This is a genomic window from Acidobacteriota bacterium (genome assembly GCA_026393755.1).
Taxonomy (GTDB): domain Bacteria; phylum Acidobacteriota; class Vicinamibacteria; order Vicinamibacterales; family JAKQTR01; genus JBAXOX01.
This window is the reverse complement of record JAPKZO010000025.1, coordinates 1-115,343: the sequence shown is the minus strand read 5'-3', so window position 1 is coordinate 115,343 and position 115,343 is coordinate 1. Positions and strand designations below refer to the sequence as shown.

The window sequence follows — 115,343 nt, the reverse complement described above, 5'->3', positions numbered from 1 at the left end:
CTCGCCCGTGAATTGCACGACGAAACCTGTCAGACCGTCAGCGTCCTCGCGATGCGCCTCGAGACGGCCGTCGCCCGACTGCCGCCGGGCGTGGACAGCGGGCCGCTCATCGAAGCGCGCGCGCTCGCGGTCCGCACGCTCGACGAACTCCATCGCCTGATCTATGACTTGCGTCCGTCGGTGCTCGACGATCTCGGGCTGTGGTCCGCCATCGCCTGGTACGCCGACCGCCACCTGAACACCCTCGGCGTCGCGGTCCGCTGCGAGTTCAACGACGTCGAGCGCCGCCTGCCGCCGCTGATGGAGACGGCACTGTTCCGGGTCGTCCAGGAGGCGATCAGCAACATCGCCAGGCACGCGCAGGCGGAACAGGTGTTGATCCAGTGCGGCATCAGGGGTGATGTGCTCACGATTGAAATCGAGGATGATGGTGAGGGATTCGATCGAGCAGCCATCAGCCGGCCCGCCGAAGACGGGCATGGATGGGGCCTGCTCGGCATCACCGAGCGCGTCGAGGCGATCGGCGGCAAGGTCCTGATCGACACGGCACCGGGCCAGGGAACTCGCCTCGTCGTGTCCGTACAGGTGCCACCGGAGGTGGCTCGTGTCTAAGATTCGCGTTCTGATTGCCGATGACCACGCGATCGTCCGGGAGGGCGTGAAGGCGTTGCTCAATCTCGCCGACGACATGGAGGTCGTGGGCGAAGCGGCCGACGGCCGCGAAGCGATCGCCAAGGCTCTGGCCCTCAATCCAGACGTATGCCTGATGGACATCGCGATGCCGGGCCTGGGCGGCCTCGAAGCCACGATTGAAATCAGGAAGATCTGTCCGAACGCGCGCATTCTCGTGCTGTCCCAGTACGAAGACCGTGAGTACATCCGCCGCTTCCTCAAGGCCGGCGTGTCCGGGTACGTCCTCAAGAAGTCCGCCGGATCGGATCTGACCGCCGCAATCCGCGCCGTCCACCGGGGCGGCCTCGTGTTCGACCCGGACGTCGCCCGTGAGGCGATGAAGGAACGCGACGGCCTCGGACCCGGGGGCGGGGATGCCGACCCCTACGAATCACTCACCGACCGTGAGAAGCAGGTCCTGAAGCTGGTCGCCGAAGGCCATAGCAACAAGGAGGTCGCCGACCTGCTGGGCATCAGCATCAAGACCGCGATGTCTCATCGCGAGCGCGTGATGGAGAAACTGGCACTCCACAGCCGCACGGAACTGATTCGGTTCGCCCTCAAACAGGACATCATTCGCGTCGAAGACTAGAGCGACCGCGCCTGGTCGTAGGGAATCTCGACAGCGAGCGCCGGATTTTCGCAACCCGCGAGGCAGCAGTTCAGAAAATGGGCTAAGAACAGGCCCAAGATCGAGCAATTTCCATCTGGCAGTTGAATTGCTCTACACTCTGTCAGGGCGCGGCCGTATCTTTTCTCGTGCCTCGCCGCCCCCCCGTCGCCCGCCCCCGGCCCCTTCTTGGCCGTCAGACGAGGTCGCGACGTGTTCGCCCCTGGTTTCTGGCGTCCCTGACCGGATTCTGACAGGCCGAGTGGCCTGCCCTGGGAAGGACATCTCGAATGCCGCTGTCGTCGGTCCGGTGGTGGAACCGGCTGAGCGTTCAGTTGCCGCTCGTCATCGCGGTGGGCACGCTGGCCGTTGTCGGCACGGCAGCGGCGCTGTTCCTGCGCGCGCAAGAACGATACCTGGTGGCCGAGGTCGTCCGGGGCGCGGAACTGTTCAGCGAGACCATCAAGAGCAGCACGTATCACGACATGCTGGCCGACCGTCGCGAGAATGCCTACCTGGTGATGGACACGATTGGCCACCAATCGGGCATCGATCGAGTCCGCTTCTTCAACAAGGAAGGGCGGGTCACGTTCTCGACCGAGCGCACCGAGGTCGGGGCCATGGTCGACAAGAGCGCCGAGGCCTGCTACCGCTGCCACGAGGCTGGGCGGCCGCTCGAGCGACTGGCGACGGGAACGCGGAGTCGAATCTACGATGCCCGCGGACATCGCGTCCTGGGCATGGTGACGCCGATTTACAACGAACCGGGCTGTTCGAACGCCGCCTGCCACGTCCATCCGCCGAGCAAGCGCGTGCTGGGCGTGATCGACATTGGCATTTCGCTCAAAGATATCGACACGAACCTCCTGCGCATCCGACGGAACACGCTGCTGATGGCCGGCGTCGCCGTCCTGCTGCTCGGAGCGTTCGTCGGGCTGTACGCACAGCGACGGGTCGTGAACCCCGTTGTCGCGCTTGCATTCGCCACTCGGCAGATCGGCGCGGGCGACTTGACGCACAAGATCCCGGTCGCGCGAACCGGAGAGTTGGGCGTGCTCGGCCTGTGGTTCAACGAGATGGTGGCGGCGCTGAGCAAGGCGAGAGCCGAACGTCTTCAACTGCTCGAAACGCTCGAACACCAGGTTGAGGAACGCACGGCCGACTTGAAGCAGGCGCAGACCCAGCTCGTGCAATCCGAGAAGCTCTCCTCGCTCGGCAGGCTGGCGGCGTCGATCGCTCACGAGATCAACAATCCACTGGCGGGCATTCTGACGTACGCCAAGCTGCTCGTCCGGGTGCTCGAGGGCGGCGAACTCGACGACCAGACACGCGTCACGTGCGTCCGTCACCTGAAACTGGTCCAGCGCGAGACCGAACGATGCACGGCCATCGTCCGCAACCTCCTCGAATTTGCCAGACAGCGGCCGCTCGCGTTGAAGGAGGTCGATCCGTCAGCCGTCCTTGACGAGGCGGTCTCTCTTGTCGGCCACCAGGCCAAGCTGCACGGCATCGCCATCAATGGGCACGCCGGCGCGCTGCCCCCCATCCAGGCCGACTTCGGTCAACTGCGGCAGGCGTTCGTCAACATCATGCTGAATGCCTGTGAAGCCATGAAGGACGGTGGCACCCTGACCATCTCGTGCCAGCCGACCCAGGGCGCCACCGGGGTTGAACTGGTCTTCGCGGACACGGGTGCCGGCATCCCGCCCGACAGGCTCGCCAAGATCTTCGATCCGTTCTTCACCACGAAGGAAATGGGCACGGGCCTCGGCCTGTCCGTCGTGTACGGCATCGTCGAACGGCACCACGGCACGATTGACATCCAAAGCGAGGTCGGCAAGGGCACGACCTTCACGATCGTGTTGCCGGCCGCCCGAAAGGCGGATGCCTAATGGGTGTCGACGCACGATGACGGCGGACGTCCAGATTTGGTGGCTGGGCGCCGATGCGCCCGACGGCCGCCTGCTCGACGTCGTCGGGCGAGCCATTCAATCCGTGTTCGGCGTCACGGTCAGGGTCGATCATCGAGCCGATCGCCCCGCACACGCGTTCGATCCGCGCCGCGGCCAGTACTCGTCGACGGAGATTCTCAAGTGGCTGGTGGGCCGCTCGCGGGCCGGGAGCCGCACCCTCGCCGTCACGGACGTGGACCTGTTCATTCCCGTGCTGACCTTCGTGTACGGCGAGGCCCAACTGGGCGGCACCGCCGCGGTGGTGTCCACCGCCAGGCTCGCCGCCGCGCCCGAAGCCGATCCGGACAGGCGCCTCTTTGACAGCCGCGTCTTCAAGGAGTGCGTTCACGAACTCGGCCATACCTTCGGCCTGATTCACTGCGACTCGCCGGCCTGCGTGATGGCCCGGTCTGTGAACCTGATCGAAGTCGACGCCAAGCGCGTGTCGCTCTGCGCCGACTGTGAAGCCCGCTACCAGGCATTGCATCAGAAGGATGATCATCATGAGTAAGGAACGAACCCGGGTCCTGGTCGTCGACGATGAGGAAATCGTGCGGGAGTCGCTGTCGGGCTGGCTGGCCAAGGATGGCTATACGCTCGACACCGCCGCGGACGGGCCGACAGCCATCGACAAGCTCAGGGAAGGGCGCTGGTCCATCCTGCTCGTCGACTTGAAGATGCCCGGCATGGACGGCCTGCTGGTGCTCCAGACCGCCAAGACCATCCAGCCCGATGTTGCCATCGTCATCATGACCGCCTACGCGACCGTCGAGACCGCGGTCGAAGCGATGAAGATGGGCGCCTACGACTACCTCGTCAAGCCGTTCGATCCGGAGGAACTCAGCCTGATGATGGTGAAGATTGTCGCCCAGCAGCAACTCGTGCGCGAGAACGTGCTGTTGCGCAAGGTGCTCAAACGCGATTATCACTTTCGCGACATGATCAGCAAGAGCCCGGTGATGCATCGCATGTTCGAGCTGGCCCGGAGCGCCGCACGCAGTCAGTCCACCGTGCTCATCCTCGGCGAGAGCGGGACAGGCAAGGAGTTGCTGGCACGGGCCATCCACGCCGAAAGCCCGAGGCAGTCGGCGCCGTTTGTGGCCGTGTCCTGCGCGGCGCTCACAGAGACGCTGCTCGAGTCCGAACTGTTCGGGCATGAGCGGGGTTCGTTCACCGGGGCGCTCAGCCGGCGGAAAGGCAAATTCGAACTGGCGCACGGCGGCACGCTGTTTCTCGACGAGATCGGCGACATCTCTCCAAAGCTCCAGCTCGACCTGTTGCGCGTGCTCGAGGAGCGGACGTTCTGCCGCGTCGGCGGATCAGAACCCGTGGAGGTTGACGTCCGGATCATCGCCGCCACGAACCGGGATCTGCGGAAGGCTTCCGAGAGCGGTCAGTTCCGCGACGACCTGTACTATCGGTTGAACGTCATTCCGATTATGTTGCCGCCCCTGCGCGAGCGGCTCGAAGACATTCCCTTGCTGGTCGAGCATTTTCTGGAACACCTGAATCTGGAGATGAGCCACCGCATCGAGGAGATCAGCGCCGACGCGCTGGCGACGCTGATGCGCTACGGCTGGCCAGGCAATGTCCGCGAACTGCGAAACGTGCTGGAACGGGGCATGGTGGTGGCGAAGGGTTCGCTGATCATGCCGGAGGATCTCGGCCTCGAGGCCGCCGCGCCGCGGCCGGCCCCCATCGACGTCACGCTCTCGCTCGACGAAGTCGAGCACCGCCATATCGCGGCGGTCCTCCACGATGGGGGCGGAAACGTCACCCAGGCGGCCCGGACGCTCGGCATCGATCGCGTGACGCTCTACAACAAAATCAAGAAGTACGGATTGCGGCGCGGCGAGGAGCGCAACGGGGACGCGCGCTAACGCGCGGCCATCGCGAGATCGAACGAGAATCGGCTGCCCTTCCCGGGTTCGCTCTCGACGGCGACGCTGGACTGATGGCCCTCGACAATCATCTTCACGAGCGCCAGACCGAGCCCGGTACCGCCCTGGCGGCGCGTGGTCGATCCGTCGAGCTGATGAAACGCCTCGAAGAGTTCCGGCATTTTCTCGGCCGCGATGCCCTCTCCGGTATCTGCCACCCACACGCGCACCCGGTCGCCGGCGACGGCTGCGCCCGCCGTGACAGTTCCGCCCTGAGGAGTGAACTTGACCGCGTTGTCAATCAAGTGGTTCAACACCCAGCGAATGCGTTCGCCGTCCGCCACCGCCTGCGGCAGACCGTCCGACACCTCGAGTCGCATCTCGACCCCGCGGCGTTTCGCCTTCTCGGTGGCTTCCGTCACGCACTCAGTCAGGATGGCCGCGACCGCGATCGGCGCCTGACGTAACGTCATCTCTCCGCGGGCACCCGTGGCGAACTGGATCAGATCGGCGACCAGCCGCTCCAGTTCCGAGATCCCGCGCCCCATCGTCTGGACGGCCTGCACCTGATCTTCGGTGAGCGCACCCAGATCTCCGGCAGCCAGGAGCATGTTGAAGCCTTTGATCTTCGTCAGCGGTGTGCGCAGCTCGTGTGAGATGTTGTTGATGAAATTGCCTTTGAGTTGATCCAGTTCCGCGAGGCGCTGATACGCCGCCTGCAGCTCCTTCGTGCGCTCCGCGACTCGCTGTTCGAGTTGGGTGTTCACCTGCCGGAGCGCGGTCTGCAGGTCCTGGACCTGCTCGACGCTGGCCAACTCCAGTTGTTCTCGCGTCATCACGCGCATCTCGAGCAACACCTGGCCCAGCGTTTCGCGCACACCTCCGGTTGACATCTCGCGCTGTCGCGCCAGTGCGGCATTCAGCTGGGTTTCCGTGATGTAGCCCTTCTTCATCAGGAACTCGCCAAACCGCGACAGCATGGCGTCACCGAGGAACCGTGCCCCAGCCTCGGCGGGAATCACGCTAAGCGCCAGACGCTCCACCAGCACGGCCGCCAGGACCAGATCGACCCCGCACTGCGGACAGGTTGCCTCCCGGGCGTGCACGTCCGCCCGACATCGCGGGCACTGATTCGTCGGACGGCTGGCGTCTTCTTCGCCGGACATGATTGGAATGGTACTCGATCTTCTTTTCTCCGCGCACGTCATCAGGAAACGGAATTCGGGATGCCCGCCCTCCTCCTCCTGCCTGTTGTTTGTTGCCTCGTTCTTGGTGCGTCTGCCCGAATCCCGAAATCCGACTCCCGGATCCAGGCAGCGAGTTGCCCGCGCCGTACTGATGAGGTCTTCATCGTTCGCCGTTGAATTTCGCCATTAGTCGGATTCACGCCACAAAACATCAATTCCCTCTCCACGTCGCCACCAGGGTCCGGAACTCCCGCTGAGAATATCAACGCCCATTCCAGAGAATGACGGCACCGAAGTTTGGGGCCGACTCATTAACTCATGCATGTGCAACACGTTAGCGGCTGTTTCCAAACGGAACCAAACGTGGCGGGAAACTTGCTGTACCCCTGATTGGACGAAAGGAAGGTGCAAGAATGGCCTGCCCGTACTTGAAGGAAGTGGTGATGCTCTACTGCCAGGCCTATCCGGTCAAGAAGCTCGTGCCTCTCGACCGCATCGCGTCGGCGGATCCGTGCCTGGGCCGCGATTACGAGGCCTGTCCCCTGTTCACGGATGTGGTGTCCCGCATCCGGGCGAGTACGCAACGAGCGACAGCCTCTTCGTCACCTGACTCCACTCGCAGGGAGGGCTCCCGATGATGCTCATCACCGTGCTGGCGCTGGTCGGCCTTGTCCTGGTCGGCTGCTCAACACTCGCCGCGCCACGCAGCCGCTGGTGACACAACGATTCACCGTAGAGGAATCGCATCATGAAGCTCAATCGACGATTGTTCTTAAGAGTGGCGGGGATGGCGGGAGCGGCCGGCGGCGGCCTGCTCGCCGGGGGCGGGCCGTCGGCCCAGGCGGCGCAGTTGCACCGGACTTCGCAGGGGGACGTCGAGTTCAACGGGATGCTCATCGACACGACAAAATGCATCGGTTGTCGCGCCTGCGAGGCGGCCTGCAACGAGGCAAACAAACTGCCCACGCCGGCGGCCTCCTTCTCTAGTGCGAACGTGTTCGAGACGACGCGCGACACCACCACCGGGGCTTTCACGGTCGTGAACCGGTTCCCGAACGAGAAGAAGCCGGATGAGCCGATCTTCGTCCGGAAGCAGTGCATGCACTGTGACCAGCCGGCCTGCGCCTCCGCGTGCCTGTGCAAGGCGATGGAGAAGACCAAGGAGGCGGCGGTCATCTACCACAAGGACCGCTGCATGGGGTGCCGCTACTGCATGATCGCCTGCCCCTTCGACATCCCGAAGTTCGAGTACGACAGTGCCGCTCCATTCGTGTGGAAATGCGACTTCTGCAACGAACGGCAGCAGAAGGGGGAGCTGCCCGCCTGTTCCGAGGTGTGCCCGACCGGCGCGACCCTGTTCGGGAAGAAACGGGATCTGCTGGAGATCGCCAGGACCCGGATCTACAAGGCTCCGGACAAGTACGTCCATCGGATCTATGGGGAGCACGAGGCCGGCGGCACCGGCTGGCTCTACCTGATGGGCGCCCCAGAAGAAAAGCTCGGCCTGCGGACCAATCTGGGCACGACTCCCTATCCCGAACTCACGTCCGGATTCCTGTACGGGGTGCCCCTCGTGTTCGTTCTGTGGCCGTCACTCCTGTTCGGGTTGAATTACCTCATCAAGGACAACAAGGTGAGCGAAGAGAGGAAGATCCTCCGTGGCGAACAGGACTGACGCGTCGACCGCCCACGCCGAAGGCGCCATGACCGTTCGGCGGGTGGCTTGGGAAACGGCCCGCTTTGTCCTGAGCGAGTTGAGACCGAGAGGAAGCATACTGACGCCGTTCAACGTCATCACCGGGGCGATCATCCTGTCCGGCCTCGTGCTGATCGTCATCCGGTTCGCCTATGGGCTCGGCTCGGTCTCCAACCTCTCCCAGAACTACCCATGGGGAATCTGGATCGGCTTTGACGTGATCACGGGGGTGGCCTTTGCAGGCGGCGCGTACGTCCTGACCTTCGTTGTCCACATCCTGAAGGTTAAGAAGTTCGAGCCGATCGTTCGCGTAACGGTCCTGAATGGTTTCCTCGCCTATCTGTTCTACGCCGGCATGCTCCTGCTGGACCTGGGACGCCCCTGGAATGTCATCAACCCCGTCATCGGGAACGCATTCGGGTTTGGCTCCGTGCTCTTCCTGGTGGCCTGGCACTTCATGCTGTACATGATCTGCGAGTTCCTTGAGTTCTCTCCGGCCGTCGCGGAATGGCTGAATTGGCCGAGGGCGCGCAGGATTCTGGAGGGACTCACGACGGGCGCCGTCATCTTCGGGATCACATTGTCGACGCTGCACCAGTCGGGGTTGGGGGCGCTGTTCCTCCTGGCGCCATCGAAGATCCACCCCTTGTGGTACTCGGCCAACCTCCCAGTGCTGTTCTTCGTGTCGAGCATCTTCGCAGGGATCTCGATGGTGATGATTGAGAGCTTCTTCACGCAGAAGGCGTTCAAGGACCGCATCGGGCACGAACTCCACGCGGCCCATGACAGCATCCTCCTCGGGCTGGGAAAGGGAGCCGTCGGCGCGCTCTTCGCGTATGCCTTCCTCAAGCTCATCGACTTCGTGCACTACAGGCAGTGGATTTACCTCGGCACTCCAATGGGGTACTGGTACCTGTTCGAACTGGTCGGGTTCGTCCTTTTGCCGACCGCTCTCTTCCTCGTGGCGATTCGAACACGCAACGCGAAGCTCGTGCAGTTCACCGCGTTCCTCACGGCGGCGGGGGTAATCCTGAACCGGCTCAACGTCTCCGTCATCGCGTTCAAGTGGTATGAGACCGTGCGGTACTACCCCTCCTGGATGGAGATCTGGGTGACGTTGGCGATCATCAGCATGGAGCTCTGGGTCTTCCGGTGGGTGATCAGTCGGATGCCCGTGTTCGGCGGGGCGCATCAGGTGGTAGAGGCAGAGGCCGCGGAAGACATGGAGGTGGTCGTATGGAAGGCGTCCGTTTCATAGACATCTATGCCACCAAGGGCATTGAGTATCTCATCGTCATCTCGTTTCTTGCGGCCTTCGTCCTCTTCTGCCGCTACATAGACCAGCCCAGCCAGGAGCGTGCTGTTCCGAGGGCCGCGCCGGAACACGTCACTCGCTTCCGGGTGCCCGCGGGGCTCTTCTACCACCAGGGACACGGCTGGCTTCGTCCGGAACCCAGTTCCATCGGCGTCGTCGGCTTGGACGATTTCGCTCAGAAACTGGTCGGCAAGGTGGATGCCATCGAACTGCCCGCCGTAGGTTCCCGATTGGCGCAGGGGGAAATGGGGTGGAGCCTCATGGTCGATTCCGTACACATCCCGATGCTGTCGCCCGTGGCAGGTGAAGTTGTCGAGGTCAACCGCGAGGTTCTCCAATGCCCCGAGATCGTGCACCAGGATCCGTATGGAAAGGGCTGGCTATTGAAGGTGAAGCCCTCCAGTGTCGCGTCGAATACCCGGAATCTTCTCTCTGGGAAGCTGGCCAGGATCTGGATGGAAGACGCCCTCGACAAACTCTGTCCCCTCGACGGCGGGAGCCTGGGCCCGCTCCTCCAGGACGGCGGCCTGCCGCTCTCCGGCATGGCGCGCATCATCGACCCGGAACATTGGGATACACTCGCGAGGACGCACCTGCTCACTGACGACAAGCAGGACGCCTGTTCAGGATTCTCACGAGCGGCCTCGCGACCGACGGCAAGAAGATCACGCACGAGGCCATGAAGCAGGGCCGGGCCTGCGGCGCGTGCCACGACGGGAAGAAGTCGTTCGGAGTGGACGACTGCACGATGTGTCATCGCATCTGAGAGGCGGCAACGGGTCAGGAAGAAAGACGAGGACATCATGGACACCCTATTGAGCGTCTTGGAATCAGCGGCCGTACTGGTGGCGGGACTCACCGCCCGCGTGGGCCTCCTGCTGATTGTGCTGGCCGCGCTCTCGGTACCCGCCGTCCTGGTTCTGACAGGCATGAAAGGCGTGGACGCCATCCGGCGGCGCCTGCGTGGAGTCGTCCGGGTCGGACGCCTGTTCTGGAGCGACCAGGTGTACTACGCTCCCGGGCATACGTGGATTCGCCCCGTGTCGCGTCAGCGGGCGCTTGTCGGGATCGACGACCTCGCACAGCGCCTCTTCGCCGCCCCGCTCGGGCTGAAGCTGCCGCAGCCGGGCACGGAGGTTCACGAAGGACAGCCCATTGCCGAGGTCCGAACAGCGGGCCGCCGCGCCGCGATTGTGTCACCCGTCTCCGGCGTGATAACGCGCGTCAACGAGGCCGTGCGCGAGGACGCGTCGTTGATTCACCGCGATCCGTACTCCCGAGGCTGGTTGTTTGCCGTGAACCCGTCCGACACGGCGTTCCATAAACTGCCTGCCGGCAAGGCCGCCCGGGCCTGGTTGTCCGAGGAGGAACATCGGTTGTCGCGGTTCTACGAAGCCCGGTTGGGAGTCGCGGCGGCCGACGGCGGAGATTTTATCGATCACCCGCCTGACCTGCTCACTGACGATCAATGGCAGGCGCTCGCGTGCGAGTTCCTGGCCAACCCGTCGTAGTGGGACGGCCGCGCGGTCGCGACGCCGCAGCGAGATCGGCACGGTGATGGGGTTGACCTTCGGAGTGCAGGAGCTTCCTGGACCTCTACCTCCACCCGCCAGGGGCGCCTCCGGAGGGCGGCTCCATCACCGGCCGTAATCAAGGTCACGCCGGTTCGAAGCGCGCCGTGAAGTGCCGCAACGCCCTCGGGGCCGAGACCAGCCGGAGTCCACGAAGCTCGTCACGGCGGGACGCCACGTCAATGACGGCTTCGGCGACGTAATCGATGTGTGACTGCGTATAGACCCGGCGCGGAATCGCCAGCCGAACCAGCTCCATTGACGCTGGCTTCTCGGTGCCATCCGGACGCATTCCGAACATGACCGTCCCAATCTCCACCCCGCGGATTCCCGCCTCGACATACAGGGCGTTTGCAAGGGCGATGCCCGGATACTGCAGCGCCGGGATGTGCGGCAGCAGCGCCTTGGCGTCGACATAGATCGCGTGCCCGCCCGGGGGTCGGATAATCGGTACGCCGGCCGCGACGAGCTTCTCCCCGAGATACTCGATCGATCGAATCCGGTAGTGGAGATACGACTCGTCGACGACTTCTTCGAGCCCGCGTGCGATGGCCTCGAGGTCATAACCCGCCAGACCGCCGTAGGTCGGGAAGCCTTCCGTGAGGATCAACAGATTGCGCGCGGCCTCGGCCCACGAATCGTTGTTCATCGCCAGGAATCCGCCGATGTTGGCCAGACCATCCTTCTTGGCCGACATGGTGCACCCATCGGCCAGCGAGAACATCTCCTGGGCGATCGACTTGGGCGTCCGGTCCGCATGGGCCGGCTCCCGGAGCTTGATGAACCACGCGTTTTCGGCGAACCGACACGCATCAAGAAAGAACGGCTTGTCGTACTTGTGGCACAGTTCGCGCACCGCGTGCAGATTCTCGAGCGACACCGGCTGACCGCCGCCCGAATTGTTGGTCACCGTGACCATCACCAGCGGCACCTGATCTCCGCGTTCGTCCAGGAACTCGTCGAGCGCGGTGATGTCGACGTTGCCCTTGAATGGATGCAGCACATGCGGGATCCGTCCCTCTGGGATCACCAGATCCACCGCCTCGGCCCCCTCCACCTCGATGTTGGCCCGAGTCGTGTCGAAGTGATTGTTGTTGGGTACCACCATGCCGGGCCTGAGAATCGTGTGAAAGAGAATCCGCTCGGCGGCACGGCCCTGATGGGTGGGAATGATGTGGGTGAACCCGGTCAGATCCTTAACTGCCTGCTCGAAACGATAGAATGACCGGCTCCCGGCGTACGACTCGTCAGCCTGCATCATCGCCGCCCACTGCATGGCCGACATGGCGCCGGTACCGGAATCGGTCAGCAAGTCGATCAGCACGTCCTCGGCGCGCAACCGGAACACGTTGTACCCAGCCGTCGTCAGCGCTTCAACGCGATCCTCGCGTCGTGTGAACTTGACCGACTCGACCGACTTGATACGGAACGGCTCGATAATGGTTCGGAAGTTCATGCGGATCACATCCTGGTCACCAAACCGGTGATTAGTGAATCTTACTATGAAGGGTCTGATAACCTGTTCGTGGCGGCAGGTTGCGGACGGCATGTGCTGGCGATCCTTCGGCACACTCAGGACCGCCCAAGCAGCGTCGAGGGGCGGCTTGCGTCGGGCGGCGACGCGGAGAGAGGATTCGCTCCGCCAGAGCTCGCCGCAGCAATGGGCCATTACACCGCTGGTCGGGACGAGATAGAATTCGGTCAGGGAGTTCATGCCATGCCGCTCTTCGAGTATCAGTGCACAGCGTGCGGCCACCGTTTCGAGGCGTTGGTCGTCGGCAACAGGCAGCCGGAGACGTGTCCCCGGTGCGCCGCGCCGACCATCGAGAAGCAGTGTTCGACGTTCGGGGTCGGGGGTACCAACGGTGGCTACGGCAAGAGTTCGCGACTCGGATCGTCGTGCGCACCGGGCGGCGGTTGAGGAATCTAATCGCGGGCCGTGCGCCCGCCCCGCTCTCCGGAGACTGCCAGGGTCCCCTGAGCAGACCAAGTTCGAACGCGTTCTCCCTGCAGGCTGCCGACCAATGACTCTCTGACCCCGGCCGCCGCCGGGATCCAGGCGTGTGCGGTTTCCGCAGGATTGGTGTGCGCGGGGGCACACTTGTCGTTCCGGCAAATGCCGAACATCCGCTCCGACACGCTCGACTCCGACATTGTCGACCACAACCGCGTGTCGCGTTGTCAGACACTTTCTGTAGTCTGAGTCCCATTTCTGGCCACATTTCGTGTGGCCCGACGCAGCCCGACCGATCTTCCCGCCTCGAAATATGCCCCATTGTGCCAGATGTGTCCAAGACTGGGACGCATGGCACGATTCTTGGACACGCTGTCACCGAGCAAGAGACTGATCCATGCTGCATAGAGTACCCACGTCGCCTCTGACACCCTCGGTGGCGACCATTGACACCGGCCGGGCGTCGGCCCAGGCCAGAACCCGCTTCCGGGCTTTGGTGCAATCGCCCCTGCGGGCGGGAATCCTGCGGCATCTCCATGCCCGTCCGCACGAATCACTCGACATCGAATCGATCATGGCCGCATTCGGCCGCCTCAGGAGTGACGTCGAACACTGTGTCGGGGACCTGGTCGAGTCCGGTTTGGCTGCGGCTGATGGCAGCCCGATCCCGCGCTTCACCGCCGCCGTGCCGTGCGATCCCGATCTGGCACGGGCGCTCGAGGAGTTCCTGACCGACCGACAACGCGAGTCGATCGAGGACCGGTCACCTTCGGTGCAACGCTTCCGCGAGATGCTTGGCCACGACGAGAAGATGATGATGCTCTTCGAGTCGATCCGGACCGTCGCCAGAACCGATCTCCCGGTGCTGATCGTCGGCCCGACCGGGTCCGGCAAGGCCATCGTCGCACGGATCGTGCACGACCTCAGCAGCCGCGAGCACGAGGTGTTTCAATCGGTCAACTGCGCGGCTTTGCACGATTCCCTGTTCGACTCCGAAGTCTTCGGCTATGAACGGGGCGCCTTCGTCGGTGCCTACGAACGAAAGGCCGGCCGTCTCGAACTGGCCAATCAGGGCACGTTGTTCCTGGACGAAGTGGGGGATCTGTCGCCGATTGCTCAAGCCAAGCTGCTCCGGGTGATCGAGGATCGCCGCGCCGAACGGCTCGGGAGCCGTTCGGCCATCGACCTGGATGTCCGGTTCGTCTGCGCGACCAGTCGGCCGATCGAGGCCCTGATCGGCGAGGCGGCATTTCGCGAGGACCTGTACTATCGGATCAACGCGTTCACAATCCGGCTGCCTTCGCTGCGCGAGCGGCTGCTCGACATCCCGGTGCTCGCCGAACGATGCCTGGCCCGGTTCTGCGTGGCCCACGGACTGCCGGTGGACGCGCGACGCCTGGCGCCGGACGCCACCGAACTGCTGTTGGCGTACCCGTGGCCCGGCAACATCAGCGAACTTGAGACGACGGTCTCTCGCGCCGCGCTCTGCGCGCGGGACGGCTACGTCCACGGCGCGGATCTCCAGTTCCTGCACCCGCCGCATGTGGCTGGTCAGGACGATCGCGGCGTCCTGCTTTCGATGAAAGATGTGGAGCGCGACCACATCCGCAAGGTGCTCGGCGCGTTGAACTGGAACAAGAAGCGCGCCGCGCAGATCCTGCAAATCAGCCGCGAAACCCTGTATCGGAAGATTGCCGAGTACAAACTGGCTCAGGACGGTGGCCGCACATGAGTCCGGGCACGCGCCGTCAACGCCGGTTCCATCTCGCCTTCGTGACCCTGGTCTTCGTGCTGGGCTTCGCCGCGCTGGCGGACTCGATCCTGCGGTTCAATACGATCCAGACCGGCCCCTGGTGGATTCTGCTGGCGATCTTCGTGCTGGCGAGCGGTCGATTCGGCGTGAAGGTCCCCGCGATGGCGGCCAGCCTCAGCATTTCCGAAGTGTTCGTCTTCAGCATGGTCATGATGTACGGCGGCGAGATTGCCGTCATCACGGTCGCGGTCGACGGGCTCGTCGTCTCGCTGATTCGACGCCACCACAACGTGAAACACGTCGTCTTCAACCTCGCGGAGCCCGCGCTCTCGATGTGGGTGGCCTCGAAGATCTATTTTGCCCTGGCAGGCATCCTGCCTTTGGCCGTGATGACCCAGCCGCCCGCCACTATTCCGCAAGTCGTGCTTCCGGCCCTCGCCTTGTGCGCCGTGTACTTCCTGATGAACAGCTGGTTGAACGCGATCGCCATGGCGTCCGAATCTGGCGCGTCGCCCCTCGACATCTGGCGCAAGTACTTCCTCGGGATGTCGTTGAACTACTTTGGCTGCGCATCAATCGCGGTCTTGCTGTCAGTCAACGCCCGGGAAGTCAACCTCTACGTGATGCTGGCCATCACTCCGCTGATCTTCGTCTCGTACTACATGTTCAAATCGTCGGTCGGCAGGCTGGAAGACGAGAACCTCCACCTGGCCGAGGTGAACAGCCTCTACCTCAAGACCGTTGAGGCGCTCGCCGCGGCCGTCGACGCCAAGGATCAGGTGACACACGGGCACATCTGCCGCGTGCAGATGTACGCGCTTCAGCTCGCGCAGACGCTCGATGTCACCGACCCGAAAGAACTTCAGGCCATCGACGCCGCCGCCCTGCTCCACGATATGGGCAAGCTCGCCACGCCCGAACACATCCTGAACAAGCCTGGCAAGCTGACCCCTGAAGAGTTCGAACGGATGAAGCTCCACGCGCCCATCGGCGCCGAAATGCTGTCCTCGGTCGATTTCCCGTACCCGGTCGTGCCCATTGTCCGGCATCATCACGAGAACTGGGACGGAACCGGCTACCCCGACCGCATCAGTGGAGACGCGATTCCCATCGGCGCGCGGATTCTCTCGGTCGTCGATTGCTACGATGCGCTCCGGTCCCACCGTCCCTATCGGCGGGCGCTCTCGCCGGCTCAGGCGATGGAGATCATCGTCGAACGCCGCGGCACGATGTACGACCCCGCGGTCGTCGATGCGTTCGGGGCCATCCAGGGGGCGATCGAGGCGAAGACGGTCGAGGAACCCCTGCCGGCTGTCCTCGATCAGTTCAAGGCGGCAACGCGCGAATCTTTGGCCATCGATATGAGGCCCAGTTCGGTCCCGCTCGAGTTGCGTCTGTTCGCCACGAATGGCCTGCTCCTGCTGTACGACCAGATTTCGACCCTCGGTCCGGACGCCAGTCTGGCCGACACATGCGATGTCGTCGTCCGGTACCTCAGACGCATGGCTCCGGCAGGCCTCGTCGTGTTCTACCGGACAGAGGGCACGACCGACGAGATTATCGTCGAGCATGCGTCGGGCTTTGGCGAGGCCCTGCTGCCGGATCTTCGCATCGGCATGGGTCATGGCATCAGCGGCTGGGTCGTCGCCAACCGGCGTTCCATTCTGAATGCGGATCCCGCACTCGACGTGGGCCCCCGTTTCGACCAGCTGAGCCCGAGATTCCGCAGCGCCCTGAGCATCCCGCTGGCGCCTGACACGGAGACGACCGGCGCGGTGACGCTGTATTCGGATCAGCCGAATGCGTTCACCGATGATCAGCGCATGGCCATCGAGTTGATCAGCGGGGCGGTCGCCGAGGCGATCGAGCGCGCCTATCAGCGCTCGCTGGCGACCCACGGACACAGAGAGGCGCCGCTCGCGGTGCCGCCGATGATCGCGGGCCACATGGACGCGATCCTCGACCGCGACGTGTTCTGGAAGGGCTCGACCGGCCACGCGCTCGGCATCCTGTGCGTGCGCGCCAGGGGCGACGACGACGCCATCGATCACGCGGCGGTCGCGGTCGGCCAGGCGACACGCGTCGCCGACTTGATCTTCCGTCCGAACGCGCAGGAACTGGTCGTCTTGATGCCCGATTGCGAACCCGCGGCAGGTCAGTTGATCGTCGATCGCATCGGGGCGTCACTGCCCCGGGCGTTTGACGCCGCTGGCGCGCAATCACCTTCGCTCCAGATTGCGTTCGCCTGCGGACCTTACGACGGCGGCACGGTCAGCCAGTTGCTGGCTGTGGCCCGACGACGGCTGAGTGAGACCGAGACCGTGGCGCCCGACGCTGGGCCGATTGGCGTGGAGCCGGTCGTGTGCGTCGAGGGGCAACGCGCATGAGCGAACAGTCCTTGTCGTCCCACGTCTCTGAACGCCCCGCGCCAGGCCTGAGCGACGGCTCCCAGGGGCCAAGCGCGGCGGTGCTTCTCTCGGCCGTTGTCGTTGCCGGCGCCGCCCTCGTCGCCGGGCGTGTCTCTCTGGGCCTGACCGGTGATTTCGCGACGTTTACCGGCCTGCTCGCGGTGTCGGTCCTGACCTCCGGCATCAAGATTTCGCTGCCCATGGCCGACGGGGAGCCGAGTCTGTCGTTCTCGTACGTCGCCACCTTCGCCTCCGTACTCGTGCTCGGAATGTGGCCTACGGTGCTGATTGCCGCCGCAACCGGATGGGCTCAAGGCATCTTCCGAAAAACTGGCGCGGCCCCCTGGTACCAGAACCTGTTCGGCATGGCGACTCTGGCCCTGTCGGCCGCCGGCGCCGGCCTGGTCTACCAGTTTCTGGTGCCCCAGCCGCCCTACTCGTGGTGGATCCAGATCGGGGCTGCCATGACTGCGGCGTCGGCCTACTTCCTGATCAACACGACGATGGTGAGCCTTGCCTCCGCCATGACGTTGCAGGAATCCATGTCGAGGGTGTGGCGGAAGCAGTTGTTGTGGGGCGTGCCCAGCTACTATATCGGCGCCGGCCTCGCGATTGTCATCGTGGAACTGTCGCAGGCAGGGCTTCAATGGTGGGCCGTGATCTCCGCCGTGCCGGTGTACCTGATGTATCGCAGCTTCCGGACGTACTCCGATCGGATCGTCGACGAACAGCGGCAGGTGCGAGAACTGGCGGATGTCCAACTCGGGACCATCGAGGCGCTCGCCCTGGCGATCGAAGCCAAGGACTGCACCTCCAGGGACCATCTGAGGCGGATGCAGGCGTACGCCGAGGGGCTGGCGCGCGCCATCGATCTGACCGAACCTGAGATTCGCGGCGTCAAGACGGCCGCCATGCTCCATGACATCGGCAATCTGGCTGTCCCCGAACACATCCTGTCCAAGTCCGGCAGGCTGAGCGACGAGGAATACAACCGCTTGAAGGTCCATCCGGGTGTCGGTGCCGAGATCATCAGGTCCGTGCGATTCCCCTATCCCGTGGCCTCACTCATCCTGTCGCATCACGAACGATGGGATGGACGCGGCTATCCAGACGGCCTCAAGGGCGAAGCCATTCCAGCCGGCGCGAGAATTCTCGCCGTGGCCGATTGCTTCACCGCCATGCTGGCCGGGAGACCTCACCGCCTCGCCCGCACATATGCCGAGGCGATCGCCACGGTGCGCGAGAATGGCGGATCCGCTCTCGATCCGGCTCTGGTGGAGCGATTTATCGAGATTCTGCCGGACGTCGAGTCCCAGCTTCACGCCAGCAGGCTGGTGGCTGACGACGACCGGGCGACATCGCGGACCGCCGGAGCAGACAAAGCGCTCACTGACATCGCGGGAGCCCACCGCGAACAGCAGATGCTCCACGGCATCTCCCAGGCCCTGAACGCGTCGCTCCGGGTATCGGATACGCTCGCGCTCGTGTCGTCGTCGATGGTGGAATGCGTGCCCTTTGTGTCGTGTGCGCTGTTCCTGTTCGACGAGGAATGCCAGCTGCTTCTGTGCCGCCACGTGACCGGCACCCAGCACGACGGAATTCGCGCGATGGTGGCCTCGCAGGTGGAATCGCTGGCCGAGATGCTGCCAGTCCAGCCGATCCAGGGCCGCTCGCCCGGTGCGCGTCTGCAATCCGTGCTGGTGTCGCCTCTCCAGATCGAGGACCACACCGTGGGCGCGCTGGCGCTGTACCATACGGACAGGGATGCGTTTACCGTCGATCACCGCCGCCTGCTCGGCCGCGTCGCGACCCAGGCCGCGACCGTCATCGCGAACGCCGTGGAGTTCGAGCGCACACAGGAACAGTCGCTCACGGACGTGTTGACGGGGTTGCCGAACCGGCGCTACCTCGACCGGCAGTTCGGCCAGGAACTGGCGCGCGCTCAGCGGCAGCAGGGACGCCTGTCGCTCGTCGTGCTCGACATGGATCGCTTCAAGCAGATCAATGACGGATTCGGCCACCAGGCCGGCGACCGGGCCCTGAAGGAAGTGTCGCACGTGTTGCGATCCAGCCTTCGCGTGTACGACGTGTGCGCGCGATTTGCGGGCGACGAGTTCGTTCTTGTGCTCGGCGACTGCGATCCGGTCCAGGCAGAGCGCCGACGGCAGGAGCTGCAGTCGGCGATCGCGGAGCTGCCCTTCGAGCCGGCGCCGGGCCAGCCGGTCCAGCTCAGTGTCAGTATCGGCGTCGCGTCGTTTCCGGAAGACGGCCAGACCGTCGACGAGATGATGGCGGTCGCCGACCGCCGGATGTACGCCGACAAGGCGAGCCGGAAGACCACCACGACCGGCGCCCAGGATCGCGCCTACTCACAGCGGTGGCCCTAGCGCCCGTCGCGGCATCTCAATCCAGCCCGGTTGCTGGTATGATCCTGCGCCGGGCCCATGATACGCAACGTCTACGACGCGTTTGCCGCAGCCGCCGATCGGTTTCCTGACAGACCTGCGATTGAGATTTTCGGGCGGGCCGGTATCGACACCTATCGATACGCGGACGTGCTTGCCCTGAGCGGACGCGTGGCGAGACGGCTCGCCGCAGGGGGCATCGGTTCCGGCGACCGGTGCGCCATTCTCGCCGACAACGACGTGCGGTGGTGTTCGGCCTATCTTGGCACACTCCGATTGGGATCGGTCGCGGTACCGCTCGACACGTCCTACAAGGCGCACCAGGTCCGCACCATTATCGAGGACGCCGGCGCGGTCGTGCTCTTTACGACGGCCAGGTACCTGGCCGTCGCACTCGAGGCGACGGCGGGACTTTCGGCACCTCCGCGCCTGGTCCTGCTGTCAGGCTCGCACGCCGGCGTCGCCAGCCTCGATGACCTCGGCGATGACGCGCCTCCGCTGTCAGGCTCGTGTCCCGCAACCCAGGAAGACCCGGCGGTCACGTTGTACACGTCCGGCACAACCAGCGATCCCAAGGGGGTTGTGCTCACTCACGGCAACCTGCTGGCCGAGAAGACCGCCGCATTCAAGGTCGTCACCATCGTCGAGCAGGACCGCGTTCTCGGCATTCTGCCCCTGTTTCACGCCCTCGCGCAGGTCGCGAATCTGCTGCTGCCGCTGACGTCTGGCGCCAGGGTCGTGTTTCTCGAGACGTTGAACAGCACCGAGATGATGCGGGCCCTGGCCGAGTGTCACATCACGGCGTTCTGTGTCGTCCCGCAGTTCTACTATCTGCTCCACCAACGCGTGATGGAACGGGTTCACACCTCGCCGTTGCCGGTTCGAATCACGTTCCGAGCCCTGCTCCGGCTGAACGGCTGGCTGCGCGGGACGCTCCGGATCAATCTCGGCCGCCTGCTGTTCAGCCGCGTCCACGCCGCACTGGGCGGGCGCATGCGCATCATGGTGACGGGCGGATCGCGCTTCGATCCCAGGATCGGCCGCGAACTGTTCGCCATGGGGCTCAACATCATCCAGGCGTACGGCCTCACGGAATGTGCGGGGGCGGCGACGATCAACCGGCCAGGCGATCCTCACATCGAAACCGTGGGGGAACCGTTCGAGGGCGTCCAGATCCGGATTCTCGAGGAGCCCGCAGAGACGACCACGCGCGAACACCGTGATGGCGAGATCCTGATCAAAGGCCCGATCGTGATGGCCGGGTACCACAACCGCCCGGAGACCACCGCCGAGACGATACGCGATGGGTGGTTGCACACCGGCGACCTCGGGTATCTCGATCCGACGGGGCGCCTGCACATCACTGGCAGGAAGAAAGACGTGATTGTGCTCGCATCGGGCAAGAACATCTATCCCGAAGACATTGAACTGGTGTACGCGCAGTCCCCGTTTATCAAGGACATCTGCGTGATGGGCGTGGCGTCGCCAGACGAACCCGCCGCCGAACGGCTGCACGCCATTGTGGTGCCCGATCTGGACGTGATGCGTGAGCGGCGAATCGTCAACACGCGCGAGATCATCCGGTTCGACATCGAGGGGCTGTCGCTGCAGCTGCCTCATCACAAGCGGGTGCTGAGTTTCGACGTGTGGCTGGAGGATCTGCCGCGCACGACGACGCGAAAGGTGAAGCGGCACGCGGTCGAGGAGATGTACCGATCGAGGCTGGCCGAATCGACCGTGCCCCCCGACGCCGTCGAGTGGCGCGACGACGACCAGGCGTGGGCGACAGACTCGCATGTCTCGGCCGCCCTGCTGGCGATCCGGGCCGCCGTCAGACCGGGCGCCGCCATCACGCCCGATGCCAATCTCGAGCTCGACCTCGGTCTCGATTCGATGGAACGGGTTGAGCTGCTCGCGAGCCTCGAACACACGTTCAACGCCACCGTCCCTGAAGAAGCCGCGCATCGGATCTACACCGTCCGCGAACTGATCGACGCCTTGCGCCCGGCCGGCGGCGGCGCGACGGCCGGCACCGACCAGACGGCCGATCCGTGGGCGCGCATTTTCGCCGAAGTCGTCGACGATCCTGCGATCCAGACGATCCTGACGGATCAACCGCTGCTGACGCCGCTGACGTTTTCCGTGATGCGCGTGGTCAGCCTGGCCGCGCGCGCGTTGATCGGGCTCCGTGTGACCGGTCTGGAGCACGTGCCACTGAGCGGATCGTATATCGTGTGCCCCAACCACCAGAGCTATCTCGACGCGTTTCTGGTGGTGGGCGCCCTGCCCTACCGGGCGTTCAAGCGATTGTTCTTTGTGGGGGCAAGCGAGTATTTTGCGACGCCTGTCACCGCCTGGCTCGGCAGGAAAATGAATGTGGTGCCGGTCGATCCTGACGCGAACCTGGTCCGCGCGATGCAGGCGGGAGGCTTCGGCCTCAGGCGAGACAGGATCCTCGTGCTCTTTCCAGAAGGTGAACGGTCACCCGATGGCGCGCCCAGGAAGTTCAAGAAGGGAGCGGCGATTCTCTCCTATCAACTCGACGTGCCCATCCTGCCTGTGGCGATCGATGGCCTGCAGACTGTCTGGCCCCGTGGCAAGCCGCTCCAGTGGCGAACATTGATGCCATGGGCCGCGACGCGGTCGTCTATCGTGTTTGGAGAACCGATCAACCCGGAGTCCGGTGCCGGCACGTCGAACGAGGACCGCTACACCCAGCTCACTGGTGTTCTGCGCCGGGCCATCGTGTCAATGCGGGAGCAGTCGCAGCCCCTGTCGTAACCCGTTCGTGCGGCGAGATCTGGCGGGGTGCCGGCCGCCCGACGCAGGTTGTGAGTCCGCTCACAGAAAGAAGCCCCCGGTGACCGATCGATGATCGGTCACCGGAAGGCTCGCGCTCTATTGTTCCCAAGGCAGCTCGAGCTTCCCGAAGTGCCCGTAATTGGTGGTCTGCCGGTAGATCGGCCGGAGCAGATTCAGCTGATTGATGATGGCGCGCGGGCGGAAGTCGAACGACTGGACCAGCTCAACCGCCGCCTTCTCATCGCCGGTGCCAAACGTATCCACTCTGACCGAGATGGGCTGTGCCATGCCGATGGCGTACGCCACCTGGATTTCGGCGCGCTTGGCGATGCCCTTCTTCACAACCTGCCGTGCGACGTACCGGCAGAAATAGGCGCCGGTCCGATCGACCTTGGAAGGATCCTTGCCGCTGAACGCCCCGCCGCCGTGGCGTCCGACGCCGCCGTAGGTGTCCACGATGATCTTGCGGCCCGTCACGCCGCAGTCCGCCGATGGACCGCCGTGCACGAAACTGCCTGTTGGATTGACCAGCACCTTGACGTCGCTGTTGAACCACTTTCCGAGCACACGCGGCGCCAGGTCCGACTTCACGTAGTCGAAGATGCCCGCCTGCTTGATGTCGGCTGTGTGCTGAGTCGACACGAGGACGTGTGACACCCGGACCGGAGCGCCATTCTCGTACACCACCGACACCTGCGATTTCGCATCGGGACGAAGCCACGCGTACTTGCCGGCCTTGCGATCGTCGGCGAGACCGCGCGTCAGCTTGTGCGCCAGGAAGATGGGCATCGGCATCAACTCGGGCGTCTCGCTGGTCGCGTAGCCGTACATCATGCCCTGGTCGCCGGCGCCCTGTTCGCCTTCCTTGTTCCGGGCCGCCGTCACGCCTTGATCGATCTCGGACGACTGCTTGCTAATCGCGATGAACAACTGCACCGTGTTCGCACTGAACGGCTCGGTATCGTCGGTGTACCCGATTTCGGTGATCGCGTTGCGCACGACGTCTTCGTAGGAGACCTTGCCCCTCGACGTAATCTCGCCGCCCAGAATGACGAGGTTGTGCTTGCACATGACCTCGGCGGCGACGTGGCTGTCGGAATCCTGGCCGATGTACGCGTCGAGGATCGAGTCCGCGATGTAGTCGCAGACCTTGTCGGGATGTCCTTCCGACACCGACTCGGACGAGACGGTGTAAGGCAGATGCTGCATGTTTCCTGACTCCAACAATCGGGGGATCGTCGCGGGCGCCGGATCCCCTCAAAACACAAAAGGCTCGACGACTGAATGTCGCGAGCCCGCCCGCGACTTAGATAGTTCGGGGTCAGTCGCCTGGACTGACCTGACGCGGCCCATCAAGTCGGGGAAATCGCCGCGCGTCCGAAGGTACTACTATGACCGCCCGGATCAAACCCTGTCAAGGTTGAATCCTCCGGTATGATCGGGGCGCCCGCCCGGCACGCGTTCGCCAACCGGGAGGTGGGCCTGACGATTGCCGCCATCGCGGGAGGGATCCGCATGCGAACACTGAATGGGAAGATCGTGGTGGTCACCGGCGCGGCGTCCGGAATTGGCCGCTGTCTGGGTCATCGCTTCGCCGCCGCCGGCTCTCGTGTCGCGATCGCGGATCTGGACGTGGCGGGCGCCCGGCGCGTCGCCGCGGAGATCATCGCGGCCGGCGGCCAGGCGCACGCGTTCGAGCTGGACGTGACCAGCCCGGCCAGCGTACACGCCCTGCGGGAAGGTCTGATCGAGCAGATGGGCCCACCCGACGTCGTGGTCAACAACGCCGGCATCGTGCATGGCGGGGCGTTTCTCGACGTCCCCCTCGAACGTCACGTGGCGACGTTTCGCGTCAACGTCGAGGGGCTGGTAAACGTGACCCACGCGCTGCTGCCGGACCTGCTGGCCCGTCCAGAGGCACACCTGGTCACGATCGCGAGCGCATCGAGTTTCGTGGGACTGCCCTTCGGGTCGACCTACGGCGCGAGCAAATGGGCCGCCCTTGGCTTCGCCGAGTCGCTGCGGCTCGAACTGCGGGAGCTTGGGCATGATCACATCGGCCTGACCGCCGTCTGTCCCAGCTACGTCGGAACCGGCATGTTCGGCGGCGTCACGCCGCCGCGGCTGACCCGCATCCTGACTCCCGAACGCGTGGCGGACCTGACGGTCGCCGCGGTCCTCGCGAACCAGGCCCAGGTGTTGACGCCCTGGCTGGTCAAGCTGACGCCGCTGCTGCACGGCATCCTTCCTCGACCCCTCTTCGAGGCGGTTGCCGCCGCGTTTGGCGTCAATACCAGCATGGTGTCGTGGCGCGGTCGGGCGCTCAGTTCCGCTCCACCTCGCCTGCCGAAGTGACCACGACTTCCCCATCGAGCGCGGACGGCTCCCCGGCGGCGTCGATGAACTCGGGGGCCTGCAGGCGCCGCGTCGCCACCTCGACGGGCGCCAGCGTCTCGAGTTCCTTGGTGGCGGTGACGCCCAGTTCGCGCAGCTTCCGGGCCGACGGCAGCACGCGTCCCTCGATCGCGCCGACCGTCGCGTTGTAGGCCTCGACTGCCCCGTCGAGTTTCCTCCTCAGGTCGATCAAGTGGTCGACCATCTTGCACAGTCGATCGTAGAGGTCGCGGCCGAGCAGGCTGATCTGCTTCGCGTTCTCGGCCAGCTGCTCCTGCGTCCACCCGTGCGCCACGGTGCGCAGCAGGGCCAGCAGCGTCAGCGGGCTGGCCGCGATCACGTTCCGCTCGGCACCGAACTCGATCAGCGACGGATCGTACTGCAGAGCCGCACCAAAGAACGCCTCGCCAGGCAGGAACATCACGACAAACTCGGGCGTCGGATCGAATTGCTGCCAATACGCCTTACTCGAGAGCTGGCTGATGTGCGCGCGCACCTGTGCGGCATGGTGCTTCAAGCGGGCCTCGCGCTCCATATCATCGGGCACCTCCAGAGCATCGAGGTAGGCCGCCAGAGGCGCTTTGGCATCGACGACAATCGACTTGCCTCCAGGAAGACGGATGACGAGGTCGGGGCGCTGAACGCCCGAGTCTCCTCTGACCGACACCTGCTCGTCGAAGTCGCACCGCTCGATCATGCCCGCCATTTCGACGACGCGCCGCAATTGCACTTCGCCCCAGCGGCCGCGGCCGATCGGGGTGCGCAGCGCCCGCACCAGCAGACTGGTCTCCCGATCCAGGCTCGTGAGCTGCGCGGCCAGGCGTCCGTAGTCCTCGCGGCGCGAATTCTCCACCTGGCCCAGCGTCGCCGTCACCTGCCCGAGCGACTCCTTCATCGGCTGCAGCAGCTCGTTGATGCTCTGGCGTCTCGCGTCAAGATCCGTGCGTGCCTGTCCCTGAAGGTCTTCGAGCTTCTTGGCCGCCAGCGTCAGAAATCGCTCTGAGCTGACATTCAGGATCTCACTCGACAGTCCTTTGAACGCCAGTTCCAGCCGTTGTTCGGCATCCTGATAGACCTTGACTTTGTCGTCGTGCGCCGCTCGTTCGGCGGCGAGCGTCGCCTCGACGCGGGCCTTCTGTTCCGTCAGCTGCGACACCAACTGTCCCAGGCGCGCTTCCGCCTGCGCGACCGCCAGCGCCCCGGAATGCCCGGCATTCAGCCTCGCCAGATGCCATCCGGCGGCAAACCCGGCCGCCAGCCCGCCTCCCAACGCCAGCGCGACTTCAAGCACGATCTGCATACCGGTTGATGATGGACTCCGATGCCGTTTCGGTCAAGCGCGCTCTGAGCGCGTCTGAGTGCGCGCTCCGAGTGTTGCGCCCATTCTCCCCGTGCGGTAAGGTAGCGCCACAATCGATCGCCACCCCCGCTACACGAGGATCCGATGAGCGACGACTCGGCCAATCACATCGACCGCCGTGGCTTTCTCATGGCGGGCACCGCTCTCAGGCCAGCCGCGCCCTCCACGTCATGGAGCTGCAGGCCGACGTGTGCGGCCGGAAGGCACGAAGTGAGAGGTCAGACTTACGGCGCCCGCGAGACCATCACGGTTTCGGCCACGCGTCTTCCGTCGGACTCGATGAACCGCACCTTGACCTTGTGTCCGACGTGCGCGGCAATCGCACTGGCGGGAAGGACGCGGGACCCCGCATGCACGGAGGCCTTGTCGGCGAGGACGAATCTCTCGACCACGTTGTCAACCTTGACGGTCAACACTCGGGTCTTGACGTTGTATCCCGAGAGCGTGCCCACGACGGCATTCTCCGTCCCGGCGCGGGCCTGCGCCCAGACTTCGCGGCCGGCCGGCCGGACCACGCCGATCACCATCACGGCAGACGCGGCGCCGGTCACCACGATTCGCAGCAGGGGGGCGCTGATAGACCACGACACGTCCCAAGCTACAACAAGGATCGTGCCAGTGTCGCCCTCGACCGATTGAATACGATAACTGCTGGCTGGTCATTCTGTTAGCTGGCTTGTGACGCGATGACGCCTGACGCCGATTTGACGCACGACCGCCCCAGTGTGGCGACAATCCCGTGGCGGCGCTCGCTGCGCGTCCGCGTGGCCGTCTTCGTCGCGGTGTCGGTCGCTGCCGTAATCAGCGTCACCACGTACGTTGAGCTCAGGCAATTCGAACGGGTTGTCGAGAGCGACATCCGGGAAGCCGGACGCCTCACGGCCATGGCGGTGGCCGACGACCTTGAACTGCGCGAAGGCCCTCTTCAGCCGGACGGACTGGCCCGCTACCTTCACGAGTTCATTGACGCGGCTCCTGAGATTCGCAGCGTATCGGTTGTGACGATGAACGGGAACGTCCCGTCCCTGTTCGCGAGCACGTCTGCCGCACCCGCCGATCAGGTTCTAGAAGCCGCCCGCGTGGCCTTCGAACGTCGGGACCTCGTCTGGGGATCCGAGGCGGGCGCCGTGCGCATCCTGGCCACACCCCTGAAACGAGACGGCCGTCTGTTCGGGTCGATCGCGGTATCGGTGTCGTTTGCCTCGCTGGACCGACTGCGCACCACTGGCCGCGCCCTGGCCTTCTGGGCTACGCTGGTCGCCTGGGCGATTCTCTTCATTCTGATTGAACTGCTCGCCCGCTCGTTCATCCTCCGTCCCATTCACCGGATCCACGAGACCATGCGAGAGGCCGGAGAAGGTCGAATGTCGGTCAGGGTTCCCGTCAGACGACAGGATGAACTTGGTGCGGTCTCGGTCGGTCTCAACCAGATGCTGGTCCAGATCGAGACCCTGCACGGCTCGCTCAACCGGCGCGTGACCGAGGCCACCAACGAACTGCAAGCGCGGAACCGTGAACTCGTGGAGATGTACCAACAGATGTTCCTCCTGCGAGAGCAACTTGGCCGCGCCCAGCAACTGGCGGCGGTCGGCGAAACGGCGTCTGTGGTCGCCCACCAGGTCGGCACTCCCCTGAACCTCATCTCGGGGCACATCCAGGTGCTCATCGAGGAGCAGGGACCGGAGTCGCCGATCACCAGACGCCTTCAAGTCGCCGAGGAGCAGATCCGGAAGGTGACGGCGACGGTCAGGGGGCTGCTGGCGCGGTCGCGCCACGCGTTGGAGCGCGAAACGGTCGACCTCGCCGCGCTGATCCGGCGGGTGTGCACCCTGGTTCAGCCCGCGCTGGAGCCGGCCGGCGTTGCGCTCGCGCTCGACTGCGAGGAGGTGCCAGGTGTTCAGGCCGACGCGGTCCAGCTGGAGCTGGCTCTGCTCAATCTCATCAGCAACGCGCTCGATGCGATGCCCTCCGGAGGCCGACTGACGGTGTCGGTTCGCGCGTTGGCTGCGTCGGTCGCGATCGAGATTGGCGACACGGGAAGCGGGATCGACCCCGACCTCATCGACCGCATTTTCGATCCCTGGGTGACGACCAAGGCCGAGGGGCGTGGCACAGGCCTCGGCCTCAGCATCACCCGCAGTGTCGTCACCGAACATGGCGGAACCATCCGGGTTCGAACGACGCCCGGCACTGGCTCGGTCTTCACGGTTGAATTGCCCATCGGCGCACCTGCCGTCCAGTAGCGAGCCGGACATGCCAGAGATTCTCATCGTCGATGACGACCGGGACACCTGCCAGTTCATTGTCGAGCTGCTGTCGGCGCCGGGCCGCGAGGTGTCGTATGAATCCGACCCCCAGGCGGCGCTGGAGCGCGCATCGCGACAACCGTTCGACGCGGTAATTTCCGACATCAATTTGAATGCCGCGCAGTCCGGGCTCGACATTCTGAAGGCGGCCAAGAGCGCCAATTCGAGGTGTCAAGTGGTGCTGATCAGCGGCTTCGGCACGCTCGAAACCGCGATCGAAGCCGTGCGCGCCGGCGCCTTCGACTACATCAGCAAGCCGTTCAACATTGCACAGATCAAGTCGGTGGTCGAGCGGGCCCTCACGCAGGCGGCCTCGCCCGAGGAGCGCCCGCGAGACGCGCGCGAGACGCCCACCGGCCTGATCGGACGCTCGGCCGGCATGCTCGACGTCTATAAGCAGATTGCGCACGCGGCCAACGCGGCGGCGCCGGTCCTGATCGTTGGCGAGAGCGGAACGGGCAAGGAACTGGTCGCCAAAGCCATTCACGTCAACGGCCGGCGGGCAGGCCGTCCGTTTGTGGCGGTCAACTGCGGGGCGATCACCGAAACGCTCCTTGAATCGGAGCTGTTCGGGCACATGCGCGGATCCTTTACCGGTGCCGTCGCCGACGCGAAGGGCCTGCTCGAACAGGCCCACGGCGGCACGGTGTTCTTCGACGAGGTCGGCGAGACGTCGGCCGCGCTGCAGGTGAAGCTGCTGCGCGCGCTTGAGGAGGGTGAGATCCGGCCGGTCGGCGCCACCCGAGTCGTCAAGATTGACGTCCGAGTCGTCGCCGCTACCAACGTCGACCTCGAGCAGGCCGTGGCCGCGGGACGATTCAGACAGGATCTGTACTACCGGCTGAGCGTGGTGGTGATCCGGATTCCGCCGCTTCGCGATCGCCGTGGTGACATCCCGCTGCTCGTCGACGAATTCCTGCGCACCTCCTGCGCCCGCGCCGGACGCGAACGGAGGCTCTCGGCGGGTGCCCTCGAGATGTGTGTCAACTACTCCTGGCCGGGGAACGTCCGCGAACTCGAGAACACCATCGAGCGCCTGGTGCTGTTCAGTCCGGGCACGGTGGTCGACGTGGAAGACCTGCCCTCGACCCTGGGCGGCAGGTCCCCCGGAGTCGAACAGCGGATCTTCGCCGATTTGCCGACGCTCGACGAAATCGAGCGCCGCTACTTGGTTCATGTGCTCGACAGCGTCAAGGGCAACCGGACACGTGCGGCAGAAGTGATGGGGATCGATCGCCGGACCCTGTACCGGATGGCTGAGCGATTCGGCATTGACCTCAAGGACGAACCCGGGCGATCGTAGGGTCACGAGCGAAGGTGAGCCGGTGATGCGATTGCCGGGTGTCTGAGGGTCTGGAGCCACCGTGGAATTCAAGGACTACTACGCCACGCTTGGAGTGACCAAGTCGTCGACCGGCAAGGAAATCAAGCAGGCGTACCGGAAGCTGGCCCGCAAGTTCCATCCGGACGTGAACCCGGGAGACAAGGCCTCCGAGACGCGGTTCAAGCAGGTCAACGAGGCGTACGAGGTACTCGGGGACCCCGCGAAGCGCCGCAAGTATGACGAACTCGGCGCCAACTGGCGCCAGTACGAGCAGGCCGAACGACAGGGGGCGGCCTCCCCGTTCGGCGGTGCTGACTGGGGGTTTGGCGAAGGCACGACGAGCGGACGCGCACGCATGATGACCGAGGAGGAGATGCGCCAGGCCTTCGGGGAAGCCGATCCCTTCTCCGATTTCTTCCATGCGTTCTTCGGCGGCAAGCCCGAGGCGTCGGCGTCGTCGCCACGGCAGGGACGCACTGTCAGAGCCCGGCGGGGGCGCGACATGGAACAGGATCTCGATTTGACGCTCGAACACGCCTGTCACGGCGTCACGCGCCGGCTCACCATCAAGCACGACGGGCATGCCCGCACCGTGGATGTGCGCATCCCGCCGGGTGTGGGTGACGGCTCTCGCGTGCGCGTGGCCGGCGAAGGCGAGCACGGCGCCGGCTCGGCCGCCTCGGGTGATCTGTTCCTGCGGGTCCATGTCCAGCCGCACAAGCGATTCGAACGCAAAGGTCGGGACCTGCACACCGTCATCCACGTGGCGGTGACGACGGCCGTCCTGGGCGGCGAGGCCGAAGTGGTGTCGATAGACGGCCACGCGCTCCGACTGAAGATCCCGCCCTGTACGCAGAATGGGCAGGTCTTCAGACTGAAAGGCCACGGCATGCCGACCGTGGGAAAGCCTGATGACCGCGGTGACGTCTACGCCACCGTGGCGGTTCGGCTTCCAAGCTCACTGACGCCCGAACAGCGCGCACTTTACGAGAAACTCGCGCCCCTGGAGGACGCTCCGACAATCGCGTCAGACGACGAGGCATAAATGGCATTGAATCGCTTTACCGAGAAGGCGCAGGAAGCCATCCTCGGAGCACAGCAGTCGGCCGAACAGGCCGATCATCCACAGGTTGAGCCTGAACACCTGCTGACCTCACTTGTCGAGCAGGCCGACGGCGTCGTGCCGGACGTGCTGCGCCAGATCGGCGTCGATCCGCGGCAGGTGGCCGCCACCCTTCACGCAGCACTCGGGCGACTGCCGCAGGCCCACGGCGGCGCGACCAGAGGAATCTCTCCCAGACTTCAGAGCGTGCTGGCGGCCGCTCAGCGCGAAGCAGAGCAGATGAAGGACGAGTACGTCAGCACCGAGCACCTGCTGCTTGCGGTGGCCGGTGAGTCCGGGCGGACCGACGCCGCCAAGGTCCTGAAGACGGTCGGCGCCTCGCGCGAACGGATTCTGGAGGTCCTCCAGACCATCCGCGGATCGCAACGAGTCACCGACCAGAATCCGGAGGGCAAGTACCAGGCGCTGCAGCGCTACGGCCGGGATCTGACGGAACTGGCGCGCGCCGGCAAGCTCGATCCGGTCATCGGGCGAGACGACGAGGTACGCCGGGTGATCCAGGTGCTGTCACGGCGCACGAAGAACAACCCTGTGCTGATCGGCGAGCCCGGCGTCGGCAAGACCGCGATTGTCGAGGGGCTGGCCCAGCGCATCATCCGAGGCGACGTGCCGGAGGGGCTGAAGAACAAGCGCATTGTCGGGCTCGACATGGGGGCGCTGGTCGCCGGGGCGAAGTACCGGGGCGAATTCGAGGAACGCCTGAAGGCGGTGCTCAAGGAAATCACCGACTCCCAGGGCCAGGTGGTGTTGTTCATCGACGAGCTGCATACCGTGGTCGGGGCGGGCGCCGCCGAAGGCTCCATCGACGCGTCGAACATGCTCAAGCCGATGCTGGCCCGCGGCGAGCTGCACACGATCGGGGCGACGACGCTCGACGAATATCGTCGGTACATCGAGAAGGACGCCGCGCTCGAACGCCGTTTTCAGCCGGTCATGGTCGTCGAGCCGAGCGTCGAGGACACGATCAGCATCCTGCGCGGTTTACGCGAACGGTACGAGATTCACCATGGCGTCAGGCTCAAGGACTCCGCCCTGGTGGCAGCCGCCGTCCTGTCGCACCGATATATCGCCGATCGCTTCATGCCCGACAAAGCGATCGATCTGGTGGACGAAGCCGCCTCCAAGCTGCGCATGGAAATCGACTCGATGCCCGCCGAGCTCGACGAAATCGAGCGACGCATCATGCAGCTGGAGATGGAAGCACAGGCTCTGCGGAAGGAGACCGATGCGCCCTCGGTCGATCGGCTCTCCAGGCTTGAACGCGAACTGGCGGACCTGAAGGAGTCGCGCGATCAGCTTCGAACGCACTGGTCGCAGGAGAAAGACGCCATCCAGGCGGCGCGTTCCCAGAAACAGGAACTCGAACGCCTCCGCCACGACATCGAAGCCGCTCAGCGTTCGGGTGACTTCGCCGCCGCGTCCGAACTTCAATACGGTCGTGTCCCCGAAGCCGAGCGTCGCATCCGGCAGGCGGAGGAGCGGCTGGCGGACCTGCAGCGCGACGCGAAGATGCTCAAGGAAGAGGTGGACGAGGAGGATATTGCCGAGGTCGTCGGCAAGTGGACGGGCATCCCGGTCAGCCGCCTCATGGAAGGCGAAGTCGAGAAGCTCGTCAGGATGGAAGCCCGACTGCATCAGCGCGTCGTCGGGCAGGACGAGGCGATCACCGCCGTCTCGAACGCGATCCGCCGCGCGCGCGCCGGCCTGCAGGATCCTCGTCGCCCGCTCGGCAGCTTCCTGTTTCTTGGCCCGACCGGCGTCGGCAAGACCGAGTTGGCTCGCGCACTCGCCGAGTTCCTCTTTGATGACGAACAGTCGATGATCCGGATCGACATGTCGGAGTACCAGGAGAAACACACGGTGTCGCGGATGCTCGGGGCGCCTCCCGGATACGTCGGCTACGAGGAGGCCGGCCAGCTGACTGAGGCGGTGCGGCGGCGTCCGTACGCGGTCGTACTGCTGGACGAAATCGAGAAGGCGCACGCCGAGGTACTCAACGTCCTGCTGCAACTGCTTGATGATGGGCGGCTCACCGATGGCAAGGGCCGCACGGTGGATTTCAAGAACTGCGTCGTCATCATGACGTCGAACATCGGCAGTCAGTTCATCGCCGATCGGCCGGGGAGCGCCGACGAAGATCTCGAAGAGGACACGCGCCGGCTCGTTATGGATGCGCTCCGCGGGCACTTCAGGCCGGAATTCCTGAACCGGGTGGACGAAATTGTGTTTTTCCACGGACTCAGCCGGGCCCACCTGCTCGAGATTGTGGACATCCAGCTGCGCGGCCTCGTGCAGCGGCTCGAGCGCCGGAAGATCAGACTGGCGCTGACCGACAAGGCGCGGCACCTGATCGTCGAGGAGGGTTTCGATCCGTCCTACGGCGCCCGCCCGCTCAAGCGTACGATTCAGCGGAAACTGCTCGACCCTCTCGCGCTCCAGATTCTGGAGGGGCGATTCAGCGACGGCGACACCATCCGGGTCGAGGCTGCAGGAGACGATCTGGCATTCTCTCCGTCCGCGCCATCCGACGCAGCGCTCCCTGATTGACGGGGTTTTGCGCGCTGAGTAACATGTCTCTCTCCGGTCAGCCAAGCCGATATGTGGTCTGAGTATCCGGGCCCCCGATCCAATTACGATGGAGGAAGCATGGACTATAGACGTGTACTTCTGGCGTTGCTCTGCGTCGTCACCATTCCGGCGGTCACGTTCGGTCAGCAGACCGGCGGGATCGTCGGCAAGGTGATCGGCACGGACAAGCTGGTCATCCCCGGGGTGACGGTCGAGGCGCGCTCCAACGTGCTGCCGGGCCCCAGGGTCACGGTCACCGGCAGTGTGGGCGAGTTCCGTCTCCCTGCCCTTCCTCCTGGCGAGTACACCTTGACCTTTGACCTGTCGGGCATGGCCAAGGTCACCAAGCAGGTCCAGGTCCAGCTTGCGCAGGACGCGACGCTCAATGTCACGATGAGCGTGGGCGGCGTCACGGAAACCGTCACGGTGACGGCCGCAACGGTACCGGTCGTCGACAGAACCTCGACGGCGATCAAGAGCGGTGTCTCGGCAGAGACGATTCGGTCTTTGCCGACGGGCCAGGAATACCGCGATCTGATCAAGCTGATTCCGGGTGTGCAGTTGACGCAGGATGGCACGCGCGGGCCGAGCGCCGGGGGCAGCGGTCAGGACAACGTCTACAAGTTCGACGGCGTCAATGTGACGATGCCGCTGTTCGGCACGCTGTCGGCCGAGCCTGCCTCGTATGACATCGCCGAGGTCACCACCATCAAGGGCGGCGCCAAGGCCGTGGACTTTGAACGGTCGGGCGGATTCTCGGTTGACTCGGTCAGCAAGTCTGGAACCAGCAGGTACTCCGGGCAGGTCAGCTACCAATTCCAGACCGCCAGCATGGCGGCGAAAGTGCAGAACAACAGTCTCTCAAAGTACAGCCAGGGCCTCAGTTGGTTGACGGCCAATGTCGGCGGGCCGGTGATTCCGAACCACGCGTTCTTTTATGGTTCGTACTACCGGCCGCAGCGAGATCGCGCGAACCGGGCGAACCTGTACGGCAATCTGCCCGATTACAACAGCACGCGCAATGAGGGATTCGGGAAGCTGACGTTGACCCCGACGAACTCCATTCTGCTGAACGGCAGCTACCGCTACTCACACCGGCTCGATAAGAGCGATCTGTTCGGACAGGCCTCCACGGCGACCACCGGAACCGGCTACGAGTCCTGGCAGCGCATTGCGACGGCGGATGGTTCCTGGATCATCAACTCGAGGAGTTTCGCGTCCTTCAAGTACACCCACTACGAGAATCCGAATCAGGGCCGGCCCGACAACGTGTCGACCGCGGTGGTCAACACGGCGATTGGCACCCGGATCGACCCGAACAGCCTCGACACGCTCGGTCTGTTCTCTGTGCCGAACACGATTAGTGGACAGGACGCGTACAACGCTTTCGTCCAGCCCCTCATCGATCGGTATGGCTACACCTCAAGCGCCGGCGTCAAGACCGGCAGCGGCACCGTCGGGTTCGGGACGCTGTTCGACAAGGACGACTTCTTCCGCAATTCCTGGCAGGTCGCCTACAACCTGAATCTCGGCTCGACCATCAGCCACGACATCCACGTCGGTTATCAGCGCTACACGGATTCCGAGGATCTGCTGCGAAGTTCAAACGGCTGGGGCTCAATCACGGCGCCCGGCGGGCGATCGAGCTTCAGCGGTACGCCGATCTACTTCCAGGCGGCGTTCCAGCAGCAGACCACGGGAGCGATCCCGCCTATCCACTCGTCGTACTGGTCGCAGAGCGTGGAGGTCAACGACACGATCCGCTATAAGAACTGGTCGTTCAATCTGGGCCTGCTCGCCAGCAATGATCGGCTGTATGGCCAGGGTCTGAAGGAGGATTCGAGCGCATTGTCCGGATACGTCGGGTCCCCGGGCACGATCTATAAGATGTACGAAATTCCGTTCAAGAAGATGCTCCAGCCGCGCATCGGCGCGACGTGGGCGTACAACGGGCAGGACACGATTTACGCCAGTTTCGCGACCTACGCGCCGGCAGCGAGTTCACTGCCCCGTGCCGCGTCGTGGGCCCGCAACCTCGCGACGACCATCAACGCGTACTTCGACTCAACCGGGACGCTGTTCGCCACCGCCCCAGTGAAGAGCTCGTCAGGCAAGCTGTTTGTTTCAGACATGACGCCCAGGACCACAACCGAATATCTGCTTGGCACATCCAGGCAGATCAACCCGCACCTGACCGGGCGCGCATACTTCCGCTACCGCTATGCCAACCACTTCTGGGAAGACACCAACAATACCGCGCGTCTGGTGTTGGGGATGCCCGCGGGTTGGGGACCCTCAGCGCTCTACATCCCCGACCTGACTGCACGCACAACCCAGATCGGCAGCGGGTCGAGTTACGTGATCGCTGAACTCGACAGGGCCTACACGAAGTACTACGAGGCGACGGTGGAGTCCGAGTACCGCAGCGACCGCCTGTATGTCCGCGGGTCGTATACCTTCAGCAAGTACTACGGCAACTTCGACCAGGACAACACCACCGCCGGAACCTCCAACGACAGCAACATCTTCATCGGCTCGTCGAATATCGGTGACGATGCCGGGCGCCAGCTGTGGAACCTCAAGGAGGGTCGGCTGCACGGTGATCGCCCGCACTCACTGAAGGTCTACGCCTACTACCAGTTGCCCTGGAAGGCGAGCTTCGGGGCGTTTGCCCTGGCGCAGTCCGGTCAGCCGTGGGAAATGACCAACTACGAGCTGTACACGGCGATCATGATCAGCCCCAGCACCAGCGACACGAATCGCTATGCCGAGCCGGCTGGTTCGCGGAGAACCCCCGCGTGGTACCAGCTCGACCTCAACTACACACAGAATCTGGCGATCAGGGGGCCTTACAAGCTTCAGCTGGCCGTCGACCTCTATAACGTCTTCAACACGCAGACCGGCTACAACTACGTCGCCAGCTCGCACAGCTCGTTGTTTGGGACGCCGGCCTCCTTCCTGAGTCCGCGACGCATCCAGGTGTCGGCGCGATTCCAGTTCTAGCAGCGGCAGACAGGCAGAAACAGCTCGGGCCCGGGGACTCGTTCCCCGGGCCCTTCTTGTTGGGGCCGGGCTGTCCGCCTCCGCGCGTAGCGCCGCGGCGAGACCTCGACGAGAAGTCACTCCCGGAGTCGTTTCGCCCCGGTTGACCGGAGGCAGCAATTGTTGATATATATGCATATCTACATATGCGAGCGCCAAACACGGATCTGCAGATCTTCAAGGCGGAGTTCTTCCGCGCGCTCGCCCATCCGGTCCGCATCCGCCTGCTCGAGGAACTGCGCGGCGGCGACCGCAGTGTCCAGGAACTGCAGGAGGCACTGAGCCTCGACCAGCCGTCCGTGTCCCAGCAGCTTGCGGTGCTGCGCGCCAAGAACCTCGTCACGGCCAGCAAGTCCGGCGCCTCGGTCCGGTACGCGGTTCGCGACCCCCTCATCCACGACATGCTCGCCACCGCCCGCGCGATCTTCAATAATCGGCTGGTCGATACGCAGACGATGCTCAAGGAACTCAGGCGAGAAGTGCGCCGCATCGTATGAAGCTGTTTCAGAAGATCTGGCGCGTGGGCACCGTGACCGAGCCGCTGCCCGAGGGCGACTGCGATGCCATCATCCTCGTCCGGCAGGTCGATGCCCGATCTCAGCGGCTGCTCGGCCGGGCGGTCGGCATCCGGCACGTGGACGCCGGCTCGTGCAATGGCTGCGAAATTGAAATCTCGGGCCTGCTCGGCCCCGTCTACGACCTCGAGCGCTTCGGTCTCCATTTTGTCGCCTCGCCACGCCATGCAGATCTTCTGCTGGTCACGGGTCCGGTGACGCGCAACATGGAAATCCCGCTCCGCAAGACGTACGAGGCCACACCCGATCCGAAACTGGTCGTCGCCGTCGGCGACTGCGCACGCGACTGCGGCGTGTTCGCAGGCAGTTATGCGGTCGTCGGCGCGGTGGCTGAGGTCGTTCCTGTTGATGTGATCGTGGCAGGATGTCCGCCATCACCGGCCGACATCCTGCGCGGCATTCTCGTGGCGCTCGGCCGGCTGGAGTTGCCGGCGCGGACCGCGCCCTCCGGTCTGGCCGGCGCGAGTCCCTCAGCGAGCCCGCGATGACCGCCGCCTTCCTGTTCCCGCTCTTCTGGATGATGGTGGCCGGTTACGGCATCGCCGCCGCCGGCCTGGTGATGCCCACCCGGCGGCTGGTGCGTGCGGTCACCGCGATCGGATCGGTGACGGGCGGAGCGGCGGGACTCACGCTGGCGTGTCTCGTGTTGTGGACCGACGCCTCACTGATGCTCGCTGCCCCATCGATGCTGACGATCGCCGGCGGCTGGATGATTCGTCTCGATCGACTGGGCGCACTCTTCCTCGCGCTCATCTCTGGCGTCGCCATCCCGGCAGGCGTTTACGCCGCAAGTTACACCGCGTCGTACGAGGACCGCTACTCAACACGCTGGATGGCGTTCAATTTCGGCACCTTCCTGCTCAGCATGAGCCTGGTAGCCGCTGCGGCCAACGCGGTGACCTTCCTGCTCTGCTGGGAACTGATGGCGGTGAGCTCGTTCTTTCTGGTGGTCACCGAGCACGATCGTGAGGAGTCGGTGCGCGCGGGATTGTGGTATCTCGCGATGACCCACGCGGGATTGCTGGCGCTGCTGGGCGCGTTCTTCCTGCTCGGCCCGGGCGACCCCGCCGTCACCGGCTGGACCTTCGAGGCCATGCGCAGCGCGGCGCCGCAGTTATCCTCCAGCACGCGGAACGCGATCTTCGTGCTGGCCCTGCTCGGGTTCGGGTCGAAAGCCGGCATGGTGCCGTTTCACGTGTGGCTGCCACGCGCGCATCCAGCGGCTCCCAGCCACGTGTCAGCACTGATGTCGGCCGCCATGGTGAAGCTCGGCATCTACGGCCTCCTGCGAATCGGCCTCGACGTGCTCGGGGGCGGGCCGTCGTGGTGGGGCACGCTGCTCATCGTGCTCGGGGCAGCCTCGGCGCTCACTGGCGTGCTCTACGCCCTGGTGGCTGACGATCTCAAGAAGCTGCTCGCGTACTCCACGGTGGAAAACATCGGCCTCGTGCTGCTGGGCGTCGGAGCGGGATTTCTTTTTCTGAGCCTGTCTCAGCCGCACGCGGCCATGCTCGCGATGGCCGCCGCGCTTCTGCACGTGATCAACCACGCCGCGTTCAAAGGCACGCTCTTTCTGAGCGCCGGCTCGATCGTCCACGCGACCGGCACGCGCGACATGAACCTGATGGGCGGGCTCGTCACACGCACGCCATGGACGGCGGCGACCTTTCTGGTCGGCGCGATGGCGATCGCCGCGTTGCCGCCGCTTAATGGCTTCGTCAGCGAATGGCTGCTCTTCCAGTCGTTTCTGCCCGGCGTCACCAGCTCGCAGGCCGCGATCGCCGGCCTGCTCACCCTGGGCGTCGGCGCACTCGCGTTGACCGGCGGCCTGGCGGCTGCGACGTTTGTCAAGGCGTTCGGCATCTCGTGCCTCGCCATCCCGCGATCGACCGAGGCTGCTCACGCTCACGAGAGTCCGCGCTCGATGCGCTTCGGCATGGTCCTGATGGCCGCCTCCTGCCCGTTGCTCGCGTTCGCGACGATTCCCGTGCTGACCACCATCACCGGTGCCCTCGCCGGTCTCGGGGGACTCGCGTGGACGGCGCCGGCGTTCCACCTGGGTGTCACGCTCCGCACGCCGAACGGCATGGCGGCGATGTCGCCTGCGGCGATTGGCGTCGTGCTGGTGGCCGCGCTGACAGGCATCTGGATCGTCGTGCGCGTTGTGGCACGACCGAGGGTGCGCGTCGGTGACACGTGGGGCTGCGGCCGCATCGGCCAGACGCCCAGGATGGAATACACCTCCACCGCGTTTGCCGAGCCGCTGCGCCGCGTGTTCGATCAGCTGTATCGGCCCAACGAGGACCGGGCGGTGGGCGTCGTGCGGCCGGAGTCGCCGTACTACATTCAATCGATGACGTACCAGACGACGATCCATCCGTGGTTCCAGCGAACGCTCTACGACCCGCTGATTGAGGGGGTGGAGCAGGTGGCAGGGTGGGCGCGGCGGATGCAGTCGGGATCGGTCAACGCCTATCTCGGCTACATCGTGTTCGTGCTCGTCGTGCTGCTGGTCTGGGTAATCGGGTTCTGAGGCGCGGAGGTTGTGGTGTTCAATGCAACCGGTGTCGTGATCGAAATCGCGCAGGCGCTGCTGGGCCTCGCGGTGGCGCCCGCTCTGGTGGGTCTCGTTGGCTGGGTGAAGGCCCGGCTGCAAAACCGGCGCGGTGCCCCCATCTGGCAGCCGTACGCGGAACTGCGCAAGCTGTTCGGCAAAGAGAGCGTCGTGTCGTCCAACGCGTCGTGGGTGTTTCGCACGGCGCCGTACGTCGTCTTCGGCAGCACGGTTGTGGTGGCTCTACTGGTCCCCGTGCTCGTTACGCCCCTGCCGTTCAACCAGGTCGCCGACCTGTTTGCGCTGGTCTACCTCCTGATGCTCGGCACGTTCGCCCTCGCGCTGGGCGGCCTCGATCCGGGCACGGCATTCGGCGGCATGGGCAGCAGCCGCGAGATGACCATCGCCGCGCTCAGCGAACCGGCGATCGCCCTGGCCATTCTGTCGCTTGCGCTCGGCGCCGGATCGACCAATCTCGGCGAGATCGCCGCGCGCACGATTGCCCACCCGACCGTTGCGCTCAGCCCGGGCCACATTCTCGCCTTCGCGGCGCTCTTCATCGTCATGCTCGCTGAGGCCGGACGCCTGCCGGTGGACAACCCGGCGACCCATTTGGAGTTGACGATGATCCACGAGGCCATGATTTTGGAATACTCGGGCCCCCTGCTCGCCCTGGTGGAGTGGGCGTCGTGGCTCAAACTCACCGTGTTCCTGACGCTGGCCGCCAACCTGTTCGTGCCGTGGGGGCTGGCTACCTCGCTCGCGCCGTCGGCGCTCGCGATCGCGTTCGTCACTCTCCTGGCGAAACTCGTGGTGCTCGCGATCCTGCTGGCGATCTTTGAAACGCGGGTCGCGAAGCTCAGGCTGTTTCGCGTGCCCGAACTGCTGGCGATGTCCTTTGTGCTTGGCCTGCTGGCCGTCACGTCGTCATTTTCGTTGAGGTAACGCCAGGTGGATGGACTCTTCTCACAGGTCGCGGTGCTGGGCTCGAGTGGCGTGCTGCTCTGCGCCATCGCCATCCTGTGGCGTCATGGCGTCAGCGGCTACATTTCCGCGTTCCAGTTGCAGTCGAACGTACTGGCGGTGCTGACCGCCGCGGTGGCCTACTTCGGGCATGACCACGACCTGTACTGGGTCGCGGCGATGATGATTGCCGTCAAGGGCGTGGCCATTCCACGGCTGCTTACGCGCCTCGCGCACCGTGTCGGCCAGACGCACGATAGCGAACCGATCGTGAACGCCGCGACGTCGCTGATTATCAGCGGCCTGCTGATCCTGCTCGCCTACACGGCCGCACGACCGCTGCAGGCCCTGTCGGCCGCACCGACACGCGCAGGCATCCCGCTCGCGATCGGCCTTATCTTTGTCAGCCTGTTCGTGATTGTCAGTCGGAAGCAGGCCATTTCGCAGGTGATCGGCTTTCTGATGCTGGAGAACGGGATTGCCCTGCTCGCCGTGCTCGCCACCTACGGGGTGCCGCTGGTGGTGGAACTGGGCGTGTTTCTCGATGCGCTGATGGGGTTTCTCGTGATGCAGATTGTGCTGTACGACATCCACGACACGTTCAACACCATCGACGTGGATGTTCTGAAGAGGCTGAAGCACTGACGTGATGCAAACCCTGCTGCTGTCTGCGCTCGTTGGCCCCTTCGTCCTCTCGGCGGTACTGGCCGCCATCGGCGCGGGTGATCGCCGCGTTGTCGGCTGGATTGTCGGCATCGGCCGCGCGATCTCGGTCTCTGCGGCGTTCGCGCTGGTGGCCTTCGCCATGGGCGGCCCACCGAAGCCGCTCGGCACAGCACGCCTGTTTCGCGTGGACGCGCTCTCGGCACTGGTCGCGTGCTGTGTCGCCGTCGTGGGAGCGATTGGTCTGTCGTTCGGGCCCGGCGCGCCGGGATCCGTGCACGACACCCCGGCCATGCGCCGTGTGTTCCAGGCGTATGGCAACGTGTTCGTGCTGGCGATGCTGCTGGCGGTCACCGTCAATAGCGTGGCGTTGATGTGGGTCGCCATCGAGGCCACGACCATTGCCTCGGCGCTGCTGGTGCCCCTCCATCGATCGAAGGCGTCGGTGGAGGCCTCGTGGAAGTACCTCCTAATCGGATCGGTCGGCATCGCGCTGGCGTTCGCCGGCACTGTGCTGGCCTACTTTGATTTCGTCACGATCACAGGACTTCGGCAGACCGCGCTGGGTTGGCCGCTCCTGATGGACAAGGCGCCGGCGCTTGACCCGGGCCTCTTGCGCCTGGCGTTTGTCTTCCTGCTCGTCGGGTATGGCACCAAGGCCGGTCTGGCACCCATGCACACGTGGCTGCCCGATGCGCACTCGGAAGCCCCAGCCCCTCTTTCCGCGATGATGTCTGGCGTGCTGCTCGCGGTGGCGCAATACGCGATTCTGCGCTGGAAGGCAGTGGTTGACTCCACGCCGGGTGGCGCGGCGTTCACGAGCCAGGTACTGCTCGCCATCGGCCTGTTCTCGCTGCTGATTGGCGCGTTGAGCCTGGTCCGCCAGCGGAGCTACAAACGGCTGCTCGCCTACTCGAGCGTCGAGCACAGCGGCCTGATCTGTCTGGGATTCGCATTTGGACCGGCGGGCGTGTTCGCGTCGCTCCTGCACATGATCAATCACGCGCTCGCCAAGTCGAGCAGTTTCCTGCTCGCTGGACGGATTCTCGGGCGGTATGGGTCGACCGAGATCGCCGATGTGAGGGGTCTGATGCGGACCATGCCCGCCACCGGCACCCTGTTCGCGGCCGGCGTGATGGCGTTGATGGGACTGCCGCCGTTCGGTCTGTTCGTCTCGGAGTTCCTGCTGTTCCGCGCGGGATTTCTATCGGGGCACATCTGGGAGACGGGAGTGGCACTCGTCATCGCAGGCATCGGGTTCGTCGGCCTCGCCTCGCACCTGCTCCGCATGCTGTATGGCACCCCACCCGATGGCGTGGTATCGGGTGAACGCGACACTTGGGCGCTTGTGCCGATCGTGGTGTCGGTGGCGGCGCTGGTCGTTCTGGGCCTCTTTCTGCCTCACGCGGTCACGACGTTGCTCGGCCGCATCGTCGAAGGGATGCCGGGATGAGTGAACTGACGCACGTGGTCGGCGGCCTGAGAAACGTCGCGACACTCTGCGCCCTGAGGGACGTCCGCACACCGCGCCCCAGAGAGGTGCACGCGCTGGCCGATTCCGCGGACATGCCGGCGGTGACAACCGCGCTGCAGACCGAGTTCGGGGCTGCGCTGGTGCTGATGGCGGCCGAGGATCGGCGCGCGCGCGACGGCGTCTTTCGCGTGCACTACCTCTTTGCACATCACGGGGAGAACTGGTTTGCGCATATCACGACGCTCGTCGATGGCGCCAACCCGGGCGTGGCCTCATGCGCAATGAGCTGTTATCCGGCATCCCGGTTCGAACGCGAAATGTGGGACCTGATGGGGATCGTGCCGCTCGATCATCCCGACCCGCGCCCCCTCACCCGCCACGGGTTCTGGCCCGAGCAGTACTTCCCTCTGCGCAAGAACGCCATCGTGCCGGCGTTTGCCGACGACGGCCGGGCGTTTCCGTTCGGGGAGGTCGGAGGCCCTGGGGTGTACGAGATTCCGGTGGGCCCCGTGCACGCGGGCATCATCGAGCCGGGGCACTTCCGTTTCAGCGCCGTCGGCGAGACGATTATCGACGTCAAGCAGCGGCTGTTCTTCACCCATAAAGGTACCGAGAAGTTGTTCGAGGGACGCCGGCCCGAAGACGGTGTCGTGCTGGCGGAACGCGTCTCCGGGGATACCACCATCGGTCACGCGTTGGCGTTCTGCGAGGCTGTCGAAGGTGCGGCAGGCGTCGCCGTTCCCCCTCGCGCTGCGCACCTGCGGGCCGTCCTGCTCGAGATGGAGCGCGTGTACAACCACGTGACCGACTTCGGGATGATCATCAGCGACACCGGCTACGCCGTGGCGCAATCCCAGTGCTACCGAATCCGGGAACGACTGCTGCGGCTGAATGGGCGGCTGACCGGCAACCGCCTGCTGCGTGGCGGAGTTATCGCGGGCGGCGTCGCCTGCGATGTGCTGGCACCTGGCGCGGACGCCGCCGACGCCGGGACGGCGCCCGGCAAGAGCGGAATCACCGGCACGACGCTTCGCCAGGAGATCGCGCAGTCCGTGCGGGATTTTCTCGAGGTCGTGGACGTCTGCCTCGAGAATTCCCTGGTGACCGATCGGCTCAATCGGGCCGGAGTGCTCGATGCGACGATAGGCCGCGATCATGGCGTGCGTGGGTACGTGGCGCGCGGATCCGGCATCGACGTCGATGTGCGGCGCGATCATCCACGGCCGCCGTATGACAGATTAGTGCTGCAAGTGCCGGTCGAACAGACCGGCGACGTGCGCGCACGCGCCATGATTCGCGTCGCCGAGGTGAAAGAATCGGCCCGGCTGATCCACGTGCTGCTCGAATCACTGCCCGCCGGACCGCTCTCCGTACCGCTCAGCGCCCTGCCACCCTACGAACCGGCGTTCGCGCTGGTCGAAGGCTGGCGCGGCTGCATCGTGCACTGGGTGATGGCTGGCGACGATGGCCGACTGCACCGCGTCAAGATCGTCGACCCGTCATTTCTCAACTGGCCCGCGCTCTCCCGGGCGCTGGTGGACAATATCGTTCCCGACTTCCCTCTCTGCAACAAGTCGTTCAACCTGTCGTACTCGGGCAACGACCTTTAGTCCGCCGCACTGGGCGGCGTGGTCCGGGCGGCCTGGCGCCTCTCTTCGCGTCCCCGCTCACGCAGGCCCGTCAGAACATACTTCAAGCCCTGCTCGATCGATCGGTGACGTGGCGCTTCGCTCCGCGTCCCCGCTCACGCAAGCCGGCAAAGCGCACCTTGCCGGGACCCGTCGCCGGTCTGACGTTTGCGCTCTTCGCGCAGCCAGTCCTGGCCCTCGCGGTGCGTTTTGCGAACTGACGCTCATCGGCTTGGTTCGAGGGGCCGCTACGGCGAATCGCCGTGTCACCTCATTCCCTGCCGGTCGAAGCCCTTGTTCGAGAGGCCGCGTCGAGAGTCGGCAGCCCGCCAGCAGATCGTGATCACTCCGGGAGAGATCACCCCCGCGCGTACACAACAAGGGCCACCGCGAGAGTGGCCCTTGCCGGCGCACCAGACGTCCTCATCTACGGCTGCTTCTGTCCGAAGCCTACCGTGTAGTGCCAAATCTGGTTGCCGTCACGGGGGCCCTCCCAGACCACCGTCTGACCCGGTCCCGCTTCGGTCCAATCCCACACCTCGAAGTAAATCCCCGTCTTTATCCTCTTCGTGCTCGGCAGAGTGCCGCCGAGGATCAGTCGGTTTCCAACGACATACGCCCGGTTAATTGAGCTACGATCGGTAAAGGTACGCTTCCACGTCGCGCCAGACGGTCGCGATCCGTCGGTCTCCGGTTTCCAGATCTCCAGATCGTTGTACGAGACGCGGTTGTAGAGCACGATCTGATCGGTTTCAACGGTCACAAGCTTCCCTACGGCGATCCTTGGTCCGAGAACTGTGGTCCATCCCAAGTCCCAATTGGCATTTAGCGTGAGCGTCAGTTCTTTGGTTGTGAGGTTTCTTGATGCAAGAAACGACATGACGCGCTGACTGTAGCCGCTGATCGGGTGCTTGTTCGTCCATCCTGCCAGCCAGATCTCATCCTTTCCGTCACTATCGGTCTCGGCCAGATGCAGGGACTTGTCGTACCCCACGCAGAAATCTGGAAGGCCGTTGCCACTTACCGGACCGAGGATGGCCAGGTCCTCGAACTTCACCCACGCCTGAAGATCGAGCGCCTTGCTGAACACCAGCAGATAGGTTCTGGATTCCCCCTGCCCGCCGTCAGGATAGACCCAATAGTTTCCGGTGGTAATGATCTCGCTGTTCCCTTCACCGTCGATGTCTCCAACCGCCAGGCTGCGCCCAGTAAACTGCGCATCCATCGGCGTGCCGAGCTCTGTCTCCCCTACATCCTGCAGCGCCGCTTGCGCGTCTACCGTCCACTTCTTCTTCCCCGCGGAATCATCAACAAGACTGAACACAAACAGGTGGCTCTGCGTCCGAAGGATCATCTCATCCCGATTGTCTCCGTCCAGATCCCGTCCGACGAGCTCTGGGGAAACAAGGTCGCCCTGTGCCCATTGCATGGGATCGCACTTGCCCGAATATGTCTCTCCCGCTGGGTTCTGTTTGTAAGCCACCAGGAACACGTAGTGAGTTCCAGCCGCGTCGGCACACGCTCCGGGGATGACCACTTCGCTGTCGCCTTCGCCGTCGACGTCCGCGAGTGCCACATCCAATACTGCGCTGCTCCCACTCTGAGTCCAAATCGGCCCAGCGAGTGAGGAGGCGCCGACTTCCCAAGCCCTGAGTTGGTTTTGTATTTCCGTCGTGACGATGTTCAGGCCATCGCTGAGAACCAGAGGCACCGGGGGGGGAGGAGGCGGCGCCGGCTTGCCGCCCTTCTGGGCGAATACGACCGTCCCGGCCATCATCAGGAGAATGAGCAGTACGAATTTGATTACTCGATGCAAAGAAATCACGAGTGGCTCCTTTCGTTAGATCGAATAGGGGCTGGTTCAGTAACGGTTGCGATCATTCCTCATGCTTCCGGACTGGCGTCTTCTGGTCCGTTACCGCTGGTGCCAGGTTCTCAAGCGTCCACACCTCCGGGAGAAACGACTGGGACAGGGCAAACGCCACCTGTCTGCCGTCGGGACGCACCGCCAGGTCCCGAATCTTGCCTGCCATGAATGCCACTTGCTCGCGCGGCGACCCATCGAGCGGAATTTTCCACACCAGATCCACGTCGGGATCCTCAGAGCTCAGAACACTAAATAGATACTTGTTGCCGGGTGCGAACGTCACGCTTAGGAAGACTATCGGCGACTCGACGCGCGCAAGTTCTCTGGCCGAACTCCCGTCTCTCGCCGCGATGACGAGTCGAGCCGTCCCGGTGCCGCCACTCGCAGGAACCAGCCGGAGGGCCACCCACGTTCGGTCGGAAGTCGTACTGAAGACGTATGCCCGCTCGCCCTCCTGCCCCTTGTAAATTTCCGTTTCCTTTCCATCGGCATCCCGGACGACCACGCGCGCGAACCGGGTCTTCGCATCATAGGGGTATCGAATCACCGCGCCGCTGGCGGTTGCCTCGCCAAGTACGCGTCCTGTGTCCGGATCGAAACGCCATGTCACGGCCTTCTTGTCCGCGTTGACGCCCCGGGCGCGAAGTTCCTTGCCCTCGCAACACCAGGTGAGCGGCAGCGCGGAGTAGATGGAGGCGCCAAGCTTCAGCTTGTGGACCGTCCCGTCGTCGAACGCCTTGATGCAGAGCGTGTCTACAAAGGTTGGCCCGCCGCTGCCGAGGGCCATTCCGCAGTGATACGCCAGGAATCTGCCATCCGGGGACCACACGGGACCAAAGGATCGGCCGATGTTCAAGGAATCGACGTGGACGGGGCCCGAACGGAGTTGACCGGAATCGAGATCCAGATCCGCCAGGTAGACATCGGTCAGGTGGCGGTAGCGCGAGAAGAAGAACGTGCCGGTCCGCGAAATCCCAAGCGGCGTCATCTTGCCAAGGTCTCGCTGCACAAGCACCGGGCCACCCGCCAACTGTCCGGTCGCGATCCCTGCGCGAAACAGATCAGTCGTACCGCTCTGGTCGCTGGTGAAATACAGGGCCTTGCCGTCCGGCGACCAGCCACACACGGTCTTCGCCCCCTCTCCGGTCGCCACCACGGCCTCACCCGGCGCACCGACGGGCACGACGACGATGTTGGAACCTGTCGATTGAGCCGCCTGAAAGTCATACGCCAGAAACCGTCCGTCGGGCGACAGGGCAACGCGACCGATGATCTCCTTACGTTCAGACCGATTGAGCACCTTCAGGGAACCGTCCTTCAGCGAGAGGCTCGATATCGCTCCGACCGTGTAGTCAAGAAGGACAATCGAATCTCCATCGGGCGCCCAGCACAAGATGTTCAGCCGCTCGCGAGTAAACACGACCTTGTCGGAGGAGGACCTCAATTCGAACACGTGCAGTTCGTACAACGACGCGTCGCGGTTTCTCCAGACGTAAGCAACGCGGCCGCCGTCTGGTGAATAGAGGATCCCAGTGTCGTTCATCTCGAGTGTTGTCGGATCGGCCTTCGTGATCCGACGGAACTGGCCGTTTCGCAGATCCTGAATGACGACGTCCCCGGATCGAGCGTCGCGCAACGCGACAAAGCGGCCATCTGGAGACGGCGGTCCAGCCATGTCCGCTTTCACCGTCAGAGGCACCTGCTTGAGCGTAGGACCGGCGATCGGGCGCGGGAAACCCTCCAGCAGCGCTCGGAGACGTTTGAGGGCTTCGGCGGCGACATCTTTCTGATCCGAATACCGGCTCAGGACAACTTCGTAGGCGGCGCGTGCCTCAGTTCTTCCAAGTCTCTCGTGGCAGATGCCGACCATCAGTTGTGCCCTGGCGGCCATCGCGCGGCTGACGCCGGGTGTGGCAAGGACCTTCTGATACCCCTTGATGGCCTCGACGTAGTTTCCCTCGACGTCCTGCAGATGCTGCGCTGCCCCCATCAGCGTGTCGGCGGACGCCCCCTGCCGGGGGGTGCCCCCGAGAACGGTGGAAAAGCACACGAGGAGCAGTCCTGAGCACACCGCGGAACGCATGAGAGCGACCCTCCTGGGTCGACGGGGCATAGACTATCGCAATCTCGTCCGCGCGACTGTCAAGACTGTTACCAATCGCACCTTGTTCGGCATCAGACGACGATTCCGCCCGCGGCCGAGTCGTAACAACCGCAAGCGGCGTCGCCCAACGGCAATGTGTCTTGAGACTACCCGTCGAACCGATAGCCAAAGCCGCGCACAGTGCTGATTCGCTCACCGCCATCGCGGCGGTGACCAATCTTCGCTCGAAGGTTGTTCACGTGGGTGTAGATTACGCGTTCGGAGAGCGCATAGTCCTTCCCCCAGACCGCATCGACCATCTGCTGGAGCGTCACCACTTCGCCGCGGCGGTGCACGAGCGCTGACAACAGTTTGAACTCGATGGCGGTCAGCCCGAGCGAACTCCCGTCAATCGTGCCTTCGAAGCGGCGGAAATCGATTCGGAAGCCGTCCGACTCGTAGGGATCGGCGGCGGCGCCGATCCCTTCCACCGATCGACGGAGCAACGCCTTGATGCGCGCCAACAGCTCCCGCTGGCCGAATGGCTTCGTGATGTAGTCATCGGCCCCCAACTCCAGCCCTGTCACCTTGTCAGACTCCTGCCCCTTCGCTGTGAGAATGATCGTGGGCGTTCGCAACCCCGACTCGTGAAGCGACCGGCAGACCGCGAGACCGTTCTTACCGGGCAACATCAGGTCGAGCAGGATGAGGTCGAACGTGCCACTGCGCGCTCGAGATTCTGCCACCAGGCCGTCCCCGACCACCTCCACTTCGTAGCCCTCGAGTTCGAGGTTGTCACGAAGACCGGCGGCAATCACCCGCTCGTCCTCCACGACCAAGATCCGGGTCATGCGACTCTCCCGATGCAAATAGTGAACGTGCTTCCCTGGCCGGGGCAGCTATGTACAGACAGCTGTCCCCCATGCGCCGAGACGACTTCGTGCACGAGGCTCAAGCCGAGGCCCGTTCCGGCGACAGCCTGCACGGCCTTGGCGCGCCCTCGATAGAATCGTTCGAACAGATGGGGTCGGTCGGCCTCCTCGATCCCGATGCCCTTGTCGCGGACGTGGATTGAGATCTGCTTGCCATCACTTTCAGCGTCGATCCATGCCGTCCTCGTTTCCGGGGAGTACTTGATCGCGTTGTCAATCAGGTTGCCAATTGCGCGCTCGAGCGCGTCGCGGTCGATTTCAACCCGGGGAAGGCCGTCCGGAATCGACGAGACTATCGACGCCCCGGCCATCGCCGGCGAGCGGCGGAGCCGGTCGACCATATCGCACAGCCAGGACGTCGTGTCGACCTCCTCAAAGGGACGCGTACCCTGTCCCTCTTTGATTCGCGCGAACCCAAGGACGTTCTCGACCATGGCCGACAGGCGGTCCACCTCTTCGAGAATCATCCCGTAGTATTCGGCCTTCCGCCCTTCAGTCGGCACGCGCCCAGCGCCGAGCATTTCGGTCAACTGGCGGATGCCGGTCAGTGGGGACCGGAACTGATGTGACACGGCAGACGCGAAGTCCGACTTGAGACGAGCGACCTCGAACTGTTCTTGGAGCGTACGGACGCTGGTGACGACACCGAACCCGATCGACAACACCATCAGAAGAAGCATGGCGATGTACAGCCGCTGACTCCGCTGGAGATTGTGGCGCATGACGTCGATGTTGCGGGGCCGGGCTTCTAGACGCCACGAACTGCCCTGCACCAGCACGTCGACCCTCCCCGCTTCGCCGATAAGCCGTGGTGCAACATCAGCCGCCGGAAACACCTGCTTCCCGTCTTGCGTCGCGAGAGACAGCCCGATTTCAGTCAGTCCAGCCGACGAGAACGCGTGCGGCAGAATCGACGAAGAGACGTACGAAGACGAGACGGCGAGCGCCTGGACCGGCTGTTCCGCCGCGCGGGCGCGCCAGAAGACGAAGATGGCGCCTTCGGACACCGACGGGCGACCAGGTGTGCTCCCGCCCCCGGCACGCACATCCTTCACCAACTGCTCGACGGCGTCGGTCAACGCCTGCTTGTTCTTCTCGATCGTCGCCAGGCGCGACACCTCCTCCCGCCTTGCGGCAGGCGCTTGCGCGAGCCATTCCCTGGCCCGCGCGGAGTAGAAGGAATATCTGGTCCGTTCAATCATCCACGTGCCAGCAACCAGATCGCCGTAGAGGCGCAAGGTCGCGTTCGAAGCCTCGTCCGGCGGGCCTGACCGCTGGAGCATCGAGCAGAGTCCCCAGCGGCCAACCAGGTCCGCTGGCAACGAACCCATGAGGCCGCCGGTCAGCCGACTCAGTTCTCGATACGCCCGGCTGGCGTCTGTCTCGCGGCCCGTCGCCTCCGCCAGTTGAGCCTCTCGCTGCAGTAGCCAAGGGCGTGCGGCCGTGCCATGGTCCACTTCCAGCAATTTCCGGTAGGGGTCGCGACGCGACGTCCCGCTCAGTTCGCGGCTGACTGCATCGGCCCGCAACACGGAGAGCGGTGGGTCGGCGACTTCACGGCCGGCCGAAAGCAAATGCAGCACTTGAACAGGGGGCTCGACCGTCAGCGTTTGCGGGGTGAACGTGACGACAACAGCAGCACCCGGCGTTGTCAGTGCTTCGCGAAGGCGTGGTGAAACCGACTTGAGATCGATAGGGCCGACAGGCCAGTCATTGATTCCCTGCTGCCACCAGTCGAGTTCCTGACGCAACTCGCCAGCGGCTCTCCGCGTTGCGTCATCGAGCATTCGAGCGATTTGTGCTTCGGCACCCGTCCGTTCCTGGCCGATGGTGTGGAGACCGGCAATCGCCAGGGCGATCGCTGGCAACAGCACCGCCGCCACGAACGTGACCAGCGCGCGTGTTTGACTCGACGCGCCTCGCAAGATTCTCAGCATCGGCCGATGTTCCCGCATATGTCGCCCGACGGGAGCCGGCGACGACGGGAGAGGATGGACCGAATCGAGTCCGATTGGCAAGTCGCGCCAGTGGTGTCGTGGCAGTTGTGTCGCTGCCAATACACCCGTCAATCACTCCGGGAGTGTGATCAGGCTATCTACCCTGGAACAGCCGCTCGCGGGCGATGAGGGGGCGGGTGGTCTGGTCGGCGTGGCGGCGGGCTCGTTCGATTCGGGCGGCTTTGTCTTGTTCGTTCAGGAGCACGCTGACCTGGGCCCGCTTGAACAGCGCCATCGGGTACTCCGGATGTGAAGCGGGCACGCGATCGAGAGCCCCGCGCGCGTCCTCGTAGCGGCGGGCCGCGAGATAGAGTACGCCCAGTTCAAGATCGTGCGCGAAGCGACTCCCCTGCTCGGCCCGCGCTTTCTCAAACGCCTCGATGGCGACAGCCGTCTGTCCCGCGCCCATCGCCAACTGGCCCAGTTGGGCAAGTTCGGAGCCGGACGGCTTGCGCATCGTGTAGATCTTCTGTCGGAGCTCAATGGCGTCCCCGAGGCGTCCCTGCCGCTCCCGGATCACCGCGAGCGCCTCGAGCGCCGGCAGGCGATCGGGCGTCGCTGCGACAATCTGCTCGAGGAGCGGCTCGGCACGCGCCCATTCCGGGCTGCGCGCATAGTGCAAGGCCAGGTACAGACGCACATCAGGCGAGCGAGGCGCCATCTCCGCCGCGCGGCGGAACATCTCTTCAGCGCGCGCCTGGTGACCGAGCGAGGAGTGTGCGACCGCGAGACGGAGGCAGCCATCCAGGTTATAGGGGTCCTCCCCCAGAATCTTCTCCAGCAACGGAATGACGCGCGCGTATTCGCCGTTGACGAACAGCCCGGACGCCTTGTCCAACAGGTCGAACATCCGCGTCATGTCGACTGGGCGCGGCGCACCCTTTCGCACAATCGGTGCGGCCGTCGCGCTCACGTATCCAAGACTCGCGAGCGACCGTCGCACGTCCTCTCCGAGTGTGTCGGCGGGTTTCGCCGCATCGGGCGAGGGCACGGGATAATCCCGGATCGCCACCTGCAACTGCGCGGACTGGGTGGCCGTCGACGCCAGATCCCGGGCTTCTTTCGGATCGTCGACCACGTCGTAGACTTCCATCCGCCCGGCCAGGATGGACTTCTGCCGCCCTTCCACAGCCATCGTCTGTGGCTGCCATCCGTATTCGAGATACGGCTTCATCGCCTCACCAAGCACGATTTCGGCGGCAGGGCGGCGCAGGCTCCCGGTGGCATCGAGGCCCGCCCAGTCCAGGATCGTGTGATACACCCGCCGCGCGCTCACGGACACGTCGACCGTGCCGGTGGCCACGCCTGGCCCCATTACCACGAGTGGGACATGCATCGTCGACTGGTAGACCAGGTTGCCGTGTAACTGCTCGCCGTGGTCACCGAGTCCTTCTCCGTGGTCGCCGACGATGACGATCGCGACCGGCCCCGGCGCCCCTCGCTCGAACGCCTGAATCAATCGCCCCAACTGCGCATCCATCGAGGCCACTTCACCCAGGTAGGGGTTGGCCGCGAACCGCGTGCGGAACGGTTCGGGCGGCGTGTACGGGTAGTGCGGGTCGAAGTAGTGCACCCAGAGGAACAGCGGCCGCGTGCCTCCCCTGTTCACCAGCGCGAGGGCCGCGTCGGTGGTCGCAGACGCGGCCCGCTCTTCACTCCCTGCCGGCAGGTCATCGTCGTAGAGATCGAAACCCCGGGCCAACCCAAAACGCCGGGAGAGAATGAACGACGACACGAACGCCGCCGTGCGGTACCCTGCCGTCCGGAGCTGCTCGGCCAGCACGGGTTGGTTTGGCGGAACCGTGCGCCCGTTTTCGTGAATGGAGTGTCCGGCCGGATACAGCCCCGTCATCATCGAAACGTGGGACGGCAGCGTTTCAGGGACGGTCGCGTAGGCCTGGCGAAATCGCTTGCCCCGAGCGGCCACGGCATTGAACGCGGGGGTCGTTATCCCGACCGCCTCGGGACCGATGGCATCAGCGCGGGTCGTATCCAATGTCACGAGAAGAACGGATGGTCGTGCGATTGACGCGGGCGCCGGCGTCTGTCCGCGCGAACACGAGGTGAGGAGTACGATGCCAACCAGCGCGACGCAGGCGAACCGGACGCGCTGACAACGCGGACCGGACGCGGGACTGGTCACCGGGATTCCATCCATTGGACCGCAGTGTACCGCAGGCGCTTTCGATGATGCGAGCGAACGCGGCTTCAGGCTCTCGCACACGGGCGACAAGCGCCTGGTGGCCGAGCGCGCAGGCTGCGAAACGTGAGCGGGAAGCAACCGACGACTTCCCTGCCGCTGCCCTACCCCATGCGCTGCATCGACGACAGGAACTCGGCATTCGACTTGGTCTTCCCCATCTTGTCGAGCAGCAGCTCCATCGCTTCGGTCGGCGAGAGCGGAGTGAGCACCTTGCGCAACACCCAGATCCGGTTCAGATCGTCGCGCGGGATGAGCAACTCCTCCTTACGCGTGCCGCTCTTCTGGATGTCGATGGCCGGAAACACGCGCTTGTCCACCAGCTTCCGATCCAGGTGGATTTCCATATTGCCCGTGCCCTTGAACTCCTCGAAGATCACATCATCCATCCGCGAGCCCGTATCGATGAGTGCGGTGGCGATAATCGTGAGCGATCCGCCCTCTTCGATATTCCGGGCCGCGCCGAAGAACCGCTTGGGCTTCTGCAGCGCGTTCGAATCCAGACCGCCCGACAGCACCTTGCCCGAGGGCGGGATCACCGTGTTGTAGGCGCGCGCCAGGCGCGTCACCGAATCAAGCAGAATGAGCACGTCCTTCTTGTGTTCGACCAGCCGCTTGGCCTTTTCGATCACCATCTCGGCCACCTGCACGTGCCGCTGCGCCGGCTCGTCGAACGTCGACGAAATGACTTCGCCCTGCACCGACCGCTGCATGTCGGTGACCTCTTCCGGCCGCTCGTCGATCAGCAGCACGATGAGGTAGACCTCAGGATGATTGGTCGCGACCGACTGCGCGATTGCCTGCAACAACATCGTCTTGCCGGTTCGAGGCGGCGCGACGATCAGGCCGCGCTGGCCCTTGCCGATCGGAATCATCAGGTCCATCACGCGCGCCGAGAGATTCTCGGCCGTCGTCTCGAGCCGCAGTGCCTCCTGCGGATAAAGCGGCGTCAGGTTCTCGAAGAACAGCTTCTCGCGGGCCTGATCCGGCGGTTCGAAATTGACCGCCTCCACCTTGATGAGGGCGAAGTACCGCTCGCCTTCCTTCGGAGGCCGGATCTGCCCGGACACGGTGTCGCCGGTCTGCAGGTCGAACTTCCGAATCTGCGACGGCGACACGTAGATGTCGTCCGGCCCGGGCAGGTAGTTGTAGTCCGGCGCGCGCAGGAATCCAAAACCGTCCGGCAGCACTTCGAGGACGCCTTCGGAGAAGATGAAGCCGCTCTGTTCGGTCTGCGCCTTCAGAATCTGGAAGATCAGTTCCTGCTTGCGCATGCCGGTCGCACCAGCCACGTTCAGATCCTTGGCAATCTGCGTGAGCTTCTGGATACTCATGTCCTTCAGCTCGGAGATGTTCAGCCCCTCGCCCGGGCGCTTCTGGCCGCCGTTTGCGGCCGCAGGCTTCGCGGCTTCGGGTTCGGCTTCGGCGACCGGCGGCTCGACAGGAACTTGGTCATTGGACGCGCGCGGAGTCGAAGCTTGGCGCTTGGGATTGTTTGCCATGGGTGTGCTCAGAACGCTCGGGACGGCTAGTTACAAACGGAACAATCGACGAATGCGGGATGGAAGGCCCCCGCTGCCAGAAATGACTGGGGGTGGCTCGGCAGTTCCACTATAGGGCAGCCGATCGGGCGGTGTCAACCGAGCGTATCGCTCGAGCGTATCGCGCACCCATGTCGCGCCGGCGGCCACTGGGCCAGTTGCCACCGCTTCAGTATGACGAGGGCGATTCTCCTATCCCGACGATGCTGCAGGCCAGGATGGGCTTGAGCCCGAGGCTGCGGGCCCTGGCCACCAGTTCCGGACTGTCAGCGCCAGGGTTGACCCAGAGTTCGACAATGCCCTTCCTCGCAATGTCCTCCAGCACGCGCTCGCCGATCGACGGCGGCAGATAGAGGCTCGCCATATCGATCGGGCCCGGCACGTCGAGGACGGACGTGTACGTCTTCAACCCCTCGATTTCGGTCTCCCGAGGATGGATCGGGATGACCGTGTAGCCCTGCCTGACGAATGCGCGGACGGCCTTGTTCGAGAACTTGGCCCGGTCCGCCGACGCACCGATGATGGCAACCGTTCTGGGCGTCACACCTTCGGCCCTGCCTTCTCGAGTTCTTTCGACTCGGCCGTCACGAACTTCTTGAAGTTGTCGATAAAGCGGGCCGCCAGCTGGCGGTAGCGCTGGTCGTACATTTCCCGGCTCGGCCACGAAAGGGCCGGATCGAGGACGCGGTCCGGGACGTCCGGACACGTCTTCGGCACGTGGAATCCGAACACCGGGTCGATCGTGTACTCGACGTTGAGCAGTTTGCCATTGAGCGCCGCGTTGAGCATCGCCCGCGTGTACCGGATGCTGATGCGTTTGCCAACGCCGTACGGTCCGCCCACCCAGCCGGTGTTGACCAGCCAGCAGCTGACACCGTAGCGCAGCACTTTCTCCTTCAGGAGCCGGGCGTAGAAATCCGGCGGGTGCACCATGAACGGCGCGCCAAAACACGTGCTGAACGTGATCTCGGGTTCCTTGCCCAGTCCGACCTCGGTGCCCGCAATCTTCGACGTGTAGCCGGAGATGAACTGGTACCGGGCCTGGTCCACTGACAGCTTTGCGATCGGCGGCATGACGCCCGACGCATCGCAGGTCAGGAAGATCACGTTCTTCGGGTGACCCGACCGTTTGTCCGGCAGGGCGTTCTCGATGAATTCGAGCGGGTACGACGCGCGCGTATTCTCGGTGATCGCGGGATCGTCGAGATCGATCATCCGCGTCACCGGGTCGAATACGACGTTTTCGAGGATCGTGCCGAACCGGTGGGTGGTCGCGTGAATCTGCGGTTCCGCCGAGGCCGACAACTGGATGACCTTGGCGTAGCAGCCGCCCTCGAAATTGAACACGCCGTTGTCGCTCCACCCGTGTTCGTCGTCTCCGATCAGGCCGCGGGTCGGGTCGGCCGACAGCGTCGTCTTCCCCGTGCCTGACAGCCCGAAGAAGACGGCGGCGTCGCCGTCTTTCCCGACGTTGGCCGACGAGTGCATCGGGAACACGCCCTGCAGCGGCATCAGGTAGTTCATCACCGTGAAGATCGACTTTTTGATCTCTCCGGCGTACGCCGTGTTGCCGATGATGCAGAGCCGTTCTGCGAAGTGCAGCGCGATGAACGTGTGGGACGCGGTGCCGTCGATCTGCTGAATGCCCTTGAAATTCGGGCAGCAGATCACCGTGAAGTCAGGCACGTGCCGCCGATACTCCTCGTTGGTGCGCAGCGGCACGAACATGTTCCGCGCGAACAGGCTGTGCCAGGCGTGCTCGGTGACGATGCGAACAGGCATGCGGTAGTCCGGATCGGCCCCGACGTAGCAATCCTGGACGAACACGTCCCGCCCCTGCAGGAATCCCTGCATGCGCGCGAACAACTCATCGAACTTGTCGGGCGAGAAGGGCCGATTGTACTGTCCCCACCAGATGTGCTCCTCGGTCGACGGTTCGCGGACCACGAACTTGTCGTTCGCCGAGCGCGCCGTGTGCTTGCCGGTATTCATCACGACCGCGCCGTCCCGCGTAATCGTGCCCTCCTTCCGGAAGACGATCTCCTCGTAGAGCGCCTCGGTCGGCAGGTTCCAGTACACGCCGCCGAGGTTGGACAAGCCGTGGTTGTCCAGCCCGTAGTCACTCTTCAACGCCGCAGCCTGCGACTGCGCCGGCGTCCTGATATCGAGCAAGTTGATCATAGCCAGTCCCTGATGAGCTTCTTGTCGCCGATGTAGATGTCGTTGGGCGACGTCGGATCCAGCGCCCACTTGATGCGGGCGATCCCCTCGGTGATGTCCTTGACCGTCCCGGCGAAGCTGAGCCGCAAGTGGCCTTCCATGCCGAAGTCGCGGCCGGGAACCGTCACGACCAGCGCCTTCTTCAAAAGGAATCTCGACAGTTCGACAGAGTTGCCGCTGTACGCGCGGAAGTCGGGCAGGCAGTAGAACGTGCCGTCCGGCGCGCAGGTCTTCACGCCGTTGAACGAGGACAGTTCCCGCATCGCCACGTCGCGGTTGTTCTGGATCTGCAGCCGGAGCCCTTCGACAATGCTCTGCAGGCCGATCAACGCGCCTTCGGCGCCCGCCTGCATCACCGGCGACCCGCACGAGGTGGTCTGCGCCTGCACGTTGGTCATCACCGTGACCAGCGGCCGCGGCGCCACGCACCACCCGATCCGAAACCCCGTCATCCCGTACAGTTTCGCGATGCCGTTGACCACGAGGACACGCGAATCCTCGAGATCGCGCGTCGTAAACTGGTACGCCGATGGCGCCCGTTTCCCGTCAAACACCAGTTTGTGGTAGATGTCGTCCATGATCACGTAGATCTTCTTGCGTTCGCAGAAGTCGATGATCTGGGCGATGAACTCTTCCCGATACACGATCCCGCTCGGGTTGTTCGGGCTGTTGATGATGATGGCCTTCGTATTGGATCCGACGGCGCGCTCGATGTCGGCCATTCGCGGATGGAAGGTCCCGTCCTCGGGCGTGACGATCACCGGCACGCCGTAGCACATCTTGACCATCTCGGGATAACTGACCCAGTACGGCGCGAGGATCACCACTTCGTCCTGCGGGTTCAGGATGCAATACAGCAGGTTGAAGATGCACTGCTTGGCGCCCGCCGACACGATGACGTTTTCGGGAGCCACGACTTTGTCGTAGTGCTCCTCCGTATAGCGGATGATGGCCTTCTTGAGAGAAGGCGTTCCGTCGGTCGGGCAGTACTTCACGTCGCCCTGGCTGAGCTTGGCCGCTGACGCGAGAATCGCCGCGATGGGTGTCTTGTTCTTCGGCTCCCCGATGCCGAGGTGGATGACCGGCTCGCCGCGTTCCCGCAGCAGCCGGGCCTCCTCGTTGAGCCGCAGCGTCGGCGACTCGATAATCGTACTGGCAAGCTCACTGACAGCCATGGGTCTCTCCTGTCGGGTGCGAGTCTGGAGGGAACGGGCGCATCGGCCCGGGGGGATATCTATCCAACTATAACCTCTTCTGCGCCTGTTTTTCGCGCAGGCGGAGTTCCACCACATCGGGCACGAGACCGGCAATCGGGCCGCCGAGGGCGAACACTTCTTTGATCAGGCGGGAACTCACGTACGTGTACTGCTCGGCCGGCATCATGAACACCGTTTCCATCTCGGGTCCAAGCCGACGGTTCATCAGCGCCATCTGCAACTCGAATTCGAAGTCCGACACCGCCCGCAGGCCCCGCACGATGACCGAGGCCTTTCGCCGGTGCGCGTAATCCACCAGCAGTCCCTCGAACGATTCCACATCCACGTTCGGATATTCGCGGAACACCTCCCGCACCGTGTCGACGCGTTCCTCCGGAGTGAAGAGCGGGTCCTTCTCCGCATTGCAGAGGATGGCCACAACGATGCTGTCGAACAGCCGGGCTCCCCGCAGGATGATGTCGACATGCCCGTTGGTGAGCGGATCGAACGACCCCGGAAACACCGCCACGCGGTCGTGGGACGTGCTCATGAACCCTCCCTTGTGTCCGCCGATTCGGCCGGCATCTGTCCGTAGAACGCCAGAGCACTGTCTCCGGCAACCAGCCGACGGAGGCACGTCAGTTCGCCCACCCGGTCCGGCGCCGGCCGTCGACTGGCGTGCTCAAGCACCAGCCTCCCATCCACCGTGAGCCGCCCGGCGGCCGTCTCCAGCACGCCGGCCACATCAGTCTCGTACGGAGGATCCAGCAGAATCAGATCGAAACGCTGGCCTGCGGGCATCTGCCGGACCCCGCGCTGGAAATCGTCGCGAATCATAACATAGCCGCTCGCGACACCGCAGTGCGCCAGATTGGCCGCAACCAGTGCGATCGCTCTCGCATCGTGATCGACAAACACCACCTCGGCGGCTCCCCGGCTGAGGGCCTCCAGGCCAAGCGCGCCGGATCCGGCGAACCCGTCCAGCACGCGCGCGCCAGGAATGCGCGCCGTCAGCACATCGAACAGCGTCTGCTTGAGGCGATCCGAGGTCGGGCGAAGGCCTTCCCACGCCGGTGCCTTCAGCTGACGTCGCCTGTACCGCCCACCGATCACGCGCATTCGCCACTCCACCGCACCATTCCTACCCCACCGACGCCAACCCGAATCGCGCGCTCCAGGTCCGCCGCACCTCGGCGATCAACGCCTCCGTCTCATCGCGTCGGGACAGTGCCACTCCCGCGAGCGTCCGCGCCTGCTCCATCACGTCATGGTCGCGCAGCAGGTCACCCGAACGCAACGTCGGCGCGCCAGATTGCCGCGTTCCAAAGAAGTCGCCCGGACCCCGAAGCGCCAGATCCCGTTCGGCAATCACGAACCCGTCTGCCGTCTCGACCAGCGTCTTGAGGCGCCCGCGCCCGGCCACGCCAAGCGGCGCCTGGTACAACAGCACGCAGAACGACTGATGGCCTCCCCTGCCGACGCGTCCCCGCAACTGATGCAACTGGGCCAGTCCGAACCGCTCCGCGTGCTCGATCACCATGACGGACGCGTTTGGCACGTCGATGCCGACCTCGATCACGGTCGTCGACACCAGCACGTGCACGCGGCCGGCGGCGAACGCCCCCATGATGCGATCCTTCTCCTCGGGTTTGAGCCGCCCGTGGAGCAATTCCACGCGGTACGCCGGGAACACCTCGGCCGCCAGCGTCTCAGCCCCCTCGGTCGCGGCCCGCACATCCACCTTCGACGACTCCTCGATGAGCGGATACACGATGTACGCCTGACGCCCGCGCTCGAGCTCGCCGCGGACAAACGCGTAAACATCGTCGCGCCTCGACTGGGGCTTCGCCGTGGTCTTGATCGGCGTCCTGCCGGGCGGCAGATCGCGGATGATCGACACGTCGAGATCGCCGTACGTCGTCAGCGCCAGCGTCCTTGGAATCGGCGTGGCCGTCATCACCAGCACATCCGGCCGCCATCCCTTCTCGCGGAGCACACTCCTCTGCATGACGCCAAACCGATGCTGTTCGTCAATCACCACCAGACCGAGCCGGGAGAACGCCACCCTCTGCTGTACCAGCGCGTGCGTCCCGACCACCAGTTGCGCCATGCCGGATTCGATCTCGCTCAGGACCCGTCGCCGATCCGCGGCCGGCGTCGATCCAGTCAGCAACGCAATACAGTAGGGCGAGCGATCGAGGAGCCGTTTCACGGTGAGGTAGTGCTGCTCCGCCAGGATCTCGGTGGGCGCCATCAGCGCCACCTGCAACCCGTTCTCGATCGCCACCACAGCGGCCAGCAGCGCAACGATGGTCTTGCCAGCCCCGACATCGCCCTGGAGCATCCGGTGCATGGCGTGGGGCCGGGTCATATCGGCGACAATCTCTTTGAGTGCGGACCGCTGTCCGTCGGTCAGCACGAACGGCAGCCGGGCTCTGACGGAATCGCGGATCCGGTCGTTCACCACGACGGACGCCGGTTTCCGTTCCGAGTCAGCGGCCTGCCGTCTCAACAGCAACCCGAGCTGAAAATGCAGGAACTCGTCGAAGATGAGCCGCAATTGCGCGGGCGTCCTGAACGCATTCAGCGTGGCCAGGTCCGTGCCTGGAGCCGGAAAGTGCGACTCCACCAGCGCTGTCCGCCAGTCGGCCAGTGCTATCGAATTGAAGATCCACGGCGGCGTGAGATCAGGCAGATCAGCCGGCAATTGCCGGAGTGCGTCGTACACAATGCGACGCTGGATTCGTCCGGTGACCGAGCCGGCCTTCTCGTACACCGGCACGACGCGCCCCGTATGAATCGTGTCGGCATCGTCCTGGTCGACCAGCTCGTACTCTGGACTGGTCAACTGCAGCCCGCCGGGGTTACGTCGTGAGATTTCGCCGAAGAGCACAATCAAGGCGCCTCGGTGGATGACGTCGGCCATGTAGGGCTGATTCAGCCACGAAACCCGAAGGGTACCGCTGCCGTCCCGGACGACGGCGCTGAAGATCTTGAAACCTGGCCGGCGCGTCAGATGCAGCCCGCACGAGACGACCGTACCGCACACCGTGACGACCTCGCCCTCGCCGAGCGTCGCGATGTCGCGGAACGTCGACCGATCTTCATACCGGAGTGGGAAGCGGCTGAGCAGATCGCCGACCGACCGGAGGCCGGTGCGTTCGAGATCTGCCGCCCGGCGCGGGCCGATCCCCGTCAGCGATTGCAGCGGGTCGTCGAGCGTCACTGCACGATGACCGCCTGATGCGTCTGAACGTCAATCTCCCGGATGCCGACTGGCAGGACGAACTGCGCGTCAAGGCCCACGCCGCCAGGATGTTCGGCCGAGCGCGTGTAGTAACTCACGAGTTGTTGCAGCAACCCCTTTGGAATGGGAATGCCCGCGATGGACGCCGATTCCATGTCGAATGTGGCGATCCCGGCTCGGGTCCTGAGCACGCCCGTCACGCTGACAGGCAGTCGGCCGGTCAGCAGCTGTGACAGTTCCAGGCCTCCCCGTGCCTCGCTCCTCCGGACGGCATCGAGATCGAGCGTCGCCGTGGCCGATACGCGGCCTCCGCCCAGCGCGGTGACGTATGGATCGACCATGCCGGCAGGCAACGTCGATGCAATCTTCAATCGGATGTAGGCGTTCGTCTCGGCTTCGGTCACCACCGTCCGCCGCGCCGCGGCCGGCCGGAACCGCCCCGAGGAAGTCCTCACGCCGTAGTTGGTGATCTCGACCAGCTTCTTGTCGAAGCGGTCAGCGTCGGCGGCCGACAGCGGCGCCGGCAGGCGCTGACCGGCGGCGACCTCGATCGGCGCCAGTACCAGCAGGCCGATGACAAACAGCGAGGCAGCCCGTTGTCGAAGCGGATGTGTCATGCGCGAGGCCCGGTGACCGTACTCGGTTCGAGTCTAGCACGGTCACGGAACGCGCATCTATTTCGAAGACGCCGAAGGTGGAGGGGGATCGAGCTTCTTGACCGGCGCCGCGGGCGCTCCTCGCCGGGCCGCATCCGCCCGTCTCGCCTGCAGCATCAATTCGAGCTTGCGCCGCTCCATCTGCAGTTCGAACACGCGGAACCGCGCCTGCTGCTTGACGTCGAGCGCCTGATCGATCGTGTCGTACGCCTTCCGCAGTTCAGCAGCTGCGCGCACGCTCAGGTCCTGAAGCGCCTTGAGCTTCTCGCGAACCTGCGCCTCGTCGACCTGCACGTCGGGTCCGGTGAGGCGCCCCAACTCCGCGACAATCTGATTGTGCATCCGGTCGTTGCGCCGGCGCGTCTCCTGCAGCGCGGTCAGCTTGGGCAGAAACTGGGCGAACTGATCGTCAGTCAACTTCAGGGCGTCCTGGGCGCGAATCACGCTGTACGCATCGAAGAGTCGCTGCACTTCTACCGGACCGGACTGGTCGCCGCGGCCCGCCGGTGCCCCCCCTCGGGGGGCAGGCGGCCGTGTCTGCGCGGTGGCGATACCCGCCACGCTCACGCACGCGACGACCATGGCTGCCATCAGCGGAAACAAACGCGTGTGGGACGATGAAATGTGACCGGTCATATGCTGAGTGCTCCACCTGTCGAACATCACGATCACTCTGACGACGGGCCGGAATCGTCGATCTCGGCCTTCAGCAGTCGCGCCAGTTCGGCCTGCTCGTCCTCGGAAAGCGATTCAAGTGCCCGATCGGCCGAACCGATCGTCGCGGGCAGGTCGACGGCCGACATCTCTCCGGCTGTCAGGTCTGCCATGGCTTCGGAAACCAACGCCCACGGTTCATCCTCCACCGAAGGCGCGGGCCACAGCTCAGCTTGACCGACCGGCTGCACGGCCTCCGGTCTGGCCACCCGCGTCGGAGGCTGCCGGCTGTTCTGCCACTGCGTCACAGCGACCAGCAGAAGCAGCACAACGACTGAGCCGACTGGAACGACGCTCCATGACCAGGAAAGATCCGCCCACCATCGCCCGGGCTGGGGCGCGGGCGCGCGCCGTACCGTCTCGGCAACGCGAGCGGACAACTGCGTCCAGAAGAGCGGTGACGGCTCCAGGATCTCGTCGGTCGCCGCCAGCGATCTCGCTTGCCTCGCGTCCTCCACGAGGGCGCGGCACGCGTCACACCGCTCGGCATGACGAACCAGGAACTCCCCTGCGCCGCCCTCCAGCACGTCGATAACGTCTTCTGGTGTGAAATGCCTCATACGAGTCACCCGAGATTCCGCTTCATCAGGGCTTTCTTGAGACTCCCGAGAGCGTGGAAGAAGTTGGCCTTCACCGCACCCTCGGACGTCTGCAGCACCTCGGCGATCTGTTTGTGCGACAGGTCCTGATAGACGCGCAGAATGAGCGTGGCCCGCTGCTTTCGCGGCAGACGGGCGACGGCCGCCCTCACCTGTCTCGCCCGTTCCTCCCGCAACACACCGCCAATGGCATCCTCCCCCCGGGCCTGCACGGGAGCGGTTTGATCAAGCGGCGTCAGGACCGGCGTCCGAACCGAAACCTTGTTGAGGCACACATTCACGCTGATGCGGTGCAGCCAGGTGGCCAGCGACGAATCCCCGCGAAACCGCCGAAGACCTCGAAAGGCACGCAGGAACACATCCTGTGAGAGGTCGGTCGCGTCCTCGTGCCGGCCCACAAAACGGTAACACAGCCGGTACACCGCGCGGCTGTGCCGCTCCACGATCACATCAAACGCCTCGGTCCGGCCCTCGAAGCACGCCCGCACCAGCGCCCCGTCCTCCCACTCGTTGAGCGGCAGATGAGCGTCGGCACCGACAGTCGAATCGCTCACCGCCATTTTCTCCGCTCGTCTCAATAGACCCCGAGTGTGCATGGAAAGTGACATCGGCGACCCACATCGTAGCATGCAGTTTGACTTTCGCCTTTCCTTTGCATAGAGTAATCGACGTCGCTCACCCGTCGGGCCCAACGGCCCGCGCAGGCATCATGCCTCGATCGACTCAGGAGGGCGGTCCGTGGCCTTTCCACTCACACGACGCCAGAGGGAAATCCTCGATTACCTCGGCGAATTCATTCAGCAGCACGGCTACGCGCCGAGTCTCGAAGAGATCGGCCGGCGCTTCGGGTTGTCTTCGCTGGCGACGGTGCACAAACATCTGACGAATCTCCAGGAGAAGGGCTTCATTCGCCGGGCCTGGAATCGCAGCCGGTCGGTCGAACTGGTGCCGACACGCGGCGGCGGCCGGGCCATCGAATTGCCTTTGCTCGGGTTTGTCGCGGCCGGTGTGCCCATCGAGGCCGTCGCCACGGCCGAGTCGATCGCGGTGCCGGAAGATCTGGTGGGCAAACGCGACACCTTCGTGCTGAAGGTCCGCGGCGACTCGATGATTGACGAGCAGATTCGCGACGGCGATTTTGTCATCGTCGAGGACCGCAAGACGGCCGAGAACGGTGAGATGGTGATTGCACTGCTCGGCGGATCGGACGTCACGCTGAAGAAGTTTTACCGCGAGGACGGGCACATCAGGCTCCAGCCGGCGAACCCGGCGATGCAGCCGTTACTGGTGACACCCGAGCAGGTGCAGATTCAGGGCGTCGTGGTCGGCGTCATGCGGAAGTACTGACTGATCTGCCGGCCACCCTCATCCCATCTGGAGTGCCGTTATGGCTGATGAAGCGCATCAGGTCAACTTTACGATCGTTCCGGCCGACTCGGCGAATCAGGAACGCACGTACTCGAACTTCTGCGCGGTCTCCCACACGCCGTTCGACTTCACGCTGACGTTCTGTGAGGTGCTGCCGCTGTCGGAACAGGACCTCCGGCACGCCGAGGCCGACCACGTCGTCCGCGCGCCAGTGCGCGTCAAGGTCGCCGTCCCCGTTCAACTGATGCCCAGCCTGATCGCGGCACTTCAAGAACAATTGCGCTCGTTCAACGAGTCGTACGCCAACGTCGGCTGGTCCAAGGGGCCGGTGCATTAGGAGCTTCGCCGGTCGGGCGCAACATGTTGCGCCCCTACGGGACAGTACGGACGAATCGGTCGTAGGGGCACGGCATGCCGTGCCCGAACCTTCGGCATAACACGCAACACGCGGAGACGGCCCGCACGTGAAGACTGCTGAACACATTCAGAGCGTCATCGAGACGCTGTCACGGCAGCATCCCGGGGCCGACACCGAGTTGCTGTACGGAAACGCCTTCCAGTTGCTCGTGGCGGCCATCCTTTCGGCACAGTCCACCGATGTCGGCGTGAACCGGATCACTCCCGAGCTGTTCGCCCGGTATCCGGACGCGGCCGCGCTCGGCGCCGCCGCCCAGGAAGACGTGGAGCGGCTGGTCAAGTCGACGGGGTTCTTTCGGCAGAAGACGCGCGCCATCATCGGGATGTCACAGGTGCTGGTGGAGCGGCATGGGGGTGATGTCCCCCGCACGATGGACGCGCTGGTCAAACTGCCTGGCGTCGGACGGAAGACGGCCAACGTCGTGCTGGGTCATGCGATGGGTATTCCGGGTCTGGCGGTCGATCGGCACGTCCTGCGCGTCGGCAACCGCATCGGCATCGCGTCTTCTGACGATCCTGAGCGAGTCGAACAGCAGCTGACCGGTGCATTGCCTCCCGGATGGTGGACACGGGCGGCCGATACCCTGACTCTCCACGGCAGGCGGATCTGCAAGCCCGCCCCGCAATGCGAACGCTGTGCGGTCAACGCGCTTTGCGCGTTCCGCCGGTCGACTCGACGGCCCGCTCGCGCGCCGATCGTGCACTCGCTCCCCGCTGCCCCGTCCAGCGCCCGCACACGGCGTCCCGCCGCCATCCGCCGGCGCTCCTCCAAACGATGACCCGGGCACGCTTCGAGAAGCTCGTGGCCGAAGCGGCGAGGACGATTCCCAGGCGTTTCCGACAGCAGATTCAGAACCTCGCGCTCATCGTCGAAGCGGAGCCCGACGACGACCTGCTCGACGACATGGAGATCGAGCCTCCGGACACGTTGTTCGGGCTGTACCAGGGCACGCCGCTGACCGAACGTCGCTGGGATCACGGCAATGTGCTTCCGGACCGGATTGTGCTCTACCAGGGGCCGATCGAGGACGCCTGCGAATCGGAGGACGAGATCGTCGCGACGATTGGGGAGACGCTGATTCACGAAGTCGGCCACTACTTCGGCATGACCGAGGAGGAACTCGAGGACATCGAGCAGCGCTACTGGCGAGGCGACGCTGAGGGCTGCGAGCCGGAGGAATCCTGATGCCAATGGCTCGGCGCCGCTTTGGACAGCATTTTCTTGAGCCGGCCTGGATCGACAAAGTGCTGGCCGCCGCGGGACTCCTGCCCGGCGATCACGTCATCGAGATTGGGCCGGGCCGCGGCGCCCTCACGCGGCCGTTGGCCGAGCGGGTGGCGAGTGTCACCGCGATCGAGCTCGATCGCGATCTGGTGGCCTGGCTGCGACCGCGCGTCGCCCGCAATGTCACGGTCGTGTCGGGCGACGTGCTCACGCTGGGGCGAGAGGCCCTCTTCTCCGGCCTGGGGCCGGATCAGCCGGTTCGCGTCATCGGGAATCTGCCCTACAACGTGTCGTCGCCGATCCTGTTCCGTCTCCTGGACCTGCATCGCGAGACCGGACGGCTGATTGACGCATCCTTGATGCTTCAGCGCGAAGTGGCCGACCGTGTTTCCGCGGCGCCAGGTTCACGCGAGACCGGTGTCCTGTCAATCATGGTCCAGCTCGATGCCGACGTGGACACGGTACTGACGTTGCCGCCGGGTGCCTTCAGGCCGGTTCCCAAGGTGCGATCGGCGGTCGTCCGTCTCCGCTTCAGAGCACCCAGTGTGCCGCTGTCGGCAGATTCGAGGCGGCTGTTCGAGGCTCTGGTTCGATCGATTTTCGCCCAGAGGCGAAAGACCCTCGCAAACGCTCTCCGCCCGCTGGCGGCTTCCATGGCAGTCGATCCGAAGGCCGTCCTCGTGTCGGCAGGTATCGACGCCTCCCGACGCCCTGAGACGTTGCATCTGGTGGACCTGGCTGCGCTTGTGGACGCGCTCGCGCCGTTGCCGCGATCTTCTGTGTTATAGTTCGCCTGTCGCAATTGGCTGGATCCTGCCTGCCTTCAAGGCTATCCCAGCGGCCCTGAGAGGTCCGATCGAGCCGATACCGTCAGCGGGCGTCCCGCGCCCGGTGAGGTGATGTGTTGGCCTCGTTCCCCGAGAGAACGGGCGGGCGCATCCTGGTATCGATCGGTCATGCGTGGTGGACGTCGGGGTTCCGGGTTGATTCGTACATGAGAAGAGCACTGGATCCGCGACAATTGTGCTGCCGCCGGGTCTGGAGAGGACGTTGATGTCCGACCAGCCGGCTGTACCTGCTGCTGCCCAGCCGCTGCTCGACGTTGTGGCTCTCGGCGGCCTCGGAGAGTTCGGCCTCAACATGATGGCCGTCTCCTACGGCGACACGATGGTGATCGTGGATGCCGGATCCATGTTCCCGGAACCGGAGTCGCTCGGCGTTGATCTGATCATCCCGGATCTGACCTACCTCCAGCAGCACGCCGCTCGAACGTGCGCGATCGTCCTGACGCACGGCCACGAAGATCACATCGGCGCGCTCTGGCACGTGATGCGGACGGTCAAAGGCCCCGTCTACGGGACGCCGCTTACGCTGGCGCTGGCCGAATCGAAGCTCGCGGAGCACGACTCCGACACGCGGGATCGCCTGGTCAGCGTGCGGCCGCGCGATACGGTCGTCGTCGGCGACTTCACGATCGAATTTCTGCGTGTCACGCACAGCATGCCGGATTGCGTGGCTGTCGCGATCCATACGCCGGTCGGGATCCTCATCTGCACGGGCGACTTCAAGATCGATCAGACACCGATCGACGGGGAACATTTTGATTTCCACCGGCTGGCGCAGCTGGGGAGCGAGGGGGTCCTGGCGCTGTTCTCGGACAGCACGAACATTGAACGCGCCGGGGTCACCGGCTCGGAACTCTCTGTCATCGAGGCGTTCGAGGAGATCTTCTCGAGCACTAAGGGCAAGATCGTCGTGACGTCGTTCGCGACGAGCATCTTCCGCCTGCAGCTCCTGGTGAATCTCGCGGCGCAGTTCGACCGCAAGGTGGCCTTCGTCGGCCGCGGCATGGTGGAGACCTCTCAGATCGCCCAGCGGCTTGGCTACCTCAAGGTGCCAGCCGGCCTGGCCATCCGCGACTCGGAGGTCAAGTCGCACGCGCCGGAATCCGTGCTCTGCCTGGTCACGGGCAGCCAGGGCGAGCCGCTGTCGGCGCTCTCTCGCATTGCGATCAACGATCACCGGCATGTCACGTTGTCCCCCGAAGATGTTGTCGTCTTTTCGGCCAGGGAGATCCCCGGCAACGAGCGCTCGATCGATCGGGTGATGAACCACATCGCCCGGCGAGGCGCCGACATCATCAGCCAGCGGGACAAGCACGTCCATGTGTCGGGGCACGCCAGCGAAGAGGAACTCAAGCTGATGCTGTCGCTGGTGCGGCCGCGGTGCTTCGTGCCGATTCATGGCGGCTTCAGGCAACGGTCGAGATTGGCGCGCGTGGGCAGCCGGCTGACTGGTGATCTTCCGAACCGGGTTACGGTGATCGTCGCCGAGAACGGCGACCTGCTCCGGTTCGATCGCACCGGCGGCGCGATTGCCGGCAAGGTGCCGGCCGGGCGCGTGCTGATTGACGGTTCGGCGGTCAGCGGCCTGGGCGAAGAGGTGCTGCGGGACCGGCGACACCTGGCCGAGGACGGCCTGATCGTCCCAGTGATCGCGATCAACAAGCAGACCGGCATGATTGAAGGCGTCCCCGAACTGATCACCAGGGGGCTCGCGCTGGAACAGGGCGACGACAATCCGCTGCGGGACGCCGCCAGACTCATCGCCGACCTGCTGGAATCGGCGAGCATCGAAGAACGGACCGACTACGGCATGATGAAGGATAAACTGACCGTCGAGCTGCGGCGCTTCATCCGGAAGCGATTCGGACAGCGGCCCCTGGTGCTGCCCGTGATTATGGAGGTTTGAGTCTGTGGCTGCCTCCTCACCCCTGTCGCGCCGCGTGAGCGAAATCGTCGGCGTCGTGCTGATGCTTTTCGCGTTGATGTGGCTGGTCGCGTTGGCGACCTACGTCGCGACCGATCCCGTGTGGTTCTTCAAGCCGGATCCGGGCAGGCCGACGGCCAACCTGATCGGTCCCGCCGGCGCCTTCGCGGACGAACTTTCGTTCCAGGTGGTTGGGTTCGCCGCGTACCTCTTCCCCATCCTGACGTTCGCGATCGGTTCGCAGCGATTCTGGTGCCGCAAGATCGATGCGATCTTCACCAAGCTGATTGGCGTCGCGCTCCTCTTCTCCTCGTCGAGTGCGTTTCTCTTCATCGCCATGACGCCGGCGCGCTCGACCGGACAGGCGTTCTCGCCGGGCGGATGGTTGGGAGAGCAGCTGGGCGGTGCGCTGGAAGCCTCGTTCAACCGCACCGGGTCCTCGATGATTCTGTTGATGCTGTTCGCGGTCGGCGTCATCCTGTCGACGCACTTCTCGTTCGGCCGTTTGTTCCTGCGCCTCTCTACCACCGCGCGACGCTGGGCGGAACGTCGGGTGGACGCCTATCAGACGTGGCGTGTGGAGCGAAAGCGGGATCGCCAGCGGCGCGACATCGTGGCCAAGCACGCGAAGCAGCAATCCGACAAGGTGCAGCCTCCGGGCCCGGCGAAGGTCTCCGCACCCACCAAGGCTGGCCCTCCTGCTGTGGCACCGCCGTCGAACGGCAACAAGCCGGCGGTGGCTCCCGCGGCCATTCAGCCGCGGCCCATGCGTGCGCCCGAACCGGACCTGCCCGCGCCTTCGCAGGCAGGAGGGTCGTGGCCGGGCAACCGAAAGGCGCCCTCCATCCAGGTGGTGCCTCCCGCTGAGGCTCAGACTGGTCAAGTCGGCGACGCCGGCCGCGCGCCTGCGGAGAAGAAGCGAGGCGGAGTCGCCCTGCCGCCCGTGACACTGTTGGATGCTCCGCGCGCCCAACAGAAGATCGACGAACGCGAACTATTGGCATCGGCCCAACTACTCCAGGAGAAGTGCGCTGAGTTTGCCGTGGCCGGATCCGTGGTGCACATTCAATCGGGCCCGGTCGTCACCACCTTCGAGTTCAAGACCGAACCGGGGGTCAAGTACAGCAAGGTGACAGGCCTGGCCGACGACCTGTCGCTTGCCATGCGCGCCGAGTCCGTGCTGATAGAGCGCATCCCGGGCAAGTCGACCATTGGTATTCAGATTCCGAATCAGAATCGCGAGCTGATTTCGCTGCGCGAACTGCTGGAAGCCGACGCCTATCGGCGGTCAGGATCGAAGTTGACGATGGCGCTGGGCAAGAAGATTGACGGCGAACCGTTCATGGCGGATCTCGCCACAATGCCTCACCTGTTGATCGCCGGGGCGACGGGCACCGGCAAGTCGGTCGCGATCAATTCAATCCTCACCAGCATCCTGTTTCGGGCGACGCCCGATGACGTGCGGCTGATTCTGATCGATCCGAAGCGGCTCGAACTCGGCATGTACGAGCAGATCCCGCACCTGCTGACACCGGTGGTCATGGATCCCAAGCAGGCGGCCAACGCATTGAACTGGGCCGTGCGGGAGATGGAAGAGCGCTACAAGACGCTGGCGGCCGAGGGCGTGCGCAACATCGAACAGTTCAATCGGAACGTGCGCCACCAGGCCGAAGGCAAGATCACGCCGCGCGAAGGCGCCGCCATCCCGAAGCCGCTCGCCTACATCGTCATCGTCATCGACGAACTGGCCGATCTGATGATGGTGGCCGGCAACGAAGTCGAAACGTCCATCGCGAGGCTCGCGCAGATGGCGCGCGCGGTCGGCATCCATCTGTTGCTTGCCACTCAGCGCCCGTCGGTTGATGTCATTACCGGCGTCATCAAGGCCAATCTGCCGGCGCGCATCTCCTTCAGAGTGTCTTCGAAAGTCGATTCCCGAACCATTCTCGACGGCAACGGCGCCGAACAGCTTCTGGGCAAGGGCGACATGTTATTTCTGCCGCCGGCCTCGTCCCGGTTGATTCGGCTCCACGGCCCGTATATTTCTGAACAGGAATCGGCCAGGCTGGCGGCGTTTCTCAGACGGCAGGGAGAACCCGTCTACGACGAGATGATTACCGCTGAGGAGAGTCCGCGGGACTCCGTTGAATTCGAAAAGGACGACCTCTACGACGAGGCGGCGCGCATCGTTGTCGGCAGCGGGCAGGCGTCGATTTCCTACCTGCAGCGGCGTCTGCGCATCGGATTCAGCCGGGCCGCGCGACTGGTCGACATGATGGAGGCCGAGGGCATTGTGTCGGCGGCCGCCGGCGGCAAACCCCGCGAAGTCCTCGTCGACAAGGGGTACTTCGACGAAGTGGATCAACAGCCCCGATAGCCTTCGCCACCATGCTTCACTTCCAGCCCATCGTGCCGACCATCGTGAAGATCGTGCCGCCGCCGACCGAGCAGGTCGGCGTGCTGGACGTGCTGGTTGGCGCCGTGGGGCTGACCGGTGTGATTGCCGTGGGGTCGATCGTGCTGGGAGCGGCGCTGGGCGCCCTCATCATTGCCTGCAAGAAGCGGCGGGCGACGTTATCCGACGCGGACGGCGACTCGGACCTGACGCGACTCGATCTCAGCTCGCGCTCCCGCTGACATCCGGCGCCCAATCATCGACCGTAAAGGCGAGCTCAGCCAGCGTTCGCACGGCGACGCCGGTTGGCCCCTTGGGTTGATGCGGCAAGGTCTCTTCCGCCCATGCCGTGCCGCCGATGTCGAGGTGCGCCCACGGCACTCCGCCCGCGAATTCCTTGAGGAAGAGCGCCGCGGTAATCGCGCCGGCCGGCCGGCCACCCACATTGGACACGTCGGCGATGTCGCTGCGCAGTTGCTCGCGATAGTCCTCGACGAGCGGCATGATCCAGGTGTGTTCTCCGGCGCGAGTCGCCGTGTGCTGGACCTGGCCAGTCCACCAGTCCGGTGATCCGAAGAGCCCGGTGATCGAGCGCCCGAGCGCGATCCGAACCGCGCCGGTGAGCGTCGCCACGTCCAGCAGGTGCGTCGCGCCAAGCGTCCGCGCATACCACAAGGCGTCCGCGAGGACCAAGCGGCCTTCCGCATCGGTGTTGAGGACCTCGACGGTCTTGCCTTCGGCGCTGCGCAACACGTCGCCGGGCTTGAGGGCACTGCCGCCCGGCATGTTCTCCACCAGCGGCACGACCCCGATGACGCGAATGTCGGGCTTCAACACGGCAATGGCCTTCATCGCCCCCACGACCGCGGCGCCACCCGACATGTCGCTCTTCATCTCGTGCATCAACTCGGCAGGCTTCAGCGAGATCCCGCCGGCGTCGAACGTCACGCCCTTGCCCACCAGACCCAGCACGACTCCGGGCCGTGGATGTTCGGGGTCGTAGCGCAACACCACCAACCGTGGCCGTTCGGCGCTTCCCCGCGCGACGCCGAGCAACAGACCCATGTTGAGCACCTTCAGCTGGTCTTCTTCGAGCACGTCGGCATCCAACCCGCAGGCATGGGCGATGCTGACGGCGGCAGCCGCGAAGGTCGCGGGCGTGATCGCGTTGCCCGGCTCGTTCGAGAGCATCCGGGCGAGATTGCTGCAGGAACCAAGCACTGACCCCCGGCCCGCTCGCGTCCGCGCCTCCTCGGTCGTGGCGGGTGTGGTGTGCTCAGGCATCACGAGGGTCGCCTTGAGCGGCAGCGGGGTCGATTCCGGATCGGTCTTGTAGCTGCCTGCGTGGTACAGCGCCAGCGTCAATCCCTCCGTGACCGCCTGGACTTCGTCCCCGGCGGAGCTGGCGCCGGCCAGCAGGACGCCAAGGCTGCCATACTTGCGCGCGCGGGCCGCGAGTGCGGCGGCTGTCGCGGCGCGACGCGAGCGGTCGGTGGTGTAAGAGGACCGCGGTCCAAGGCCCACGAGCATGATGCGGCGAGGCCGCCATGTCGCGTCATCGGCGGGCGTGACGAACAGCAGGCCCGGCTTGGCCGTGAACTCCCTGGAGCAGATGGCCTCCGCCAGTCGGCGGGCCACCACCTGGCTGACTCCGTCCAGCGGGACTGGGGCCTCGGCTTCGAAGCTCGGAACGACGAGGACGTCTACGTCCAGCGAGGACGCGGAGGCCTCAACAACGTCGATGGGCAGCGATAGATCATCGAAGTGCATCCGGCAATTATGCACCACTATCCACGTCCACGCCGGCCGAAACGGCTCAGCAGGACGCCACCGAGCCCGAGCGTCCAGGCGACGTACTCAACGACGAACCCGACCAGCAGCACCCCGCCCACGATCGCGCGCAGGGGCAGGCCCGCCAGTCCCACGAATCGAGCGACGAGCGTGAGTGCCCAGATGATCACGAGTCCGACGACCAGCGGCACGATCAGGTTCCGCACTTCTTCCGTCCCCCGTCGGTTGATCTGCTGGCCAATCGCGCACCCGACACCCGCAAACCCCAGCAGCAGCGCCGCCAGGGCGAGCACGATGACGAATGGCAGCAGCAGCAGAAGAGGGATGCCGATAATCGACACCGCCAGCACGAGCACCGTCAGAACGAGCAGCGGAACGAAGAGTACTTGCGCGGCCAGTCCCGTCAGCGCGGCGCGCCACGGCTCGGCCGAAACGCGCTCGGCCACGCGCCGGACCTTCGTGGGAAACACGGTGACGACCATGACAGCCAGTAACCCAACCACCCCGATTCTCACCACCGTCCCAACCAGTTCTACCGATGCGCCAAACGGGGAAGCCCACCAGGTCCAGTCTCTCCACGGGCTGACGTGCACGTACGGGCGAACGGATGGAATCGTGATCCTGACTTCGTTGATCTGTCCGGACACGGTGGCCCCGGCGTCTCGCTCGATGCCTCCGCCCACGCTGGTCACGTCGCCACGGACATCGGCTTTGGGCCCGAGATGCACGCCGCCGCCGACCGCGACCACTTCCCCATTCACCCTGCCGTCGACGTAGATCGATCCGAGGACGGCAACGATGTCGCTGCCGACTTCCTCGTTCTCCCCGACACGAACGTCGCTTCCGATTCGGACCCGCGCTCCGCCGTACCGGACGCGATCGCGATTGTTCGATTCGTCCTCCCACGCCCGGGACACCGATGTTCCTGATTCGCCCGGCGAGACCGGAGCCTCCGATGTCTTCGGCTCGGTCGTCGTACGGGCTCCCGCCTCCGCCGAAGTCGCCGGCTTCGCACTTTCGAACATCTGACGCCTGGAGGTCGCATCAAGAAACGACAACTGGACGACAAGGTCCGAATCCGCGCCGAGCCGCTGCTTCAGTTCCGACCCCGTCACGGGATTCCCATCGACCAGCACCGATCCATCAGAGAGCTCAATGCTGCCGGCGCTCTTAAGCGGCGTCTTCGGCACCAGCACAAGGCCCTGTCTGAGCAGCAGGACCTGGAACCGTTGTACTACGCGGTTCTTCAGCTGCTGCAATTCCGGGCGAACGACGGCCGGGCTGTCGCCGCGCGACTGCGCCAGTACGCCGGGGGCCAGGAAGGCCGTGAGCACGGCCATCACGAGCAGTGTTGCTCTGCGTGGACGGCCGCATCGCAAACGAACATTGGTTATCATCCGTCAATCCTCCTGGGACATCAGCAGACGCTGCAACGCCGCACACGCGCACGCGGCGACGGCAAGATTCACCAACACCCACAGGGCCGGTTCCGGCGCGACGAGCAGCCGGCCGACCACGACCGCCGCGTGAGCGGCGCTGCCCCACATCGTGAGGGCCGTCATTACCCAGACCACACTTGCCGTCACCACCTGGTCGAGGCCCCAGACTACGGCCTCGGCGGCCGCCACCGCCGCGAAGAACATCGAGCGTACCGGCCAGGTCCCGAGAACCACTCCGAGCGTCAACAGGCACGTCGCGACGGCCGTGCGCACGCCCCAGGCCGTCCACCAGCCCGCCCTCGGAACTGCACCAGAGGCAACCCGCGCCATCACGGCGGCGGCAAACGAAGATGGCGGGGGCCGCCTGATCAGCGCCTGCGCGACAGACGCGAATGCCCGATCGGCGTCCTCGGACCTCCCGGTCTGCTCGGCCGTCAGCCAGTTGCCGACGATGTCCCGCTTGTCAGTAGACACTCTAGTAACTCCTACGAGGCGGAGCCCCTTGCAGGTTGCATCGGCCCGGATTTCGCCGGCGCATCGGGCGCCCATCCAGCCTTCGTCATCAGCCGGGCCAACTCCTGCCGGGCTCGGTGAAGGTGGCTCTTGACCGTTCCCAGGGGCAGATCCAGCGTCTCGGCGATCTCGTCGTACGCGAGGTCCTCCTGATACCGGAGCACGATCAGCCGGCGGTAGTCCGGACGGAGCTGGGCCAGCGCACGCTCAAGATCCCTCGCCAGGTTGGCGCCTTCCGCATGATCGAACGGCGTCGGTTCCCGTTCGTCGACGAGCTGGTCGCGCAACTGGTGGCCCGGCGTGTCGACGTCCACCGACACGGTCGGCAACTTCAGCCGGCGCAGATGATCGATGGCGACGTTGTGCGCGATCCTGAGTATCCAGTTTGAGAACTTATAGGTGGGATCGAAGTGTCTGAGTGCCGCGAATGCCTTGACGAAGGCGTCCTGGGCCAGTTCTTCGGCGACTCCCGCGTCCCGCACCATCCGCGCGATCAGATTGAACACCGCGCGGCCATGTCGCTCCACCAGGTCGCGGTAGGCGTCCTGCCTCCCGCCAAGCGCCTGCGAAACCAGCTCGGCGTCGGTCGGCGTGGCTGCCCCGCTCGTCACGACCTCCTCGGTCACACCATGGGGTCAGACCCCATCTCTCCAGAACGCAACCGTCACTGCGGGGCGAAGCATTCAGATCGTTCCTAGTTCCGCGCTCACCGAGAGAGGCGCTTCGGTCGCGTTGCGCACCTGGTCAACGGTGACACCCTCGGCCACTTCGTTGAGACGAAGTCCCGCCGGGGTGACTTCGATGACGGCCAACTCAGTCACGATCAGATCGACCACCCCCAGGCCGGTCAACGGCAACGAGCACGCCTTCAGAATCTTTGGTTCGCCTTCTCTGGTCGTGTGTTCCATCGCGACGATGACGCGGCGTGCGCCAGCCACCAGATCCATCGCTCCGCCCATGCCCTTCACCATCTTGCCGGGCACCATCCAGTTGGCGAGATTGCCAGCCTGGTCGACCTGCAGCGCTCCCAGCACGGTCAGATCGATGTGTCCGCCGCGAACCATGGCAAACGAGTCCGCGCTGCTGAAGTAGCTGGCGCCGGCCAGTTCGGTGACCGTCTCCTTGCCCGCGTTGATCAGATCGGCGTCCACCTCGGCGTCGGTGGGGTACGGACCCACCCCAAGCATGCCATTCTCGGAGTGCAGCGTGATCTCCACGGTCGGGGGCACGAAATTGGCAACGAGCGTCGGCATGCCAATCCCGAGGTTGACGTAGTCGCCGTCGTGAAGTTCCCTGGCGACGCGCCGCACGATTCGTTCCCGCTTGTCCACGTGACTGCTCCTCGGTCCCGACGCCGGTTTTGCCGGCCATTCCGGCGATGGTTACGTCTTGCGTGTCGTCCTGCGTTCGATGCGCTTCTGGTATCCCGACCCCTGAAACACGTACTGGACAAAAATGCCTGGCGTATGCACACCATCCGGGTCGATGCCACCGGGATCGACCAGGTGCTCCACTTCGGCGATCGTGACGCGAGCGGCCGTGGCCATCATCGGACTGAAGTTGCGCGCCGTCTTTCGGTACACCAGGTTGCCGGCATGATCGCCCTTGCAGGCCTTCAGCAACGCATAATCGGCCTTGAGCGGCATCTCGAGGACATAGGGCACGCCGTCGATGACGCGGGTCTCTTTGCCTTCAGCCACGATCGTGCCGTAGCCGGCCGGCGTGAAGAACCCGCCGATCCCCGCGCCACCCGCCCGGATCCGTTCGGCGAACGTTCCCTGAGGCACGAGCTCAACGTCGAGCTCGCGCCTCAGGAATTGCCGTTCGAATTCCTGGTTCTCGCCGACGTACGTGGCGATGATGCGGGAAATCTGTCGGGATTCGAGCAGCAACCCCAGTCCAAATCCGTCGACGCCGGCATTGTTACTGATGATCGTCAGATTGCGGGTGCCGCGCCGGCGCAGCGCCCCGATCAGATTCTCGGGAATCCCGCAGAGGCCGAATCCTCCAACCATGATCGTCGCGCCATCGGGAATGAGCGCAACCGCCTCGTCTGCGCCGCCAATCACTTTACGCATAGGCGAAATTATAGTCCGGACCATTCACGAACGTACCCAAGGTACGTCGCCAGCTGATCGTGTCTCTCCAACGTCATCTCGACGGGAATGGCCCCAACGCCTCTGACGAATTGCGAGAGCCGAAGTGTCTGCGCCGACGAACCGTCTGACGGCGTGAGTACCCAGAGCCGATCGGCAAACAGATCGGCGTCGGCCGAATCGATGTCCCCGGCGGCCGCACCGATCAACGGGTCGCCTCCGACAAACGTCAACCGCGCGGGCAGCGATCGGGCGGCCTCGATCATGGGTCGCTTGGACGGCCCCAGATCAGTCAACGTGCAGTCGCCGCTCACGTATTCGGGGAGATCTGCGAGCAGCGTCAGGTTGGAGGCAACCGGAGCCGCCAGCACGACCAGGTCGGCGTCGGCGGCCACGATCAAGTCGTTGGCGCCGACATCAATCGCCCCCCGGTTGACGGCACGCTCCAGCACATGGTTGGTGTCGACGCCGATGACGAGCGCTTTCGGCCACGCCTGCTTGACCGCGAGCGCCAGCGAGCCCCCGATCTTCCCGAGGCCCAGAATGGCGATTCGCTCGAACACGGGAGCCGCTTCAGGCAGCCGGCCTGCCATCCGCAGCGGCACCCGGCGCGTCTCATCGATCATTCCCGCGCCCACCCGCGTCGCGCCACTGGCTCCACACAGATGGACCGGCCGATCGCGGGCGCGATGATCCGCAATTCGGCCATCAGCCGGTCGAATTGCGGCGGAAACAGCGATTGCGCGCCGTCGCTCAGGGCCCGGTCGGGATCGACGTGCACTTCAATAATCAGGCCGTCGGCGCCGGCCGCCACCGCCGCCCGCGCCATCGGCGCCACCTTGTCGCGGCGTCCAGTTCCGTGGCTCGGGTCGACGAAGATCGGCAAATGGCTCAACTTCTTGACGATGGGGATCGCCGAAATGTCGAGCGTATTGCGGGTATAGGTCTCGAACGTCCGGATCCCCCGCTCGCAGAGAATCACGTCCATGTTTCCGCCGCCCAGCAGGTACTCAGCCGACAGCAGCCACTCCTCAATCGTCGCGGAGATGCCACGCTTGAGCAGCACGGGCTTGCGCCGCTTCCCCAGTTCGCGCAACAACGTGTAGTTCTGCATGTTGCGCGCGCCGACCTGAAAGATGTCCACATAGCGTTCGACGATGTCGATCTGGCTCGGGTCCATGACCTCGGACACCAGCTTCATGTTCTGGGCCCGTGCCGCGTCGCACAACATCCGCAAGCCTTCCTCACCGAGTCCCTGGAAGCTGTAGGGCGAGCTTCGCGGCTTGAACGCGCCCCCCCGCAGTACCTTGGCGCCAGCGCGTTTGACGGCTGCCGCGCACGCGTGAACCTGCTCCTCGCTTTCGGCCGCACAGGGACCCGCCATCATGATCACTTCGTCGCCGCCGATGCGCACGTCATCGAGGTTGATGATCGTGCCCTGCGGACGAAACGCTCGGCTTGCCAGTTTGTAGGGTTCCGAGACCTGCACCACCTCCTGCACGCCGTCGAACATCTGGACCAGCTCCGGATCAGCGCGCGGGCTTTCGCCTACGACACCGAGCACTATCCGCTTCGCACCGACAGAGCGATGAACTCCGAATCCCATCTGTTCGAGATGCGCGGCGACCCGGTCCACCTGAGCGGGAGTCGCCCCTTCCTGCATTACAACGACCACAGTTGACCGCCCTTCGTCTTCGTCACTCCAGACATCGTCTATGAGTTCTATCTTACTGAATCATCCAATTGTCTCGTCACCCGGGCAAGAAAAGAGATCACTCCCTGAGCCCCCGCACGTACTGCGTCACCTGCGCGATCAGATCGGGGGATGCGCCGTGTGCTTCGATCACCTTGACCAACGCGCTTCCCACCACCGCCGCGTCCGCCCACCGGCAGACCTCAGCCACGTGTGCGGCCGTCGAGACGCCGAAACCGACGACGACCGGCAGGGTCGTCGCTTCGCGGATGCGTGTGACCAATTCTGGAATGCCGAACGAGAGGGCATCGCGAGCCCCCGTCACCCCGAGGCGCGAAATCGCGTACACAAACCCGCTGCCGAGCTCACCGGCCCGTCGCATCCGATCCGCGCTGGTCGTCGGGCTGAGCAGGAAGATCATGTCCACACCGGCGGCGCACAGACAGCGCCGAAGATCTGCCGACTCTTCCAGCGGCAGGTCCAGTGCGAGAACCCCGTCCACGCCGGCCGCGGCCGCTCGGGCGGCAAACCGGTCAAAGCCCATTCGGTACAGCGGATTCGCGTACGAGAACAGGATGATGGGCGCGCGAATGCCTGGGCGTGCCTGCGCCACCATGTCCAGCACGCCATCGAGCGTCACCCCCGCGGCCAGCGCACGTTCGCTCGCCCGCTGGATGACGGGGCCGTCGGCCATCGGGTCAGAAAAGGGCACGCCGACCTCGAGCACATCGACCCCGACTCCGTCGAGCGCCTCGAGAATCTTGCGACTCCTGGCCAGATCGGGATCGCCGGCCGTCGTGTACGTGACCAGCCCGGGGCGGTGCTCCTGACGCAGGCGACCGAATGTCTCTGCTATTCGTGACATCTTCATCAGTCTCCGGCCACGCCGAGTTCGGCAGCCACCGTCTGGACATCCTTGTCGCCCCGCCCGGAGAGGTTGACGAGGATCGTCCGGCCTGGACCCATCTGCCTGCCGAGCACCATGGCGTGCGCAACGGCGTGCGCCGATTCCAGCGCGGGAAGAATGCCCTCCAGCCGAGCCAACGTCTGGAACGCTTCGGTGGCGGCCCCATCCGACACGTGCGTATATTCGACCCGCCCGCGCGCATGGAGCCATGCGTGCTCGGGGCCAATCGCGGCGTAGTCGAGTCCGGCGGAGATCGAGTGGGTTCCCTGGATATTGCCGTGCGAATCCTGGAGCACGACCGTGCGGGTTCCCTGGAAGATGCCCAGTGCCCCGCCAGCCAACCGTGCAGCGTGTTCACCCGGAATGATGGCGCGTCCGCCGGCTTCGACCCCAATCAACCGAACCGCCGCATCATCGATAAAGGCGTCGAAGATGCCGAGCGCATTGCTGCCTCCCCCGACCGACGCCACAATCGCGTCGGGCAGGCCGCCAATCAGTGATCCGTACTGTTGTTTCGCTTCGACACCGATGACCGACTGGAACTCGCGAACCATCAGCGGATATGGATGGGGGCCCAGCACCGATCCGAGCAGGTAGTGCGTGGTGTCGACGTTGGTCACCCAATCGCGCATCGCTTCGTTGATGGCGTCCTTGAGTGTCCGGCTCCCCGCCTCGACGCGAGTGACGCGGGCGCCCAGCAACCGCATCCGCACGACGTTGAGCGCCTGGCGACGCATGTCCTCGGCGCCCATGTAGACTTCGCAGTCCAATCCGAGCAGTGCGCACGCCGTCGCGGTCGCCACGCCGTGCTGTCCGGCCCCGGTCTCGGCAACGACCCGGCGCTTGCCCATCCTGACGGCGACCAGCGCCTGCCCGATGGCGTTGTTGATCTTGTGCGCGCCGGTATGCGTCAGATCTTCGCGCTTCAGCATGATCCGCACGCCGCCACACGCGGCGCCCAGGCGCCGGGCATCGAAGATCGGCGTGGGCCGTCCCGCATACGTCGTGAGGAGTCTCAGCAACTCGTCGCGGAATGTCTGGTCCGCTCGGGCCCCCAGGTACGCGTCCCGCAACTGGGTAATGGGCGCCATCAACGTTTCCGGCACGAACCGCCCGCCGAACTCGCCGAAGTACCCCCGGGCGTCCGGGTCGCGAAGACCAAAGCGGGGCTCACTCGCAGTCTCGACGACGTTCATCGGGTCCTCCGCGCATCGGCGCGGGCGACGGCCGCGACAAAGGCGCTCATACGCTCAGCATCCTTCACACCGGGTTCCCGTTCAACGCCAGACGACACATCGACCGCATAGGGTGCGACCGTGTCGATGGCCTGCTCGACGTTCTCGGGCCGGAGGCCACCCGCCAGGACGATACGCCTGAGGCGTGCAGCCGCGGCCGCTCGCGTCCAGTCGATCGCCTTCCCTGTTCCACCGCGGCGCGCCGGGTCAGCCACATCCAGCAGCGGCATCACGGTGCTCGGCCAGGCCGCCAGCGACGCCGTGTCGAACCTGTCGTCGATCCCGACGGCCTTCAGCGTGTGGCAGGGCATCGAGAGCCACTGCTCGACGGGTTCGTCGCCATGCAGTTGCACCGCTCCAAGACCCACCTCATCAATCACGCGACGGATCCGGTCGGGTGACTCGTTGACAAACACGCCGACCGCCGTCACGAAGCGCGGGAGCGTGGCGGCGACCAGACCGGCCTGTTCGAGGGTGACGTATCGCGGGCTTGCCGGCCAGAACACGAACCCGACCGCGTCGGCGCCGAGGTCAACCGCCAGTTGTGCGTCCTCGACATTGGTCATCCCGCAGATCTTGATTCGGGTGCGGCTCACCGTCTCTCCCTCCGGGTCGCGCCCGCTGCGCCATCTTCGCGGCCGCGCATGACCGCGCCGCCGATTGCGGCAACCTCCTGAAGTCTCTTGCACGGATCGGCTGCCGACATGAGCCACTCTCCGATCAGCATGGCCTGATAGCCAACCGCGCGCAGATGCCCGACGTCCGCGAGCGATCGGATGCCGCTTTCCGCAACGGCGACACACCCGGGCGGAATCTGGCCGACGAGCGCGTCGCAGGCGCAAAGATCCACGTCCAGTGTTCTCAGGTCCCGGCTGTTGACGCCGATGATCGTGGCGCCCGCGTCGATGCCCTGCTGAATCTGCTCTCCCGAGTGGGCCTCGACCAGCGTCGCCAGGCCCATCTTCTGGGCGACGTCGATCAACGCGGCCAGTTCCGAGAGCGAGCAGGCCGCGACTATCAGAAGGACCGCGTCCGCGCCCGCTGCCCTCGCCTCCAGCAACTGGTACTGATCAACGATGAAGTCCTTCCGGAGGATCGGCAAGGCAACCGCGGCCCTGACCTCTTCCAGATGCGCAAGTGACCCATCGAAGAACGTGGGCTCGGTCAGCACGGAAATCGCCGCCGCGCCGCCCTGCTCGTACGACCTCGCGAGGTCGCCGGGGTGGTACTCACTCCGCAGGATACCTCGTGCCGGCGATCGGCGCTTGCACTCGGCGATCACATTGACTTCGGTCACCCGACACAGGCGCTCTCGAAACATCGCGCCCCTGGGCTCGAGCCGTGCCGCCCGCCCGGCCAGTGCGATCGCCGATTCGCTCGCGCGCCGCGTCTCGACCGTGCGCCGCGCCGCGGCAACGATGGCATCCAGCAGATTCCCCGAGCGCCTCGAGCCGAACGTCGGCACGTCTATGCTCCCGCTCTCGAAGAGGCGCCGCTCAGGTCGTTCGACCGGGCCACGAGGCGATCGAGCGTGGCCTGCGCCGCGCCTGAGTCGATCGCCTGTCCCGCCCGCGCGATGCCATCGCGAAGCGTGTCGGCCTTTCCCGCCAGCAGAAGCACGGCACCGGCGTTCAGGAGCACGATGTCGCGCGCTGGCCCGGTGCTGCCCCGCAGAATTTCTCTCGCCATCTCGGCATTGGTGGCCGCGTCGCCACCGGCAAGCGACGCCAGCGTCGCCTTCGGCAGGCCGGCGTCACCCGGATGCAGATAGAACGTGTTGACCGTGCCGCCGCGGGCCTCTGACACCTTCGTGTAGCCCGTGGTCGAGATCTCATCGAGTCCGTCGGCGCCATGCACGACCCACGCGCGCTCGGATCCGAGCAGTGAGAGCGACCGGGCAATCAGTTCCGTGCACTCGGGCCGCGGCACCCCAATCAGTTGACGTCGGGGATGGGTCGGATTGGTCAGCGGGCCGAGCAGGTTGAACGCGGTTCGCACGCCCAACTCCCTTCTCACCTCCGCGACGTTCCGCATAGATGGATGGAACACCGGGGCGAAGAGAAAGGCCATGCCCGTCTCGGCCAGGCACGCTTCGACGACCGGCGGGGGCGCCGCGACATTGACGCCGAGGGCCTCGAACAGATCGGCGCTGCCGCACCGGCTCGATACCGATCGATTGCCGTGCTTGGCCACGGTGACGCCGCAGGCGGCCACCACGACAGCCGCGACAGAGGAGATATTGAACGTGCCGGCCCCGTCCCCGCCGGTGCCGCACAGATCGACCGTGCCGCCCTCGGGCGCGTTGATCCTGACCGCCCGGGCCCGCATGCTGCGAGCGAATCCGACGATCTCGTCCGGGCGTTCGCCCTTCATCGCGAGGCCCACGAGCAGGCCAGCCACCTGGGCCCCCCGAGCGCGGCCGTCGATGATGGCATCCATGGCGGCCGTCGCCTGATCAGCCGTCAGATCCTGCCGCCGCATCACCGTCTGGAGCAAATCACCCAACATCGCACGCGCCTCCGCTACCTGAGATTCAGAAAGTTGTGAAGCAGACGCCGGCCTTCAGGGGTCAACACCGACTCGGGATGAAACTGCACGCCGTGGACCTGCCATCTCTTGTGCCGCAACGCCATCACGACGCCGTCCCCGGCGGCGCGCGCGGCCACCTCGAGGTCTGCCGGCCATTCTTGCTCCGACACCGCCAGCGAGTGATAGCGGCCGGCGTCAAATGGCCCCCGGAAACCCTGGAACAGCGCCTTTCCGTCGTGCTCGATCGACGACACCTTTCCGTGCAGCGCCTTTGGCGCCCGGATGATGCGCCCCCCGAACACGTGCCCGATTGCCTGATGACCAAGACACACGCCAAGAATCGGCACCTTGCCGGCGAAGAACCGGATCACGTCCTCGGACACGCCCGCATCTTCGGGTCGGCCTGGCCCGGGAGAGATGACGATGCGTTCCGGCCGCAGTGCCTCGATTTCCTGAGTCGTGATCGCGTTGTTGCGGAACACGACCGGCGTCGCCCCCAGCTCGCCAAACGACTGGACGAGGTTGTAGGTAAACGAATCAAAGTTGTCGATGATCAACAACACGTCGTCGCCTCTCTCGCGTCGCGCATCAGATTCCCGCCAGGCGACCGCGTCGCGCCCGTCACCCTACAGCCCCTGCTGGGCCAGATTCAGCGCGCCAATCATGGCGCGCGCCTTGTCGAGGGTCTCTTCGAACTCGGTCGTCGGGTTGGAATCGGCAACGATGCCCGCCCCGGCCTGCACCATCGCCCGGCGCCCGACGATGATCACCGTGCGAATCGTGATGCAGAAGTCCAGGTTTCCGGCGAAATCGAGGTACCCCACTGCTCCGCCATATGCGCCGCGACGGTTCGGCTCGAGCTTCGCGATGATCTCCATCGCACGGATTTTCGGCGCGCCGGAGACCGTTCCCGCCGGGAAGCACGACACCAGCGCATCCAGCCGATCGCGATCCCCGGCCAGCAAGCCCTCGACATTCGAGACCAGATGCATCACATGCGAATAGCGTTCGAGAGCCATGAACTGAGGTACCCTCACGGATCCGTACTCGCAGACCCGCCCGAGATCGTTGCGGCCGAGGTCGACCAGCATCACGTGCTCGGCCCGCTCCTTCTCGTCGGCCTTCAGTTCCTCCGCCAGCCGCTGATCCTCCTCGGCGTTCCGACCGCGCGGACGGGTTCCGGCAATCGGGTGCGTTTCCACCTTCCGGCCCTCCACGCGCACCAGCATCTCGGGCGATGCCCCGACCATCGACACGCCAGCCATCCGCACGAAGAACATGTACGGGGACGGGTTCACGTGGCGCAGAGCCCGGTAGACCGCGAAGGGATTCGCCTCGAGGTCGGCCTCGAAGCGCTGCGACACGACCACCTGGTAGATGTCCCCCGCCGCAATCAAGTCTTTGGCCGAGCGCACGTGCTGTTCGAACTGTTCGCGCGTCATGTTGGCCTGCACGTCGATGGGTGCGGCGGCGACGCGCTCGCCCTGCGACAGGTTTCGCTCCAGCTCGCGTTCGAGGAACTCGATCTTCGCGCACGCAAACTGGTAGAGCGCGCGCAGGTCATCGTCGGCGGAGATCCTGGCGTTCGCGATGATCAGGATGCGGTGCTGCACGTGGTCGAAGGCGAGCACCGTGTCGAACAGCATGAAGCCGGCCTGGTCGATGATCGGATCCGACTCCGACGCCGGCTGCAGCGTGACCGGCTCGAACCAGGACGCCGCATCATAGCCCATGAAGCCGACGGCTCCCCCGGTGAACCGAGGCAGGCCGGGCACGTACGGCGAGCGGAACTCGGCCATCACCCGGCGCAGAGTGGGGACGAAGCCCTCGTCGCTGGTGGTCGTGATCCCGTTTCGCTCGAGGGTCACGACGCCGTCGTTGGCGCGGAGGATCAGGAACGGGTCTTTGCCGAGGAACGAGTAGCGGGCCATCTGCTCGCCGCCTTCCACGCTTTCCAGCAGGTAGGCGTAGTCGGAATGTTCCGCGATCTTGAGGAACGCCGAGACCGGCGTCAGCAGATCCGCCATGATCTGCTTGCAGACCGGCACAAACGTGCCGCGCTGGGCCCATTCCACAAACTGCTCGAAGCTCGTCAGGTTCATGACTGTTCCATCCGGCGTGCGAGCGCCAAGGCTGCCGCCGTGCGAAGTGTCGCCACACTGGGCGTGCGGCCCGTCCAGCGTGCCTGCTGGAGCCGGGCCTGTTCAATCAACATGGTGAGACCGCCAACCGTCCGGCACCCGGCCTGCGCGGCGTCGCGCAGCAGTCGCGTCTGTTCGGGGTAATAGACCAGGTCGTAGACCGTTCCGCCATCGAACGTCCCCTCGGGGAACGAGGTCCGATCCACGTCGGGAGAGGTTCCGACCGGCGTCGCGTTGACGAGCAGATCCCAGCTCGACGGCGGTACCGGACGCGCGGCCCCTCGAACGCCGAGATCGGCGGCCACCGACCCGGCGGCCTCAGCCGACCGCCCGAACATCGTCACTTTCGCACCGGCATCGCGGAGGGCCGCTGCCACGGCGCGCGCGGCGCCGCCTGTTCCCAGGATCGCCGCACGGGACGCGGGCGACACACCGGCTGGCAGCCCAGCGAGGAATCCGGCCCCGTCGGTGCTCGATCCTGACCAGCCTCCGTTGGTGGCCGTGAGGGTGTTGACGGCGCCGATCGCGCGCGCGCCGGGATCCACGTCATCGAGACGACTCAGCAGATCGACCTTGAACGGGATTGTCACACTGGCGCCAGCCAGATCAAATCCGCGCGCGAACGTCATCACATCTTCAGCGTCTGCGCCAACCAGCGGCACATACGCGGCGTCGACGGCCAGTTCGGAGAATCCGGCGTTGTGCATGGCGGGCGACGGCGAATGCGCGATCCCGCGCCCGAAGAGTCCGTAAGCGCGAGTGGCCGGGCCGATCCGTCGGAACGCCAGCTCATTGGTGAGTTGCGCCGCGCCTATCTGGCCGGGCGCCACACCCTCGCCGGCGTACGTCCAGCACGATCCGAACCGCGCCGCGAATACCCGCGTGACCAGACCGGCCTCGCCCATCGCCAGCACGATCAGGCGCCTGTCCCGGCGCGTCCGGCCGAGCTCCAGCAGAGTCAGGCAGTCGCTCAGTCGCGAGGCCGTGACCGCCACCTTCACGACCTCCGCGCCTGTGGCTAGCATCGCGTCCACCCGCGAGGCCAAGTCGGCTGGAACACCGGCAAAGTCGTGGTGCGACAGTACGACGTTGCGTCCGCGGCGGGCCCGAACCACGTGATCAAATCCTGCCTGCCATTCGAGATCGACAAACTCGGCACCCGCATCGAGCGCCTGCAGGAGCAGCGCGCGCCGCTCCTGCTCGCTCCCGCTGAAGTGGCCGCCTTCGGCCTGCCGCCGACACGTCACGATGACGGGAAGATGGCGATGGTCGAGTGCCGCCGCCACATCGGGATCCGAGACCGTGTCGAGGCGCATCTCCACCATGTCGGCGTCCGTCGCTTTGTCACGGACGCGAACCAGGTCCGCCATCGTGCGGGCGGTCACCGTGGCGCAGATTCGTGGGCCTTCTGTCATACGGATCACAAACAAAAAAGCCCCTCCAGCCGGCTGGCTGAAGAGGCTTTGTGGTCTATCTCGCTTCGTCGAACTTAGGAATCAAGCCTCTCAGCCGGTCTGGACACACCACCACCACCAGGCCGGATAAACGGTGATGCCGCCGAGAGATTTCGTCATGTTCCTGCGGATGAGGCTACCAAAGGAAGTTCGCGGTGTCAATCAATCGCTCCCGGAGTGATTATCAGGCCTCGGCTTGACCGCGATCGGACAGTTCGCTATAACCAAGGATGTCGAGTCAACCCTGAGGCAAGCCCGACTGCCCTTCATGATCTTTCGCCGCACTGTCGCCCTGCTTCTTCTGCTGTCGTTCTTCGCACTGGGCACCCGGGCTGCCAGCCGGTACATGTCCGTGGACGAAGTGAAACCCGGCATGGAGGGCGTCGGACGGACGGTGTTCCAGGGCACCACGATCGAGGACTTCAACGTCCACATCATCGGCGTGCTCCGCAATACGAACGGGCCGAAGCGCGACCTGATTCTCGCCAGGATCGACGGCGGACCGCTTGCGAAGACCGGGGTCATCGCAGGCATGAGCGGCAGCCCGGTCTACGTTGGCGGCCGTCTGCTCGGCGCGATCTCCTATTCGCTCGGACAGTTCGCGACGGAACCCATCGCCGGCATCACCCCGATCGAGGAGATGATTGCCGCGACGACGGGACGAGACGCGGGAGCGGCGGCGCAACTGCGTCGGCCGCTCGCGGTGATGCCATTGGCCGGGATGGCGGCGACCTTCGAGCACGCGCTCAGCCCCGTCGCGCCGTTTGCCGCATCCGCCGCGCACGTCTCGTACAGCGGTCCGGCGGGCGCGTACGACAGCCGGACGGCCACCGCTCTCAGACCGATTGCCACGCCACTCGTGGTCGGTGGGTTCGATGAGAAAGCCATTCAACCGATCCTGAATCTATTCTCGCAAGCCGGCCTCATCCTCGCTCCGGGTGCCGCGGGCGCGACGACTGCCACAGCAGCGACGCGGCAGGGTTCGGCGGCTCCTCTGCGGCCGGGCGATCCGATAGGCGTCGGGTTGATATCGGGCGACTTGAGTCTCGGCGCGACCGGCACGGTGACCGAGGTCGACGGCGATCGCGTCTATGCATTCGGTCACCCCTTCTACAACGTCGGTCCGGCGCGGTTTCCGATGACGCGGGCCTTCGTCCACACCGTGCTGCCCAGCCTGCTCAGTTCGATCAAACTGTCGTCGATCGGCGAAGTCGTCGGCACGATCCAGCAGGACCGCGCGACGGCGGTTTCGGGCGCGCTCGGCCCGGGTCCTCGCACCATCACCGTGAATGTCGCGCTCGATCACGCCGGGCGTCCCCGGCGATCGTTTACGTTCCAGGTGGCCGAGGATCCGCTGTTGACGCCCCTGCTCGTCTACACGGCGCTGTTCAACACGTTTTCGTCGCACGAGCGCGATTTCGGCGCCGAGACGTATGCGGTGCGGGGCCAGACGGTCGTTCGCGGACAGGCCGATGTCGAACTGGACGAGATGTACGTCGGCGATCAGCCGGGGGTGACCGCGGCGGCGGCGGTCGTGGCGCCGATTGCCGCCCTGCTGAACAACGATCGTGAACGGGTCGACATCGAGTCAATCAACCTGTCGATTGAATCCACCGAGCGGCCCCAGACAGCGACGATCGAGCGCGTGTGGATCGATGCCGCCGCGATCCGCTCCGGGCGAACGGTGCCACTTAAGATTCTGCTCCGCACCTGGCGGGGCGAAGACGTGCTGCACACCGTTCCGATCCCGATCCCGCTCAACGTGGACGATTCGCTCACCTTGCTCGTCAGCGACGGCCCCAGGCTCGCCCAGTGGGAGGCGCGCGACGGCCGGCCGTCGATCGGACCGGATTCGGCAGCCGCGCTGATCCGCCGGCTCAATGACACACGGCACAACAACCGCGTGTATGTCAGACTCCTCGGGCGCAACCTCGGGGCGATCGTCGCCAGCGAAGCGCTGCCCGGCCTGCCCTCGTCAGTGCTCAGTGTGATGGACAGCGATCGGGCGGGCGGCGGAGGCACGTCCCTCCAGCAATCCACGCTTGGCGCCTGGGACATCCGAACCTCGCTGGCGGTCTCGGGACAACGCACGCTCACGCTGGTGCTCGATGGCCGCAAGCAACGGCCATGATGCGAATATACGCGAAAGGTTCACCCGTGAAGATGAGGCTTCGTGCCCCGATGCGGTTCGTCGCGTTGGCCGCTCTGGTGACGTTCTCGGCGGCCACCAGCCATGCCACCTCGGCCCGTTTCTGGCAGGTGTCGACGCAGGCCGACCTGCTGAAGGGCGAAGTCGACGGGTTGTCGATCGAAGATGCGGGACGCCTCGTCCTCGGACCCATCGTCAAGACGGTGTACGAGGCGACCGTGCCCTTTATCTGGACCCTGGTGGCGGGACCCGAGGGCGCCGTCTTCGCAGGCAGCGGCAACGATGGCCAGGTCTGGAGAATCGACGCCAGCGGCAAGGCCACGGAGTTCTTCAAGGCGAAGGAACTCGAAGTTCATGCCATTCTCGCGGCTCCTGACGGCGCGCTCATGGTCGCGACCTCTCCGGACGGCAAGGTCTACCGCGTCGATACGGCTGGCCGCGCGACGGTGTATTTCGATCCGGATGACAAGTACATCTGGTCGCTGGCTCTCGATGGACAGGGACGGCTCTATGTCGGCACGGGCGACAAGGGCACGATCTATCGCGTCACCGCAGCCGGCAAGGGCGAAGTGTTCTACCGGACACAAACCAAACACGTCACCTCGCTCGTCTTCGATCGAAGCGGACAGTTGCTCGCCGCGACCGATTCGCCCGGACGCGTACTGCGCATCGACCCGGCGGGGAAAGCCTTCGCGCTGGTGGACTCGCCGTTCCGAGAAATGCGCGCTCTGCGCGTCGGAGCCGGCGGAGAAGTCTATGCGGCCGCCGTCAACGGCAAGAGTTCGGGTGGCGACGATCGATCGCCGGCGGTTCCGGCGGCCGACGAACCAAAGGCTCCGACCAGCGCGTCAGTGTCGACCGAGGTCGTCTCGATCACCGTGGTCGACTCCCCCACGTCCACAGGCCAGCCCAGCGCTGCGGGAGGCCGGCCGCAGGACAAGACCGCCTCGAAGGGGGCCGTGTACCGCATCGACAACGAGGGCGGCGTCGAGATTGTCTGGGAATCGAAAGACGACATTCCGTTCGACATCTGCGTGGAGAAGGACGGCGCCGTCACGATCGCGACGGGCAACGGCGGCAAGTTGTTTCGCGTTGCGGGAAATCCTGCCCGCACGACGCTCGTCACCAGGTTCGGCGGGCAGCAGGTGACGGCCCTGCTCGCCTCGGGTCAGGCCCGCTACTACGCCACGTCGAACCCGGCCAAGGTCTATGTGCTCACCGGTGATCGGGCAGCCGAAGGCACCTACATGTCGGATGTGAAGGATGCCGGCATGGCCGCGGTGTGGGGCACATTGAGCTGGCGCGCCCAGACCAGCGGCACGGCGCGCGTCCAGATGTTCACGCGATCCGGGAACACGTCGGCTCCTGACGACACCTGGAGCGCATGGTCGGGTCCGTACGCCCGGGCTGAAGGCGACGCCGTCCAGAACCCCGCAGCGCGCTACTTCCAGTGGAAGGCGGTCCTGTCGGCACCCGCAGCCGACGCGCCTGGGCCCGCGCTGGCGCTGGTGAAGATCGGATACCGGCAACGCAATGCGCGGCCTCACGTCCTTTCGATCTCGGCACTGCCGCCCGGCATGGTGCATCAACGTCCGTTCCCGACGGGCGAACCTGAATTCGCGGGCATCGCCGATTCCGCAGCCGACTCCCGGCTTCCGATCTACTCACTGCCCCTGGGCACGGCTCCCCCGCCCTCGCCAGAAGCGGGTCCGGCGCTGGGACGGAAGATCTATCAGAAGGGGCTGCAGACCTTCATCTGGAAGGCTGAAGATGAGAACGATGACCGACTGAGCTACGACATCTTCTTTCGTCGTGTGGAGTCGCCGGGATGGACGCTGCTCCGACGCGCGACCAGTGATCAGGTGCTGACATGGGATACGACGTCGGTGTCCGATGGCACGTATCTCATCAGGGTGGTCGCGAGCGATCGGCTGGACAACCCCGAGGGGAGCTTCCTGACCGGATCGCTCGAGAGCGACGCGATCGACATCGACAATACCCCGCCCGCGATCTCGGTGGTGAGCGTGTCGCGCGACGGGGCGCAGGCCGCGGTGGTCATCGATGTCCGCGATTCGCATTCGGCCATCGACCGTGTCGAGTACTCCGTGGACGCGAGCCCGTGGCAGACGCTCCTGCCCACCGATGGCATCGGCGACGGCACTCACGCACGCTATGGACTGAGAATCGACGCTGGGGCGATCGGCCGGACCGTCATCAGAGCGTCAGATGCTCTGAACAACGTCGCGACATTGAAGGTGGAACAGCCTGGACAGCCGGCGAAATAGGGGTTCTACCCCATCACCACCTGCACGCGAGGCGCGCCGCTCTGTTTCGGCGTGAGCGGCATCTTGCCGCGCACCGTCGTGTGCGCGAACAGCCACACCGTCCTGACGGCAATGGCCTCCCCGCCGACACGCGCCGGTTCGAACTGCGCGCGCGACAACTGATCGAGCAACCGCAGCACGCGATCGCGATCGGCGACCGTCGGTTGTTCAGAGAGCACCGCTTCCAGATTCTTGAGCCGTCCCCCACGCGTCACGACCGCCGAGAGTGCCAACGCGGCATCCTCTTCGTTGAAGACGCCGTCAGCCACCATCCCGGCGCCGGCCGAGCGAGGCAGCAGCATGCCCGCATCGCTGCCAACCGATGGGGCGCCAAGCGTCTCCATCAGACCAGCCAGCGAGTCCGACCGCTCGCTCCGGGGACCGAAATACAGCATGCCGAACATCAGCAGAATCGAGACGACCGTCGCCAGCGTCGATCCCACGGCCGCAAAACCAAGACGCATATCGACAAACGCCCGCGACACCTGGGCAGGAATGGTCTCCTCGCGCTCGACCCGGAGACGATTCAGGATGTCGGCCTGCAACCCGTCGAGATCGCCGCTCAGACGCTCGGACACCTCGGCCGACCCCAGCCGCACCAACTCGCCCAGTTCCCGCAGATCTCCCGTCTTGCGTTCGCACGCCTGACATCCACGCAGATGCGCTTCAATCGCAATCCGCTCCTCAAGTGGCAGTTCGCCGTCGTGAAACGCCGACAACTGGCGCCCCACCGCACCGCACGACAGCCTGTTCATACCGCCCTCGCCTCACGCAGCCGAACCCTCAACGCCTCGCGTCCGCGAGTCAGCCGCGACTTCACTGTTCCTACCGCCACACCGAGCGAGAACGCGATCTCCTCGTAACTCAATCCATCAATCTCTCGAAGCACCACCGCCGTCCGTTGGTCGAACGGCAAGGCGTCCAGCGCGTGCCAGACTTTCGATGCGGTTTCCTTCCGTCTGAGCAGTCCGTCCGGTCCCGCCCCGGAGTCGGTCAGTGCGCGGTCGCCGTGCTGCTCCAGGTGCGCATCAAGCGACACCTGTTCGGAACGGTGGCGCCGCCGCCACCAGCGTTGCCGATTGCGGGCCTGGTTAATGACGATGCGATAGATCCACGTCCGCAAGGCAGATTGGCACCTGAACCGGCCAAGCATGCGGAACACCTGGAAGAACACGTCCTGCGAAAGATCCCGCGCGTCCTCATAATCACCCAGCAGATGCAGCGCCAGCTGGAAGACCATGCGCTGGTGATCCGCCACCAGAGTCGCACACGCGTCATCATCTCCGCTGGTGCACCGGCGCACCAGGATCGCATCGCGATCCGCGACGTCAGACCAACCCAGGGCAGGCGCGTGTTTCACTGATAGTTCCTCGGCCACAATTGTGTCTCCGTGAACTATAGCAAGTTCCCTGTTCCCTGTCAGGTACCTTGGCACGACAATCGCGGGCCTCGGCAAAAACCCTGTGTCCTGTAAAGCTTAGACACGAAACCCCGGCAAAAGTTCCCTCTCCTGTTACCATAGACTCGACATGGGGCGCAGCTGGATTGGCGTGGTACTGGTCGTCACCCTGCTGGGGGGGCTGTCGATTGCCGTCTGGGCGGCAGTCGTCAGGGAGCGCGATTACCAGCAGTTGCTCGGACGCGGGGACGCGGCGTTGGCGGCCGACCAGACCGATACCGCCATCGAGGCCTACAGCGGCGCGCTCGCCCTCAAGGGCGACTCGATGATTGCGTACCTCAGGCGCGGCGAGACCTATCGGCGGCGCGGGGATCTCGGCAACGCGTTGAAGGACCTCAGGATCGCGTCACGACTCGACCCGGCTGCGGAACGGCCTGCCGAACTGCTCGGCGATGTCAACTACAGCCTCGAGCGCTACGTCAAGGCCGTCGAAGGCTACCGCCAGTTTGTCGACGTCGACGACCGTAATCCGCATGTGTTCTATAAGCTCGGTCTGGCCCAGTTCAGGTCCGGCAATCCGAGCGGAGCGATCCTGTCCCTTCGGAAAGCCGTCGCACTCGACGAGCGCCTCGCGGAGGCACACTATCTGCTTGGTCTCTGTCTCAAGGCGCAGAATCAGCCCGCCGAGGCTCTGCACGCCCTGGAACAGGCCACCCGCCTGTCTCCTGGGTTGATTGCACCGAGAGAGGCGCTGGCAGACCTCTACACGAGGCTCGGGCGCCCCCGCGACGCGATTGTTCAGCTCGAGGCGATCGCGACGTTGGAGCCGGAGCGGCCGGAGCGGCAGGCCGCCGTGGCACGGGCCTACGCTCGGGTCGGGCGAACCGACATTGCGGTTGGGGTGCTCGGACGCGCGGCTGAGCGTTACCCGGACAATGCCGTCATCTACCTGACGCTGGGGTCAGTGTGGCTTGATGCGGCCCAGCCGCGGGGCGACCGGGTCGCGCTGCGTAAGGCCATCGAGGCGCTCGAGCCGCTGACGCGCGGCCCGCGCGTGTCGGGAGACGCGCTGGCGCTCTACGGACGGTCGTTGATGCTCTCGGGCGACCTGGCAGGGGCGGCCGCCGCCTTTCAGAAGTCGGCGGACCTGCTGCCCGCGCGTCCCGCCACACTGCTGATGCTGGCGGACGTGTCGGAGCGGCTCGGCCGGCTTCCGGCGGTTCGCACGTCGCTCGAGCGGTGGGCGGCGCTCACGCCGGAATCGGGCCAGACGCGCGCGGCGGTGCTGGAACGTCTCGGCGATACGTGTCAGCGACTGGGGGATCCGCGGGAGGCCATACGAGCGTGGCACCGGGCGGCGGACATCACGCCCGCCCCCGCCCTGGTAGTGCGACTGGCGACGGCCGAGTTCAGGCTTGGGGACGTGAAGGCAGCCCGGGCCACTATCGCGCGCGGTCTCGAACAGAACCCGCGCCATCCCGCCCTGCTCGATCTCCAACGACAGATTCAGTGAATTGGGCGCCGCCGGCAGGACTTATCGACCACAACGACTCCAGTGCGACCTCCTCGACGCGCATCCTGAGCTGCTCGTCCGGCCGTCGTCTGGCCGCGACGGCCAGCATGTGTGACCGGCCGACCTGATCGCGCCACAAGAGCCAGCAGTCGGCCTGGTCCGCGATCCGCGCTGAGAACCAGATGCGCATCGAGCCGAGGTCGATCGCGAAATCGGCGAGCGGGATCGTCAATCCCAGGCCCCGGGCCTTGATGTAGGCCTCCTTCAGCGTCCAGACGGCCGCGCACGTCGTTCGCCGCTCGTGTTCCGACGCCGACTCGATCGCCCGCACCTCCTCCGGAGCAAAGCAGAAGCGGGCAATTTCAAGGCCTGCGCGAAATCGGTCCGCCGACTCCACGTCCACGCCGATGTCGCGATCACGCGCGAACCCGGTCATCACCATCCCGGCGCAGTGCGAGATGTTGAAACGCCACGGCGTTCCCCCCGCCGAGGGCTGCACCTCCGGCTTGCCGTGGGCGTTCGAAACGAATGACCAGCCGGACGGCGGCGCAGAAGTCTGTTCTGAAAGCGTCCTCCGAACAAGCACGTGGCCGACCGCAAACGCGACCCGGTCTCTTGCAAAGTGAAAACGGGCGGCGCGGGCCAGTTCGTCGGGCGTCAACTGCGGGCGCAGTTGAGCAAAGGCTCCCTCGTCGCAGCCATCCGTCTTCACGTAGCGGACCAGGAGGTCGCAGCTCGCAAGGCGATTGCTCGCGGCACAGGCCGCCGTGTCCGTCATACGCAATGGTTCCGCAGGTCAGCGCTCATGCGCTTGGGAACGTTGAGGATCGAGCGCATCGCGCAACCCGTCGCCCAGGAAGTTGAATCCCAGCACGAGCAGAGCAATTGCGACGCCAGGAAAGATCGTCAGATGCGGGGCGTCCAGCAGGTGCGCTCGCCCCCCGGCGAGCATCGTGCCCCAGCTCGCCGTCGGTGGCTGGACGCCAAGCCCCAGAAAGCTCAGCGACGCCTCGGCGATGATCGCGCCCGCCATGCCCAGACTCGCCTGAACGATGACGGGCGCCATCACTGACGGAAGCAGATGGCGTCCAATCACCCTCGACACCGGGGCACCCAGTGCGCGTGCCGCCTGCACGAACTCGAACTCCCGCGCGCGCAGCACCTGCCCGCGCACGAGCCGGGCGTACCCCACCCAGCCGATCGACGCGAGCGCGACGACCACGTTGGTGAGGCTCGGACCGAGCACGGCCACCAGCGCGATCGCCAGCAGAATGCCTGGAAATGCCATCAGGATGTCGATGATGCGGCTGATACTCTCGTCAATCCACCCGCCGCAGTACCCCGCTGCCGATCCGAGGATCGTACCGATTCCAGCCGACGCCCCGACGACGAAGAGCCCCACCAGCAGCGAAATGCGCGCCCCCGCCAGCACGCGCGACAGCACATCGCGGCCAAGCTCGTCCAAGCCGAGCGGATGGCTCATCGACGGACGCGCCAGGCGATCGGCAAGCGACTGGTCTGCCGGAGCATACGGCACCACGAACGGTCCGATCAGGGCCGCCAGAATGGTGACCAGCACGATAATGGCTCCGACACGTGGCATCGCCTGAGACCTCCCAGGTCACTCGACTCATCAACTCGCCGAAGAACGCATTCGCTCAGGACCTGGTGCTGAGCGAGTGTCTGTCACCGAATCACCTCGCAAGAACCCGCAGCGGCAATTGCGAGTCGAAGCGCTACACGAGTCTGATCCGCGGATCGAGCCACCCGTAGACCAGGTCCGTCACGAGATTGACCATCACGTAGGTGATGGCAATCAGGAGAATGCACCCCTGCACCATCGGGTAGTCGCGGAAGTTGATCGATTGGATCAGCAGCCGTCCGACGCCGGGCCACGAAAAGATCGTCTCGGTGATGATGGCGCCCGTCAGCAGCGATCCGAATTGCAGGCCGACAATGGTGACCACCGGCACGAGACTGTTGCGAAACGCGTGAACCCAGATCGCGCGGGAACGCGATGCACCGCGGGCCCGTGAGGCGAGAACGTACAGCTGGTGAAGTTCATCGAGCAGGCTGGCCCTGGTCATCCGGGCCAGGATGGCCGCCAACGCGGCACCAAGCGTCACCGATGGCAGGACCAGGTGGGCAAGTGTGCCTCTTCCCGAGACCGGGAGCCATCCCAGCTCAATCGCAAACAGGATGGCCATCATCGGACCCAGCCAGAAATTCGGGATGGAGATGCCGGCCAGGGCAAACGTCATCGCCGCCTGATCGATCAGCGTGCCTTTCCAGACCGCCGCCGCTACGCCCAGGGGCACGGCGATCAGCAGCGCGACCAGCATCGCCGCAAGGGCCAGTTCAGCGGTCGCCGGCATGCGGCTCGCAATCGAGGAAGCCACCGGATCGCCCGTGCGCAACGATGTGCCGAGATCACCGCGCACCAGGCCGCTGATGAAGCGGCCGAACTGCACGGGCAGCGGCAGGTCGAGGCCGAGTTTCGAACGGAGGGCGGCCACCTCCTGAGGCGCCGCGCCTTCTCCGAGCATCGATTGCGCAGGATCGCCTGGCACCAGGTGGATCAGCAGAAACACGAGTGTTGCGACGCCGACCAGGACCGGGATCGTCAGAAGAAGACGGCGAGCCAGATAGCGCCACATGGGTGTCTATCATAGACCACCCGTCCCGCCACCCAGCACGTCTGGCCCGGCCTGTGTAGCAATCGCCTCAGGCCCGTGTAACAACCGCCAGTGCTGTCATTGCGAGCGACGATCTTCGTCGGACGAGACGCGCGCCCGTCTTCTCGGTTACTGACTAACCTCCGCCATGGCAACAACTTAGCTTCTATTGACTTCGGTGGGTGTCCGGGCCAACGATGGCGTGTGGCTTGCATTTAGTCATGACTGGCGGTGCGGCTGTCTTCGCCAATGCAGTCGCGGGTGTCTGCTCAGGAGGATACAAGCATGTGGAAACGGTTCGGACTTCATCATCTTCTCTGGATCTTTCCGGTGGCGGTTGTGATCGTGGCGTGCTCGGGAAACACTACGAGTCCGACTGCCGCCACTAGCGTCAGCGGCGTGTCCGGCGCGGCGTCAGGCTCAGGACCGACCTCCGGCACGACTGGCACCAGTTCAGCCGGCATCGGCACGCTGTCGGTGAGCATCAAGGACAGCCCGTTCAGCGAGGCCACGGCTGTCCTGGTCACGTTCTCGGAAGTCAGCGTACACATGAGCGGCAGCGACGCGACCGACGGCGAATGGAAGACCCTGTCGTTTGCGGGCGACGCCACTGGGCTCACCTGCGATCTGAAAAAGCTCGAGGCCGCCACCGATCTCCTGGCGACCGACTCGCTCACGGCCGGGCACTACACCCAGCTGCGGCTGACGGTTTCGGGCGCGACAATCTACACGACCGGGACGGCGCCCGAGGTCGCGTGCGCGACCGATTTGGCACCGTGGTCGGCGATGTCGGACCCCATGCCGGTGACCGTCGCCTCCGGCACGTTGAAACTGAACCGCGAGTTCACCGTGCCCACCGGCGCCGCGACGACGATTCTCCTGGATTTCGACGGTGACAAGTCGATTCACAAGACCGGCAACGGGAAGTACCTGATGACGCCGGTCATCGGTGTTGTGAGCGTCCAGTAGTCACGCGCCGCCTTCCACCACGTCTGGCCCGGCCTTGATTTCGAGCCGGGCCAGCAGCTTTGCCAGGCCCTGACGCGTGACACCCAGTTGCTCCGCCGCACGCGTTGGCCGCCCTCCCGCGCGCACAAGCGCTTCACGAACAAATCGGCGCTCGAACTCCCGCCGCCCATCTTCGAGCGTCTGCGCCTGGGACACGGTCGCCCACTCCCCCTTGATGTGGCCGGGAAGCCGATCCGGCCCGACACGACCTGAGCGCGGCGCAAACGCGGCAAGCGCAAACAACACGTTCTGCAATTCCCGGACGTTGCCGGGCCAGTGATAGCGCGCCAATGCTTCGATGGCCCCCTGCGAGAGCTCCGCGCGGCTGGCGACGCCCTCGCGCGCTTTTCTCCAGATCTGCGCGACCAGACACGGAATGTCTTCGGGCCGATCACGAAGCGGCGGAACACGAATCCGGATGACGTCGAGTCGAAACAGCAGATCGCGCCGAAATCGCCCCGCGTCCGCTTCTTCCCGAAGCGCCCTGTTCGAGGCGGCGAGGATGCGCGCATTTACGCGGCGATGGACATTTTCGCCAAGACGACGAACCTCGCCCTCCTGGATCACGCGAAGCAGCTTCGCCTGAGCACGCAGCGATAACTCACCGACCTCGTCGAGCAGGAGCGTGCCCCCGTCGGCCTCCTCGAACAGGCCCGCCCGCTCGGCCGCTGCGCCCGTAAAGGCTCCCCTGGTGTGCCCGAACAACTCGGATTCACAGAGTTCGTCTGGCAGGGCCGCGCAATTGACGGCACAGAAACGCCGCCCGCGGCGGTCGCTCGCCGCATGAATGGACTTGGCCACCAGTTCCTTGCCGCTGCCGCTCTCGCCCAGGATGAGCACGGGAAAGGGCGCCGATGCCGCGCCGGCCACGCTCTGACGGAGCCCGACCACCGCAGCACTCGACCCCGCCATCTCCGCAAGCACACCAGCGTGCCGGGATGGATCTGGCGGTTCGCCTGCCAACGCCCGGACGGCCGGAACGACAGCCGCGGCTGCAGAACACAGGAGCGCCAGATGTCTGGCCGCGAGGGGGCCTTGAGGAGCCGCCCACTTCGCTACGATCACGCCGAGGGTCGCCGTACCGCAACCGATCGGAACCGCCGCTTCTCCGCGTTGAGCGGCATCGGCCGGATCAGACGGGCGCCCCGACAACAGGGTTCGCCGAACGATGTCGCCGTTGACACTCCGGCTGCCAGCGTAGGCCACTGGCGTCGGCCTGGTCCCCGCACCAAATATCGCCACACCGCTCGCGTGCAAGGACGTGCGCACGGCCTGGCAGACTCCCGCGACAATGTGCTGGTCGTCTTCGCGCCCCCCGCACGGTTGCAGGATCGCCAGCACATCGGCGGCGTCCACTTGAACCGCTGGACTCTCTTCGATTGATCGCGATCCCGAGCGGGCCTGCTCGATCCGAAGCGCCAATTCGTCAAGGCGTCTCCGCAGGCGCGGAGGAGCGGGCCAGGTCGACTGCTGGAGTCGTCCCACCAGACGCGCCGCATCCACACGCTGCCCTGCTTGCGCGAGAAGTCCCGCATGGATCAATTGCAGGTCCAGAGCCAACGCCGGTGCGTGGGCCGTCCGGGCCGCACGCACTCCGGCCTCACATGAGCGTGCGGCATCCGAGAACCGGCCCTGGGCGCCGAACACGAGCAACTCGCAGTGCGACAAGAACGCACGGTCGAGGGAACTCGCCGCCGAGCCGATGTTGCGCGCATGCGAGAGAGTGTCGACTGCCAGCGTGACGTCTCCCTCGGCGAGTGCGAGATGAATCTGCACCTCCGCCAGGATCAGGTCCTGATGGCGTGGAAGCAGGCGGGGTGGCAGATCCCGCGGCGCGCTCCACGGATCGGCCTCGTCGTCTGCATTCGGGCCTTCTGCAACGGCGTCTGCACGTCGCCAAGCCTCTGAATCCGTGGTCGCCAAAGCGGCCATCGCAGCTCGCGCGTCACTGATCCGTCGATCCGCTACCAGACAGCTCGCCACACTGAGGGTCGCCGCTCGCAGACACACGGCGTGGGCGTGCTCCACCGCACGAGCGAGCGCCGATCGGAAGGCCGCCTCCCCTTCCGTCAGCCGGTCGTCCTCGAGCAGCGACCATCCCGCCAGCAGTTGACCGGCCACGACCCCGCAGGCCCAGTTCGCCGAGGAGAACAGTTGCTCTGCTTCGGACGCCTGGGCCAACGCCCCTGTCACCCGCCCGCGAAGCAGAAATTGATGACCGAGATCGACGGCCACGCAGCCCGCTTGCCGAAACTGTCTTCGCCTTCGCAACCTGCCAATCTCGCGACGCAGCAGGCGCTCGGCGACCGCACAGCGCCCTCGACCCACCAGTTCATCAACGCCGGGAACCTGCCCGGAGGTTTCATCGGCTGCCTGGACGACCCTGTCAGCGCTCGACGTGTCGTCGCCGTTCATCAGATTGACTTGATCTTCCACGAGTGAAGCTCCGCCTCAAACCGTCGAGTGCGTCTGTCGGCTGTAGGGGCACGGCATGCCGTGCCCTTGCGAGGACTTGCTTCATTAAGCGCGATGAAGCTCATGGAACCACTCCGCTGCAAGATCGGCGCCCGCCGGGAATGCCTGCGACTCCCGCATGAATGGGCCAATCAGCGATGTGCCGCAGGAGCCCGAGGCAGAAAGTTCAATCTCACGCGGGTGGCGGCGAAGCAGGAATTGCAAGCAAGTTCGTATAAAATGGTCGTCGAATGTTGCGATTTCTGACCGCTGGCGAATCTCACGGCCGAAGACTGACGGTGATTCTGGACGGCGTGCCCGCCGGCCTGGCGCTCGACGTGCCGGCGATCACGCGCGATCTCCGGCGCCGCCAGGGCGGATATGGCCGCGGCACGCGAATGGACATCGAGTCGGATACGCCGGTGGTCGTGGCTGGCGTGCGGCACGGGCAGACGACGGGCGCGCCGGTCGCCATCACGATTGACAATCACGACTGGGTCAACTGGGAATTCACGATGCATCCCGACGCCGAGGTCCCGCCACAAGCAGGCGGAGCCCGGCGCGCCCCAGTCACTCGTCCCAGGCCGGGTCATGCCGACCTGGCCGGCGCCCTCAAGTACGGGCACGACGATTTGCGCAACGTGCTCGAACGGGCGAGCGCCCGCGAAACGGCCTCCCGAGTCGCGGCCGGCGCCGTCGCGCGGCAGATTCTGGCCGAGATCGGCGTACGCATCGCGAGTCACGTCGTGTCGATTGGCGCAGTCGCCGTTGCCCCGGGCTCGGCCCTGTCATTCGACACGATAGCCGCGCTCCCGGACGATTCGCCGACCCGCTGCGCCGATCCCCTGATCGAGGCCCGTATGATTGCCGCCATCGATGCCGCCCGCGCCGCCGGCGACACGCTGGGTGGCGCGTTCGAAGTCGTGGCCACCGGCGTTCCGCCCGGTCTCGGCAGCTACTCGCAGTGGGATCTCAAGCTGGATGGTCGCCTGGCCCAGGCGATGATGTCGATTCCGGCCATCAAGGCCGTCGGCATCGGCATCGGCTCCGACGCGGCGCACCTGCCGGGCTCCCGTGTGCACGACGAGATTCTCCCGGGGAGTCCCGCGCGATCGGGCGCGGGGCCGAAGCTGTTTGTGCGGCCCAGCAATCACGCGGGCGGGCTCGAAGGCGGCGTCACCAACGGCGAGGACGTGCGCGTCACGGCGTACATGAAGCCCATCGCCACGCTGATGTCTCCGCTGCGATCGGTTGATCTGATGACCCGGCGCGTGGAGGCCGCAGCCATTGAACGCAGCGACGTGTGCGCCGTGCCGGCGGCGGCGGTCGTCGGCGAAGCGATGATGGCGCTTTCGCTGTGCGACGCCGTCCTCGATCGGTTCGGCGGCGATTCCATCGACGATCTGCGCCGCCGCCACGCGGACTGGCTTGCGCGCTCGGCCGCCCGATTCGCGCAGGACGGAGGAGCGCGATCCGTATGATTCGACCCATCGTGAAGTACGGCGACCAGGTGCTTCATCGCCCGGCCGCTCTGGTGACGGACATCACGGGCGACATTGCCTCGCTCATTCAGGACATGGTCGAGACCATGTATGCGGCACCTGGCATTGGCCTGGCTGCACCGCAGATTGGCATCCCGCTCCGCATCTTCGTGGTGGATCTGTCGGCCGGCCGAAATGCCGGCGACCTGTTCACATTCGTGAATCCGGAATTCGCCGACCGCGACGGCATGCAACTGGAAGAGGAAGGCTGCCTCAGCCTGCCGGGATTCAATGCGACGGTGGCGCGGCCCGGCAAGGCGACGGTCAAAGGCCTCGATCTCAACGGTAAAGAACAGGTGATCGAGGGCACGGCACTGCTGGCGCGCGCTTTTCAGCACGAGATGGATCACCTCGACGGGCGCGTCTTCGTTGATCGGCTCCGCGGCATTCAGCGCGAGATCATCGTCCGACGCATCAAGAAGCTCGCCAGAACGGGCAAGTGGTAGCGATCATGGATCGCGCGTTGCGCGTCGTGTTCTTCGGCACCCCGCAGTTTGCGGTCCCGTCACTGCGCGCGTTGCTCACCTCCTCACACATTGTGGCGGGCGTCTTCACGCAGCCCGACAAGCCCCGCGGCCGCGGGCAGCGCGTCACCGAAAGCCCCGTGAAGCAGCTGGCGCGCGAACACGGGATTCCGGTGCTGCAGCCCGACCGCCTCAAGGACGAGGCGACGCTGGCGGCCCTGAGGGCCCTTGCGCCGGATCTGGGTGTGGTCGCCGCGTACGGCAGGATCCTGCCGGCCGCTGTACTCGCCACGCCTCCGCTCGGTCTGGTCAACGTGCACGCGTCGCTGCTGCCGCGACACCGCGGCGCCGCACCGGTGCATCGCGCCGTCATGGCGGGCGACCTAGAGACCGGCATCAGCATCATGCGGGTCGTCCAGGCACTCGACGCGGGACCGGTGTACAGGACGGCGACGCGGCTCATCGGGCCCGACGACACCAGCGCGGAGGTGGAAGAAGACCTCGCCCGCATCGGCGCGGAGCTGTTGCTGGAGGTGATCGCGGATATCGTGTCGGGCCTGGCCGCGCCGGCACCCCAGGATGATCACGCCAGCACCTATGCGCCGCGGCTTCAGAAGGAGGAAGGCGCGATCGACTGGAGCGCCTCGTCTTCGGTGATCCACAACCAGGTCCGGGGCCTGCATCCGTGGCCGCTCGCCTGGACCTGGTTGGCCGGGCACCGTCTGATTATCCTCACGACACGGCTTGACTCCCCTGCGGGTGCAATTGAGCGTGAGTCGCTCGCCGGTTTCAACACCGCGGCGCCCGGGACGATTGTGGGTATCTCGCGTGACGCCCTGAGCGTACGAACCGGCGACGGAGTTCTTGACGTGGTGCTGGTGCGGCCGGAGGGCCGGAGGGCGATGAGCGTCGGCGACTTCGCCGCGGGCCACCCGCTGACAGTCGGCACTCGATTCGACGATCAGCCAGCCGTCACGTGATGCCCCGGGTCTGACCATCCATGATTTCACCTGCCCGGCTGGCCGCCTATCGCACGCTCCGCGCGGTCGGCGATCCCCACGTCGATCTCGCCACGACTATCGAGCTGCATCGTCGTCGCCTCGCAGACGAGCGCGATCGCGCGCTGGCCGCCGAGATTGCGCTCGGCACGCTGCGCTGGCGCGCCGCCCTGGATCACGTGATCGCGTGGGCCGGTCACCGCCTCATCGGCGCATTCGATCCGGACGTGCTCGACCTGCTCCGGCTCAGCGCCTATCAGCTGCTCCATCTCGACCGCGTGCCGGCCTCGGCGGTCGTGCACGATGCGGTTGACCTTTGCAGGCATGAGGGCAAGACGAGCGCCTCTGGCGCCGTCAACGCGATCCTGCGACACATCAGTCGCGATCGTGGGCAGTTTCCGATGCCAACCGAGCGCGACCAACTCGACTACCTGGCTATCGCGATGTCGCACCCGAGGTGGCTCGCGGCGCGCTGGCTCGATCGGCTGGGATTCGACACGGCCGTGCAGTGGGTCCGCTTCAACAACCAGCAGGCCCCGCTGATGTTGCGCGCCAACCGGATCAAGACGTCGCGTGACGATCTCGCCAGGGAGCTTGCGGCACTGGGCGTCACGACGGCGCCGGCGCGGTACGCCGCCGACGGACTGGCCGTGACCGGGGGCAATCCGCTGACAACGCCGGTGGCTTCGTCCGGACGATTTGTTGTGCAGGACGAATCGTCACAACTCGTGGCGGCGTATGCGGGCGTTTGTGCAGGCGAAATGGTGCTTGATGCCTGCGCCGCGCCTGGCGGCAAGACGTCACAGATGGCTGCGGACCTTGGCCATGGCGCCGGACGGCTGGTGGCGGCTGATGTTCGCCCCAGACGAATCAGGCTGCTGGCGCAGGCGCTTCGAGCCACGGGCGCGAATGCCGTGCACGTCGTCGGGGCCGATCTGCTGGCGGCGGCGCCCTTTGGCCCCATCTTCGACTGCGTGCTGGTGGATGCCCCGTGTTCCGGTCTCGCGACGTTGCGGCGCGATCCCGACGTGAAATGGAGACGCGTCGAATCCGACCTCGCCTCGAATGCCAGCCGGCAGGGGCGGATGCTCGAGTCGGCCGCGGCGGTCGTCCGGGCAGGGGGACGACTGGTCTACAGCACCTGCTCGACCGAGCCCGAGGAGAACGAAGAGGTCATCACGGCGTTTCTGGAGGCTCGTCCCGACTTCCATCTCGAGTCTCCGCGGGACTCAAGAGCCGGCGTGCCGCCGGGCGTGATGGCCTGTGTCGATCCGTCAGGCTGTCTGCGGCCCACCCCGCACCAGCACGGCCTCGAGCCCTTCTTCGCCGCAAGACTGCGATCAAGGGGGCGAGACTAATTGGCTCCGACCCCTTTCGTAGTACAGTTTCAGAGAAGATGGCGCTGAAAACTGGCGTGCGGCGCGTGGGCCGGATGGTCTTGCTGGTGGCGGCGCTCGGGGCCACCTATGGCTTGTTTGCCGTGGCCTCGATGCGGGTGGCGCTACGCACCCGCGAGGTGAACGTTCCGACATTGCTGGGGCTGGATCCGGCCGTCGCGACGAGCGCCGCCGATTCGGCTGGCCTCACGCTCAGACTGGAAGACAACCGGCCGTTCGACCCGAAGATCCCGGCAGGACAAATCGCGTCGCAGGATCCGGCTGCGGGATCGGCCGTCCGGCGCGGCCGGAGCGTGCGCGTCTGGATCAGTGCCGGGTCGAGGGAATCCCTGGTTCCGCGGCTCATCGGCGACACCGAACGCACGGCGCAGGCACGGGTGCAGCAGGACGGACTCGAGATCGCCGGCATGGCCGATATCAAGTCGTCCGAGTATCCGGCCGATGCGGTGGTGGCCCAGGATCCCGCCCCGGGAGCCCGCAGCACGCGCGTCGGCCTGCTCGTCAATCGCGGCGAGCGAGCAACGACCTTCGTGATGCCCGATCTGATTGGCGTCTCGGGCGACGAAGCGGTGGTCGTGCTCAGAAACCGGGGCCTGCGGGTCACGATTGCGGGACACCAGCTATATCCAGGTGCCCCGCCAGGCATCATTCTGCGCCAGAGCCCGTCGGCCGGGTTTGAGATCACATCCGACCAACCGATCTCGCTGGAGGTCAGTCGATGAGTATTCGTCTCGCGCCTTCGATCCTGGCCGCCGATTTTGCGGCCCTCGGTTTGGGCATCGCGGCCGTGGAACGGGGTGGCGCCGACCTGATTCACGTCGGCGTGATGGACGGCCACTTCGTCCCGAACCTCACGGTAGGGCCGCCCATCGTGCGATCGATCGCCCGCGTGACGCGCGTGCCAATCGATGTCCATCTGATGATTGAGGAGGCCGACCGCTTCATCCCGGCGTTCGCCGAATCGGGTGCGGCGCTGATTTCGGTGCACGTGGAGGCGGGCCCGCACCTGAACCGCACCATCGCCCTTATCAAGGGCCTTGGCCTCAAGGCCGGCGTCGCGCTCAATCCGTCGACCCCGGTTGGCGCGCTGGAGGAAGTGGCGGCGGACGTGGACTACGTGGTGGTGATGACGGTTAATCCGGGTTTCGGCGGCCAGACCTATATCAGGCGCAGCGCGTCCAAAGTACGTGCGATGCGCGAACTGCTCGACCGGGCCGGCAATCCGGCGCCCATCCAGGTGGACGGCGGCATCGACGCGGAGACGATTGCCGATGTGGTTGTCGCGGGCGCCGACTGGATTGTCGCCGGCTCGTCCGTCTTCCACACCAAGGACCCCGAGGCCGCGGTGCGCGCGCTCAGGGCTGGGGCCGAGGCCGCGGCCGGCAGACGTCCGCACGCGACGCCTGGGGGGCGCCACGCGTGAGTCCGGGCGGTCACATGTCGGTCGCGCTGGTGCGCGTCCGCTACGCGGAAACCGACCAGATGGGCGTCGTGTACTACGCCAACTACCTGGCGTGGTTCGAGGTCGGCCGTAGTGAGTGGCTGCGCAGTCTCGGCTGGACGTATCGGGAGATGGAAGCGCATGGCAGCAGGCTGCCCGTCATCGAGGCGCACTGCCGCTACCGGCAGAGCGCTCGATACGACGATGAAATCGAAATTCGGACGCGAGGGGAACTGCTGTCGCCGGTCCGCATCCGGTTCACGTATGACGTCGTGCGGCGGGCCGACGGTGCCCTGGTGGCGCAGGGCACGACGGTGCACGCCGCCACCGACTCGCAGGGGCGGCCGACGAGGCTGCCGGCACGCGTGAAGAGTCTGTTTGCGCGACGCGTCGCCAGCCCGAATCGGCGGCGATCGCCGCCGCCGTGTACAATGTCGGTTCCGGAATGGCCGTTGCCCGAGACCGGGCAGTAAGGGTGCAGTGTTCATGAGTGTTCGTATGTCTCGACGATTCCTGTCGGCGCTGCTCGTCGCGGTATCCGCGTCCCTGATGGCGTCTTGTGCAGCCAACAAGACGATTGTTCCGACCGGCACGGTCGACGCCGACAGGTTTCTGTTCGAGCGGGGCACGGAACTCGCCGGCAAGAGAAAGTGGATCCAGTCGCGCGAGTACTTCCGGCAGATCGTCGACAATTATCCGCAGAGCTCGTTCAGACCCGACGCCAAGCTTGGCCTGGGCGACTCCTATCTCGGTGAAGGCACGCCCGAATCCCTTGTGCTCGCGCAGAACGAGTTCAAGGAATTCCTGACGTTCTTCCCGACCAATCCGCGCGCCGACTACGCGCAGTTCAAGATGGGTCTCACGCACGTCCGTCAGATGCCCTCGGCCGACCGTGATCAGACGGAGACCAAACAGGCTGTGATTGAATTCGCCCTCTTTCTGCAGCGGTATCCCAATAGTGCCTTGCTCCCTGAGGGCAGAGCGAAGCTGCGGGAAGGCCGGGACCGCCTCAGCGAATCGGATTACAAGGTCGGCTTTTTCTACTGGCGCGCGCGGTGGTATCCGGGCGCGATCGATCGGTTCCGGGCCGTGCTGACCAACGACCCCGAGTATTCCAGGCGCGACGCGGTGTACTTTTACCTGGCCGACTGCTTCGTCAAGGTAGGCAATCCGGCGCAGGCGCTCCCCTACTACGACAAGCTGATCGCGGAGTTCCCGAAGAGCGAGTATCTGGCGGCCGCGCAGAAAGCCGCCGCCGGCATCAAGGCCCAGATCGCGAGCGAGATGAAGAAGTAGGCGCGAGCGGACGCGGGCGTTACGATTTGAGCGCCCGGTTAAAGTTCCGGTAGTAGTCGATCGCCGACACGATCGAGGTCACCAGCACGAGCCACATCGCCGCCTGGCCGAGCCGGTACAGCGGCACGTAGGTTTCGTGTCCCAGAATCAGCAGCAGAATCGCCGTCACCTGAAACGCCATCTTCAACTTTCCCAGCGAAGACGAGGCAATCACGGTGCCGCGGGAATAGGCAATCCCGCGGAGCGCCGTCACGGCGAATTCGCGCCCGATGATGACGGCCACCATCCAGGCTGGCGTCGCGCCCATCTGCACGAGGGAAATGAACGCGGCGGCGGTGAGCAGCTTGTCCGCAATCGGATCCATCAACTGCCCAAGCTCGGTCACTTGTTTGCGCCGGCGGGCCACGTATCCGTCCAGCCAGTCGGTTAGCGACGCGAGGGCGAAGATGGCCGCGCCCGCCATCTGATTCGACAACCCGAGCACCAACCCGCCCTGCGGCTTGGTCAACAGGACCACGACGAGCAGCGGAACCAGGAAGATCCTGATGAGCGTGATGCTGTTTGGCAGGTTCATCGATGGTCTCGGAAGTTCCGCCCCGCAGGTCGCCGCCATTGTAGCGCGCACCAGCCGGGTCTGGAACCCCGAGTAGAGTAAAATAGTCTGGCTGTTATGAAAGCTATTCTTCTGGCAGGAGGCAAGGGTACCCGGCTGCGCCCGCTGACGCTGCACACGCCCAAGCCCATCGTGCCCGTCTTCGGACGGGCGTTTCTCAACTACCAGATCGACCTCGTCCGCACGGTGCCCGAGATCGACGAGGTCATCCTGAGCCTGAACTACCAGCCGCGGCGCATCGCCGAGGTGTTTGGCGACGGCAAGGACCTGGGCATCACGATCAGTTACGTGGTCGAGCCGGACCCGCTCGGCACGGCTGGCGCCATCAAGTACGCCATCGGCTCCTATTCCGACACGATCGTCGTCTTCAACGGCGACGTGATGACCCAGATCGACCTGCGCGAAGTGATCCGGCTCCACCGCGAGCGGAAGGCGCGGGCCACGATCGTACTGACGCCGGTCGACAACCCCACCGCCTACGGCCTGGTCGAGACCGACGCCGACGGCAACGTCCGGCGCTTTCTGGAGAAGCCGAAGCAGGACGAAGTCACCTGCGACACGATCAATGCCGGCGTCTACATTCTCGAGCCCGACACGTTTGATCGGATTCCGAAGGACGTCACCTGGTCGATCGAGCGCAGCTATTTTCCGTCGCTCGTCGAGCGGAAGGAGACGTTTGTCGCCTACGTCTACCGCGGCTACTGGATCGACATCGGCACGCCCGAGAAGTACATGCAGGTGCATCGCGACATCATGGACCGGCGATTCAAGGTGGAACCCTTCGGGGCGGATCGTCCGGGCGCGAAGTTCGTTGCCGACGACGCCCGCATTGAAGACGGCGCCGCGATCGAGGGGCCGTGCTTCATAGACGACGGCTGCCTGATCAAGGCCGGCGCGCGCGTGCATCCGTACAGCGTGATCGGAAGCCACACCGTCGTCGAAGAGGGCGCTGTGGTGGGCAACACCATCATCTGGCCCGATTGCCGCATCTCGCGAGACTCGGTGGTGCAGGGCGCGATCCTGGGCCGCCACTGCCACATCGGGCGCAATGTCACGATTGAGGGTGGCGTGATTCTCGGCGACAAGTCCGCGGTGACGGATTTCTCGCGGCTCACCCCTGCCTCGTAGATCCCGGAAGCTGCAGCCCATGGCCGTCAATCTCGAAGTCTTCAAGGCGTACGACATCCGCGGCATCTATCCCACCGAGATCGACGAGGCGGTGGCGCGGGATGTCGGGCGGGCGTTTGTGGCCTACCTTGGCGCCCGGCGCATTGCCGTGGGGCGCGACATGCGGCTCTCGTCCCCGGCGATCGCGGCGGCCTTTATCGACGGCGCGCGCGCGCAGGGCGCCGACGTGGTCGACTACGGCATGATCGCGACCGACATGTTGTACTTCGCCGTCGCCCGCGATCGGTACGACGGCGGTGTCGTCATCACGGCGTCGCACAATCCGAAGCAGTACACCGGGATCAAGCTCGTGCGGGCCGAAGCGTTTCCGCTGAGCGGCGACGCCGGCATCGGGCAGATCCGCGACATGATCGACGGCTCCGCGATTCCCGCGCCGTCCGGTCCGCGGGGCACGCTCACAGACAACAGCGCACTGCTGGACGACTACACCGCGCACGTGCTCAAGTTTATCGACCCCGCCGCGATCAAGCCGTTCAACGTCGTGCTCGACGCGGGCAGCGGCATGGGTGGGCTGGTGGCCCCGAAGCTGTTCGACCATCTCCCGTGCCGGACGACGAGGCTGTGCTTCGAGATTGACGGCACCTTCCCGAATCACGAAGCCAATCCGCTCATCGAGGACAATCGCCGGGACATCGTGTCGCGAGTCGTCGCCGAGCGGGCGGACATCGGGATCGCGTGGGATGGCGACGCCGACCGGTGTTTCTTCATCGACCGTGACGGCGAGTTCGTCCCCGGCGATTTCGTGACGGCGCTGCTGGCCGAAGCGTTCCTGCTCAAGGAGCCGGGCGCCACGATCATTTATGACGTGCGCGCCAGCTACGCGGTCAAAGACACCGTGGCCAGGCATCACGGCAAGGCGCTGATGAACCGTGTAGGCCACGCGTTCTTCAAGAAGCGGATGCGCGAAGAGAACGGCATTTTCGGCGGCGAAGTGACGGGCCACTACTACTTTCGCGACAACTTCTACGCCGACAACGGCTTTATCCCGGCGCTGCTCATCCTCGAACTGATGTCGAAGAAGGGCCAGGCGCTGCACGAACTGCTGGCCCCGCTGCGCGCGAAGTACTTCATCTCCGGCGAAATCAACACCAGGGCGAAGTCGATGCAGTCGGTGCAGGAGAAGCTCGACGGCCTCGCCGCGCGCTACGCTGGCGGCCACATCTATCGGATGGACGGCATCTCGATGGAGGCGCCCGACTGGCACTTCAACGTGCGCGCGTCGAACACCGAGCCGCTGCTTCGGCTGAACCTGGAGGCGACGACCCAGGCGATGATGGAATCGAAGCGCGACGAGTTGCTGGCGTTTATCCGGAGCACGTGACGCATTCCCGGGCGCTTCGCAGCGACTTTGGTATAATTCGGAATCATCCAGCGTCCGGTTGGATGACGTGGCCGCTTCGTCGGGCGGGCTTAGCATAGTGGTAATGCTCTGGCTTCCCAAGCCAGCTAGACGGGTTCGATTCCCGTAGCCCGCTCCACCCTCGAAACCCTACCCAGTCCGGCGAGTTGCGCACAGCTCCGCGCCGCCGACGTCCCTCATCTCGTCGCGACGTGTCACGATGAGAACGGCCGTGCCTCGTTGAGCAACCTAATCTGACTTCTGAGGTCCTCGTAGAGAACCTTCATGTAGCGACGGGTGTCGTCCTGACTCGCCGCAATAGAGTTCTCGAATTGGGCCCACGAGCCCACCAAGGCGGTCTCGAGACTCTCAAAACGCCCCCGCATCTTCGAGAACTCTGTGGCGACCTCAGTCCGCGACGTCCAACCGTCTTCTCGCGTGAGCCATTCGCCCTGGCACGCGGCCCAGGCCGTGCTACCCTATCGCCATGGGCTCTAAGGCCGAGAAGGCTTCCATCCTGCCGCCTACCGTCTGGGCAGAACGTCCTTCCGCGAATCGTTTCTGCGGACTTCGTGCGTATGCGGTCTGATCTCGCTGCCCTCCTCCGCGATCGGCTGCTCCCGCAAAGAAATGGCGACGGAGGCTGGGGATACTATCCCGGCAAGACGAGCCGACTCGAGCCCACGTGTTGGGCGTTGTTGTCGCTCGCCCCGGATCAGCGGCCCGAAGACGCTCCGCTCGTGGAGGCTGGTCTGAGCCTGCTCGCCAAGTGGCAGCGCGCGGACGGCTTGATCGCCGAGCCGCAGCTCCCGCCTAATCTCGCGTTCAACGGTCTCGCGTCCGTCGTGATGACGGCTCTTCGCGCGTCGCCGCGCACATCGCCACCGAGCGACGACATCCAGCGCCGGCTCCTCACCGCCATCGTCGGCGTCAAGTCGAAGACCGCGTGGAACTGGAGGTCGCCGGTCCGACAGGATAATTCCCTGGTCGGCTGGCCGTGGACCGAAGAAGGCTTTGGCTGGGTTGAGCCAACGGCCTGGTGCATGCTTGCACTCAAGCGAGCCGGGCCTGGCATTCGCGCGCCTGGCACCCAATCCCGCATCGAAGAAGCCGAGCGCCTGTTGTTCGATCGGCAGTGTCCAGACGGCGGCTGGAATTACGGAAACAGCGAGGTGCTTGGGCAGCAGCTTCACGCCTTTGTGCCGCCCACCGCGCTCGCGTTGCTCGCGTTACATGATCGCCGCGAACGCTCCGAGGTGCGGCGGGCACTTGATTTCCTTCGCGGCGCGTGGCGGCATGAGCCGGCCGGCATGGCGCTCGGCCTTTCGCTGTTGTGCGTGCGCGCCTACGGGCTGCCGGCCAATGAGATCGAGGCCGCCCTGACAGCGGCGTTTGAGAAGTGCGAGTTCCTCGGCAATCACGCCGTCGTTGGCATGGTGCGATACGCACTGACGGCAGGAACACATGGGCCAACCGTCCTTACGGTCTGACTGGACGCGTCGCGAGATTCTCGCGCTGCCATTCGTGGGAGCGCTGGCAGCTGCGAGCGCGTGTCGTCCTCGTTTCGATCGCGCGGCGTTTGTTTTGCCTGCGCGATCGGCAGTCGGCCTCTTCGCTGCTGCTGACTATCGGCTGGACCTGGCGGATGTGATCTATCGGGGCCTGCAGACGTTGCAGGTGAACGTCCGAGGCAAGCGCGTGTTGTTAAAGCCGAATCTGGTGGAGTACGAGAACGGCTCGTGCATCAACACCCACCCGCTCGTCGTCGCCGGCGCCGCGGTGGCGATGCTCCGCGCGGGGGCCGCGTCGGTCGCCGTGGGCGAAGGCCCCGGCCATCGGAGGGACATCGAATACTTGCTCGTCTCAAGCGGTCTCTACGATCAGCTCAGAGAGCTGCGAATTCCGTTCGTCGATCTCAACGCCGACGACGTCAGTCCCGTCAAGCTGAAGAGCTGGTTTACTGGTTTGCAGCACATGGTGTTGCCGGCCTCCATCATGGCGGCGGATCTGGTCGTCTCGGTGGCCAAGCTCAAGACCCATCACTGGGCGGGGATGACGTGCGGGATGAAGAACCTGTTCGGCACCGTCCCCGGCAGTGTCTACGGCTGGCCGAAGAACTTCCTGCATGTGCACGGCATTCCCGAATCGATTGTCGATCTGAATGCGACGATTCGGCCTGGCCTCACGATAGTGGACGCCGTCGTGGCGATGGAGGGTGACGGACCGATCATGGGCACGCCCCGCCCGATGGGGTTTGTCGCCATGGGAACCGATGTTGTGGCCGTCGATGCAACTTGCGCTCGCGTCATGGGCCTCGCGCCGGACCGGCTGTCGTATCTCAAGTCGGCCGCGACGTTTCTCGGCAATCTGGATGATGGGCGAATCGACCAGCGGGGGGAAGCGGTGGGCCGGTACCGGACCCGTTTCGCCGTGGTCGAAAACCTGCGGCACCTCAGAGACGAGTAGGGACCGCGCCACTCGTGCCGGCGACGACGCTCTCATGACGTGAAGTCTTCGACGGCGGCGTCTCGACGCTCCTCGCCGGACACGGATCCAATCGAGAATCGCGCGGCGGCGCGTCACGACGAAGCCGGTCGTCCCTCGCCGAGCAACCTGAACTGGCTCAGGACTTCCTCGTGCAGGACCAGCATGAAGCGGCGGCCGTCCTCATCGCCTTTGTTGATCACGCCCAGCAAGTCCACGATGGCGGTCTCGAGATGGGCCCGCGAGTCGTCGATGGCGGCCTCGACGCGCTCGAAACGAACCCCAATCGTCGAGAACTCTCGGGCGAACTCAGCCCGCATGGCCGAGAATTGCCCATCGGTCTCGGTCCGCATCGCAGAGAACTGCCCATCGGTCTCGGTCCGCATCGTCGAGAACTCCCCAGCGACCTCAGCCCGCATGGCCGAGAACTGCCCATCGGTCTCGGTCCGCATCGCCGAGAACTCCCCAGCGACCTCAGCTCGCATCGCCGAGAACTCCCCAGCGACCTCGGCTCGCGAGGCAAGAATTGCATCCTCTGTCTCGCGTCGAGATTGCAGAATCTCCGCCATCAGCGCGTTGAACGACGCGTCCGGGCGCTGCTCCATCGAGTCCATGCGATGCTCCACGGTCTCATCACATTCCTCTCTCCGCACGCTCTCGGCTGGTCACGATCGACAACCAGCGTGCTCTCGAGAAGAACTGCCAACGGCATGCCAACGACGACGTGTGGCATGCGCACCACTCGGCAGACGACGACGGTAGCATCGTCTCGGCCACGAACTCAAGCGCCCGTATCGACATCGCCCGCGCAGGCCCCCCGCACTGACGCAGAGAATCGGGCAGCCACGCGTCACGACGAGGACGGTCGTCGCTCGCCGAGCAACTTGAACTGGCTCATGACTTGCTCGTGCAGGACCAGCATGAAGCGGCGGCTGTCCTCATCGCCTTCCCTGATCGCGGCCCGCAGGTTCGCGTCCATGGCCTTCATCTCGCCCCGCAAGGTCGAGCCCAGAGCCTCATCGCCTTCCCTGATTGCCCCCAGCAAGTCCACGATGGCGGCCTCGTGCTGGGCCCGCGAGTCGTCGATGGCGGCCTCGACGCGCTCGAAACGAACCCCAATCGTCGAGAACTCTCGGGCGACCTCAGCCCGCATGGCCGAGAATTGCCCATCGGTCTCGGTCCGCATCGCCGAGAACTGCCCGGCGACCTCGGTCCGCATCGCCGAGAACTCCCCAGCGGCCTCGGTCCGCATCGCCGAGAACTCCTCCGCATCGCCGAGAACTCCCCAGCGACCTCGGTCCGCATCGCCGAGAACTCCCCAGCGACCTCGGTCCGCATCGCCGAGAACTCCTCAGCGACCTCGGTCCGCATCGCCGAGAACTCCTCAGCGACCTCAGCTCGCGAGGCAAGAATTGCATCCTTTGTCTCGCGGCGAGATTGCAGAATCTCCGCCATCAGCGCGTTAAACGACGCGTCCAGACGCTGCTCCATCGAGTCCATGCGATGCTCCATGGTGTCGATTCGCTCAGCAAGATCGGCTCTTCTCATCACATTCCTCTCTCCGCACGCTCTCGGCTGGTCACGATCGACAACCAGCGTGCTCTCGAGAAGAACTGCCAACGGCATGCCAACGACGACGTGTGGCATGCGCACCACT

100 protein-coding genes and 1 tRNA gene (1 of these 101 running past the window's edge) are annotated in these 115,343 nt (G+C 65.0%); 55 read left to right on the top strand and 46 right to left on the bottom strand.

Annotation, left to right across the window (positions count from 1 at the left end; all coding sequences use genetic code 11):
• The 5 genes from NTV05_10375 to NTV05_10355 form a co-directional block, all read left to right on the top strand.
• Window positions 1-612 carry the end of a HAMP domain-containing protein gene (locus NTV05_10375; GenBank protein MCX6544803.1) on the top strand. The gene continues 1,251 nt to the left of window position 1, outside the view, so 612 of the gene's 1,863 nt are visible here — the last part of the coding sequence; the start codon falls outside the window, past its left edge; its stop codon occupies window positions 610-612.
• A complete protein-coding gene (locus NTV05_10370; GenBank protein ID MCX6544802.1) occupies window positions 605-1,264 on the top strand; it encodes a response regulator transcription factor in 660 nt (219 codons plus the stop codon). Before NTV05_10375 ends, NTV05_10370 begins: the two co-directional genes overlap by 8 nt.
• Before the next feature lie 308 nt (window positions 1,265-1,572).
• On the top strand, window positions 1,573-3,174 hold the full coding sequence (locus tag NTV05_10365) for an ATP-binding protein (protein ID MCX6544801.1): 1,602 nt from the start codon (window positions 1,573-1,575) through the stop codon (window positions 3,172-3,174).
• Window positions 3,175-3,190: 16 nt separating this feature from the next.
• Window positions 3,191-3,745, top strand: a complete 555-nt coding sequence (locus NTV05_10360) for an archaemetzincin family Zn-dependent metalloprotease (GenBank protein MCX6544800.1) — start codon at window positions 3,191-3,193, stop codon at window positions 3,743-3,745.
• Window positions 3,738-5,114 (top strand): sigma-54 dependent transcriptional regulator, encoded by a 1,377-nt coding sequence (locus NTV05_10355; protein ID MCX6544799.1) that lies wholly within the window; start codon window positions 3,738-3,740, stop codon window positions 5,112-5,114. Before NTV05_10360 ends, NTV05_10355 begins: the two co-directional genes overlap by 8 nt.
• Here NTV05_10355 and NTV05_10350 read toward each other — a convergent pair.
• Window positions 5,111-6,280, bottom strand: coding sequence for an ATP-binding protein (locus NTV05_10350; GenBank protein ID MCX6544798.1), 1,170 nt, complete (start codon window positions 6,278-6,280; stop codon window positions 5,111-5,113). The two genes, NTV05_10355 and NTV05_10350, sit on opposite strands and share 4 nt — an antisense overlap.
• A 434-nt stretch (window positions 6,281-6,714) precedes the next feature.
• Between NTV05_10350 and NTV05_10345 the strand changes: the two genes are divergently transcribed.
• The 6 genes from NTV05_10345 to NTV05_10320 all read left to right on the top strand — a co-directional run bounded on the left by NTV05_10345 (window position 6,715) and on the right by NTV05_10320 (window position 10,823).
• Window positions 6,715-6,939: a hypothetical protein gene (locus tag NTV05_10345; protein ID MCX6544797.1), complete on the top strand. Its 225-nt coding sequence runs from the start codon at window positions 6,715-6,717 to the stop codon at window positions 6,937-6,939.
• Between the two features lie 110 nt (window positions 6,940-7,049).
• Entirely contained in the window at window positions 7,050-7,976 is a 927-nt protein-coding gene (locus tag NTV05_10340; protein MCX6544796.1) for a 4Fe-4S dicluster domain-containing protein, read from the top strand.
• Window positions 7,960-9,255, top strand: coding sequence for a polysulfide reductase NrfD (nrfD, locus tag NTV05_10335; protein ID MCX6544795.1), 1,296 nt, complete (start codon window positions 7,960-7,962; stop codon window positions 9,253-9,255). The genes NTV05_10340 and nrfD overlap by 17 nt, the downstream gene beginning before the upstream one ends.
• Window positions 9,234-9,995 carry a glycine cleavage system protein H gene (locus tag NTV05_10330; GenBank protein ID MCX6544794.1) on the top strand — a complete coding sequence of 254 codons (762 nt, stop codon included), beginning with the start codon at window positions 9,234-9,236 and terminating at the stop codon, window positions 9,993-9,995. Before nrfD ends, NTV05_10330 begins: the two co-directional genes overlap by 22 nt.
• A complete protein-coding gene (locus NTV05_10325; GenBank protein ID MCX6544793.1) occupies window positions 9,992-10,078 on the top strand; it encodes a hypothetical protein in 87 nt (28 codons plus the stop codon). The genes NTV05_10330 and NTV05_10325 overlap by 4 nt, the downstream gene beginning before the upstream one ends.
• Before the next feature lie 37 nt (window positions 10,079-10,115).
• A complete protein-coding gene (locus tag NTV05_10320; GenBank protein ID MCX6544792.1) occupies window positions 10,116-10,823 on the top strand; it encodes a glycine cleavage system protein H in 708 nt (235 codons plus the stop codon).
• A 145-nt stretch (window positions 10,824-10,968) separates the two neighbouring features.
• Here the strand turns inward: NTV05_10320 and NTV05_10315 are convergent, their stop codons facing one another.
• Entirely contained in the window at window positions 10,969-12,339 is a 1,371-nt protein-coding gene (locus NTV05_10315; GenBank protein MCX6544791.1) for a tryptophanase, read from the bottom strand.
• 261 nt (window positions 12,340-12,600) lie between these two features.
• On the opposite strand from NTV05_10315, the gene NTV05_10310 reads away from it, so the two are divergent.
• From NTV05_10310 to NTV05_10290, 5 genes are all read left to right on the top strand, one after another.
• Window positions 12,601-12,804, top strand: coding sequence for a zinc ribbon domain-containing protein (locus NTV05_10310; GenBank protein ID MCX6544790.1), 204 nt, complete (start codon window positions 12,601-12,603; stop codon window positions 12,802-12,804).
• Between the two features lie 430 nt (window positions 12,805-13,234).
• A complete protein-coding gene (locus tag NTV05_10305; GenBank protein MCX6544789.1) occupies window positions 13,235-14,569 on the top strand; it encodes a sigma-54 dependent transcriptional regulator in 1,335 nt (444 codons plus the stop codon).
• The gene (locus tag NTV05_10300) at window positions 14,566-16,977 is read left to right on the top strand and encodes an HD domain-containing protein (protein MCX6544788.1); all 2,412 of its coding nucleotides are present in this window, start codon (window positions 14,566-14,568) and stop codon (window positions 16,975-16,977) included. The genes NTV05_10305 and NTV05_10300 overlap by 4 nt, the downstream gene beginning before the upstream one ends.
• A complete protein-coding gene (locus tag NTV05_10295) occupies window positions 16,974-19,385 on the top strand; it encodes a diguanylate cyclase (protein MCX6544787.1) in 2,412 nt (803 codons plus the stop codon). The genes NTV05_10300 and NTV05_10295 overlap by 4 nt, the downstream gene beginning before the upstream one ends.
• Window positions 19,386-19,442: 57 nt before the next feature.
• Window positions 19,443-22,184, top strand: coding sequence for an AMP-binding protein (locus tag NTV05_10290; GenBank protein ID MCX6544786.1), 2,742 nt, complete (start codon window positions 19,443-19,445; stop codon window positions 22,182-22,184).
• Between the two features lie 117 nt (window positions 22,185-22,301).
• On the opposite strand, the gene metK is transcribed toward NTV05_10290, so the two are convergent.
• Window positions 22,302-23,414, bottom strand: a complete 1,113-nt coding sequence (gene metK, locus NTV05_10285) for a methionine adenosyltransferase (GenBank protein ID MCX6544785.1) — start codon at window positions 23,412-23,414, stop codon at window positions 22,302-22,304.
• Window positions 23,415-23,639: 225 nt separating this feature from the next.
• Here metK and NTV05_10280 point away from each other — a divergent pair, with 225 nt between their 5' ends.
• Window positions 23,640-24,560 carry an SDR family NAD(P)-dependent oxidoreductase gene (locus NTV05_10280; protein ID MCX6544784.1) on the top strand — a complete coding sequence of 307 codons (921 nt, stop codon included), beginning with the start codon at window positions 23,640-23,642 and terminating at the stop codon, window positions 24,558-24,560.
• On the opposite strand, the gene NTV05_10275 is transcribed toward NTV05_10280, so the two are convergent.
• Window positions 24,529-25,899 carry a DNA recombination protein RmuC gene (locus NTV05_10275; protein ID MCX6544783.1) on the bottom strand — a complete coding sequence of 457 codons (1,371 nt, stop codon included), beginning with the start codon at window positions 25,897-25,899 and terminating at the stop codon, window positions 24,529-24,531. The genes NTV05_10280 and NTV05_10275 overlap by 32 nt on opposite strands.
• A gap of 284 nt (window positions 25,900-26,183) precedes the next feature.
• The gene (locus NTV05_10270; GenBank protein MCX6544782.1) at window positions 26,184-26,549 is read right to left on the bottom strand and encodes a hypothetical protein; all 366 of its coding nucleotides are present in this window, start codon (window positions 26,547-26,549) and stop codon (window positions 26,184-26,186) included.
• Window positions 26,550-26,645: 96 nt separating this feature from the next.
• On the opposite strand from NTV05_10270, the gene NTV05_10265 reads away from it, so the two are divergent.
• From NTV05_10265 to NTV05_10210, 12 genes are all read left to right on the top strand, one after another.
• Entirely contained in the window at window positions 26,646-28,202 is a 1,557-nt protein-coding gene (locus NTV05_10265) for an ATP-binding protein (protein ID MCX6544781.1), read from the top strand.
• A gap of 10 nt (window positions 28,203-28,212) precedes the next feature.
• Window positions 28,213-29,568, top strand: coding sequence for a sigma-54 dependent transcriptional regulator (locus NTV05_10260; GenBank protein ID MCX6544780.1), 1,356 nt, complete (start codon window positions 28,213-28,215; stop codon window positions 29,566-29,568).
• Between the two features lie 61 nt (window positions 29,569-29,629).
• Entirely contained in the window at window positions 29,630-30,634 is a 1,005-nt protein-coding gene (locus NTV05_10255) for a J domain-containing protein (protein MCX6544779.1), read from the top strand.
• Entirely contained in the window at window positions 30,635-33,259 is a 2,625-nt protein-coding gene (gene clpB / locus NTV05_10250) for an ATP-dependent chaperone ClpB (protein MCX6544778.1), read from the top strand. It begins immediately after the preceding gene.
• 99 nt (window positions 33,260-33,358) lie between these two features.
• Window positions 33,359-36,283 (top strand): carboxypeptidase-like regulatory domain-containing protein, encoded by a 2,925-nt coding sequence (locus NTV05_10245; protein MCX6544777.1) that lies wholly within the window; start codon window positions 33,359-33,361, stop codon window positions 36,281-36,283.
• Window positions 36,284-36,468: 185 nt separating this feature from the next.
• A complete protein-coding gene (locus NTV05_10240; GenBank protein MCX6544776.1) occupies window positions 36,469-36,819 on the top strand; it encodes a metalloregulator ArsR/SmtB family transcription factor in 351 nt (116 codons plus the stop codon).
• Window positions 36,816-37,385 (top strand): NADH-quinone oxidoreductase subunit NuoB, encoded by a 570-nt coding sequence (nuoB, locus tag NTV05_10235; GenBank protein MCX6544775.1) that lies wholly within the window; start codon window positions 36,816-36,818, stop codon window positions 37,383-37,385. The genes NTV05_10240 and nuoB overlap by 4 nt, the downstream gene beginning before the upstream one ends.
• Window positions 37,382-39,430 carry a proton-conducting transporter membrane subunit gene (locus NTV05_10230; protein ID MCX6544774.1) on the top strand — a complete coding sequence of 683 codons (2,049 nt, stop codon included), beginning with the start codon at window positions 37,382-37,384 and terminating at the stop codon, window positions 39,428-39,430. Before nuoB ends, NTV05_10230 begins: the two co-directional genes overlap by 4 nt.
• A 15-nt stretch (window positions 39,431-39,445) precedes the next feature.
• On the top strand, window positions 39,446-40,396 hold the full coding sequence (locus tag NTV05_10225) for a respiratory chain complex I subunit 1 family protein (protein MCX6544773.1): 951 nt from the start codon (window positions 39,446-39,448) through the stop codon (window positions 40,394-40,396).
• A gap of 6 nt (window positions 40,397-40,402) precedes the next feature.
• Window positions 40,403-41,059: a hypothetical protein gene (locus tag NTV05_10220; protein ID MCX6544772.1), complete on the top strand. Its 657-nt coding sequence runs from the start codon at window positions 40,403-40,405 to the stop codon at window positions 41,057-41,059.
• A 4-nt stretch (window positions 41,060-41,063) separates the two neighbouring features.
• A complete protein-coding gene (locus NTV05_10215) occupies window positions 41,064-42,530 on the top strand; it encodes a proton-conducting transporter membrane subunit (protein MCX6544771.1) in 1,467 nt (488 codons plus the stop codon).
• The gene (locus NTV05_10210; GenBank protein MCX6544770.1) at window positions 42,527-44,161 is read left to right on the top strand and encodes an NADH-quinone oxidoreductase subunit C; all 1,635 of its coding nucleotides are present in this window, start codon (window positions 42,527-42,529) and stop codon (window positions 44,159-44,161) included. The genes NTV05_10215 and NTV05_10210 overlap by 4 nt, the downstream gene beginning before the upstream one ends.
• A 445-nt stretch (window positions 44,162-44,606) precedes the next feature.
• On the opposite strand, the gene NTV05_10205 is transcribed toward NTV05_10210, so the two are convergent.
• The 16 genes from NTV05_10205 to NTV05_10130 form a co-directional block, all read right to left on the bottom strand.
• Complete coding sequence (locus NTV05_10205) at window positions 44,607-46,004, bottom strand: hypothetical protein (protein MCX6544769.1); 1,398 nt, start codon at window positions 46,002-46,004, stop codon at window positions 44,607-44,609.
• Between the two features lie 52 nt (window positions 46,005-46,056).
• Window positions 46,057-48,129, bottom strand: a complete 2,073-nt coding sequence (locus NTV05_10200; protein MCX6544768.1) for a hypothetical protein — start codon at window positions 48,127-48,129, stop codon at window positions 46,057-46,059.
• 167 nt (window positions 48,130-48,296) lie between these two features.
• Window positions 48,297-48,980: a response regulator transcription factor gene (locus tag NTV05_10195; GenBank protein ID MCX6544767.1), complete on the bottom strand. Its 684-nt coding sequence runs from the start codon at window positions 48,978-48,980 to the stop codon at window positions 48,297-48,299.
• Window positions 48,977-50,998, bottom strand: a complete 2,022-nt coding sequence (locus NTV05_10190; GenBank protein ID MCX6544766.1) for a HAMP domain-containing sensor histidine kinase — start codon at window positions 50,996-50,998, stop codon at window positions 48,977-48,979. The genes NTV05_10195 and NTV05_10190 overlap by 4 nt, the downstream gene beginning before the upstream one ends.
• A 154-nt stretch (window positions 50,999-51,152) precedes the next feature.
• Window positions 51,153-53,216, bottom strand: coding sequence for a sulfatase-like hydrolase/transferase (locus NTV05_10185; protein MCX6544765.1), 2,064 nt, complete (start codon window positions 53,214-53,216; stop codon window positions 51,153-51,155).
• A gap of 146 nt (window positions 53,217-53,362) precedes the next feature.
• Window positions 53,363-54,616, bottom strand: a complete 1,254-nt coding sequence (gene rho / locus NTV05_10180) for a transcription termination factor Rho (protein MCX6544764.1) — start codon at window positions 54,614-54,616, stop codon at window positions 53,363-53,365.
• A 352-nt stretch (window positions 54,617-54,968) separates the two neighbouring features.
• Window positions 54,969-55,343 (bottom strand): CoA-binding protein, encoded by a 375-nt coding sequence (locus NTV05_10175; protein MCX6544763.1) that lies wholly within the window; start codon window positions 55,341-55,343, stop codon window positions 54,969-54,971.
• Window positions 55,340-56,980: a phosphoenolpyruvate carboxykinase (ATP) gene (gene pckA, locus NTV05_10170; GenBank protein MCX6544762.1), complete on the bottom strand. Its 1,641-nt coding sequence runs from the start codon at window positions 56,978-56,980 to the stop codon at window positions 55,340-55,342. Before pckA ends, NTV05_10175 begins: the two co-directional genes overlap by 4 nt.
• A complete protein-coding gene (locus NTV05_10165) occupies window positions 56,977-58,194 on the bottom strand; it encodes a pyridoxal phosphate-dependent aminotransferase (protein MCX6544761.1) in 1,218 nt (405 codons plus the stop codon). The genes pckA and NTV05_10165 overlap by 4 nt, the downstream gene beginning before the upstream one ends.
• Before the next feature lie 67 nt (window positions 58,195-58,261).
• A complete protein-coding gene (gene coaD / locus NTV05_10160; GenBank protein MCX6544760.1) occupies window positions 58,262-58,765 on the bottom strand; it encodes a pantetheine-phosphate adenylyltransferase in 504 nt (167 codons plus the stop codon).
• On the bottom strand, window positions 58,762-59,334 hold the full coding sequence (gene rsmD, locus NTV05_10155; protein ID MCX6544759.1) for a 16S rRNA (guanine(966)-N(2))-methyltransferase RsmD: 573 nt from the start codon (window positions 59,332-59,334) through the stop codon (window positions 58,762-58,764). Before rsmD ends, coaD begins: the two co-directional genes overlap by 4 nt.
• Window positions 59,335-59,356: 22 nt before the next feature.
• Window positions 59,357-61,441 carry an ATP-dependent DNA helicase RecG gene (gene recG, locus NTV05_10150; GenBank protein ID MCX6544758.1) on the bottom strand — a complete coding sequence of 695 codons (2,085 nt, stop codon included), beginning with the start codon at window positions 61,439-61,441 and terminating at the stop codon, window positions 59,357-59,359.
• The gene (locus tag NTV05_10145; GenBank protein ID MCX6544757.1) at window positions 61,438-62,079 is read right to left on the bottom strand and encodes a hypothetical protein; all 642 of its coding nucleotides are present in this window, start codon (window positions 62,077-62,079) and stop codon (window positions 61,438-61,440) included. The genes recG and NTV05_10145 overlap by 4 nt, the downstream gene beginning before the upstream one ends.
• 57 nt (window positions 62,080-62,136) lie before the next feature.
• Entirely contained in the window at window positions 62,137-62,754 is a 618-nt protein-coding gene (locus tag NTV05_10140) for a hypothetical protein (GenBank protein MCX6544756.1), read from the bottom strand.
• A gap of 32 nt (window positions 62,755-62,786) precedes the next feature.
• A complete protein-coding gene (locus NTV05_10135; GenBank protein ID MCX6544755.1) occupies window positions 62,787-63,392 on the bottom strand; it encodes a hypothetical protein in 606 nt (201 codons plus the stop codon).
• Window positions 63,393-63,397: 5 nt separating this feature from the next.
• Window positions 63,398-63,985, bottom strand: a complete 588-nt coding sequence (locus NTV05_10130) for an RNA polymerase sigma factor (GenBank protein MCX6544754.1) — start codon at window positions 63,983-63,985, stop codon at window positions 63,398-63,400.
• Window positions 63,986-64,169: 184 nt separating this feature from the next.
• Here NTV05_10130 and lexA point away from each other — a divergent pair, with 184 nt between their 5' ends.
• The 8 genes from lexA to NTV05_10090 all read left to right on the top strand — a co-directional run bounded on the left by lexA (window position 64,170) and on the right by NTV05_10090 (window position 71,847).
• Window positions 64,170-64,778, top strand: a complete 609-nt coding sequence (gene lexA, locus NTV05_10125) for a transcriptional repressor LexA (protein ID MCX6544753.1) — start codon at window positions 64,170-64,172, stop codon at window positions 64,776-64,778.
• Window positions 64,779-64,818: 40 nt separating this feature from the next.
• Window positions 64,819-65,136: a DUF3467 domain-containing protein gene (locus NTV05_10120; protein ID MCX6544752.1), complete on the top strand. Its 318-nt coding sequence runs from the start codon at window positions 64,819-64,821 to the stop codon at window positions 65,134-65,136.
• A gap of 127 nt (window positions 65,137-65,263) precedes the next feature.
• Window positions 65,264-65,995 (top strand): endonuclease III, encoded by a 732-nt coding sequence (nth, locus tag NTV05_10115; GenBank protein MCX6544751.1) that lies wholly within the window; start codon window positions 65,264-65,266, stop codon window positions 65,993-65,995.
• Complete coding sequence (locus NTV05_10110; protein ID MCX6544750.1) at window positions 65,992-66,402, top strand: metallopeptidase family protein; 411 nt, start codon at window positions 65,992-65,994, stop codon at window positions 66,400-66,402. The genes nth and NTV05_10110 overlap by 4 nt, the downstream gene beginning before the upstream one ends.
• Entirely contained in the window at window positions 66,402-67,229 is an 828-nt protein-coding gene (gene rsmA, locus NTV05_10105) for a 16S rRNA (adenine(1518)-N(6)/adenine(1519)-N(6))-dimethyltransferase RsmA (GenBank protein ID MCX6544749.1), read from the top strand. The genes NTV05_10110 and rsmA overlap by 1 nt, the downstream gene beginning before the upstream one ends.
• Before the next feature lie 265 nt (window positions 67,230-67,494).
• Window positions 67,495-69,192, top strand: a complete 1,698-nt coding sequence (locus tag NTV05_10100) for a ribonuclease J (protein MCX6544748.1) — start codon at window positions 67,495-67,497, stop codon at window positions 69,190-69,192.
• A 4-nt stretch (window positions 69,193-69,196) separates the two neighbouring features.
• A complete protein-coding gene (locus NTV05_10095; GenBank protein MCX6544747.1) occupies window positions 69,197-71,587 on the top strand; it encodes a DNA translocase FtsK in 2,391 nt (796 codons plus the stop codon).
• 11 nt (window positions 71,588-71,598) lie between these two features.
• Complete coding sequence (locus NTV05_10090) at window positions 71,599-71,847, top strand: hypothetical protein (protein MCX6544746.1); 249 nt, start codon at window positions 71,599-71,601, stop codon at window positions 71,845-71,847.
• Here NTV05_10090 and NTV05_10085 read toward each other — a convergent pair.
• The 16 genes from NTV05_10085 to NTV05_10010 all read right to left on the bottom strand — a co-directional run bounded on the left by NTV05_10085 (window position 71,828) and on the right by NTV05_10010 (window position 87,364).
• Complete coding sequence (locus NTV05_10085) at window positions 71,828-73,375, bottom strand: leucyl aminopeptidase (protein ID MCX6544745.1); 1,548 nt, start codon at window positions 73,373-73,375, stop codon at window positions 71,828-71,830. The two genes, NTV05_10090 and NTV05_10085, sit on opposite strands and share 20 nt — an antisense overlap.
• A 17-nt stretch (window positions 73,376-73,392) precedes the next feature.
• Window positions 73,393-74,736: a hypothetical protein gene (locus NTV05_10080; GenBank protein ID MCX6544744.1), complete on the bottom strand. Its 1,344-nt coding sequence runs from the start codon at window positions 74,734-74,736 to the stop codon at window positions 73,393-73,395.
• Window positions 74,737-74,796: 60 nt separating this feature from the next.
• Window positions 74,797-75,309, bottom strand: a complete 513-nt coding sequence (locus NTV05_10075) for a hypothetical protein (protein ID MCX6544743.1) — start codon at window positions 75,307-75,309, stop codon at window positions 74,797-74,799.
• Window positions 75,310-75,320: 11 nt separating this feature from the next.
• Window positions 75,321-75,974 carry a sigma-70 family RNA polymerase sigma factor gene (locus NTV05_10070; GenBank protein ID MCX6544742.1) on the bottom strand — a complete coding sequence of 218 codons (654 nt, stop codon included), beginning with the start codon at window positions 75,972-75,974 and terminating at the stop codon, window positions 75,321-75,323.
• Window positions 75,975-76,031: 57 nt separating this feature from the next.
• Window positions 76,032-76,679, bottom strand: coding sequence for a CoA transferase subunit B (locus tag NTV05_10065; GenBank protein ID MCX6544741.1), 648 nt, complete (start codon window positions 76,677-76,679; stop codon window positions 76,032-76,034).
• Between the two features lie 51 nt (window positions 76,680-76,730).
• Window positions 76,731-77,426 carry a CoA transferase subunit A gene (locus NTV05_10060; protein MCX6544740.1) on the bottom strand — a complete coding sequence of 232 codons (696 nt, stop codon included), beginning with the start codon at window positions 77,424-77,426 and terminating at the stop codon, window positions 76,731-76,733.
• Window positions 77,427-77,434: 8 nt separating this feature from the next.
• Window positions 77,435-78,070, bottom strand: a complete 636-nt coding sequence (locus tag NTV05_10055; protein ID MCX6544739.1) for a prephenate dehydrogenase — start codon at window positions 78,068-78,070, stop codon at window positions 77,435-77,437.
• A complete protein-coding gene (gene aroF / locus NTV05_10050; GenBank protein ID MCX6544738.1) occupies window positions 78,067-79,119 on the bottom strand; it encodes a 3-deoxy-7-phosphoheptulonate synthase in 1,053 nt (350 codons plus the stop codon). The genes NTV05_10055 and aroF overlap by 4 nt, the downstream gene beginning before the upstream one ends.
• A gap of 97 nt (window positions 79,120-79,216) precedes the next feature.
• Window positions 79,217-80,002: a tryptophan synthase subunit alpha gene (trpA, locus tag NTV05_10045; GenBank protein MCX6544737.1), complete on the bottom strand. Its 786-nt coding sequence runs from the start codon at window positions 80,000-80,002 to the stop codon at window positions 79,217-79,219.
• A 5-nt stretch (window positions 80,003-80,007) separates the two neighbouring features.
• Entirely contained in the window at window positions 80,008-81,240 is a 1,233-nt protein-coding gene (gene trpB / locus NTV05_10040) for a tryptophan synthase subunit beta (protein MCX6544736.1), read from the bottom strand.
• Entirely contained in the window at window positions 81,237-81,875 is a 639-nt protein-coding gene (locus NTV05_10035) for a phosphoribosylanthranilate isomerase (protein MCX6544735.1), read from the bottom strand. Before NTV05_10035 ends, trpB begins: the two co-directional genes overlap by 4 nt.
• Entirely contained in the window at window positions 81,872-82,744 is an 873-nt protein-coding gene (gene trpC / locus NTV05_10030; protein ID MCX6544734.1) for an indole-3-glycerol phosphate synthase TrpC, read from the bottom strand. Before trpC ends, NTV05_10035 begins: the two co-directional genes overlap by 4 nt.
• A 2-nt stretch (window positions 82,745-82,746) precedes the next feature.
• Complete coding sequence (gene trpD / locus NTV05_10025; protein MCX6544733.1) at window positions 82,747-83,787, bottom strand: anthranilate phosphoribosyltransferase; 1,041 nt, start codon at window positions 83,785-83,787, stop codon at window positions 82,747-82,749.
• A 14-nt stretch (window positions 83,788-83,801) separates the two neighbouring features.
• On the bottom strand, window positions 83,802-84,371 hold the full coding sequence (locus tag NTV05_10020; protein ID MCX6544732.1) for an aminodeoxychorismate/anthranilate synthase component II: 570 nt from the start codon (window positions 84,369-84,371) through the stop codon (window positions 83,802-83,804).
• 63 nt (window positions 84,372-84,434) lie between these two features.
• On the bottom strand, window positions 84,435-85,910 hold the full coding sequence (gene trpE, locus NTV05_10015; GenBank protein MCX6544731.1) for an anthranilate synthase component I: 1,476 nt from the start codon (window positions 85,908-85,910) through the stop codon (window positions 84,435-84,437).
• Window positions 85,907-87,364, bottom strand: a complete 1,458-nt coding sequence (locus NTV05_10010) for a type I 3-dehydroquinate dehydratase (protein MCX6544730.1) — start codon at window positions 87,362-87,364, stop codon at window positions 85,907-85,909. The genes trpE and NTV05_10010 overlap by 4 nt, the downstream gene beginning before the upstream one ends.
• 307 nt (window positions 87,365-87,671) lie before the next feature.
• On the opposite strand from NTV05_10010, the gene NTV05_10005 reads away from it, so the two are divergent.
• Both NTV05_10005 and NTV05_10000 read left to right on the top strand, forming a co-directional pair.
• Complete coding sequence (locus NTV05_10005) at window positions 87,672-89,534, top strand: hypothetical protein (GenBank protein MCX6544729.1); 1,863 nt, start codon at window positions 87,672-87,674, stop codon at window positions 89,532-89,534.
• Between the two features lie 26 nt (window positions 89,535-89,560).
• Window positions 89,561-91,837 (top strand): hypothetical protein, encoded by a 2,277-nt coding sequence (locus tag NTV05_10000; protein ID MCX6544728.1) that lies wholly within the window; start codon window positions 89,561-89,563, stop codon window positions 91,835-91,837.
• Between the two features lie 5 nt (window positions 91,838-91,842).
• Here NTV05_10000 and NTV05_09995 read toward each other — a convergent pair whose 3' ends face one another.
• Window positions 91,843-92,631, bottom strand: a complete 789-nt coding sequence (locus NTV05_09995; GenBank protein ID MCX6544727.1) for an anti-sigma factor — start codon at window positions 92,629-92,631, stop codon at window positions 91,843-91,845.
• Window positions 92,628-93,236: a sigma-70 family RNA polymerase sigma factor gene (locus tag NTV05_09990; protein MCX6544726.1), complete on the bottom strand. Its 609-nt coding sequence runs from the start codon at window positions 93,234-93,236 to the stop codon at window positions 92,628-92,630. Before NTV05_09990 ends, NTV05_09995 begins: the two co-directional genes overlap by 4 nt.
• Window positions 93,237-93,405: 169 nt before the next feature.
• On the opposite strand from NTV05_09990, the gene NTV05_09985 reads away from it, so the two are divergent.
• Complete coding sequence (locus NTV05_09985) at window positions 93,406-94,788, top strand: tetratricopeptide repeat protein (protein ID MCX6544725.1); 1,383 nt, start codon at window positions 93,406-93,408, stop codon at window positions 94,786-94,788.
• On the opposite strand, the gene NTV05_09980 is transcribed toward NTV05_09985, so the two are convergent.
• From NTV05_09980 to NTV05_09970, 3 genes are all read right to left on the bottom strand, one after another.
• A complete protein-coding gene (locus NTV05_09980) occupies window positions 94,718-95,566 on the bottom strand; it encodes a 4'-phosphopantetheinyl transferase superfamily protein (protein MCX6544724.1) in 849 nt (282 codons plus the stop codon). The two genes, NTV05_09985 and NTV05_09980, sit on opposite strands and share 71 nt — an antisense overlap.
• Window positions 95,567-95,584: 18 nt before the next feature.
• Window positions 95,585-96,391 carry an ABC transporter permease gene (locus NTV05_09975; GenBank protein ID MCX6544723.1) on the bottom strand — a complete coding sequence of 269 codons (807 nt, stop codon included), beginning with the start codon at window positions 96,389-96,391 and terminating at the stop codon, window positions 95,585-95,587.
• 133 nt (window positions 96,392-96,524) lie between these two features.
• Window positions 96,525-97,445: an ABC transporter permease gene (locus NTV05_09970; GenBank protein ID MCX6544722.1), complete on the bottom strand. Its 921-nt coding sequence runs from the start codon at window positions 97,443-97,445 to the stop codon at window positions 96,525-96,527.
• A gap of 303 nt (window positions 97,446-97,748) precedes the next feature.
• On the opposite strand from NTV05_09970, the gene NTV05_09965 reads away from it, so the two are divergent.
• A complete protein-coding gene (locus NTV05_09965; GenBank protein ID MCX6544721.1) occupies window positions 97,749-98,432 on the top strand; it encodes a DUF4382 domain-containing protein in 684 nt (227 codons plus the stop codon).
• Here NTV05_09965 and NTV05_09960 read toward each other — a convergent pair whose 3' ends face one another.
• Entirely contained in the window at window positions 98,433-100,706 is a 2,274-nt protein-coding gene (locus NTV05_09960; GenBank protein ID MCX6544720.1) for a sigma 54-interacting transcriptional regulator, read from the bottom strand.
• On the opposite strand from NTV05_09960, the gene NTV05_09955 reads away from it, so the two are divergent.
• The 9 genes from NTV05_09955 (at window position 100,686) to bamD (ending at window position 108,062) form a co-directional block, all read left to right on the top strand.
• On the top strand, window positions 100,686-100,913 hold the full coding sequence (locus NTV05_09955) for a hypothetical protein (GenBank protein MCX6544719.1): 228 nt from the start codon (window positions 100,686-100,688) through the stop codon (window positions 100,911-100,913). The two genes, NTV05_09960 and NTV05_09955, sit on opposite strands and share 21 nt — an antisense overlap.
• A 266-nt stretch (window positions 100,914-101,179) precedes the next feature.
• The gene (gene aroC, locus NTV05_09950) at window positions 101,180-102,406 is read left to right on the top strand and encodes a chorismate synthase (GenBank protein ID MCX6544718.1); all 1,227 of its coding nucleotides are present in this window, start codon (window positions 101,180-101,182) and stop codon (window positions 102,404-102,406) included.
• Entirely contained in the window at window positions 102,403-102,912 is a 510-nt protein-coding gene (gene def / locus NTV05_09945) for a peptide deformylase (GenBank protein MCX6544717.1), read from the top strand. The genes aroC and def overlap by 4 nt, the downstream gene beginning before the upstream one ends.
• Window positions 102,913-102,917: 5 nt before the next feature.
• On the top strand, window positions 102,918-103,910 hold the full coding sequence (gene fmt, locus NTV05_09940; GenBank protein ID MCX6544716.1) for a methionyl-tRNA formyltransferase: 993 nt from the start codon (window positions 102,918-102,920) through the stop codon (window positions 103,908-103,910).
• A gap of 20 nt (window positions 103,911-103,930) precedes the next feature.
• Window positions 103,931-105,286: a 16S rRNA (cytosine(967)-C(5))-methyltransferase RsmB gene (rsmB, locus tag NTV05_09935; protein MCX6544715.1), complete on the top strand. Its 1,356-nt coding sequence runs from the start codon at window positions 103,931-103,933 to the stop codon at window positions 105,284-105,286.
• Window positions 105,287-105,324: 38 nt separating this feature from the next.
• A complete protein-coding gene (locus tag NTV05_09930) occupies window positions 105,325-106,047 on the top strand; it encodes a PASTA domain-containing protein (GenBank protein ID MCX6544714.1) in 723 nt (240 codons plus the stop codon).
• Window positions 106,044-106,748, top strand: a complete 705-nt coding sequence (rpe, locus tag NTV05_09925) for a ribulose-phosphate 3-epimerase (protein MCX6544713.1) — start codon at window positions 106,044-106,046, stop codon at window positions 106,746-106,748. The genes NTV05_09930 and rpe overlap by 4 nt, the downstream gene beginning before the upstream one ends.
• 14 nt (window positions 106,749-106,762) lie before the next feature.
• Window positions 106,763-107,239 (top strand): thioesterase family protein, encoded by a 477-nt coding sequence (locus NTV05_09920; GenBank protein MCX6544712.1) that lies wholly within the window; start codon window positions 106,763-106,765, stop codon window positions 107,237-107,239.
• A 25-nt stretch (window positions 107,240-107,264) separates the two neighbouring features.
• A complete protein-coding gene (bamD, locus tag NTV05_09915; protein ID MCX6544711.1) occupies window positions 107,265-108,062 on the top strand; it encodes an outer membrane protein assembly factor BamD in 798 nt (265 codons plus the stop codon).
• A 19-nt stretch (window positions 108,063-108,081) separates the two neighbouring features.
• Here the strand turns inward: bamD and pgsA are convergent, their stop codons facing one another.
• Window positions 108,082-108,636, bottom strand: coding sequence for a CDP-diacylglycerol--glycerol-3-phosphate 3-phosphatidyltransferase (gene pgsA, locus NTV05_09910; GenBank protein ID MCX6544710.1), 555 nt, complete (start codon window positions 108,634-108,636; stop codon window positions 108,082-108,084).
• A 96-nt stretch (window positions 108,637-108,732) separates the two neighbouring features.
• On the opposite strand from pgsA, the gene NTV05_09905 reads away from it, so the two are divergent.
• The 5 genes from NTV05_09905 to NTV05_09885 all read left to right on the top strand — a co-directional run bounded on the left by NTV05_09905 (window position 108,733) and on the right by NTV05_09885 (window position 113,668).
• Window positions 108,733-109,803, top strand: a complete 1,071-nt coding sequence (locus NTV05_09905; protein ID MCX6544709.1) for an NDP-sugar synthase — start codon at window positions 108,733-108,735, stop codon at window positions 109,801-109,803.
• A gap of 19 nt (window positions 109,804-109,822) precedes the next feature.
• Window positions 109,823-111,184 carry a phosphomannomutase/phosphoglucomutase gene (locus tag NTV05_09900; protein MCX6544708.1) on the top strand — a complete coding sequence of 454 codons (1,362 nt, stop codon included), beginning with the start codon at window positions 109,823-109,825 and terminating at the stop codon, window positions 111,182-111,184.
• 83 nt (window positions 111,185-111,267) lie between these two features.
• Window positions 111,268-111,341 (top strand) — tRNA-Gly (locus NTV05_09895).
• Between the two features lie 439 nt (window positions 111,342-111,780).
• Window positions 111,781-112,692 (top strand): hypothetical protein, encoded by a 912-nt coding sequence (locus NTV05_09890; GenBank protein MCX6544707.1) that lies wholly within the window; start codon window positions 111,781-111,783, stop codon window positions 112,690-112,692.
• Window positions 112,667-113,668, top strand: a complete 1,002-nt coding sequence (locus NTV05_09885; GenBank protein ID MCX6544706.1) for a DUF362 domain-containing protein — start codon at window positions 112,667-112,669, stop codon at window positions 113,666-113,668. Before NTV05_09890 ends, NTV05_09885 begins: the two co-directional genes overlap by 26 nt.
• Window positions 113,669-113,781: 113 nt before the next feature.
• Here NTV05_09885 and NTV05_09880 read toward each other — a convergent pair whose 3' ends face one another.
• Together NTV05_09880 and NTV05_09875 are read right to left on the bottom strand one after the other, a co-directional pair.
• Complete coding sequence (locus NTV05_09880; protein MCX6544705.1) at window positions 113,782-114,300, bottom strand: hypothetical protein; 519 nt, start codon at window positions 114,298-114,300, stop codon at window positions 113,782-113,784.
• A 236-nt stretch (window positions 114,301-114,536) separates the two neighbouring features.
• Window positions 114,537-114,938: a hypothetical protein gene (locus NTV05_09875; GenBank protein MCX6544704.1), complete on the bottom strand. Its 402-nt coding sequence runs from the start codon at window positions 114,936-114,938 to the stop codon at window positions 114,537-114,539.
• Window positions 114,939-115,343 lie beyond the last annotated feature (405 nt).

What these genes read in the sequence shown, in the direction of transcription:
- NTV05_10365 (MCX6544801.1), top strand. Translation starts at nt 1,573, where the DNA reads ATGCCGCTGTCGTCGGTCCGGTGGTGGAACCGGCTGAGCGTTCAGTTG.
- NTV05_10360 (MCX6544800.1), top strand. Translation starts at nt 3,191, where the DNA reads ATGACGGCGGACGTCCAGATTTGGTGGCTGGGCGCCGATGCGCCCGAC.
- NTV05_10355 (MCX6544799.1), top strand. Translation starts at nt 3,738, where the DNA reads ATGAGTAAGGAACGAACCCGGGTCCTGGTCGTCGACGATGAGGAAATC.
- NTV05_10350 (MCX6544798.1), bottom strand. Translation starts at nt 6,280, where the DNA reads ATGTCCGGCGAAGAAGACGCCAGCCGTCCGACGAATCAGTGCCCGCGA.
- NTV05_10345 (MCX6544797.1), top strand. Translation starts at nt 6,715, where the DNA reads ATGGCCTGCCCGTACTTGAAGGAAGTGGTGATGCTCTACTGCCAGGCC.
- NTV05_10340 (MCX6544796.1), top strand. Translation starts at nt 7,050, where the DNA reads ATGAAGCTCAATCGACGATTGTTCTTAAGAGTGGCGGGGATGGCGGGA.
- NTV05_10330 (MCX6544794.1), top strand. Translation starts at nt 9,234, where the DNA reads ATGGAAGGCGTCCGTTTCATAGACATCTATGCCACCAAGGGCATTGAG.
- NTV05_10325 (MCX6544793.1), top strand. Translation starts at nt 9,992, where the DNA reads ATGAAGCAGGGCCGGGCCTGCGGCGCGTGCCACGACGGGAAGAAGTCG.
- NTV05_10320 (MCX6544792.1), top strand. Translation starts at nt 10,116, where the DNA reads ATGGACACCCTATTGAGCGTCTTGGAATCAGCGGCCGTACTGGTGGCG.
- NTV05_10315 (MCX6544791.1), bottom strand. Translation starts at nt 12,339, where the DNA reads ATGAACTTCCGAACCATTATCGAGCCGTTCCGTATCAAGTCGGTCGAG.
- NTV05_10310 (MCX6544790.1), top strand. Translation starts at nt 12,601, where the DNA reads ATGCCGCTCTTCGAGTATCAGTGCACAGCGTGCGGCCACCGTTTCGAG.
- NTV05_10305 (MCX6544789.1), top strand. Translation starts at nt 13,235, where the DNA reads ATGCTGCATAGAGTACCCACGTCGCCTCTGACACCCTCGGTGGCGACC.
- NTV05_10300 (MCX6544788.1), top strand. Translation starts at nt 14,566, where the DNA reads ATGAGTCCGGGCACGCGCCGTCAACGCCGGTTCCATCTCGCCTTCGTG.
- NTV05_10295 (MCX6544787.1), top strand. Translation starts at nt 16,974, where the DNA reads ATGAGCGAACAGTCCTTGTCGTCCCACGTCTCTGAACGCCCCGCGCCA.
- NTV05_10290 (MCX6544786.1), top strand. Translation starts at nt 19,443, where the DNA reads ATGATACGCAACGTCTACGACGCGTTTGCCGCAGCCGCCGATCGGTTT.
- metK (MCX6544785.1), bottom strand. Translation starts at nt 23,414, where the DNA reads ATGCAGCATCTGCCTTACACCGTCTCGTCCGAGTCGGTGTCGGAAGGA.
- NTV05_10280 (MCX6544784.1), top strand. Translation starts at nt 23,640, where the DNA reads ATGATCGGGGCGCCCGCCCGGCACGCGTTCGCCAACCGGGAGGTGGGC.
- NTV05_10275 (MCX6544783.1), bottom strand. Translation starts at nt 25,899, where the DNA reads ATGCAGATCGTGCTTGAAGTCGCGCTGGCGTTGGGAGGCGGGCTGGCG.
- NTV05_10265 (MCX6544781.1), top strand. Translation starts at nt 26,646, where the DNA reads ATGACGCCTGACGCCGATTTGACGCACGACCGCCCCAGTGTGGCGACA.
- NTV05_10260 (MCX6544780.1), top strand. Translation starts at nt 28,213, where the DNA reads ATGCCAGAGATTCTCATCGTCGATGACGACCGGGACACCTGCCAGTTC.
- clpB (MCX6544778.1), top strand. Translation starts at nt 30,635, where the DNA reads ATGGCATTGAATCGCTTTACCGAGAAGGCGCAGGAAGCCATCCTCGGA.
- NTV05_10245 (MCX6544777.1), top strand. Translation starts at nt 33,359, where the DNA reads ATGGACTATAGACGTGTACTTCTGGCGTTGCTCTGCGTCGTCACCATT.
- NTV05_10240 (MCX6544776.1), top strand. Translation starts at nt 36,469, where the DNA reads ATGCGAGCGCCAAACACGGATCTGCAGATCTTCAAGGCGGAGTTCTTC.
- nuoB (MCX6544775.1), top strand. Translation starts at nt 36,816, where the DNA reads ATGAAGCTGTTTCAGAAGATCTGGCGCGTGGGCACCGTGACCGAGCCG.
- NTV05_10230 (MCX6544774.1), top strand. Translation starts at nt 37,382, where the DNA reads ATGACCGCCGCCTTCCTGTTCCCGCTCTTCTGGATGATGGTGGCCGGT.
- NTV05_10215 (MCX6544771.1), top strand. Translation starts at nt 41,064, where the DNA reads ATGCAAACCCTGCTGCTGTCTGCGCTCGTTGGCCCCTTCGTCCTCTCG.
- NTV05_10210 (MCX6544770.1), top strand. Translation starts at nt 42,527, where the DNA reads ATGAGTGAACTGACGCACGTGGTCGGCGGCCTGAGAAACGTCGCGACA.
- NTV05_10200 (MCX6544768.1), bottom strand. Translation starts at nt 48,129, where the DNA reads ATGCGTTCCGCGGTGTGCTCAGGACTGCTCCTCGTGTGCTTTTCCACC.
- NTV05_10195 (MCX6544767.1), bottom strand. Translation starts at nt 48,980, where the DNA reads ATGACCCGGATCTTGGTCGTGGAGGACGAGCGGGTGATTGCCGCCGGT.
- NTV05_10190 (MCX6544766.1), bottom strand. Translation starts at nt 50,998, where the DNA reads ATGCTGAGAATCTTGCGAGGCGCGTCGAGTCAAACACGCGCGCTGGTC.
- NTV05_10185 (MCX6544765.1), bottom strand. Translation starts at nt 53,216, where the DNA reads ATGGATGGAATCCCGGTGACCAGTCCCGCGTCCGGTCCGCGTTGTCAG.
- pckA (MCX6544762.1), bottom strand. Translation starts at nt 56,980, where the DNA reads ATGATCAACTTGCTCGATATCAGGACGCCGGCGCAGTCGCAGGCTGCG.
- NTV05_10165 (MCX6544761.1), bottom strand. Translation starts at nt 58,194, where the DNA reads ATGGCTGTCAGTGAGCTTGCCAGTACGATTATCGAGTCGCCGACGCTG.
- coaD (MCX6544760.1), bottom strand. Translation starts at nt 58,765, where the DNA reads ATGAGCACGTCCCACGACCGCGTGGCGGTGTTTCCGGGGTCGTTCGAT.
- rsmD (MCX6544759.1), bottom strand. Translation starts at nt 59,334, where the DNA reads ATGCGCGTGATCGGTGGGCGGTACAGGCGACGTCAGCTGAAGGCACCG.
- NTV05_10145 (MCX6544757.1), bottom strand. Translation starts at nt 62,079, where the DNA reads ATGACACATCCGCTTCGACAACGGGCTGCCTCGCTGTTTGTCATCGGC.
- NTV05_10140 (MCX6544756.1), bottom strand. Translation starts at nt 62,754, where the DNA reads ATGACCGGTCACATTTCATCGTCCCACACGCGTTTGTTTCCGCTGATG.
- NTV05_10135 (MCX6544755.1), bottom strand. Translation starts at nt 63,392, where the DNA reads ATGAGGCATTTCACACCAGAAGACGTTATCGACGTGCTGGAGGGCGGC.
- NTV05_10120 (MCX6544752.1), top strand. Translation starts at nt 64,819, where the DNA reads ATGGCTGATGAAGCGCATCAGGTCAACTTTACGATCGTTCCGGCCGAC.
- NTV05_10110 (MCX6544750.1), top strand. Translation starts at nt 65,992, where the DNA reads ATGACCCGGGCACGCTTCGAGAAGCTCGTGGCCGAAGCGGCGAGGACG.
- rsmA (MCX6544749.1), top strand. Translation starts at nt 66,402, where the DNA reads ATGCCAATGGCTCGGCGCCGCTTTGGACAGCATTTTCTTGAGCCGGCC.
- NTV05_10100 (MCX6544748.1), top strand. Translation starts at nt 67,495, where the DNA reads ATGTCCGACCAGCCGGCTGTACCTGCTGCTGCCCAGCCGCTGCTCGAC.
- NTV05_10090 (MCX6544746.1), top strand. Translation starts at nt 71,599, where the DNA reads ATGCTTCACTTCCAGCCCATCGTGCCGACCATCGTGAAGATCGTGCCG.
- NTV05_10085 (MCX6544745.1), bottom strand. Translation starts at nt 73,375, where the DNA reads ATGCACTTCGATGATCTATCGCTGCCCATCGACGTTGTTGAGGCCTCC.
- NTV05_10080 (MCX6544744.1), bottom strand. Translation starts at nt 74,736, where the DNA reads ATGGCCGTGCTCACGGCCTTCCTGGCCCCCGGCGTACTGGCGCAGTCG.
- NTV05_10060 (MCX6544740.1), bottom strand. Translation starts at nt 77,426, where the DNA reads ATGCGTAAAGTGATTGGCGGCGCAGACGAGGCGGTTGCGCTCATTCCC.
- NTV05_10055 (MCX6544739.1), bottom strand. Translation starts at nt 78,070, where the DNA reads ATGATCGATGAGACGCGCCGGGTGCCGCTGCGGATGGCAGGCCGGCTG.
- trpA (MCX6544737.1), bottom strand. Translation starts at nt 80,002, where the DNA reads ATGTCACGAATAGCAGAGACATTCGGTCGCCTGCGTCAGGAGCACCGC.
- trpB (MCX6544736.1), bottom strand. Translation starts at nt 81,240, where the DNA reads ATGAACGTCGTCGAGACTGCGAGTGAGCCCCGCTTTGGTCTTCGCGAC.
- trpD (MCX6544733.1), bottom strand. Translation starts at nt 83,787, where the DNA reads ATGTTGGGTGATTTGCTCCAGACGGTGATGCGGCGGCAGGATCTGACG.
- trpE (MCX6544731.1), bottom strand. Translation starts at nt 85,910, where the DNA reads ATGAACCTGACGAGCTTCGAGCAGTTTGTGGAATGGGCCCAGCGCGGC.
- NTV05_10010 (MCX6544730.1), bottom strand. Translation starts at nt 87,364, where the DNA reads ATGACAGAAGGCCCACGAATCTGCGCCACGGTGACCGCCCGCACGATG.
- NTV05_10005 (MCX6544729.1), top strand. Translation starts at nt 87,672, where the DNA reads ATGATCTTTCGCCGCACTGTCGCCCTGCTTCTTCTGCTGTCGTTCTTC.
- NTV05_09995 (MCX6544727.1), bottom strand. Translation starts at nt 92,631, where the DNA reads ATGAACAGGCTGTCGTGCGGTGCGGTGGGGCGCCAGTTGTCGGCGTTT.
- NTV05_09985 (MCX6544725.1), top strand. Translation starts at nt 93,406, where the DNA reads ATGGGGCGCAGCTGGATTGGCGTGGTACTGGTCGTCACCCTGCTGGGG.
- NTV05_09980 (MCX6544724.1), bottom strand. Translation starts at nt 95,566, where the DNA reads ATGACGGACACGGCGGCCTGTGCCGCGAGCAATCGCCTTGCGAGCTGC.
- NTV05_09975 (MCX6544723.1), bottom strand. Translation starts at nt 96,391, where the DNA reads ATGCCACGTGTCGGAGCCATTATCGTGCTGGTCACCATTCTGGCGGCC.
- NTV05_09970 (MCX6544722.1), bottom strand. Translation starts at nt 97,445, where the DNA reads ATGTGGCGCTATCTGGCTCGCCGTCTTCTTCTGACGATCCCGGTCCTG.
- NTV05_09965 (MCX6544721.1), top strand. Translation starts at nt 97,749, where the DNA reads ATGTGGAAACGGTTCGGACTTCATCATCTTCTCTGGATCTTTCCGGTG.
- NTV05_09955 (MCX6544719.1), top strand. Translation starts at nt 100,686, where the DNA reads ATGACCGAGATCGACGGCCACGCAGCCCGCTTGCCGAAACTGTCTTCG.
- def (MCX6544717.1), top strand. Translation starts at nt 102,403, where the DNA reads ATGATTCGACCCATCGTGAAGTACGGCGACCAGGTGCTTCATCGCCCG.
- fmt (MCX6544716.1), top strand. Translation starts at nt 102,918, where the DNA reads ATGGATCGCGCGTTGCGCGTCGTGTTCTTCGGCACCCCGCAGTTTGCG.
- rsmB (MCX6544715.1), top strand. Translation starts at nt 103,931, where the DNA reads ATGATTTCACCTGCCCGGCTGGCCGCCTATCGCACGCTCCGCGCGGTC.
- NTV05_09930 (MCX6544714.1), top strand. Translation starts at nt 105,325, where the DNA reads ATGGCGCTGAAAACTGGCGTGCGGCGCGTGGGCCGGATGGTCTTGCTG.
- rpe (MCX6544713.1), top strand. Translation starts at nt 106,044, where the DNA reads ATGAGTATTCGTCTCGCGCCTTCGATCCTGGCCGCCGATTTTGCGGCC.
- NTV05_09920 (MCX6544712.1), top strand. Translation starts at nt 106,763, where the DNA reads ATGTCGGTCGCGCTGGTGCGCGTCCGCTACGCGGAAACCGACCAGATG.
- bamD (MCX6544711.1), top strand. Translation starts at nt 107,265, where the DNA reads ATGTCTCGACGATTCCTGTCGGCGCTGCTCGTCGCGGTATCCGCGTCC.
- pgsA (MCX6544710.1), bottom strand. Translation starts at nt 108,636, where the DNA reads ATGAACCTGCCAAACAGCATCACGCTCATCAGGATCTTCCTGGTTCCG.
- NTV05_09905 (MCX6544709.1), top strand. Translation starts at nt 108,733, where the DNA reads ATGAAAGCTATTCTTCTGGCAGGAGGCAAGGGTACCCGGCTGCGCCCG.
- NTV05_09900 (MCX6544708.1), top strand. Translation starts at nt 109,823, where the DNA reads ATGGCCGTCAATCTCGAAGTCTTCAAGGCGTACGACATCCGCGGCATC.
- NTV05_09890 (MCX6544707.1), top strand. Translation starts at nt 111,781, where the DNA reads ATGCGGTCTGATCTCGCTGCCCTCCTCCGCGATCGGCTGCTCCCGCAA.
- NTV05_09885 (MCX6544706.1), top strand. Translation starts at nt 112,667, where the DNA reads ATGGGCCAACCGTCCTTACGGTCTGACTGGACGCGTCGCGAGATTCTC.
- NTV05_09880 (MCX6544705.1), bottom strand. Translation starts at nt 114,300, where the DNA reads ATGGACTCGATGGAGCAGCGCCCGGACGCGTCGTTCAACGCGCTGATG.
- NTV05_09875 (MCX6544704.1), bottom strand. Translation starts at nt 114,938, where the DNA reads ATGCGGACCGAGGCCGCTGGGGAGTTCTCGGCGATGCGGACCGAGGTC.